At 50.4% G+C, this 96,728-nt stretch carries 81 protein-coding genes, 1 tRNA gene and 1 pseudogene; 63 read left to right on the top strand and 20 right to left on the bottom strand.

Annotated features, from left to right (window positions below; translation table 11 throughout):
* Positions 1-170: 170 nt before the first annotated feature.
* The 9 genes from pheA (at position 171) to DW826_RS09275 (ending at position 12,298) form a co-directional block, all read left to right on the top strand.
* Positions 171-1,307: a prephenate dehydratase gene (pheA, locus tag DW826_RS09315; RefSeq protein ID WP_117470810.1), complete on the top strand. Its 1,137-nt coding sequence runs from the start codon at positions 171-173 to the stop codon at positions 1,305-1,307.
* Between the two features lie 120 nt (positions 1,308-1,427).
* Entirely contained in the window at positions 1,428-2,993 is a 1,566-nt protein-coding gene (locus DW826_RS09310) for an exopolyphosphatase (protein ID WP_015553583.1), read from the top strand.
* 46 nt (positions 2,994-3,039) lie between these two features.
* The gene (locus DW826_RS09305; protein ID WP_117470793.1) at positions 3,040-5,244 is read left to right on the top strand and encodes an RNA degradosome polyphosphate kinase; all 2,205 of its coding nucleotides are present in this window, start codon (positions 3,040-3,042) and stop codon (positions 5,242-5,244) included.
* A gap of 252 nt (positions 5,245-5,496) precedes the next feature.
* Entirely contained in the window at positions 5,497-7,503 is a 2,007-nt protein-coding gene (gene htpG / locus DW826_RS09300; RefSeq protein ID WP_117470794.1) for a molecular chaperone HtpG, read from the top strand.
* Positions 7,496-8,458, top strand: coding sequence for a CPBP family intramembrane glutamic endopeptidase (locus DW826_RS09295; protein ID WP_181968036.1), 963 nt, complete (start codon positions 7,496-7,498; stop codon positions 8,456-8,458). Before htpG ends, DW826_RS09295 begins: the two co-directional genes overlap by 8 nt.
* Before the next feature lie 237 nt (positions 8,459-8,695).
* Positions 8,696-9,211, top strand: a complete 516-nt coding sequence (locus DW826_RS09290; RefSeq protein ID WP_021904848.1) for a deoxyuridine 5'-triphosphate nucleotidohydrolase — start codon at positions 8,696-8,698, stop codon at positions 9,209-9,211.
* A gap of 111 nt (positions 9,212-9,322) precedes the next feature.
* Complete coding sequence (locus DW826_RS09285) at positions 9,323-10,129, top strand: tetratricopeptide repeat protein (RefSeq protein WP_117470796.1); 807 nt, start codon at positions 9,323-9,325, stop codon at positions 10,127-10,129.
* An 8-nt stretch (positions 10,130-10,137) separates the two neighbouring features.
* Positions 10,138-11,391 (top strand): GTPase HflX, encoded by a 1,254-nt coding sequence (hflX, locus tag DW826_RS09280; protein ID WP_117472094.1) that lies wholly within the window; start codon positions 10,138-10,140, stop codon positions 11,389-11,391.
* Positions 11,392-11,428: 37 nt separating this feature from the next.
* Positions 11,429-12,298 (top strand): YitT family protein, encoded by an 870-nt coding sequence (locus tag DW826_RS09275; protein WP_021904845.1) that lies wholly within the window; start codon positions 11,429-11,431, stop codon positions 12,296-12,298.
* Between the two features lie 233 nt (positions 12,299-12,531).
* On the opposite strand, the gene DW826_RS09270 is transcribed toward DW826_RS09275, so the two are convergent.
* Positions 12,532-13,482, bottom strand: a complete 951-nt coding sequence (locus DW826_RS09270; RefSeq protein ID WP_117472096.1) for a transporter substrate-binding domain-containing protein — start codon at positions 13,480-13,482, stop codon at positions 12,532-12,534.
* 342 nt (positions 13,483-13,824) lie between these two features.
* Positions 13,825-14,301: a hypothetical protein gene (locus DW826_RS09265; protein WP_015553573.1), complete on the bottom strand. Its 477-nt coding sequence runs from the start codon at positions 14,299-14,301 to the stop codon at positions 13,825-13,827.
* 287 nt (positions 14,302-14,588) lie between these two features.
* On the opposite strand from DW826_RS09265, the gene addB reads away from it, so the two are divergent.
* Positions 14,589-18,137, top strand: coding sequence for a helicase-exonuclease AddAB subunit AddB (gene addB / locus DW826_RS09260; protein ID WP_117552576.1), 3,549 nt, complete (start codon positions 14,589-14,591; stop codon positions 18,135-18,137).
* Positions 18,137-21,808: a helicase-exonuclease AddAB subunit AddA gene (addA, locus tag DW826_RS09255; protein WP_117472100.1), complete on the top strand. Its 3,672-nt coding sequence runs from the start codon at positions 18,137-18,139 to the stop codon at positions 21,806-21,808. Before addB ends, addA begins: the two co-directional genes overlap by 1 nt.
* 212 nt (positions 21,809-22,020) lie before the next feature.
* Here the strand turns inward: addA and DW826_RS09250 are convergent, their stop codons facing one another.
* The gene (locus tag DW826_RS09250; protein WP_117470727.1) at positions 22,021-22,641 is read right to left on the bottom strand and encodes a hypothetical protein; all 621 of its coding nucleotides are present in this window, start codon (positions 22,639-22,641) and stop codon (positions 22,021-22,023) included.
* Positions 22,642-22,845: 204 nt separating this feature from the next.
* Between DW826_RS09250 and DW826_RS09245 the strand changes: the two genes are divergently transcribed.
* From DW826_RS09245 to DW826_RS09225, 5 genes are all read left to right on the top strand, one after another.
* Positions 22,846-23,772, top strand: coding sequence for an MBL fold metallo-hydrolase (locus DW826_RS09245; protein WP_117472102.1), 927 nt, complete (start codon positions 22,846-22,848; stop codon positions 23,770-23,772).
* Positions 23,773-23,899: 127 nt separating this feature from the next.
* Positions 23,900-24,418 (top strand): dihydrofolate reductase, encoded by a 519-nt coding sequence (locus DW826_RS09240; protein WP_021904835.1) that lies wholly within the window; start codon positions 23,900-23,902, stop codon positions 24,416-24,418.
* Positions 24,419-24,887: 469 nt separating this feature from the next.
* Positions 24,888-25,772, top strand: a complete 885-nt coding sequence (locus DW826_RS09235) for a sulfide/dihydroorotate dehydrogenase-like FAD/NAD-binding protein (protein ID WP_015553565.1) — start codon at positions 24,888-24,890, stop codon at positions 25,770-25,772.
* A 22-nt stretch (positions 25,773-25,794) separates the two neighbouring features.
* Positions 25,795-27,189: an NADPH-dependent glutamate synthase gene (gene gltA, locus DW826_RS09230; RefSeq protein ID WP_015553564.1), complete on the top strand. Its 1,395-nt coding sequence runs from the start codon at positions 25,795-25,797 to the stop codon at positions 27,187-27,189.
* A gap of 182 nt (positions 27,190-27,371) precedes the next feature.
* Positions 27,372-28,763: an MATE family efflux transporter gene (locus tag DW826_RS09225; RefSeq protein ID WP_117552575.1), complete on the top strand. Its 1,392-nt coding sequence runs from the start codon at positions 27,372-27,374 to the stop codon at positions 28,761-28,763.
* Between the two features lie 101 nt (positions 28,764-28,864).
* Here DW826_RS09225 and DW826_RS09220 read toward each other — a convergent pair whose 3' ends face one another.
* A complete protein-coding gene (locus DW826_RS09220; RefSeq protein WP_015553562.1) occupies positions 28,865-29,884 on the bottom strand; it encodes a GGGtGRT protein in 1,020 nt (339 codons plus the stop codon).
* Positions 29,885-30,015: 131 nt separating this feature from the next.
* Positions 30,016-30,708: a hypothetical protein gene (locus tag DW826_RS09215; RefSeq protein ID WP_015553561.1), complete on the bottom strand. Its 693-nt coding sequence runs from the start codon at positions 30,706-30,708 to the stop codon at positions 30,016-30,018.
* A 499-nt stretch (positions 30,709-31,207) separates the two neighbouring features.
* Here DW826_RS09215 and DW826_RS09210 point away from each other — a divergent pair, with 499 nt between their 5' ends.
* From DW826_RS09210 to rpoN, 3 genes are all read left to right on the top strand, one after another.
* The gene (locus DW826_RS09210) at positions 31,208-31,459 is read left to right on the top strand and encodes an acyl carrier protein (RefSeq protein ID WP_015553560.1); all 252 of its coding nucleotides are present in this window, start codon (positions 31,208-31,210) and stop codon (positions 31,457-31,459) included.
* A gap of 139 nt (positions 31,460-31,598) precedes the next feature.
* Positions 31,599-32,252: an endonuclease III gene (gene nth, locus DW826_RS09205; RefSeq protein ID WP_117503531.1), complete on the top strand. Its 654-nt coding sequence runs from the start codon at positions 31,599-31,601 to the stop codon at positions 32,250-32,252.
* 6 nt (positions 32,253-32,258) lie between these two features.
* The gene (gene rpoN / locus DW826_RS09200) at positions 32,259-33,581 is read left to right on the top strand and encodes an RNA polymerase factor sigma-54 (protein ID WP_117503532.1); all 1,323 of its coding nucleotides are present in this window, start codon (positions 32,259-32,261) and stop codon (positions 33,579-33,581) included.
* Positions 33,582-33,780: 199 nt separating this feature from the next.
* Here rpoN and DW826_RS09195 read toward each other — a convergent pair whose 3' ends face one another.
* Positions 33,781-34,623: a D-amino acid aminotransferase gene (locus DW826_RS09195; RefSeq protein ID WP_117470720.1), complete on the bottom strand. Its 843-nt coding sequence runs from the start codon at positions 34,621-34,623 to the stop codon at positions 33,781-33,783.
* A 417-nt stretch (positions 34,624-35,040) separates the two neighbouring features.
* Between DW826_RS09195 and DW826_RS09190 the strand changes: the two genes are divergently transcribed.
* Positions 35,041-35,772: a GTP pyrophosphokinase family protein gene (locus tag DW826_RS09190; protein WP_015553556.1), complete on the top strand. Its 732-nt coding sequence runs from the start codon at positions 35,041-35,043 to the stop codon at positions 35,770-35,772.
* A gap of 58 nt (positions 35,773-35,830) precedes the next feature.
* Here DW826_RS09190 and DW826_RS09185 read toward each other — a convergent pair whose 3' ends face one another.
* Complete coding sequence (locus tag DW826_RS09185; protein WP_117552574.1) at positions 35,831-36,691, bottom strand: GNAT family N-acetyltransferase; 861 nt, start codon at positions 36,689-36,691, stop codon at positions 35,831-35,833.
* 292 nt (positions 36,692-36,983) lie between these two features.
* Here DW826_RS09185 and DW826_RS09180 point away from each other — a divergent pair, with 292 nt between their 5' ends.
* The 19 genes from DW826_RS09180 to DW826_RS09095 all read left to right on the top strand — a co-directional run bounded on the left by DW826_RS09180 (position 36,984) and on the right by DW826_RS09095 (position 56,375).
* Positions 36,984-37,343 carry a CidA/LrgA family protein gene (locus tag DW826_RS09180; protein WP_015553554.1) on the top strand — a complete coding sequence of 120 codons (360 nt, stop codon included), beginning with the start codon at positions 36,984-36,986 and terminating at the stop codon, positions 37,341-37,343.
* Between the two features lie 2 nt (positions 37,344-37,345).
* The gene (locus DW826_RS09175) at positions 37,346-38,020 is read left to right on the top strand and encodes an LrgB family protein (RefSeq protein ID WP_117552573.1); all 675 of its coding nucleotides are present in this window, start codon (positions 37,346-37,348) and stop codon (positions 38,018-38,020) included.
* A 325-nt stretch (positions 38,021-38,345) separates the two neighbouring features.
* Positions 38,346-40,139, top strand: coding sequence for an oligoendopeptidase F (gene pepF / locus DW826_RS09170; RefSeq protein ID WP_117552572.1), 1,794 nt, complete (start codon positions 38,346-38,348; stop codon positions 40,137-40,139).
* A gap of 190 nt (positions 40,140-40,329) precedes the next feature.
* Positions 40,330-41,097, top strand: coding sequence for a nitroreductase family protein (locus DW826_RS09165; RefSeq protein WP_117552571.1), 768 nt, complete (start codon positions 40,330-40,332; stop codon positions 41,095-41,097).
* Positions 41,098-41,276: 179 nt separating this feature from the next.
* Complete coding sequence (gene pyrF / locus DW826_RS09160) at positions 41,277-42,194, top strand: orotidine-5'-phosphate decarboxylase (protein ID WP_015553547.1); 918 nt, start codon at positions 41,277-41,279, stop codon at positions 42,192-42,194.
* 127 nt (positions 42,195-42,321) lie between these two features.
* Positions 42,322-43,155, top strand: a complete 834-nt coding sequence (locus DW826_RS09155; RefSeq protein ID WP_117485306.1) for a dihydroorotate dehydrogenase electron transfer subunit — start codon at positions 42,322-42,324, stop codon at positions 43,153-43,155.
* Positions 43,152-44,054 carry a dihydroorotate dehydrogenase gene (locus DW826_RS09150; protein ID WP_117552570.1) on the top strand — a complete coding sequence of 301 codons (903 nt, stop codon included), beginning with the start codon at positions 43,152-43,154 and terminating at the stop codon, positions 44,052-44,054. The genes DW826_RS09155 and DW826_RS09150 overlap by 4 nt, the downstream gene beginning before the upstream one ends.
* Before the next feature lie 31 nt (positions 44,055-44,085).
* Complete coding sequence (gene pyrE / locus DW826_RS09145) at positions 44,086-44,760, top strand: orotate phosphoribosyltransferase (protein ID WP_117552569.1); 675 nt, start codon at positions 44,086-44,088, stop codon at positions 44,758-44,760.
* Between the two features lie 14 nt (positions 44,761-44,774).
* Positions 44,775-44,924 carry a hypothetical protein gene (locus DW826_RS18225; RefSeq protein WP_015553543.1) on the top strand — a complete coding sequence of 50 codons (150 nt, stop codon included), beginning with the start codon at positions 44,775-44,777 and terminating at the stop codon, positions 44,922-44,924.
* A gap of 196 nt (positions 44,925-45,120) precedes the next feature.
* The gene (locus tag DW826_RS09140) at positions 45,121-45,588 is read left to right on the top strand and encodes a VanZ family protein (RefSeq protein ID WP_117552568.1); all 468 of its coding nucleotides are present in this window, start codon (positions 45,121-45,123) and stop codon (positions 45,586-45,588) included.
* Complete coding sequence (locus tag DW826_RS09135) at positions 45,569-45,886, top strand: DUF6142 family protein (RefSeq protein ID WP_021904813.1); 318 nt, start codon at positions 45,569-45,571, stop codon at positions 45,884-45,886. The genes DW826_RS09140 and DW826_RS09135 overlap by 20 nt, the downstream gene beginning before the upstream one ends.
* An 85-nt stretch (positions 45,887-45,971) precedes the next feature.
* The gene (locus tag DW826_RS09130) at positions 45,972-48,041 is read left to right on the top strand and encodes an aminopeptidase (RefSeq protein ID WP_117552567.1); all 2,070 of its coding nucleotides are present in this window, start codon (positions 45,972-45,974) and stop codon (positions 48,039-48,041) included.
* Between the two features lie 402 nt (positions 48,042-48,443).
* Entirely contained in the window at positions 48,444-48,962 is a 519-nt protein-coding gene (gene purE / locus DW826_RS09125) for a 5-(carboxyamino)imidazole ribonucleotide mutase (protein ID WP_015553540.1), read from the top strand.
* Positions 48,963-49,170: 208 nt separating this feature from the next.
* Positions 49,171-50,202 carry a phosphoribosylformylglycinamidine cyclo-ligase gene (gene purM, locus DW826_RS09120; RefSeq protein ID WP_117470711.1) on the top strand — a complete coding sequence of 344 codons (1,032 nt, stop codon included), beginning with the start codon at positions 49,171-49,173 and terminating at the stop codon, positions 50,200-50,202.
* Entirely contained in the window at positions 50,196-50,789 is a 594-nt protein-coding gene (gene purN, locus DW826_RS09115; RefSeq protein ID WP_015553538.1) for a phosphoribosylglycinamide formyltransferase, read from the top strand. Before purM ends, purN begins: the two co-directional genes overlap by 7 nt.
* Positions 50,790-50,869: 80 nt before the next feature.
* Positions 50,870-52,147 carry a phosphoribosylamine--glycine ligase gene (gene purD, locus DW826_RS09110; RefSeq protein WP_015553537.1) on the top strand — a complete coding sequence of 426 codons (1,278 nt, stop codon included), beginning with the start codon at positions 50,870-50,872 and terminating at the stop codon, positions 52,145-52,147.
* A 152-nt stretch (positions 52,148-52,299) separates the two neighbouring features.
* Entirely contained in the window at positions 52,300-53,520 is a 1,221-nt protein-coding gene (locus DW826_RS09105; protein ID WP_117552566.1) for a diaminopropionate ammonia-lyase, read from the top strand.
* 160 nt (positions 53,521-53,680) lie between these two features.
* Complete coding sequence (locus DW826_RS09100) at positions 53,681-54,469, top strand: tRNA threonylcarbamoyladenosine dehydratase (protein ID WP_015553535.1); 789 nt, start codon at positions 53,681-53,683, stop codon at positions 54,467-54,469.
* Between the two features lie 514 nt (positions 54,470-54,983).
* A complete protein-coding gene (locus DW826_RS09095) occupies positions 54,984-56,375 on the top strand; it encodes an alanine/glycine:cation symporter family protein (protein WP_117552565.1) in 1,392 nt (463 codons plus the stop codon).
* A 172-nt stretch (positions 56,376-56,547) separates the two neighbouring features.
* Here the strand turns inward: DW826_RS09095 and DW826_RS09090 are convergent, their stop codons facing one another.
* Positions 56,548-56,976: a hypothetical protein gene (locus DW826_RS09090; RefSeq protein ID WP_015553525.1), complete on the bottom strand. Its 429-nt coding sequence runs from the start codon at positions 56,974-56,976 to the stop codon at positions 56,548-56,550.
* Positions 56,977-57,175: 199 nt separating this feature from the next.
* Here DW826_RS09090 and DW826_RS09085 point away from each other — a divergent pair, with 199 nt between their 5' ends.
* Entirely contained in the window at positions 57,176-57,439 is a 264-nt protein-coding gene (locus DW826_RS09085; protein WP_015553524.1) for a helix-turn-helix transcriptional regulator, read from the top strand.
* On the opposite strand, the gene DW826_RS09080 is transcribed toward DW826_RS09085, so the two are convergent.
* On the bottom strand, positions 57,393-57,803 hold the full coding sequence (locus DW826_RS09080) for a helix-turn-helix transcriptional regulator (protein ID WP_015553523.1): 411 nt from the start codon (positions 57,801-57,803) through the stop codon (positions 57,393-57,395). The two genes, DW826_RS09085 and DW826_RS09080, sit on opposite strands and share 47 nt — an antisense overlap.
* Before the next feature lie 592 nt (positions 57,804-58,395).
* Positions 58,396-59,760, bottom strand: a complete 1,365-nt coding sequence (locus DW826_RS09075) for an MATE family efflux transporter (RefSeq protein WP_117552564.1) — start codon at positions 59,758-59,760, stop codon at positions 58,396-58,398.
* A gap of 323 nt (positions 59,761-60,083) precedes the next feature.
* Between DW826_RS09075 and nudC the strand changes: the two genes are divergently transcribed.
* Entirely contained in the window at positions 60,084-60,968 is an 885-nt protein-coding gene (gene nudC, locus DW826_RS09070; RefSeq protein WP_015553521.1) for an NAD(+) diphosphatase, read from the top strand.
* A gap of 353 nt (positions 60,969-61,321) precedes the next feature.
* On the opposite strand, the gene DW826_RS09065 is transcribed toward nudC, so the two are convergent.
* Both DW826_RS09065 and DW826_RS09060 read right to left on the bottom strand, forming a co-directional pair.
* Positions 61,322-62,218, bottom strand: coding sequence for a LysR family transcriptional regulator (locus DW826_RS09065; protein ID WP_015553520.1), 897 nt, complete (start codon positions 62,216-62,218; stop codon positions 61,322-61,324).
* A 347-nt stretch (positions 62,219-62,565) separates the two neighbouring features.
* Positions 62,566-63,456, bottom strand: coding sequence for a DUF4392 domain-containing protein (locus tag DW826_RS09060; protein WP_117552563.1), 891 nt, complete (start codon positions 63,454-63,456; stop codon positions 62,566-62,568).
* 410 nt (positions 63,457-63,866) lie between these two features.
* Here DW826_RS09060 and DW826_RS09055 point away from each other — a divergent pair, with 410 nt between their 5' ends.
* Together DW826_RS09055 and DW826_RS09050 are read left to right on the top strand one after the other, a co-directional pair.
* A complete protein-coding gene (locus DW826_RS09055; RefSeq protein WP_015553518.1) occupies positions 63,867-64,199 on the top strand; it encodes a DUF3870 domain-containing protein in 333 nt (110 codons plus the stop codon).
* 269 nt (positions 64,200-64,468) lie between these two features.
* The gene (locus DW826_RS09050) at positions 64,469-65,368 is read left to right on the top strand and encodes a YitT family protein (RefSeq protein WP_117472122.1); all 900 of its coding nucleotides are present in this window, start codon (positions 64,469-64,471) and stop codon (positions 65,366-65,368) included.
* A gap of 208 nt (positions 65,369-65,576) precedes the next feature.
* Here the strand turns inward: DW826_RS09050 and DW826_RS09045 are convergent, their stop codons facing one another.
* Positions 65,577-66,431, bottom strand: coding sequence for an ABC transporter permease (locus DW826_RS09045; protein ID WP_181968035.1), 855 nt, complete (start codon positions 66,429-66,431; stop codon positions 65,577-65,579).
* 148 nt (positions 66,432-66,579) lie between these two features.
* A pseudogene (locus tag DW826_RS09040) lies at positions 66,580-67,332 on the bottom strand (ATP-binding cassette domain-containing protein); the annotation flags it as partial.
* 545 nt (positions 67,333-67,877) lie between these two features.
* Between DW826_RS09040 and DW826_RS09035 the strand changes: the two are divergent.
* From DW826_RS09035 to DW826_RS09025, 3 genes are read left to right on the top strand one after another with little or no spacing between them, the layout of a single operon-like run.
* Positions 67,878-69,194: an efflux RND transporter periplasmic adaptor subunit gene (locus tag DW826_RS09035; protein WP_242990559.1), complete on the top strand. Its 1,317-nt coding sequence runs from the start codon at positions 67,878-67,880 to the stop codon at positions 69,192-69,194.
* Between the two features lie 3 nt (positions 69,195-69,197).
* Positions 69,198-70,022: an ABC transporter ATP-binding protein gene (locus DW826_RS09030; RefSeq protein WP_117470698.1), complete on the top strand. Its 825-nt coding sequence runs from the start codon at positions 69,198-69,200 to the stop codon at positions 70,020-70,022.
* Positions 70,016-71,227, top strand: a complete 1,212-nt coding sequence (locus DW826_RS09025; RefSeq protein ID WP_117552561.1) for an ABC transporter permease — start codon at positions 70,016-70,018, stop codon at positions 71,225-71,227. The genes DW826_RS09030 and DW826_RS09025 overlap by 7 nt, the downstream gene beginning before the upstream one ends.
* 132 nt (positions 71,228-71,359) lie before the next feature.
* On the opposite strand, the gene DW826_RS09020 is transcribed toward DW826_RS09025, so the two are convergent.
* Positions 71,360-71,842 (bottom strand): hypothetical protein, encoded by a 483-nt coding sequence (locus DW826_RS09020; protein ID WP_181968034.1) that lies wholly within the window; start codon positions 71,840-71,842, stop codon positions 71,360-71,362.
* 233 nt (positions 71,843-72,075) lie between these two features.
* Between DW826_RS09020 and DW826_RS09015 the strand changes: the two genes are divergently transcribed.
* The 6 genes from DW826_RS09015 to DW826_RS08990 all read left to right on the top strand — a co-directional run bounded on the left by DW826_RS09015 (position 72,076) and on the right by DW826_RS08990 (position 78,232).
* Positions 72,076-72,735, top strand: coding sequence for an HAD family hydrolase (locus tag DW826_RS09015; RefSeq protein WP_117552559.1), 660 nt, complete (start codon positions 72,076-72,078; stop codon positions 72,733-72,735).
* A 222-nt stretch (positions 72,736-72,957) separates the two neighbouring features.
* Positions 72,958-74,082 (top strand): metal ABC transporter substrate-binding protein, encoded by a 1,125-nt coding sequence (locus tag DW826_RS09010; RefSeq protein ID WP_242994071.1) that lies wholly within the window; start codon positions 72,958-72,960, stop codon positions 74,080-74,082.
* Positions 74,079-74,789 (top strand): ABC transporter ATP-binding protein, encoded by a 711-nt coding sequence (locus DW826_RS09005; RefSeq protein ID WP_117470694.1) that lies wholly within the window; start codon positions 74,079-74,081, stop codon positions 74,787-74,789. The genes DW826_RS09010 and DW826_RS09005 overlap by 4 nt, the downstream gene beginning before the upstream one ends.
* Positions 74,790-75,608 (top strand): metal ABC transporter permease, encoded by an 819-nt coding sequence (locus DW826_RS09000; protein WP_117552557.1) that lies wholly within the window; start codon positions 74,790-74,792, stop codon positions 75,606-75,608.
* Between the two features lie 305 nt (positions 75,609-75,913).
* Positions 75,914-77,170, top strand: coding sequence for a CobW family GTP-binding protein (locus DW826_RS08995; RefSeq protein WP_117552556.1), 1,257 nt, complete (start codon positions 75,914-75,916; stop codon positions 77,168-77,170).
* A gap of 114 nt (positions 77,171-77,284) precedes the next feature.
* Positions 77,285-78,232 carry a GTP-binding protein gene (locus DW826_RS08990; RefSeq protein ID WP_343220242.1) on the top strand — a complete coding sequence of 316 codons (948 nt, stop codon included), beginning with the start codon at positions 77,285-77,287 and terminating at the stop codon, positions 78,230-78,232.
* A gap of 239 nt (positions 78,233-78,471) precedes the next feature.
* Here the strand turns inward: DW826_RS08990 and DW826_RS08980 are convergent, their stop codons facing one another.
* Entirely contained in the window at positions 78,472-79,983 is a 1,512-nt protein-coding gene (locus DW826_RS08980; RefSeq protein WP_242994070.1) for a polysaccharide deacetylase, read from the bottom strand.
* A gap of 407 nt (positions 79,984-80,390) precedes the next feature.
* Here DW826_RS08980 and DW826_RS08975 point away from each other — a divergent pair, with 407 nt between their 5' ends.
* Positions 80,391-81,536 (top strand): D-alanyl-D-alanine carboxypeptidase family protein, encoded by a 1,146-nt coding sequence (locus DW826_RS08975; protein ID WP_242990564.1) that lies wholly within the window; start codon positions 80,391-80,393, stop codon positions 81,534-81,536.
* A 200-nt stretch (positions 81,537-81,736) separates the two neighbouring features.
* Here the strand turns inward: DW826_RS08975 and DW826_RS08970 are convergent, their stop codons facing one another.
* A complete protein-coding gene (locus DW826_RS08970) occupies positions 81,737-82,735 on the bottom strand; it encodes an ABC transporter substrate-binding protein (protein WP_117470690.1) in 999 nt (332 codons plus the stop codon).
* 277 nt (positions 82,736-83,012) lie between these two features.
* Between DW826_RS08970 and DW826_RS08965 the strand changes: the two genes are divergently transcribed.
* Positions 83,013-84,323, top strand: coding sequence for an O-acetylhomoserine aminocarboxypropyltransferase/cysteine synthase family protein (locus DW826_RS08965; protein ID WP_015553500.1), 1,311 nt, complete (start codon positions 83,013-83,015; stop codon positions 84,321-84,323).
* Between the two features lie 301 nt (positions 84,324-84,624).
* On the opposite strand, the gene DW826_RS08960 is transcribed toward DW826_RS08965, so the two are convergent.
* Positions 84,625-85,104 carry an Rrf2 family transcriptional regulator gene (locus tag DW826_RS08960; protein ID WP_021904784.1) on the bottom strand — a complete coding sequence of 160 codons (480 nt, stop codon included), beginning with the start codon at positions 85,102-85,104 and terminating at the stop codon, positions 84,625-84,627.
* A 318-nt stretch (positions 85,105-85,422) separates the two neighbouring features.
* Between DW826_RS08960 and DW826_RS08955 the strand changes: the two genes are divergently transcribed.
* Together DW826_RS08955 and DW826_RS08950 are read left to right on the top strand one after the other, a co-directional pair.
* Positions 85,423-85,947, top strand: a complete 525-nt coding sequence (locus tag DW826_RS08955) for an adenine phosphoribosyltransferase (protein WP_117470689.1) — start codon at positions 85,423-85,425, stop codon at positions 85,945-85,947.
* A 230-nt stretch (positions 85,948-86,177) separates the two neighbouring features.
* Complete coding sequence (locus DW826_RS08950) at positions 86,178-86,408, top strand: hypothetical protein (protein ID WP_181968033.1); 231 nt, start codon at positions 86,178-86,180, stop codon at positions 86,406-86,408.
* Here DW826_RS08950 and DW826_RS08945 read toward each other — a convergent pair whose 3' ends face one another.
* Positions 86,409-87,992: an oligosaccharide flippase family protein gene (locus DW826_RS08945; protein WP_117552555.1), complete on the bottom strand. Its 1,584-nt coding sequence runs from the start codon at positions 87,990-87,992 to the stop codon at positions 86,409-86,411.
* A gap of 313 nt (positions 87,993-88,305) precedes the next feature.
* On the opposite strand from DW826_RS08945, the gene nifS reads away from it, so the two are divergent.
* The 6 genes from nifS (at position 88,306) to DW826_RS08915 (ending at position 93,636) form a co-directional block, all read left to right on the top strand.
* Positions 88,306-89,490 carry a cysteine desulfurase NifS gene (gene nifS, locus DW826_RS08940; RefSeq protein WP_117552554.1) on the top strand — a complete coding sequence of 395 codons (1,185 nt, stop codon included), beginning with the start codon at positions 88,306-88,308 and terminating at the stop codon, positions 89,488-89,490.
* A gap of 11 nt (positions 89,491-89,501) precedes the next feature.
* A complete protein-coding gene (gene nifU / locus DW826_RS08935; RefSeq protein ID WP_015553494.1) occupies positions 89,502-89,942 on the top strand; it encodes a Fe-S cluster assembly scaffold protein NifU in 441 nt (146 codons plus the stop codon).
* Positions 89,942-91,018, top strand: coding sequence for a tRNA 2-thiouridine(34) synthase MnmA (gene mnmA, locus DW826_RS08930; RefSeq protein ID WP_117552553.1), 1,077 nt, complete (start codon positions 89,942-89,944; stop codon positions 91,016-91,018). Before nifU ends, mnmA begins: the two co-directional genes overlap by 1 nt.
* Complete coding sequence (locus DW826_RS08925) at positions 91,015-92,082, top strand: N-acetylmuramoyl-L-alanine amidase (RefSeq protein ID WP_242994069.1); 1,068 nt, start codon at positions 91,015-91,017, stop codon at positions 92,080-92,082. The genes mnmA and DW826_RS08925 overlap by 4 nt, the downstream gene beginning before the upstream one ends.
* A gap of 151 nt (positions 92,083-92,233) precedes the next feature.
* Positions 92,234-92,323 (top strand) — tRNA-Ser (locus DW826_RS08920).
* 299 nt (positions 92,324-92,622) lie between these two features.
* On the top strand, positions 92,623-93,636 hold the full coding sequence (locus tag DW826_RS08915) for a GH25 family lysozyme (protein WP_117552551.1): 1,014 nt from the start codon (positions 92,623-92,625) through the stop codon (positions 93,634-93,636).
* Between the two features lie 426 nt (positions 93,637-94,062).
* On the opposite strand, the gene DW826_RS08910 is transcribed toward DW826_RS08915, so the two are convergent.
* Entirely contained in the window at positions 94,063-94,629 is a 567-nt protein-coding gene (locus DW826_RS08910; protein ID WP_117552550.1) for a prolyl-tRNA synthetase associated domain-containing protein, read from the bottom strand.
* A 299-nt stretch (positions 94,630-94,928) separates the two neighbouring features.
* Here DW826_RS08910 and rlmD point away from each other — a divergent pair, with 299 nt between their 5' ends.
* Positions 94,929-96,479 (top strand): 23S rRNA (uracil(1939)-C(5))-methyltransferase RlmD, encoded by a 1,551-nt coding sequence (gene rlmD, locus DW826_RS08905; RefSeq protein WP_117552549.1) that lies wholly within the window; start codon positions 94,929-94,931, stop codon positions 96,477-96,479.
* Positions 96,480-96,728: the final 249 nt, after the last annotated feature.

The raw sequence follows: 96,728 nt of genomic DNA, 5'->3' as shown, positions 1-96,728 counted from the left end.
GTTACCAGTTCAGATACTGCTCCGTGAATAATTCAGGATAAGGTTTCAGGCGGATAAAATGGCTTGAAATGATATGACAGGACAAGGTTTCGGAGATATCTGCTGAAAAAGCAAAAGAAATTTTGGGAAATACCTGGGGAGAAATGACAGAAAGCAGAGGCATAAAATATATGAAAAATCTTGACTTAAAAGAATGCAGGGACAAGCTGGACGTGATCGATAAAGAGATCGTCCGTCTGTTTGAGGAGCGCATGTCCGTATGCGGAGATGTGGCGGAATATAAGATCGGAACAGGAAAAGCCGTTTACGATGCGGCGAGAGAGGCACAGAAGATCGCAGCGGTTCAGGAGCTGGCCCACAGTGAGTTCAATAAAGAGGCGGTAAAGGAGATCTTTTCCCAGTTAATGTCCGTCAGCCGCAGATACCAGTACAGCCTGTTATCCGCTCACGGTATGGGAATGGACACCGGATTTACGGAAGTGGAGACCATCGGGAAGAAGAATAAAAAGATCGTCTTCCAGGGCGTCGAGGGCGCTTACAGCCATGCCGCCGCGAAGTTATATTTCGGCGAAGATGCGGATCTTTACCATGTTCCGGAGTTCGAGGACACGATGCGCGAGGTGGAAGAGGGACGCGCTGATTATGCGGTACTTCCCATCGAGAATTCCACAGCCGGTTTCGTGATCAACAACTACGACCTGCTCTTAAAGTACAAGAATTACATAGTCGGCGAGGTCTATGTCCCGGTTGCCCATATGCTGCTCGGCGTTCCGGGAGCGGAGCTCTCCGATATCAGGACCGTTTACTCCCATGCCCAGGCTCTGGCCCAGAGCTCTGATTTCCTGTCCGTCCATAAAGACTGGAAACAGATCGCTGTCTTAAACACGGCTGTGGCTGCAAAGAAGGTCATGGAGGAGAAGGATCCGTCCCAGGCGGCTGTCGCAAGCCGTACAGCGGGAGAACTCTATGGAATGGAGATCCTCGCGGAGGAGATCAACAATGTAAAGGGAAATACGACGAGATTTCTGATCCTTGGAAAAGAGCCGGTGTACGCAAAGACCGCCGGAAAGATCAGCGTGGCTTTCGAGATCGCCCATAAGAGCGGTTCCCTATACAACATCCTTGGAAACTTCATTTTCAACAATGTCAACATGACGATGATCGAATCCAGACCGATTCCGGAAAAGAGCTTCGAGTACCGGTTCTTCGTGGATTTCGAAGGAAACTTAAGCGATGCGGGAGTGAGAAACGCGCTGACCGGTCTTGCTGCGGAAGCTTCCGTCATGAGAATTTTAGGTAATTATTAGAGAGATACGGTCCGGGAAAATCCGGACCGATTCTTATATCAACAGATATTTGATGCAGACGATATGACGGACACAAAACGGGTCCGGTGATCGTCACGCACAGAGCAAGGAGGAAAAAACATGGCAGCCCTTACATTTGCAGCCATCGATGTGGGATCCTTTGAGGTGGAGATGGGGATCTATGAGATCTCAAACCGCAACAAGATCCGAAAACTGGATCAGATCCGCCACGTCACTGCGCTGGGAAAAGATACCTACAATAACGGAAAGATCAGCTATGAGATGGTGGAGGAGCTTTGCGATGTGCTTGCGGATTTTGCAAGGATCATGAAATCCTATAAAGTCACGGAATACCGTGCCTACGCCACAAGTGCGATGCGCGAGGCGAGAAACAACCGGATCGTTCTGGATCAGATCCGTGTCCGCACCGGGATCCAGGTACGGATTATCAGCAACTCGGAACAGCGATTTCTGGGCTACAAGGCCATCGCGGTGTCCGATGACGAGTTTGATGAGAATATCCAGCAGGGAACCGCTATCGTGGACGTGGGATTCGGCAGCATGCAGATATCCATGTTTGATAAAAACCTTCTGGTGAATACGGAAAATCTGCCGTTAGGTGTTCTGAGGATCCGCGGTACTCTGGAAGAGGTCGATACGACGATGGAACAGTACCGGGAGCTTATTGATGAGATGGTGGACAATGAACTCCAGAACTATAAAAAAATGTATTTAAAGGAGCGGAAGATCAAGCATCTGATCGGGATCGGTGAGAACATCCTGTATCTGTTTCGGTACGAGGAAGACGGAAAGCCGCTTTCGAGGATCACGAGAGAGCAGTTTGAAGAGTTTTACACCCGCCTGAGTACGATGAATGAAGAGCAGATGGAGGAACATTTCGGGGTGAACCGGGAATACGCTTCCTTACTTATGCCATGCGCGGTGATCTATAAGAAGTTTCTTGAGATGACAGGGGCAGAAATGATCTGGATCCCCGGGGTACGGCTCTGTGACGGGATCGCGGCGGAGTTCGCGGCGGACAAGAAGCTTATAAAATTCAGGCACAATTTTGATAACGATATTATCAGCACTTCCCGTTCCATGGCAAAACGCTACCAGTGCTTAAGCCGCCACACGGAGACTGTCGAGAAATATGTGCTCCAGATCTTCGATACAATGCGGAAATACCACGGAATGGGGCAGAGAGAGCGCCTGCTTTTGCAGATCGCGGTGCTGATCCATGCCTGCGGAAAGTTTATCAGCGTCCGGAATTCCAATGAGTGCGCTTACAACATCATCATGTCCACGGAGATCATCGGTATCTCCCATTTGGAGCGGGAGATCATCGCAAATGTGGTCCGCTATAATATCCGGGATTTCGATTACAATATGGTCCGGATGGAGACAGAATTAGATGAAGTGACGGACAGCTTCAGCGGGCAGAACGAGGTCATGCTTCTGATCGCAAAGCTCACAGCAATGCTGCGTCTGGCGAATTCCATGGACCGCGGACACAGTGCGAAGCTCGCGGACTGCCGGATGACCGTGAAGGATCAGAACCTGATCATCACGACAGATTATCACGGCGATATTACGCTGGAGTCTGTTTCCTTTGAACAGAAGGCGGCGTTCTTCGAGGAGATTTTTGGAATTCGGCCGGTGCTTCGCCATAAAAAGTATGTATAGTCAGGTCTGACCGGAACCAACGCATTCAGGGAGGCGGTAAAGAAAGATGAAAAAAGAAGAAAAAAAAGACAATACACAGAAGGCCAGAAAAGGAAAAGAACAGGGAATTGAGTATTTTCAGGATCCGAAAAATTATGTAAACCGAGAGTTGAGCTGGCTGGAGTTTGACTGCCGTGTACTGGAGGAAGCCAGAGATAAGACCAACCCACTCTTTGACCGTCTGAAATTCTTAAGCATCACGGCATCAAATCTGGACGAGTTTTTCATGGTCCGCGTGGCCTCCTTAAAGGACATGGTCCATGCCGGATATAAAAAACCGGATATTGCCGGAATGACGGCTCAGGAACAGTTGGATAAGATCAGCGTCCGGACCCATGAGCTGGTGGTGCAGCAGTATAATACCTACAACCGGTCCCTGCTTCCGGCACTCAGAAATAACGGATTAAATCTGATCGAGTGCCATGAGGACCTGACACCGGAACAGGGAGAGTTTGTGGACCGGTATTTCAGGGAGGAGGTTTACCCAGTACTCACCCCGATGGCGGTGGACTCCTCGAGACCGTTCCCCCTTGTCCGGAATAAATCTTTAAATATCGCGGCACTGCTGAAGAAAAAAGACGGCGATGAGGAACTGGAATTTGCCATGGTACAGGTTCCGGCGGTGCTTCCGCGGATCATAAGCCTCCCGGTGACCACCGATGAGGACCACAACGAGACGCGGAATGTGATCTTTCTGGAGGAGATCATCGAGCGGAACATGCAGCAGCTGTTCTTAAACTACGATATCGTGACATCCCACCCGTTCCGAATCATGAGAAACGCCGATTTCTCCCTTGACGAGGAGGAAGCTGTGGATCTTCTCGAGGAGATCGAGAAGCAGTTAAAGCGCAGGCAGTGGGGCGAGGTCATCCGTCTGGAGATCGAGGATAAGGCGGACCAGAGACTCCTCAAGGTATTAAAACGGGAGCTGGAAGTCAACGAGGAAGACATCTTCGAGATTCCGGGCGCTCTGGATCTGACGGTCCTTATGAAGATGTACGGCCTTGACGGATACGACCATTTAAAGACACCGAAATATACGCCGCAGCCGGTTCCGGCACTGATGAATGATGATGATATCTTCACGAATATCCGGAAAGGTGATATTCTCCTGATGCATCCTTACGAGACCTTTGATCCGGTTGTGGATTTTGTGAGAAGCGCGGCAAGAGATCCGGAGGTGCTGGCGATCAAGCAGACCCTCTACCGTGTCAGCGGAAATTCCCCGATCATCGCGGCTCTGGCGGCAGCGGCGGAGAACGGAAAACAGGTATCGGTACTTGTGGAGCTGAAAGCCAGATTTGATGAGGAGAACAACATCATCTGGGCGAAGAAACTTGAGAAAGCAGGCTGCCATGTGATCTATGGCCTTGTGGGCTTAAAGACCCACTCGAAAATCACCCTCGTGGTCCGGAGAGAGGAGGATGGCATCCGCAGATATGTTCACCTCGGAACCGGTAACTACAACGATTCCACCGCAAAGCTCTATACGGACTGCGGAATCATGACATGTCATCCGCTGATCGGTGAGGATGCCACAGCAGTCTTCAACATGCTTTCCGGTTATTCGGAACCCTTGAACTGGAATATGCTCTCCGTGGCACCGCTGTGGCTGAGAACAAAATTCCTGCGTCTCATTGAGCGTGAGACGAAGAATGCCCGGGCAGGAAAGCCGGCTTCCATTATTGCAAAGATGAACTCTCTCTGTGATAAAGAGATCATCGCGGCCTTATATGAGGCGTCCTGCGCTGGTGTTAAGATCCATCTGGTGGTCCGTGGAATCTGCTGTCTGAAGGCAGGAATTCCGGGACTTTCCGAGAATATTGAAGTCCGCTCCATCGTCGGGGAATTTCTGGAACACGCGCGGATCTTTATCTTCGAGAATGACGGAAGCGAAGAGATCTACATGGGAAGCGCCGACTGGATGCCGAGAAATCTGGACCGCCGCGTGGAGATCCTGTTCCCGGTACTGAGGGAAGAGTTGAAAGACAGGATCCGGAAGTACATGGAGCTGGAGCTTGAGGACAACTTAAAAGCCCATGTCTTACAGCCGGACGGAACATACGAGAAGCCGGACCGCCGCGGAAAACTCCCAGTGGGATCCCAGATGGCACTCTGCGAGATGGCTGTGGCTGCGGCGAAGAACGAGCGGAAGAAACATGAGCAGGAGGAGACTGCAAGAGTGTTTATTCCGATCGAGAGCGAGAATTAAGTGAGATCATTAATTGACTGACCCACCCATAGCAAAGGCGAAAGAGAAAAAAGTTTATAAAAATTTTATTAGCACTCATTAAAAATGAGTGCTAATTTTATTGACATTTTGATTTTCTGGTATTAAAATATGTCATGTTAAACAGAACAGCTGTTATAAAGACAGCTGGAAAATGATAAATGAAAATCGGCGGTCCGAGGGAATTATGAGAAGTTCCTGCGCCGCAGGAATTGAAATAAGGAGTGGTTTAATATGGCAAAGAGTGGAAGTCTTTCAATCAACAGTGAGAATATATTCCCGATCATCAAAAAATGGCTTTATTCCGATCACGATATTTTCTACCGTGAGTTAGTCAGCAACGGCTGCGACGCCATCACAAAATTAAAGAAACTGGCCCTGATGGGTGAGTATGAGACACCGGATGATGAGACCTATAAAGTTCAGGTTACTGTAAACCCGAAGGAGAAGACGATACGGATCGAAGATAACGGTCTCGGAATGACAGAGGACGAGGTTGACGAGTATATCAACCAGATCGCTTTTTCCGGTGCGCAGGATTTCTTAAACAAGTACAAAGATAAAGCAAACGAGGACCAGATCATCGGTCACTTCGGACTTGGCTTTTACTCCGCGTTCATGGTAGCCGACAAAGTAACGATCGATACCTTATCCTACAAGCAGGACGCAAAGCCGGTCCACTGGGAGTCTGAGGGCGGTACCGAGTTCGACATGAAAGAGGGCACAAAGGAAGGACACGGAACCGTGATCACCCTGTACCTGAATGAGGACAGCGCTGAGTTCGCAAACGAGTACCGTGCAAGAGAGATCCTCGATAAATACTGCGCGTTCATGCCGGTTGAGATCTACTTAAACGATGAGACTGCAGAGCCGCAGTATGACACGATCGAAAAGGATGAGCTCACCGATAAAGATACAATTATCGAGACGATCGTAGAGCCTGCAAAAACAGAGGAGAAAGAAAAAGAGGACGGAACAAAGGAGACAGTTGAGGTTTCTCCTGCAAAAGAAAAATATAAGATCGCAAGACGTCCGGTTCCGGTAAATGATACAAATCCGCTCTGGAACAAACATCCGAACGAGTGCACAGACGAAGAGTACAAGGAGTTCTACCGTAAGGTATTTCAGGACTTCAAGGAGCCGTTATTCTGGATCCATCTGAACATGGATTATCCGTTTAACTTAAAGGGTATCCTCTACTTCCCGAAGATCAATATGGAGTACGAGAGCATCGAAGGCAAGATCAAGCTCTACAATAATCAGGTATTCATTGCCGATAATATCAAGGAAGTCATTCCGGAATTCCTGATGCTGTTAAAGGGCGTGATCGACTGCCCGGATCTTCCGTTAAATGTATCCAGAAGTGCTCTCCAGAATGATGGGTTCGTTAAGAAGATCTCCGACTATATCACAAAGAAGGTTGCGGACAAGCTGTCCGGCATGTGCAAGACAGACCGCGAGAATTACGAGAAATACTGGGACGACATTAATCCGTTCATCAAATTCGGCTGTTTAAAGGATGAAAAGTTCGACGAGAAGATGAAGGACTATATCCTCTACAAGAATCTGGATGGCAAGTACCTGACTCTCGCTGACTGCCTGGAGGAGAACAGGGAGAAACACGAGAATAAGATCTTCTATGTGACGGACGAGAAAGAGCAGAGCCAGTACATCAACATGTTCAGGGAAGCAGGAATCGACGCTGTGATCCTTCCGAATCCGATCGATTCCCCGTTTATGCAGCATGTGGAGCAGAAGAATGAGGGCTTGAAGTTCCTGCGCATCGACGCGGATGTCAACGAGACCTTCAAAGATGCCGAGGAGACAGATGAGGCCGCAAAGGAGCAGGAGAAGAAGGATGCCGAGACTCTTGCGGAGGTCTTCAAGAAGGCCATCGGAAATGACAAACTGAACGTCAAGGTCGAGAAGCTGAAAAACGAGGGCCTCGCGTCCATGATCACTGTGTCCGAGGAGAGCCGCAGAATGCAGGATATGATGAAGATGTACAGCATGTACGGCGGCGGTTCCGATCTGTTCCCGGCGGAGGAGACACTTGTCCTCAACGCAAACAATGGCCTTGTAAAGTATGTGTTAAACAACAGGGACGGCGAGAAGACACCGATGCTCTGCGAACAGCTCTATGACCTTGCAAAGCTCGCTCACGGAAGTCTTTCCCCGGAGCGTATGACAAAGTTCATTGCGAGAAGCAGTGAGATCATGAAGGAAGAATATGGTGCATAAACGAAGAGATTTTCTGATTACGTTTACAATTTTATGCCTTGCCATGTGCGCCTGCTCAGGGTTCCAGTACCTGGGCAGCGCTTTCTATGGCCTGGTATGGCACCGGATCCATGGCCTGGGAAGCGGCGGAGCGCGTCTGCTTTCCGGGCTTTTTGATTCTCCGTGGACGGGAGTCCTGGTGCAGTATATCTTTTCTATCGGAGTTCCGTTCCTTCTGGTGGTTCCGATGACATGTTTTGTGAGATCGGACCGGAGACCGGCTCATACACTTCCGGCGGAGGTCTGGATGTCGGCGCTTTTCATGTGCCTGGGACTTGGGTACATCTTTAATTTCCTCGGCGTGTTTCTGGACGTGTTTTTTTCTATATTTACGGGAGTTCCGGCGACGGATATGAACCCGGTGATGGACGCCCTCGATGAGCTGACGCCTGGAATGGTGATCTATACCTGCCTGATCGCCCCGTTTATGGAGGAGTTTATCTTCCGGGGAGTTCTCTTAAAGAAGGCGAGACGGTTCGGGGACCGGACAGCGGTGGTCTTCTGTGCGGTCATGTTCGGGCTGATGCACGGAAATTTAAACCAATGCCTGTACGCGGTGGTGATCGGACTGATCCTCGGCTATGTGGCGGTGCGGACGAACCGGATCTTTTATAATGTGCTGCTTCACATGGCAGTGAATTCCTTTTCCATGATGTTAGTGCTGGTGGAAAATGGATTGAACGCACTGGGGATGGGCGCAATGGCAGCGGCGTTTTCTGTGGGAAACTTCATTATGATCCTGCTTCTCATCGCAGCCGGGATCTACTTTTTCTTCCGGGACGGACGCCGCTACTGGTGGCAGATGGGACGCCAGAACGGGTGGCCGACACCGTACAGGAAGTATGTGTACCTGAATCCGGGATTTATTTTATATATGATCATTTTCGGGATTGAGATGATATCGTATATTTTATAGAAAAAGTTTTCGGGAAAACAGCAGCCTGGAGAGAATATCCGGGAGTGTCGCGGCTGCTTGGAAAACCACATAGAAATGTACGTGAGAGACGGAAGCATCCGGCAGAATATACTGTGGGCAGTGGACACATTGCCGTAATAACGCAGTGCATTCTGCCGGATTTTCTGTCTGAAACGCTTGAAAAGGGGGCGGGGTCTTGGTATAGTAGTGGGAGACCATTTACGAAGAGGAGACATCATGCAGAGAATCGCAAAATTTGAAAAAGTAAGCTTTGAGCAGTTTAAAAAAGACTGGCAGGGGGAACACCCGCAGGATACAGAAGAAGTGATTAGGGAAATCTACGATGGGATCAGACTTCCGAAGCGTGCCACAGCAGGCTCTGCCGGATATGATTTCTTCGCACCGGCAGCGTTCACGCTGAAACCGGGTGAGATGACAAAGATCCTCACAGGAATCCGGGCGCGGATCGATGACGGCTGGGTATTAAAGCTCTATCCGAGAAGCGGACTTGGATTTAAGTTCCGTCTTCAGTTAAACAATACCGTCGGGATCATCGACAGCGACTACTACGGATCTGACAATGAGGGCCATATCCAGGTGAAGCTCACCAATGACAGCCGCGAGGGAAAGACCGTGGAAGTGGAGGCAGGAACAGGTTTCTCCCAGGGGATTTTCGTGGAGTACGGAATTACGGTGGATGATGAGGCCGATGAGGTGAGAAATGGTGGATTCGGAAGCACGACGCGTGCGTAAAATGTGGAGAAAAGGGAAAGAATTCCCGAGGCCAGAGCGTGCTGAAGCTGAAGGTTCATGAAAAGACTTTACAAAGCATATAAAGAAACGAAATAAAACGTAAAATTTAAAATGTATAAACAGTATAAGAAAACAAGAAAAATAAGCAAAATAAAAAAGAGCATTGTATCAGCGTTATTTCTATCCGGTATGCTGCTCCTCCTCACCGGTTGCAGCCATGTGACCAGTGAGATGAAGGAGAGCAGGGAGAACGGCATCGCCCTCATGGAAAGCGGTGATTACGAGGGGGCTGTCGCGGAGTTTGACAGCCTGATCGACCAGACAACGCGGGTGACCTCTTTTGAGATCGATGTATTAAAGTACCGCGGTGAGGCAGAATTTATGCTGGGGGACTATGGTGCCGCGGCGTATACTTATGATACCCTGGCGAAGGTGGATAAGCCGAGAGCCGAGTATTACTACCTCGGCGCGGTGAGCCTCGCGAATTCCGGGGATCAGGATGGTGCTGAGAACCGCCTGGAGTCCGGTAAGAGCGCGGATGCGAAACATGAGGTTACAGGCTACGCAGAGGCGATGGAAGCCCTGGGGGCGGCATATATGACTGCCGGAGACGAGGAGAAGGCGGATGAGCTCTACCAGACTCTCGTGGATGAGGGCTTTTCCAGCACGGAAGTTTACAACCGCTGGATGATGGCTGCGATGGAAAAAGGCAATTATGAGGAAGCGCTGCAGCACGCGGAGGCGGGACTTGCCCTCTCTGATGACCGGGCAAAGAAAGAGATCGCCTTCAACCAGGCCGTGTGTTATGAGTACCTGGGCCAGTATGAGAAGGCGCTGGAGCTGTTCCGAAGCTACGAGGAGCAGTATGGACAGGACGAGAAGGCAGATCATGAGATCGCGTTTCTCGTGACAAGATAGGAGAAAGAATGGCAGAATTGATAGAGATCGGTGAGCAGCAGGAGCGGGTCATCCTGTTTGCTGCCAGCACGAACGCCTCCGATGACACGGAGGAGTCCGTGGAGGAGCTTCGGGAGCTTGTAAAGACCGCGGGAGCTGAGACCGTGGGAGTCGTGATCCAGAACCGGGAAAATGTCCATCCGGGAACATACCTCGGAAAAGGTAAGATCCAGGAATTGAAGGAGATGGTCTGGGAGTCCGGCGCTACCGGCGTTGTCTGCGACGATGAGCTCTCCCCGGCACAGTTAAAAAACCTGGAGGACGCCCTGGACACAAAGGTCATGGACCGTACGATGATCATTCTCGATATCTTTGCCGCCCGTGCAAAGACAAGAGAGGGGAAGATCCAGGTAGAACTTGCGCAGTTAAGATACCGCGCCGTCCGCCTTGTGGGTCTCAGGAATTCCCTGTCGAGACTTGGCGGCGGAATCGGTACGAGGGGACCCGGCGAGACGAAACTTGAGGTGGACAGAAGACGGATTCACGAGAGGATCAGCCAGTTAAAATCGGAGCTCCAGGATGTGGAGCGCCACAGGGATGTGGTGCGGAAACAGAGAGAGCAGAGCGGAACGCTGACGGCGGCCATTGTGGGTTACACGAACGCCGGAAAATCTACGCTCTTAAATAAGCTCACAGGAGCCGGGATCCTGGCGGAAGATAAGCTCTTCGCGACCCTGGATCCGACGACGAGGGCATTGACGCTTCCGGGAGGGGAAAAGGTTCTCCTGACGGATACCGTAGGATTTATCCGAAAACTTCCGCATCATCTGGTTGAGGCCTTTAAGAGTACCCTGGAGGAGGCGCGCTACTGCGATGTGATCCTCCATGTGGTGGACTGTTCGAACCCGCAGATGGACATGCAGATGCATGTGGTCTATGAGACTCTGCGCCGATTGGACATCAAGGACAAGGAGATCATCACGGTATTCAACAAGGTGGACCGCCCGGACGCAGATACCGCCTGCAGGGATATGTCCGCGGATTATAAAGTGAAATTATCGGCAAAGACAGGAGAGGGCATTGAGGAACTGCTGGATCTGTTTGCCATAATTTTGAGAAACCGCAGGATCTATTTTGAGAAGATATTCGCCTACAGGGATGCCGGACGGATCCAGACGATCCGGAAGAGCGGACAGCTTCTTTCGGAGGAGTATCAGGATGACGGGATCCATGTGAAGGCGTATGTGCCGGTGGAACTATTTGAAGAATTATATCGGGATTAAATGAATTCAGACTGGCAGATATAAGGGGGATAATCTTATGGAAAAGATGAGGGAAAAAGAGCTTGCTCTGGATCTTCTGGCAGATGTGGCGGGCGGTTTTGTACAGGCCGTCGCACTCCACTGCTTTATCAACAATATCGATATCGCGCCGGGAGGTGCCAGCGGTATGGCGATCCTGTTAAACCGTCTGACGAATCTCCCAATCGGTACCCTGACATTTCTGATCAATATTCCGCTTCTGATCGCGTCCTGGATCTATCTGGGAAAGGAGAAGACGATCAAAACACTGAAGACAGTTGCGATCATGACCGTGATTCTGGATGGTCTGGTGACACCGTATTTTCCGGTGTATTCCGGCGATAAGATGGTATCCTGCCTTTTCGGCGGAGTGCTGATCGGAATCAGTCTTGCCGTTATATTCATGCGCGGCTCTACCACAGGCGGAGGCGATATCGCCGCAAAGCTTTTACAAAAGTATTGTCCGCACATGCAGACCGGAAAAGCGGTCATGGCGACGGACCTTGTGATCATCCTGCTTTCCATGGTGGTATTCCGGAATATCGAATCCGGTCTTTATGGACTCATTAACATGGTGGTGGGAACATATGTGATCGATGTGATCCTTTATGGTATGAATAAGAGCACCATGATAACGGTCATTACAGAAAAACCGAAGGAGATCGCTGATGAGCTGATGGATGAGCTGGAGCGCGGCTGTACCTTTTTAAAGAGCGAAGGAGCTTATCGGAAAGAAGATGGAAAGACCGTGATCTGTGTTCTGGACAGAAAGCAGTTCTACAAGGCGAAGAAGATCGTCTATGATATCGATCCCAGAGCGTTTATGATCGTCTCTGAGGCTCAGGAAGTCTACGGGGAAGGTTTTCTGGATTCTGACTGGGAAGTGTAGGAAGAAACAAATGAATGCGGCAGGACAGACCGGATCACCAGATCCCGCGGGTGTGTCTGCGGCAGATAAGACGGAACAAAAAAGACGAACCGCCAGGTAATTGCGGATCGTCTTTTTTGTCATGAGATATTATGGGGAGAACCTCCCATGACCAAGGGGTTCCGGCACCTGGGGAAGGTACCGGTGAAGGGGTGCGGCCTGACCGCGGCCGCTGGGGATATCAAAGGATCGAATTATTCGATAATGCCAAGGCTCTTCGCGTACTCCGTATACTCGTCGTACCACTGATTGTAAAGATCTTTCTCAACGACTTCGTCGATGATCTCGTTGATCCGGTCTGTGAGGGCATCCTCACCCTTCGGGATACCGATTCTTGTTCCCTGTGTTTCAGGATCAACTTTGAAATACAGGTTCGGGACGATCACAAGATTGCTGTCCGGGTTGGATTCCAGATATAATCTTGCCATTCTGAGGGCTGCGACTATCACATCACTCTTTCCGGTCTCGACCATCAGGAAACCATCGTTTGTGGAGGAAACACGGTTGTATTTTTTGTAAGCCGGGATCTGCTCCTGTACGAACTGCTCCTGAAGGGAACCATTCTGGGCAACGACCACCTTGTCTGCAAGATCGTTGAAGGATTTGATACTGTCAACATCTTCCTTGCGGACCAGAATGCCGTATGCTGTCTGCGGATCTTCGTCTCCGAAATAGTAACCCTTGGAGAGGTTCATGGTCTCAGCTCTTGCCGGTGTGTAGGCTAAGGCGGAGATCGCGAGATCATATTTTCCGGTCGTGATGCTTCCGAGAACGCTTGTGAAGTCCATCGGTTTTAAGCGGACCTCAACACCGAGTGCCTCACCGATGTACTTTGCAAGTTCGACATCAGAACCTGTGTAGGCCTCCTCGCCGCTCTTTGTGGGATCGATGAATTCGTTCGGAGCGAAGTACGGCTCAGTTGCGATCTCGATGTATCCGCGCTCTAAGATCTCGTTCAGGCGGTTGTTGGAACCGGTGGTCTCAGATGCGATGATTCCTGCGTCTGTCTGAGGAGTTGCTGTCTCTCCGGAAGTTGTCTGCGGGATCGTAGCGCCCATTGCGGAGGAACCGGAACATCCGGTGAGTGCCGCAGCGGATAATAAAAGTGTTGTACCTAAGATGAGAAGCTGATTTAATTTCTTCATGGATTGGTTCCTCCTTGTATGCTGATTGATTTATCGTGTTAACAAGATTCTGATTTAGCGTGGTAAATTGTTATCATGGTGAAGAGTATACAGGAGGAAAATCGATTTGTCAAGTAGGTTATTAAAAAAATATGAAAAAATGTTACAGTTCAGTCATTACATCTTCTTGTTTCCATATTCATGAAAACAAGAAGCTTGGTGGTTCCACCATATGCTGATTTGGATGAAAAAGTGCTTATGCAAGCAAGCTTGCAACACACTTTCTCATTCAAACCAGCGCATGGCTGAACTGTAACAAAAAATACCCGGTGGTCTCAGAATAGAAATCACCGGGATTCAATATTACTGTTCAACTGCTTTGGAAAGCGCCGTCCGCACCGCCGACACCAGCGCCATGGAGGTATACTGGGATCCGGACGGATACTCCAGCCCCTCAAGACTCTGGTTTTCCAGGATCTGCGCCGCAATGGAATCCATGGAGGGTGCCATCAGGGGATACATAGTCTCAACGGAGTCACTCAAAGGCACGAGAGATACGGAGCGGATCCCTGTACGGTCCACTGTGACCTCCACATTGGCGTTCTCGCTGCCCAAAACGATGGGGGACGAATAAAGTCCCGGAACGTATGTAGCGGAGGCAGGAGCGGCCGATGAGGCGTTCTCGGCGGTCTGGTCTGCCGTGCTCCCGGAGATGTTGTCCTTCTTCGGGCGGAACATAAAGAGGAAGAGCATGATGAGGACGATGGCAAAACCGATAAAAAGTGCGGTGTAGATGATCTCCTTCATTCTGAGGACGATGATCTTTGTTTTTGAACTCATGGAATAGATCCTTTTCACGAAATATTTTGTATATTCTATGAGAACTGCAGGAAAAAGATTCATGATCCCGGAGCCGATAGGAGAGACGTAGGAGAAAAATCCGACTCCGGTAGCTGCGCGATAAAGAACTTGACAATTCTCTTCGGAGCATATACGGTTGAGAGAGAATGATATGTTCCGAGTGTCCGGATGCGCATACCGCGCGAAGGCGCAGACGGTCACAGAAGAGCGTGCACGGTGTGGAAACGTGCCAAGGCACATTCTTTTTCATATAGCAGGAGGATAACATGGGATTATGCATCATCGCCGGCGGTTCCGGTGCCGGAAAAACAGAATATATATACAGGAAGATCATCGAGCTGTCCGCGAAGGAACCGGAGGGCAGGTTTTTTGTGGTGACGCCGGAGCAGGCGACGATGCAGGCCCAGAAGGAGATCGTGAGACTCCACCCGAACCACGGGACGCTGAACATCGACATCGTGAGCTTTGAGCGCCTGGCCTACCGGATCTTCTCGGAGCTCTCCCTGCCGCAGCCGGAGGTGCTGGACGATACGGGCAAAAATATGGTCCTCAGAAAGCTTGCCGGGGAAAAGATGGACGAGCTCACCATGTTTTCCTCCCACTTAAACCGCCCGGGATTTATCAGTGAGATCAAGTCCATGCTTTCGGAGCTCTACCAGTACGGGGCGACTCCGGAGGATTTAAAGGCGCAGACAGCCGGGGAACATGTGGGACAGATTCTGGCTGCGAAGCTCTCGGATATGGAAGTGATCTTTGAGGCGTTCCGGGAGTTTACGAAGGAGAAATATATCACGCTGGAGGAACTTCTTGATGTGCTCTGCCAGGTGGCGGACCAGTCTGCACTTTTGAAGGACAGTACCATGGTTTTAGACGGCTACACGGGCTTTACGCCGGTCCAGTACCGGCTTATCGGGATTTTACTGAAACTTTGCCGGAATGTCTTTGTGACGGTGTCCGCGACGATGGAGCCGGGGATGGATCTTACGGCAGAGTCGGATGAGACGGATCTTTTTGATATGAGCCGGAAAATGACAGGAAAATTGAAACAGCTGGCGGAGGAAAACGGGGCGAAAATTTACCAGGACCTCGTCTTTTCCAAACGCCCGCTTGTTCGGTTCCGGAACAGCCCGGCTCTTGACCATCTTGAGAGGACGTTTTTCCGCTATCCGTATACCCGGTACTACGGCGGAGAGAGGGAGATTATGCTGGTTCAGGCAAAGGACCCGGCGGATGAGATTGACTTTATCACGAACCGGATCGAGGAGCTGGTGAAAAAGGACGGGTACCGCTACCGGGATATCGCCCTGGTCTGCGGGGATCTTCCGGGATATGGCCGGGAGATCACGAGAAGCTTTGAAGAGAATAGGATCCCGTTGTTCTTAGATGAAAACCGGGATGTGTCGGGAAATCCGCTGATCCGGCTGATCCAGAGCGCCCTGGATATTTTGCAGAAGGGCTTTGACTATGAGAGCATGTTCCGGTATCTGAGGACCGGGCTCGTGACAGAGGAGACGGAGGCCGTGGACCGGCTGGAGATCTATGTGCGGGCCATGGGGATCCGGGGATTTGCGAAGTGGGACGCGGCGTGGGAGAAGACCTTTGAGGGCGGAGAAAATTTAAATCTTGTGGAGATGAATGCGTTCCGGGAGAAGATCATGGAACCGCTCCGTGTTTTAAGGGAGCGCTGCGCCGGACGGGGAGTTCCGGTGGCGGTAGTGACGGATGCCTTAAAAGAGCTCCTGGAGATCCTGGGAGCCGAGGAAAAGCTGGAACAGTTTTCGGAGAGGTTCGCGGATTCCGGTATGGACCGGGAGGCGAGGGAGTACGAGGAGATCTATGGTCTTGTCATCGAGCTTTTCGAGAAGTTTAAGGGCCTGTTGGGCGATGAGTGCGTGTCAAGGAGAGAGTACGCGGAGATCCTTTCCGCGGGCTTTTTGGAGCTCTCTGTGGGAATGATCCCCGCGGGGGCGGACCGGGTGGTCTGCGGTGACCTGAAGAGAACGAGACTCGATAAGATCAAGGTCCTCTTTTTCCTCGGTGTGAGCCAGGGCGTGGTTCCGGCGGACCACTCGAAAGGCGGTCTTTTTACGGACAATGAGAGGGAGATCCTAAAGAAGAATTCTATGGAGCTGGCACCAACGGCCAGGGAAGAGGGCTTTATGGAACGATTTTACCTCTATCTCATGATGACGAAGCCGTCGGATCAGCTGATCTTATCTTACCCGACGGTGACGGCGGAGGGAAAACAGACACGGCCGTCCGGAATTATCGGGGAGATGAAAAAACGGTTCCCGGACCTCTTTATCCGGGAGACGGAAGCGGAAAAACGACCGGATGTTTCTGTGACGGCGGCGGGAAGAGCCATACTTTCCTGGCTTCAGGAGCCGGACCGGCTGATGGATCCGGAGAATGAGAAGGCGCGGGAGCTTTACAGTTTCCTGTCTTCCGATGAGGCGAAAGCGAAGGAGATGGAAGATCTCGCGAAAGCCGTGGCCTATTCTTATAAGAAAGGCGGCATCGGCCGGGCGGCGGCGAGAGAGCTCTACGGAACACTTTTAAGGGGCAGTGTGACGAGAATGGAAGGTTACGCTGGATGCGCCTACTCCCACTTCCTGAATCATGGACTTGGGCTCCGGGCGGGAAGGGAGTATGAGCTGGACCTCTCCGACATGGGAAATCTGTTCCACCAGTCCCTGGACACCTTTTTCCGCAATGTGCGTGACCATGGAAAGGATTTCCGGACCATCACGGACGCGGAGCGGCGAGCTCTCGTGAAGCGGGCGGTGGAGGAAGTCTCCGCGAAGTACCGGAACACGATCATGAAGAGTTCCGCGAGAAACGCCTACCTGGAAAAAAAGGTGGAGCGGATCACGGACCGGACGGTGCGTGCGCTGATCTACCAGATCCGGAAGGGCGATTTTGAGCCGGAGGCGTTCGAGGTGGATGTGAGCACGCGGATCCCGCTGAAGGATGGGGAAGCCGTGAACCTTCGCGGGCGGATCGACCGCATGGACGTGTTTGAGGATGAGGACAAGATCTATGTGAAGATCATGGACTATAAGTCGGGAAGCACGTCCTTTGACCTGGCGCTTTTGTACCATGGGCTGCAGCTCCAGCTTGTGGTCTACATGGACGCGGCGTTAAAGCTCCAGGAGAGCCGGCATCCGGGGAAACAGGCGGTTCCGGCGGGAATCTTCTATTACCATATCGATGATCCTGTGATCGACCGGGAGGACGGAATGACGGACGAGGAGATCGAGGCGGGAATCTTAAGGAAGCTCCGCATGAATGGTCTCGTGAACAGCAGTCTCGACGTGATCCGGCATATGGACCGGGAGATCGAGAAGGAATCAGATGTGATCCCGGTGGCACTGAAGGACGGGTATGTGCAGGAGTTAAAGTCCTCTGTGGCTGGAGGAAAACGGTTTGCCCATTTGACAGATTATGTAAATCAGAAGCTCAGGGAGATGGGCGAGGAGATTCTGGATGGAAATGTGGCAGTGGATCCCTACAAGCAGGGGAACCGGACGGCGTGCGATTACTGTCCGTACCACAGTGTGTGTGGGTTTGATCTGAAAACTGATGGGTATGGATTCCGGAGATTTAAGCCTATGAAGGCGCAGGAGATCTGGAAGGAGATCGACCAGGAAGAAGATGGGGAAGAGATGGATTCCGGTGCAGTGGAAGATGCTGCAGATAAGGTCGATCCTGTACAGCTGGATCCCGGTAAAACGAAGAAGAAAACTTTAGAGGGCATAGAAAGCGGGAAAAAGAAATCGCCTGGAAAAGAAAATGACGGAAAGGAGATTCTGTAATGGCGACAAAGTGGACAGACGAGCAGAAAAAAGTCATTGAGACGAGACACCGGAATCTCCTTGTCTCGGCGGCAGCAGGAAGCGGAAAGACGGCGGTCCTCGTTGAGCGGATCATCCGCATGATCACGGACCCGGAACACCCGGTGGATATCGATAAGCTGTTGGTCATGACCTTCACGAACGCGGCGGCGGCGGAGATGCGGGAGCGTGTGGAGACAGCTCTCGGAAAGCTTCTGGACGAGGATCCGGGGAATAAGAATCTGGAGCGCCAGAACACGCTGATCCACCACGCGAAGATCACTACCATCGACAGCTTCTGCTTAAACCTTCTGCGGGAACATTTCCACGAGCTGGACCTGGATCCTGGATTCCGGGTGGCGGACGAAGGCGAGCTGATGCTCTTAAAAGCCGATGTGATGAAGGAACTTCTGGAGGAATATTACGGAAGGGAAGATGAGCGGTTCATAAAGTTTGTGGATACCTACGCCACAGGGCGGACAGACGGTGGATTGGAAGAGTATATTTTAAAGGTATGGGAGTTCTCCCAGAGCAATCCGTGGCCGGGGGAGTGGATCGCGGCCTGCAGGAAGGAACTCTGGGCTGGCGGAACCGGTGAAGATGGGGATCCTATGGAGGAGACCGCATGGATGAAGTATCTGATCCAGGATGTGAAACGCCAGGCGGAAGAATTCTTAGACGGACTTTACGAGGCAGCGGATCTCGCGGCTGAGGAAGACGGTCCCCAGGCATACGCACCGATGTTAGCGGAAGACATCCGGGGAATGGAAGAACTCAGGGAAGCCGGGACTTACCAGGAGATTGCGGAGTGCCTTGAGGAGCTGAAGTTTGGAAGGCTGGCGGCTGTCCGGGGAAAAAATGTGGACCCGGAGAAGAAAGAACAGGCAGCGGCCTACAGGAACCTCGCAAAGGACGGCATCAAGAAGATGAAGGCATTGTACCTTCCAGGAGATATCGATGAGGTGTTCGCGGATCTCGACGCCTGCCGGGAGCCGATCCTGATGCTTTTGGAGCTTGCGGAGGAGTTTTCTGCGAAATTCCAGGAGGCGAAGGAGGAGAAAAACCTGGTGGACTTTAATGACCTGGAACATTTTGCGCTGGAAGTCCTCACCGGAGGCAGCCTGGATCATAAGCCGGGACTGGTGGCGGATGAACTCTCGGAGATCTACGAGGAGATCCTTGTGGACGAATACCAGGACAGCAACGAGGTCCAGGAGACGCTGATCCGCTGTGTTTCCAGGGAGCGGTTCGGGACGCCGAATGTGTTTATGGTGGGTGATGTGAAGCAGAGCATCTATAAGTTCCGTCTCGCGAAACCAGAGCTGTTTCTGGAAAAGTATGAGTCCTACGGGAAAGAGGACGGGCTGTACCAGAAGATTGAGCTCCACAAGAACTTCCGAAGCCGGCCGGAGGTGCTTTCCAGCATCAATGACGTGTTCTACCGGATCATGACGAAGCAGCTTGGCAATATTAAGTACACGGATGACGCGGCGTTGTATCCGGGGGCGGAATTTCCGGCACTGCCGGTGGACGGGCAGGCGAAGACGGAGGTCCTGCTTTTAAATACCGGGGATCCGCTGTTTGACGGCATGGACGAGGAGAAGGCGGATTATACCGCGAAGGAGGCGGAGGCGAGACTTATCGCCGGGGAGATCAAAAAACTCACGGATCCGGAACAAGGGATGAAGATCTTTAACGGGAAGACCGGGGAGTATGAGCCGTTAAAGAAGAAGGACATCGTGATCCTGCTCCGCAGTCTCTCCGGGTGGTCCGAGGAATTTTTAAGTGTCCTTGGGGCAGCAGGGATCCCCGCCTACGCGGATTCCAGGACCGGATATTTCACGGCGGTGGAAGTGGAGACCGTGCTCAACATGCTGGCACTCATCGACAATCCGATGCAGGATATTCCGTTAGCTGGTGTGTTAAAGTCGCCCATCGGCGGCATGAAGGACCGGGAGCTGGCCATCGTGATGGCGGAATTCAAGAAAAATCCGGACCGCGGGGAAGACGTTGGATTTTATGGGGCGGTGAAAAGATATTTGGAGAAACACGGGGAATCGGAGGAAGATGCGGTTATCTATCGCAAGTTGGCAGCATTCCAAAATCTCCTGACGACGCTGAGAGAAGAATCTATGTACCTCCCAGTCTCCCGCCTGATCTACCGGATCTTCGACCTCACCGGGTACGACAAGTACGCCGCCGCCATGCCGGCAGGAAAGACGAGGCAGGCGAACCTAGCCATGCTGGTGCAGAAAGCGGAAGATTACGAGAAGACCAGTTATCAGGGACTTTTCGACTTTATCCGGTACATCGAGAAGTTAAAAAAATACAACACCGACTTCGGTGAGGCTTCCCGCTCCGGGGAACATGACGACGCGGTGCGGATTATGAGCATCCACAAGAGCAAAGGTCTGGAGTTCCCGGTGGTGTTCTTAGCCGGATGCGGGAAGAAATTCAACAGACAGGACGCGAGAGGACGGATCCTGATCGACGAGGAGCTTGGAATCGCAGCGGATTTCTTCGACCCGGAGAAGAAGGTCAAGGCACCGACGTTAAAGAAAAATGTCCTGGCGAGACGGTCAAATCTGGAAAACATGGGCGAGGAGCTTCGTATCCTCTATGTTGCCATGACCCGTGCGAAGGAAAAACTGATCATCACCGCAGGCGACAAGTATATGGACAACAAGCTGGAAAAATGGGGTGGGATCCCGGCTGGCGGCTCGCTGCCGTTTACGATCTTAAGCGCGGCATCCTCCTATCTGGACTGGATCCTGATGGCGTCAAACGGGGCGAAAAACACCCTCGATGTGAAGAATGTTCCGGTGAAGGACCTTCTCGTGGAGGAGGCGAAGAACCAGGAGGAGAAGGCAAAGATCTATCTGGAACTGGAACAGCTGCGGAAAGCGCAGCCGGAGAAAATTCCGGGGCTCATCGGGGTAAAATATCCTTACGCGGCGGACCTTGCGCTGCACGCAAAGATGTCAGTTTCGGAGCTTAAGGAACAGGGGCAGTTTGTGGATGACGCGGAGAGTGCGTTTTTGATTAAGAACGTCAGGGAAAAAGAAGATTCAGAAATTATTGATAAAATGTCTGATACAGCGGCCGAAGAAAAAGCCAGAATAAAGCGTGCCTCCGACCGCGGTACCGCTTACCACCGTGCCCTGGAGCTGATCCACTTCGCGGAAATTTCCGGTTACGATGATATCGTGAAAGAACTCGACCGGATCCGTGAGGAAAAGCGGATGCAGGAGACCGCCATCGATATGGTCTATCCGGGCGTTTTGACGAAGTTTTTCCATTCAGATATTGCAGCCCGCATGAAACAGGCGGACCGGAACGGAAAATTGCGGAAAGAGAGCCAGTTTGTGGTGGGTATCCCTGCACGGGAGATGAACAAGGCGGATTCCGATGCGCTGATCCTGTTACAGGGTATCATCGACGCCTGGTTCGAGGAGGATGACGGTCTCGTACTTGTGGATTACAAGACAGACCGGGTAAAAGAAGGCGGAGAGAATATACTTCTGGACCGCTACCAGATCCAGCTCTTCTACTACGCAAAGGCACTTGCCCAGATCACCGGGAAAAAGGTGAAGGAAGCCGTGATCTACTCTCTGGCGCTGCAGAAAGAGATTCCGGTCCCGATCAATTTATGATAAGATATGATCAAAAACTGCCCGGCACCATAACTAAGGTGCCGGGCAGCGGTTTTTTATGTAACAGGAAATTCAGAGGAATTCCCTGTTACATAAAAAGGCACAAAGATGCGTACTCGCGCGAAGACGTAGATTGTCGCAAGTGACCGCGCGAGGCGCGAGAATGTGCCAAGGTACATTCTTTTTCAAGTTATGAAGTTATCACAAAAAAATTAGTCCGCAATGATCAGCTCTTTTGCATACGGCAGAGTCCCGATCCAGTCACAGAAGGTATGCCACTCCACAAGCTTGTGAGCCTTTCTCGCATGATAAATATTGACGAGTGTCTCATAGTTCATCGTGCAGGTGCGCATCTGGTTGTAGCTGGACGGGAGAAGCTGGATCATGTCGTACCAGTCCTCCTTATTTTTTCCCTCGTTCATGTATTTCAGACGGATCTGCTCAAGGCGGTCTACAACGGTCTGCATGTAAGCGAGAGTGTCCGGAGTCATATGGTCATGGCTGAAATCATCGATGTCGAACGGCTTGGAGTGGATTTTATGCATGGTGCTTGTGGAGTTTGCAACAGTCGCCACTTTGTAGGTGTCATATTCCTTCCACCAGTAGAGCGGAGCCGTAATATCCACGGATACAAAGATCTGGCGGATAAACTTTCTGTGGTCGCTTCCAGCCATGCGGAGACGCTTCGCAAGATCGAGATCGTTCGGTCCAAAGACAAAATCTCCGTCCTCATTATAGCTGCTGTCCATACGTCCCCAGCTGTTCATCGGGTTTCTTGCGCCGCGCATGGCATTTTCAAAGTTCATGACGCTTGTGCGTTCAAATTTTATCATAATGTGTTCTCTCCTTGGTTAAAGTCTGGCGAAAAGCAGTCCGGTGCTTCCGAGCACCGTCCACACCGCCGGATGCATTCCCATTATAACGGCTTTTTTTTGTATACACAAGATGAAAACTTGCCAATCACAGAGAAATTCATTATAATAGGGATTCGAAAAAAAGAATGGACTTCGGCGTGTGCCGGTTGAACGGAGGACAAAATGAAAAACGACTATATCGTCTGCGTCTGCGGAGACGCGAGCCGGGCGGCTTACCTCATAAAGGGAGAAAAAAACGTGCTCTTTGACGCCGGAATGGCATATTCTGCGGACAAAATGATCGAAAATATAAAACGGGAACTGGGAGACAGGCCATTAGACGCGGTTCTCCTGTCCCATTCCCATTATGACCATATTTCCGGTGTCCCGTTTCTCAGAAAGGAATGGCCGGATCTTGTGGTCTATGGAAGTGCTTACGCAAAGAAGATCCTGGAAAAACCGTCAGCAAAAAAGACGATGCGTGAACTCTCCGACGCGGCAGCGCAGGGGGCCGGACTTACAAAAGCCCCGGACTACCGGGATGAAGATCTTGTGGTAGACAAGGTCGTAAAAGAGGGAGATATCCTGGATTTCGGTGATCATAAGATCACGGTATTCGAGACACCGGGACACACGAAATGTTCCCTGTCCTACATGGTAGACCATGATGTGATCTTTGCGAGTGAGACTGTGGGTGTGACCACCAGCGAGGTTTACATGCCATGCTATCTTGTAGGGTATCAGATGTCTCTGGACGCGGTGGAAAAGCTGCGCCATGCGGGAGCAAAAAGGATATTCATCACCCATGTGGGGATCCTGACACCGGAGGACGCAGGGACAGCGCTGCTTCCGGGATTAAAGAAGGAAGAATTTTCCGCGGACCGGGTATGGGATTATCTGGAAGCGGGATTAAAACGGACAAAAGATGAGATCGTTGAGATCATCAGGAAATACCCCACAGAGGAAGAGCAGCTGAAAATCATGCTCGCAACATACCATAAAGGCGTAAAGCAGGAAGAACAGCCGGATTTTGCGTTTCTCTTAAACGCGGCGGCGACATTGAAGGTCATCCGGCGGGAATGCATGAATGACGCGGATCCAGAACGATAAAATGTTAAAAAATGAAATAAACAGCGTAACTGCTGCCGTGGACCAGGAAAAAACTGTCGGTGGCAGGTTCAGCAGGCGAAGGTACGGAACAGTTACGAAACGGCAGGATATAAAGGAGGAAACAGCCATGAATATCATTGCGGCAGTAGATAAACACTGGGCCATTGGAAACAGAGGAAAACTCCTGGTGACGATCCCGGATGACCAGAAGCTTTTCCGTGAGGAGACAAAGGGAAAAGTGATCGTCATGGGAAGAAAGACACTGGAAAGTCTTCCGGCAGGACAGCCATTGGCAGGACGAAAAAATGTAGTCCTCACGAGAGATGAGGCGTACAAAGTAAAAGGATGCGAGATCTTTCATAATTTAAAGGATGCCATGGAATTCTTAAAGCAGTTCAAGTCGGAGGACATCTACATCATTGGCGGCGCTGAAATTTACGAGGCATTCCTCCCGTACTGCGACACAGCCCACATCACATGGATCGATTACGAGTACATGGCGGATACCTGGCTTCCGAACCTGGATAAAGACCCGGACTGGGAAGTTACAGCGGACAGCGATGAGCAGACATATTTTGATCTCTGCTATGAATTCCGCAGATATGAGCGGACTGGAAAGAAAGCGCTGGAACTGGGAGAAGTCTAGAAATTGTCAGGTACAGCTGCAGAAAAGAAGTGGGCTTGTGAAAATAATCGTAACTATTCAGTACCTTCCTAGTTACGTGCAAAAATCCATTCCAGATCAGCTTCGCTGATGGGATTTTTGTCTTCCAGTCTATGTTTTCTTACGGTCAGCGCAGCAAGTGCGCAGAACTACTGAACAGTTACAAATAATCACTGCGTTACAGGAAAGTGATACAGAAGTACAGAAAAATAAAGGAAACTATGTTGCGCATCCAGGCAAAAGATGATAAAATATCTCTAATACTGCCGTATTGCTGTAAGAACAGCGGGCAATAAGTGTGTGTGAATGGTCTGATATCCGAAAACACATCGGAGTCAGATCTGCAATCAGTGTGTGATGGATGAGAAAGCAGCCATTGTGCTGCAATCGTATGACTTCTGTGCCGAAAATCTCAGGTGCAGAAGGACTCAGGAAACAGGAGGTATGGGATATGTACCCTATTTTAGAGGCAAAAAAGCTTGCAGATAAGATCTATCTGATGGTCGTAAAAGCCCCGAGAATTTCCGCGAACTGCAAACCGGGCGAGTTTGTGATCGTGAAGATGGATGAGAAGGGCGAGCGCATTCCGCTTACGATCTGTGATTATGACCGTGAGAAGGAGACGATCACCATCGTATTCCAGACAGTGGGCGCGTCCACAGAGCGTATGTCCGCGTTACAGGCCGGAGATTCCTTCCGCGACGTTGTCGGACCGCTTGGAAATCCGTCTGATTTCGTAAAAGAAGATATCGAAGAATTAAAGAAGAAAAAATATCTGTTTGTTGCGGGCGGTGTCGGAACCGCTCCGGTATACCCGCAGGTAAAATGGTTAAAGGAACATGGGATCGATGTCGATGTCATCATGGGATCCAAGACAAAGGATCTGCTGATCCTTGAGGAGGAGATGAAGGCTGTTGCCGGAAATCTCTATGTGACAACAGATGACGGCTCTTACGGACACAAGGGAATGGTTACCGAGGTCATCAAGGATCTTGTAAACAATCAGGGCAAGAAATACGATGTCTGCGTTGCGATCGGACCGATGATCATGATGAAATTCGTATGTCTTCTCACAAAAGAACTTGAGATTCCGACAGTCGTAAGCTTAAACCCGATCATGGTAGATGGAACCGGTATGTGCGGTGCCTGTCGTGTGACCGTAGACGGCAAGGTGAAATTCGCCTGCGTAGACGGACCGGAATTTGACGGACATGCCGTAAACTTCGACGAAGCAATGAAACGTCAGCAGATGTATAAGACCGAGGAAGGCCGTGCACTTTTAAAACTCCGTGAGGGCGATACCCACCACGGCGGATGCGGTAACTGCAGCGAATGATCGGTGATATGGAGGAAATGACATGGATGGAATGAAAAAAGTCCCGGTAAGAGAGCAGGAGCCGAAGGTTCGCGCAACGAACTTCGAGGAAGTCTGCTATGGATATAATGAAGAAGAGGCTGTCGCAGAGGCGTCCAGATGCTTAAACTGCAAAAACGCGAGATGTGTACAGGGATGTCCGGTTAAGATCGATATCCCGGCATTCGTAAAAGAAGTAAAAGAAGGAAATTACGCAGAGGCTGCAAAGGTCATCGGCAGATCCTCCGCGCTTCCGGCTGTCTGCGGACGTGTCTGCCCGCAGGAGAGCCAGTGTGAGGGCCAGTGTGTCCGTGGCATCAAGGGCGAGGCTGTCTCCATCGGTAAGCTCGAGCGTTTCGTGGCTGACTGGTCCAGAGAGAACGGTGTTGTTCCGGAGAAGCCGGAGAAGACAAACGGCATCAAGGTCGCTGTCATCGGTTCTGGTCCGTCCGGTCTTACCTGTGCAGGTGATCTCGCGAAACTCGGCTACGAGGTAACGATCTTTGAGGCACTTCACGAGCCGGGCGGAGTTTTAACCTACGGTATCCCGGAATTCCGTCTCCCGAAACAGGGTGTCGTACAGCCGGAGATCGAGAACGTGAAGAAGCTCGGTGTTGATATTGAGACAAACGTAATTATCGGTAAGTCTGTAACGGTCGACGAGCTGATGGACGAGGAGGGCTACAAGGCAGTCTTCATCGGTTCCGGTGCCGGACTTCCGAGATTCATGGGAATCCCGGGTGAGAACGCGAACGGCGTATTCTCCGCGAACGAGTACCTCACAAGAAGCAACCTGATGAAGGCGTTCCGCGATGACTACGATACTCCGATCGCAGCAGGAAAGAAGGTTGCTGTTGTCGGCGGTGGAAACGTTGCGATGGATGCAGCGAGAACCGCTCTCCGTCTCGGTGCGGAGGTTCATATCGTATACAGAAGAAGTGAGGCTGAGCTTCCGGCAAGAGCGGAGGAAGTTCACCACGCAAAGGAAGAGGGAATCATCTTCAACCTCTTAACAAACCCGACGGAGATCCTGACCGATGAAAAGGGCTGGGTAAAGGGCATGACTGTAAGAAAGATGGAACTCGGCGAGCCGGATGCATCCGGAAGACGCCGTCCGGTAGAGATCGAAGGTTCCGACTACACCATCGATGTCGATACCGTCATCATGGCTCTCGGTACTTCCCCGAACCCGCTGATCTCCTCCACAACAGGTGGACTTGAGATCAACAAGCACAGATGCATCGTTGCAGATGAGGCAAATGGCCAGACATCCCGCGAGGGTGTATTCGCAGGCGGAGATGCCGTAACCGGTGCCGCTACCGTAATTCTCGCCATGGAGGCAGGAAAAGCAGGAGCACGCGGAATCCATGAGTATCTGAGCGGTAAGAAAGCAGAATAATAAAAAGCAGGCCGTATACCGGGTCCGCTGACGTGGTCCGGCTGCGGGTGCGTAAATCATAATTATATAGAGAGCTGCCGTTGGAAGGGGATTCTTCCGCTGGCGGCTCTTTATGCTTATACGTGGGAGCACGTAGTGCGGAGCAATTCGGTATAGGAAATAGAGGAAACGGAGGAAAAAATATGAGCAGTCCCATGACCCAGGAGCAGCGCTACATAAAAATGACAGAGACACCGATTTCACGGCTGATCCCGAGCCTTGCGGTACCAACGATCATCAGCATGCTGGTGACATCCATCTACAACATGGCGGACACCTTTTTTGTGAGCCAGATCAGCACCAGCGCATCGGCCGCTGTGGGTGTCAGCTATTCCCTTATGGCCATGATCCAGGCCCTGGGATTTACCCTCGGAATGGGAAGCGGAAACTATCTATCGAGAGTCCTCGGAAGCCGGGATACGGAAAAAGCGGAGCGGATTGCCTCCACGGGATTTTACTCCGCAATTTTTGTGGGACTTCTGTTTGCGCTGATCTGCCTGCCGAATCTTGACCGGGTGGTGCGGCTTTTAGGAGCTACCGATACCATCGCGCCATATGCGAAGGATTATGCCAGATACATTTTGATCGCGGCTCCGGTGATGACGGGAGCATTATCCATGAATAACCTTTTAAGATTTCAGGGACTGGCGGTTTACTCCATGATCGGGATCACCACCGGAGGAATCTTAAATATGATTTTAGACCCGATCTTTATTTTCGGTCTGGACCTCGGAATTTCCGGCGCGGCGCTGGCAACAGCGATAAGCCAGTGCATCAGCTTCGGGATCCTGTTTTTCCAGAGCTTATTAAGAAAAGATTGTGTCCATTTAAAGCCGGGAAAGATCACACTCTCCCTTTCACTCTACGGAGAGATCCTCCACGGAGGAATCCCATCCCTCTGCCGTCAGGGCGTTGCAAGTATTGCCACTGCGGCATTAAACCTTGCGGCAAACCCCTTCGGGGACGCGGCAATCGCGGCACTTTCGATCGTGAGCCGCTACATGATGTTTATCGGCTCCGCCATGATCGGATTCGGGCAGGGCTTCCAGCCGGTGTGCGGATTCAACTTCGGAGCGAAGCGGTATGACCGTGTGCTGGAGTCCTTCTGGTTCTGTGTGAAGGTTTCAGCGGTATTTCTGATGACACTGGCGGTTGTAAGCTTTATCGGCGCGCCGCAGATCATGCGGGTGTTCCGGAAGGAGGATCTTGACGTGATCGAGATTGGAACCTGGGCGATGCGGTTCCAGTGCCTTACCCTGCCGCTTTCCGCCTGGATCATCATGTCCAACATGCTGACCCAGACCATCGGATACGGATTCCGGGCGTCCTTTGTCGCTGCAGGCCGTCAGGGACTGTTCCTGATCCCGGCCCTGTTCGTTCTTCCGGTCCGGTTTGGAATCCGGGGGCTGCAGTGGTGCCAGCCGGTGGCGGATGCTCTGACGTTTGTGCTGGGAGCGGTGATCATACTTGGGATTTTGAAGGAGCTGAAAGGAAAAGCAGCGGAAGCGGATAAAGAACCGCGGAATGTGGCCTGAATATAGATTTTTGAGTGAAAATATGTATGAAGAAAGGGAGAGCAGCGATGCTCTCCCTAAATATTATATTTAAGCTAAAAGTCCCATAAAATAAGGATTTTTTAGAACTTACCTTCATCAGCAGCCTGCTGTACGGAAACAGCAACAGCAACTGTCGCACCAACCATCGGGTTGTTGCCCATACCGATCAGACCCATCATCTCAACGTGAGCCGGAACGGAGGAGGAACCTGCGAACTGTGCGTCAGAGTGCATACGGCCCATGGTATCTGTCATACCGTAGGAAGCCGGACCTGCTGCCATGTTATCCGGGTGAAGAGTACGGCCTGTGCCGCCGCCGGATGCTACGGAGAAGTACTTCTTGCCTTTCTCTACGCATTCCTTCTTGTATGTACCTGCAACCGGATGCTGGAAACGTGTCGGGTTTGTGGAGTTACCGGTGATGGAAACGTCTACGCCCTCTTTCCACATGATCGCAACACCCTCTGTTACGTCGTTAGCACCGTAGCAGTTTACCTTTGCGCGCGGGCTCTCCGGATCTGTGGAGTAGCATTTGCGGAATACTTCCTCAACCTCGCCGGTATAGTAGTTCATTTTTGTCTCAACATATGTGAAGCCGTTGATACGGGAGATGATCTGTGCCGCATCTTTTCCAAGACCGTTTAAGATAACGCGGAGCGGTTTTTTACGAACCTTGTTTGCTTTCTCTGCGATACCGATCGCGCCCTCAGCAGCAGCGAAGGATTCGTGTCCTGCGAGGAAGCAGAAGCAGTCGGTCTCTTCCTCAAGGAGCATCTTACCGAGGTTACCATGTCCAAGACCTACTTTTCGCTGGTCAGCAACGGAACCCGGGATACAGAAAGCCTGAAGACCTTCACCGATCGCAGCAGCAGCGTCTGCGGCACGGCGGCAGCCTTTCTTGATCGCGATCGCAGCGCCTACTGTGTAAGCCCAGCATGCGTTCTCAAAGCAGATCGGCTGGATCTTCTTTACCTGATCATATACGTTAAGGCCAGCATCCTTTGTGATCTTCTCAGCTTCTTCGATGGATGCGATGCCATAGCTGTTTAATACGGAATTGATCTTGTCAATTCTTCTCTCATAGGATTCAAATAATGCCATTTTATTCTCCTTCTTCCATTAAACCTCACGGAAATGTCACGTCAGTTATTCTTTGTGAAAACGGGAAACGCGAACTCCGCGCTGCTCCGTTTGCGTAGCGTAAAATTTCCCACAAGGCGTGAAATTTTACTTTACTCCTGACGCGGATCAATGATCTTCACTGCATCTGCTACGCGGCCGTACTGTCCTTTTGCCTTCTCGTAAGCAGTTGTCGGATCGTCGCCTTTTTTGATGAAGTCAGTCATCTTGCCAAGGTTTACGAACTGGTAACCGATGATCTGGTCCTCAGCGTCAAGAGCGATACCGGTTACATAGCCTTCAGCCATCTCAAGGTAACGCGGTCCTTTCTTTAAAGTACCGTACATGGTACCAACCTGGGAACGGAGACCTTTACCGAGGTCCTCAAGACCTGCGCCGATCGGAAGTCCTTCTTCGGAGAATGCGCTCTGAGTTCTTCCGTAAACGATCTGGAGGAAGAGCTCTCTCATTGCTGTATTGATCGCATCACAGACAAGGTCTGTGTTTAATGCTTCGAGGATCGTTCTGCCCGGAAGGATCTCTGCTGCCATAGCTGCGGAGTGGGTCATACCGGAACATCCGATGGTTTCTACAAGTGCTTCCTGAATGATACCCTCTTTTACATTCAGGGTCAGCTTACAGGCACCCTGCTGCGGAGCACACCAGCCAATACCGTGTGTCAGACCGGAAATATCTTTGATTTCCTTAGACTGTACCCATTTCGCTTCCTCCGGGATCGGAGCTGCGCCATGGTTCACGCCCTGCGCAACCGTGCACATCTGTTCTACTTCATGTGAATAAATCATGTTGAGACTCCTTTCAATATATGGTTCTTAATGCTCGTTAAAAAAATCACATCATACCCGTTTCATTTTCTCACAAAAATCATGTTTCGTCCATACCTTTTTCCAAAATATTCAAATTTTGAGAAGTAATTTTAACAGAAATCGGAGTTATGACAGGACAGCAGAACCCGGGATTTCTTATAGTGGAACGAGTTCTATATCTCGGAAAATCATGTTCTAAATATGTCTTGGCACATCCATATGCCTGGCATAGATGTTCGCGGCGGCAAGCAATTTCATACTGGTGTGCATTGCAGATTACTGTACACGGGTAGGAATTTTCTGAACTGAAAATTCCGTACAGGACAGTAGTGGTAGTGGATTTTGCCGATTTGGCATGCGGCATCTTTTTGAAAGGAAAATCATTGTAAACCAGACATTTCAGCGTTATACTAAAAGGAACGTAACTTCGTCTTCCTGGATCTTCAGATCCTGGGAGCACATAAACGGAGGTGGATAAATGGATCCTCAAAAAAATGATCTGACAGAACAGGAAGAACTGAAAATTCTCGGAGAGATCCTGGAAGCGTACATCGACACACCGATCGAAAAAGACGCATTTCTGATCAGTGATCTCGGGCTTGATTCCTTCCTGATCGTATACTTTATATCGGAAGTGGATGACCGGTTCGGCGTGACGATTGAGATGCCGGAACATGTGGAATATATGACGGTCCAGGACGTGCTGGATCAGCTGAATCAGAAAAACTGACTGCCTGAAAATTGCGGACAGCATCAAATTCTAGAACAACTGCCGAAGAAAATTTTGGCTGGTGTCTATGAAAAACATAAACGGCAGCTGATTTTGGACATGCGGGGAAAACAGGCAGGAAATATACAGGAGCATACATATGGAAAAAACACTTGAAGAAAAGAAGGAACTTGCGGCAAAAGTGATTGCGGCATTAAAAAAAGAATACCCGGATGCCGACTGCACCCTGGATTACAACGAGGCGTGGAAACTTTTAGTCAGTGTCCGTCTTGCGGCTCAGTGTACCGACGCCAGAGTCAATGTGGTAGTCCAGGATCTCTACAAAAAGTTTCCGGATGTGAAGGCATTGGCGGAAGCAGATGTGGACGAGATCGAGGAGATCGTCCGCCCCTGCGGCCTTGGAAGAAGCAAGGCCCGGGACATCAGCGCCTGCATGAAGATTCTTTACGAGCAGTATCACGGAAACGTACCGGACGATTTCGATGCCCTCTTAAAGCTTCCGGGCGTTGGAAGAAAGAGTGCAAACCTTATTATGGGGGATGTATTCGGGAAACCGGCGATCGTCACTGATACCCACTGTATCCGCCTGACGAACCGGATCGGTCTTGTGGATGGGATCAAGGAGCCGAAAAAAGTGGAGATGGCTCTCTGGAAGATCATCCCGCCGGAAGAGGGCAATGATTTCTGCCACAGACTTGTAGAACATGGCCGGGCTGTCTGTACAGCGCGGACGAAACCGTACTGTGACAAATGCTGTCTGGCAGAATTTTGTGAGAAGAACGGAGTGGAGTAAAGAGACATGGAGATAAAGACAGGAATTTCATTGCAGACAAAGCAGCAGCTTTCGCAGCTTCAGGTAGAGTCTCTGAATATTCTGGCAATGTCCATGACGGAGTTAAAGGATTTTCTGCAGAATGAGGAGATCGAAAATCCGCTGGTGGAATATACATCGGGAAAAGAAGAAGCAGCGCCGATTACCTATAAAGAGACGGAACGGTTTTACAATGGTACAGACCGGGATGAGAGAAGGGAAAATGAGCTGTACGAGATTGAGGACAGCGAGAAATCATTGGAAGACCTTGTGAATACGCAGCTCCAGTGGGAGCAGATCGGGGAGACGGAACGAAAGATCGTGGACTTCTGTATCCAGTCCCTGGAACAGAGTGGATATCTGATGATTCCGCCTAAAGATATTGCGAAAGATCTTGGAGTTGCGGAAGAACAGGTGGAGGAAGTTCTCTCTATGTTGAAGGAGCTGGAGCCGCAGGGACTCTTTGCGTCAGGACTTGAAGAATGTCTTCTGATGCAGGTTCGTGGGATGGACGAGGAAGAACTCCTGTCCGACATAATAAGGAACCATCTCCAAGACATCGCGGAAGGAAAGATCAGCACGATCTCGCGGGGCTTGAAAATCTCTTCAGCAGAGGTGAGAAAACTGATCCATGTGATCAAGAACTTAAATCCGCGCCCATTAAATGGGATCGGCGGTGAGAAAGCCCAATATATTCTCCCGGATGTGATCCTGGAGTTTCAGGATGGGCAGTGGAACATCGAACTGAATGATAAATGGACTGGAAATCTCCAGGTCAGCGATTTCTACATTCATATGATGGAGACCGCCCAGGATGAGGAATTAAAATCATATTTTGAGAATAAACTGCGCAGAGCCCGCTTTATTATGAACGCGGTGGAGCAGCGCAGAACAACAATTTTGGGAATCACACGGGAAATCCTGAAACGACAAGAAGATTATTTCCTCGGAAAAGGTCAGCTGAAACCGATGACACTGGAGGATATCGGCGATGTACTGGAGATCCACAAATCCACGGTCAGCCGCGCGATCCGTGACAAATATCTGAGAGTGCCGTCGGGATGTGTCCTGTTCCGCAGCTTATTTACGACTGGAATCGTCTCATCGGACGGAAACGGCGATGTGAGCAGAAATACAGTAAAGACAAAGCTGAAAGAACTGGTTGCGGCGGAGGATAAGAAAAAGCCCTGGAGCGATGAACAGCTCGCGGGTCTCTTACAGGATGCAGGAATGCCGATATCGAGAAGAACCGTTGCCAAGTACCGGATGGAGCTTGGAATTGGAGGCGTGTTCCAGAGAAAAGATGGATAAGGGTAACTGTTCAGTAGGTCTGCGCACTTGCTGCGCTGACCGTAAGAAAACTTGGGCTGGAAGGTAAAAATCCCATCGGCGCAGCCGATCTGGAATGGATTTTTGTATGTAACTGTGAGGGTACTGAACAGTTACGGATAAAAATGGGGCTGCCGTCTCAGTGATATGTGAATATCGCTGAGCGGCAGCCCCTGATCATTTACATGGTCTCATTTTCAAATTTTTCCGTATACTTCTTCTGGATCAGATCCACTAACTCCGGTGCCTTTCCTCCGATCGGAGTGCCATTCATCTCGCAGGCCGGGGAGCAGAATTTTGTGGAGCTGGAGACAATGATCTCGTCGGCATCCATGAGTTCTGCCATGGTAAATGGTGTCTCGTCGACGATGATTCCGTTATCCTTGCAGATCTGGATGATGTGCATTCTTGTGATTCCCGGTAAAATATAGTGGTCTGTCGGGTGGGTCTTAAATACGCCGTCCTTGATGATGGAGACGTTGCTGTGGGCGCACTCAGTGACGATATCGCCGCGGTGGAAGACACATTCGCCGCATCCGAGGGACTCCGCTTTCTCTGCAGCCATGACGTTGACAAGAAGGTTCAGAGTCTTGATATTGCAGTGCAGGAAACGCGTATCCTCCATATCAGTGAGCTTTAAGCGTTTGCCGGAGTCGGCCGGTTTTCCAGGTTTCATGAAGATCCAGAGATTCGGCTTTGTTCCTTTTTCCGGGAACTGGTGCTGACGGATACCGGTTCCCCGGGTCATCTGCCAGTAGATGAAGATATCCTTATCGTCCATCTTTGCCAGCATATCATAGAGAATTGCTGCCAGCTCGTCTTTAGTATAGGGAATATCGATCTTGATCAGACCTGCGCTGTTGAAAAAACGGTCCAGATGATCTTTCAGGGCGAAGATCTTTCCATTTCTTGCCAGCGTTGCCTCGTATACTCCGTCTCCGAAGTAACATGCGCGGTCGTTCATCGGAACGGTCATCTCTTCCAGAGGCCCGAATTTGCCGTTGTAGTAGCCAAGTGTTTTCATTTACATTTCCTCCTGAATTCACGAAAAATTTTTTCGGATATAACTGAAATTATTCTATTGCTATCATAGCATGGAACAGGAGGAAAGTAAAGGAAAGAGGAAGCATTTCAGCCAATGTTTTTGGACGTATTGTATAAAACGCCCTATATTTTCCCATTGTCATATGTGAGAATTTCCTGTATAATATAGAATAATTGTAACTGTTCAGTAGGTCTGCGCATTTACTGCGCTGACCGTAAGAAAAATTAGGCTGGAAGGCAAAAATCCTATCGGCGCAGCCGATTTGGAATGGATTTTTGCGCGTAATTATGAAAATCTTGCAGGGCGGAAGCAAAGCAGCTTTTCGCGGCATGGCGGCAGATATCTGGAAAAGATCTGCCGGTATAAATAAAATCAGGAAAGTGCAGGAAGCTACCAATGAACATCAGTATGAACCCAAACGGCGAACTGTATCAGTCTGCTGTCAACGCGCCGGGAACGATCGAGATCCCGGAGAGTTTTTTAAATGAGGCACGTCAGTTCCGGGAATTGAATATGCGTTACACATGTGCGATCCGGGAAGTGAAGACGAAATTAGAGGTATTGAACGATGATCTGGCGATCCGGAATCAGAGAAACCCGATCCAGATGATCAAATCCAGAGTGAAGAAGCCGGAGAGTATTATTGAGAAGCTTCACCGCCGCGGTTTCCCGATCTCCGTAAAATCGGTACGGGAGAACCTTTACGATGTGGCGGGGATCCGCGTGATCTGTTCCTTCGTGGACGATATCTATACGGTGGCTGAGATGTTAGCACGCCAGGATGATATCAATGTCCTTATGGTAAAGGATTATATCCGATGCCCGAAGGTCAACGGATACCGCAGTTACCATATGATCATCGAAGTTCCGGTATTCTTTTCCGACCGGAAAGAAAATATGCGCGTGGAGGTCCAGATCCGGACCATCGCGATGGATTTCTGGGCTAGTCTGGACCACCAGATGAAGTATAAGAAAGATGTGGAAGATGCAAGTGAGATCAGTGAAGAGCTGAAGGAATGCGCTGAGGTGATCGCGCAGACAGATCTAAAGATGCTGTCGCTCCGCCGGAAGATCGAGGACCGGGAGAGTAAGGAAAATCTGCTCCAGTTCGATAAGGATCCGATGTAAGGAGCGGTTCGGGGACTTCGGAAGCGTAAAGTCCACAGCAGTCCCGATAAGGTATAACTTAATAGAGATAGCAGCACAGGGTTTCGGTGATACGGAACCCTGTTTTTTTGTACAGGGTGAGAGCCGGGGCGTTGCCGCCGGATACTTGGAGAAGGACCGGGCGTGGGGCAGTATTGTCAGCAGCGGCACCTGCGCTTCTCACGTCTGAAATATGGTACGAAGTTTCCGGCGAAAGTGGTGAATGCTCGATGGCGGCTGCGTTACCGTTCAGCAACTGTGCAAGTACTGTACTTAAAAACTTTGTCCCATATCCCTTACCGCGGCAGGATTCTTCCACTTCAAAGCCATAGAGGTAGTAGTGGGAAGGGAAGACGGAGAAGTTGATAACGGCGTGGTCAGAGTGAAAGCGGAGAGTCAGAGCGCCGTCAAGATTCAGACATTCCGAGTGAATATCAGCAATTAAATCAAGGGCACTGACATCGGATCCTGTCTGGCTGGAGCGGCAGTCAGTGATGGAAAAGTTTTCTGGCAGCAGCTTCATCATATGTTCTTCGGAATTCATTTCTGCTCCGATCGCCTCCAGAACGGCAGCAGCGGCAGAATTTCTCTTATCCGCATAAAAAATCAACTCCGAATCTTCCGGAAGTTCATCGATTCCCGCATCCAGAAGCCCAGAAAAGAGTCCATGACCGCGAAACTTCGGATCCGTGAAGGCAGAGCATTCATAGAGCAGGCCCTCTATAGGGATAAAAGCGATGGCGGAGACGATGGAACCGTCGTGTTCAAAATAGAGAAAGAGATCAGCCTCATCAAACGGGAACGAAAGTCTGGTTCTGTCAGAATCGGTGCATTTATTTACCATGGTTTGGAGCTGTCTGATCTGGGAAGAATCAAGGGAATGGACCCTGTGTAATTTCATAAAAAAATCCTCCTGAAAAAAGCCGGAAAATTTCCGAAAGTCATTTACTGGAATACCATACTGATTCCGGGCAGTGGAATGCTTTGCGGATTGCCAGAGCACGCAGTGCGGAGTGATCCTGTATCGGAGAGAGTAAAAGCTTTTTGTCTCCAATATCATGAACATAAGTATATACAGAAAAATCGACCAATTCAAGAAAAATTCCGTGCTTTTTTCTATTGCCGTTCCGCATAAGCGGTGCTAAAATGGTTGCTAGTCTTTGCGTGAGACAACAAAATGAGGAGGAAACATTATGAAGTACGTGAAGGAAATTGTGATCATCTTCGGGATCACAATGGTCGGAGAACTCTTAAATAAGTTCATTCCGCTTCCGGTACCTGCCGGAGTATATGGTCTGTTCATTCTTCTTGGCGGTCTGTGCAGCGGAATCATTAAGCTCTCTGACGTGGAAGTTACGGGAAACCTGCTTCTGGATCTGATGCCGGTGATGTTTATCCCGGCGGCTGTGGGAATTATTGATAAGATCGAAGAGCTGAAGGCTGTCATGATCCCGATGCTCATCATTACCTTCGTGACCACATTCATCGTCATGTCCATCACCGGAGTAACGGCAGAGTGGATCATCAAGAGACAGAAGAAAGGGGAGAAATAGAGATGCCGTTATATTTTGGAGTATTTGTCAGTCTTTTCGCATACCTGATCGGTATGGAATTAAAGAAGAAATTCGGCTGGCCGGTGTTAAATCCGCTGCTTGTGGCGATCATTCTCGTAATCGCGTTTTTAAAGGCCACGGGGATCACCTACACGGATTATAATGAGGGAGCGTCCTATATCAGCTATTTTCTGACCCCGGCGACGGTATGCCTTGCGATCCCGCTTTACAAGCAGCTGGAACTGTTGAAGAGAAACTTGACGGCTGTTGCGACGGCGATCACCGCGGGTGTCATCGGAAGCGTTGTCAGCGTCTATGTGATGTCCATGGTCTTTAAGCTGGAACATGTGCACTATGTATCCCTGCTTCCGAAGTCCATCACCACAGCGATCGGAATGGGCGTATCTGAGGAAGCAGGTGGGATCGTGACCATGACCATCGTGAGCATCATCATCACAGGAATTCTTGGAAATATCGTTGCGGACGGCTGGTTCAAGCTCATCGGAATCAAGGAGCCGATCGCGAAAGGCCTGGCACTGGGAACATCCGCCCATGCTATTGGAACAGCAAAGGCCCTGGAGCTTGGTGAAGTGGAAGGTGCCATGAGCAGCCTGTCTATCGCGGTAGCAGGACTTATGACGGTTGTGAGCGTGCCGATCATGTCGGGATTGATCTGATCGTTAGACGTATTTTTATAGCTGCATTGGTCCGACCAATAAATGGAGAAATGTGTCCTGAATGCATGAACCTGCGCAAATGTGTAAGCTGCTGTACGTGGCTGTGCGGGGCAAATCAATGTATCAGGGCACATTCTTTTATAAACGAAATATACCAACATTGAATTCTGTCACTGGTGAACATTCATGACCTTTGCTTCGTGATGAACGGAGTGGGGGGACACGCAATAATTTGAGAAAAAATTAAAAATGGGATGGATTTTTGCGCGGGATTGTGCAAAAATTAGATCATGAAAAAGATCTGATTTAAGAAGGAGAGAAAGCCATGGCTGAGAGTGTAAAGAAACGTTCAGAGATCGAAGAACAGGATACCTGGAAACTGGAGGACATGATCGAATCACCGGAAAAGTTCGAGGAACTCATGGACGGTGTGGAGGAGCGGATCCAGGAGTATGAGGCATACCGGGAAAAACTTGGAAACTCCGCGGAATACCTGAAGAACTATCTGACATATGATGAGTCTGTGGACGAGACACTTTCTCTCCTTTATGCGTATGCGATGCAGAGGCGGGACCAGGATACCTCCGTCAGCGAGAACCAGGCGCTGGTGTCGAGAGTCCAGTCCCTGGCTGTGAAGGCGATGGCGGCATCTTCCTTCGCGGATCCGGAGATTTTAAGTATCCCGGATGAGAAGATGGCAGAATTTCTTGCATCTCCGGAGCTTGCCCACTATAAGAAACAGCTGGAACGGCTGCTGGCGAAAAAGGCTCACAGGTTATCGGAGAAGGAGGAGGCGATCTTAGCTGCCGCCTCCGAGATCTCGGGAACTCCATCATCGGTGTTTGCCCTGTTCAACAACGCGGATCTGAAATTTGAGCCGGTGAAGGATGAAAACGGGGAGCTGGTGGATGTGACCCATGCGAGATACGGAAAACTTATCGAGAGCAGGGACAGAGATGTCCGCGAGGCGGCGTTCCACTCCCTGTATGCTTCTTACCGCCAGTTTGCGAACACCGTGGCTGCGAATTATGAGGGAAATGTCAAGCAGGGAAATTTCTATGCGAGAACGAGAAAATATCCGTCCGCAAGAGCCATGTACCTGGCGGGGAATGAGATCCCGGAAAAGGTTTACGACAACCTGATCGAGTCCGTCCATAACGCTCTGCCGCTGATGCACCGGTACATGAAATTCAGAAAGAGCTATATGAATGTCTCTGAGCTTCACATGTATGATCTCTATGTGCCGCTGACGGAGGATTATGAGAAGACCTACACCTACAAGGAGGCGCAGGAGCTGATCTTAAAGGCGCTGAAGCCGTTAGGAGAGGAGTATCTGAATCTCTTGAGAACAGGATTTGAGAACCGCTGGATCGACGTCTATGAGAACGAGGGAAAAAGAAGCGGCGCGTACTCCAACAGCGCTTACGGCGTTCACCCGTATGTGCTGATGAGCTTTGATGGGACATTGAATTCTGTCCTCACACTGGCGCATGAGATGGGGCATTCCATCCACTCCTGGTATTCCAACGCGAACCAGAGCTACACCTACGCCGGATACAGGATCTTTGTGGCTGAGGTGGCCTCCACCTGCAATGAGATTCTGCTCTTAAACTACATGATCAACGAGGCAAAGGACAGAAAAGAGAAGTTTTATCTGGTGAACCAGCTTGCGGAACGGTTCCGTACGACACTTTTCCGTCAGGCCCTGTTCGCGGAGTTTGAGTGGGAGACTTATAAGCTTTCCTGGAATGGAACCCCGCTCACAAAAGATTTGCTCTGTGGTCTTTACCATGAGCTGAATTCGGAGTATTATGGGAAAGAGACCGTGATCGACTCCGACATCGACCACGAGTGGGAGCGGATCCCGCACTTTTACATGCAGTTTTATGTGTACCAGTATGCCACCGGATTTTCGGCGGCGATGGCCATCGCGAGACGGATCCTGGCAGGCGACCCGGAGACGAAGGAAGGCTATTTCCGCTTCTTAAAAGGCGGTTGTTCCAGGACACCGGTGGAATTACTGAAGCTTGTAGGTCTTGACATGGAAGAGCCGGAAGTTGTGAATGAGGCTATGAAGGTGTTTAAAGATCTGCTGGATGAGATGGAAGAGCTGGCGTAAAAAGAAATTTTTTGTCAGGGATTTCTGGTTCGTACCGACGCAGTACGGACTGAAAGGTATCAAAATGTAAATCATTGCAGCAAGTATGCAGGCTTGCTGAGCAGTTGCAGTTTGTCAATTATGAAATCAGGATGCAGTGTTTGCCGGGAAAAGTGATAATATCCGGCATGAGGGGAAGAGGCGAGCAGTTATGAGTATTTATGAGGCGATTTTTAATCGATACTCCGTCAGAGAATACCGGATGGAAAAGATTGAGCCGGAGAGATTGGAAGCGTTGAAACGGTATTTGAAAACCGTAGCGCTTTTAGATGAGGAAAAGCCGGTAGAATTTGAGATCGTGGACAACACCGACAAAAAGCAGAAAGTCCACGGACTCTGGAAGACGGAAGCGCCGTACTACCTTGCGGTATATTGCGGTGACGACCGTCTGTCCATGCGGAACGCGGGATACGCAGCAGAGCAGGCAGTCCTCTACCTTACATCGAAGGAACTCGGAACCTGCTATCTCGGAGCGACAAAAGCAGGGGAGGATAAAAAAGACGGACTGAAGCGTTTCCTCGTGATCGCTTTCGGCAAAGCATCCGCAAAGCCGTTCCGCGATTCGTCCATGGCCCACAGAAACTCCCTGGCAGCTCTCTGTGCCTTCAAGGATGAACCGGGAGAACAGGTAAAGTCGATCCTCCGCGCCGCCCGCCTCGCCCCGTCCTCCTTCAACTCCCAGCCCTGGCGCTTCGTCGTTTACTCCGACCGCCTCTACATCTTCATGAAAAAAGCCGCCCCATTCTCCGGAAAAGGAGCGAAGGCCTTCAAGGAGTTCAACATGGGAATCATGCTGTCACATATCATGCTGGCAGCAGAGGAATACTGGATGAATATGGAGACGCTGGTGGAGGAGCAGTTTGCGAAGAAGGATTATAAGAATGGGGAGTATGTCTGTACGATTGTGTTTCATAGTTGAAAAACGCCACACCGCATCTGTCTGGCCTCCTCCCCATCTGTCACAATATTCCCCGATTCTCCTCAAATTGCAGAAATTTTCCCAACCTCTATATTTCTACTTGAAACCGGAAACACCATATGCTAAAATTGGAAAGAATAAGGTGTTGTAGAAACGCAACTACATCGGAGGAGGAAACTATGATCAGTCAGCTCATACAGAAGATTCAGAAGACAAAGGCACCGATCTGCGTCGGTCTTGACCCTATGTTAGGTTATATCCCGAACCATATTGTCCAGAGAGCATTTAAGGACTTCGGCGAGACCATGGAAGGAGCTGCCGAGGCTGTATGGCAGTTTAACAAAGAAATTATTGATAACACTTATGATTTGATTCCCTCAGTGAAACCGCAGATTGCAATGTATGAGCAGTTTGGCATTGAGGGTCTTAAAATATATGCCCGCACGATCGAATACTGCCAGAATAAGGGACTCCTTGTGATCGGTGACGTAAAGAGAGGCGATATCGGATCCACTTCCTCCGCATATGCAGTTGGACATATCGGAAGTGTAAAAGTTGGAAGCAATGAATGCCGCGGTTTCAATACGGATTTTATCACCGTAAACCCGTACCTCGGAACAGACGGAATCAAACCGTTCGTCAATGTCTGCAACGATGAGGACAGAGGCCTTTTCGTTCTCGTTAAGACATCCAACCCGTCCAGCGGCGAGTTTCAGGACCGCCTTGTAGATGGAAGACCGCTCTACGAGTTAGTCGCAGAGAAGGTCGTTGAGTGGGGCGAAGCAAGCATGGACGGCGATTACAGCAACGTAGGCGCTGTTGTGGGCGCTACATATCCGGAGATGAGCAAGATCTTAAGAAAGCTCATGCCGAAAACATACTTCCTTGTACCGGGCTACGGCGCACAGGGCGGTACCGCGAAAGACTTAATGCACTGCTTCAACGAGGATGGTCTCGGAGCTGTCGTAAACTCCTCCAGAGGAATCATCGCTGCGTATAAGCAGGAGAAATACGCAAAGTTCGGTCCGGAACATTTCGCAGAGGCATCCAGACAGGCCGTTGTGGATATGATCGCGGATATCAACTCCGTATTATAATAGTACATTGAAAATTTATCAGCCATGGCGTATGTCCGTGGCTGATGTGTTGTAACCATATAAAAACAGTGTTTCGGAAAGCTGGAAAAGCACCGGAATACTGATAGTAAACCACCAGGAGGAAACCATGGCACAGAAAAAAGTAAACGCTGTGATCCACAGCCAGGAAAAACTGGCGGAGGGAATCTACAGCATGTGGCTTGACGCACCGGAGATGGCAAAAGCAGCCGTACCGGGACAGTTTATCGCTGTTTACACCAATGACCAGTCAAAGCTTCTGCCGCGTCCGATCAGTATCTGCGAGGCGGACAAGGAGAATGGAAGACTTCGGATCGTTTACCGCATCGCGGGAGCCGGAACAAAGGAATTTTCCGCATACAAGGAAGGCGATACCCTCGATATTATGGGACCGCTGGGAAATGGATTCCCCTTAAAGAAGAAAAAAGCATTCCTGATCGGCGGCGGAATCGGAATCCCGCCGATGTTAGAGCTTGCTAAGAACCTGGACTGCGAGAAGACAGCAGTCATCGGTTACAGAGATAAAGAGACCTTCCTCGCGGACGAGCTTCGCAAATACGCCGATGTCGTGATCGCGACAGAGGATGGAAGTGTTGGAACAAAGGGAAATGTCATCGACGCGATCCGCGCGGAGAAGCTTACCGCGGATATTATCTACGCATGCGGACCAACTCCGATGTTGAAGGCATTAAAGACCTACGCAATGGAGAACGGGATCGAGTGCTATATCTCTCTGGAAGAAAAGATGGCATGCGGAATCGGTGCCTGTCTTGGCTGTGTATGCCACAGCAAGGACATTGATGAGCACAGTAACGTGAGAAACAAGAGAATCTGCAAGGACGGTCCGGTATTCCGCGCAGAGGAGGTAGAACTTCTGACTCCGGACGAGCAGCGCGAGCGCATCGCCTCCGGCATCATGATCAAAAAGGAGGAGCAGGCATGAATACAAAAGTAACACTTGCCGGTGTAGAGTTAAAGAATCCGGTGATGACCTGTTCCGGTACCTTTGGTTCCGGTATGGAATATGGCGAGATGATCGATCTTGACCGTCTCGGCGCTGTTGTAACAAAAGGAATCGCAAACATGCCGTGGCCGGGAAATCCGACCCCGCGAGTGACGGAAGTTTACGGCGGAATGTTAAATGCTATCGGTCTTCAGGGACCGGGCGTCGACGTGTTCATGAAGCGCGACGTTCCGTTCTTAAGACAGCATGACACAAAGATCATCGTTAATGTCTGCGGAAAGTCCGAGAGCGACTATGTGGATGTTGTGGAGCGTCTCGCTGACGCTGATGTAGATATGCTTGAGATCAATATCTCCTGCCCGAACGTAAAAGAGGGCGGAATCGCATTCGGCCAGGATCCGAAATGCGCGGAACAGATCACAAAGGCGGTAAAGAAGGTCGCAAAGCAGCCGGTGATCATGAAGCTTTCCCCGAACGTTACGGATATCGCTGAGATGGCGAGAGCCGTTGAGGCAGGCGGAGCGGATGTGGTATCTCTGATCAACACCATCACGGGAATGAAGATCGATATCAACAAGCGCACATTCGCCCTGGCAAACAAGACCGGCGGTATGTCCGGCCCGGCGATCAAACCGGTGGCTGTCCGCATGGTATATCAGGTCGCCAACGCTGTGAAGATCCCGCTGATCGGAATGGGCGGCATTATGACGGCTGAGGACGCGCTGGAGTTCATCCTCGCAGGCGCGACAGCAGTGTCCATCGGAACCGCGAATTTCATCAACCCGGATACGACGATCCAGGTGATCGAGGGCATCGAGGCGTACATGAAGAAGTACGGTGTGGAAGATATCCACGAGTTAATTGGTGCTGTGCACTAAGAATATTATTTTGAAAGGAAGTTTTTAGGTCATGGAAAAGTACAAGCAGGAATTTATTGAATTCATGGTTGATTGCGGCGTATTAAAATTTGGAGATTTCGTAACAAAGAGCGGAAGAAAGACTCCGTTTTTCGTAAACACAGGATTCTACCGCACAGGCGCCCAGCTCAGAAAGCTTGGCGAGTACTACGCAAAAGCGATCAATGATACATTCGGAACAGACTTCGATGTTCTCTTTGGACCGGCTTACAAGGGAATTCCGCTGACCGTTGCAACAAGCATGGCGATCAGTGAGCACTTCGGCGCAGACATCAAGTACTGCTCCAACAGAAAAGAAGTAAAAGACCACGGTGACAAGGGAATCCTTCTCGGCAGCCCGATTGCTGACGGTGAAAAGGTCGTTATCATCGAGGACGTAACAACAGCGGGTACATCCATCGAGGAGACACTTCCGATCATCAAGGCGCAGGGCGATGTCGATGTTCTCGGCCTTGTTGTATCCGTAGACCGCTGCGAGAGAGGTAAAGGCGAGAAGTCCGCTCTTACCGAGATCCAGGAGAAATACGGTTTCCGCACAACAGCGATCGTAACCATGAAGGAAGTAGTTGAACACCTTTACAACAAAGAGTACAAGGGAAAAGTTATCATCGACGACACATTAAAAGCAGCGATCGACGCATACTATGAGCAGTATGGCGTAAAATAAGAAGGAGCGGTTTTATGGAAAAAATTTATAAGACCATGAGAAACACAGGGGCAGCGAGCATCGCGGTTGGAGTTATCGTTGCATCTGTCGGACTTGCTGCCGGAATCATCGCGATCGTGAACGGGGCACTGCTTCTTAAGAGAAAATCTGAGATTACGTTTTAATCGGATCAGGGCGGTTTTAACGCGGCTGTGAAAACAAAAAGAGCGGTGAAGCATGCCTGAAAAGTGAAATGAACGGAGTGGGAGATGTGGCCTTTATGGCGGCATCTCCTTTCCTGCTTAAAAATTCGGAGAGTATCCGGAGAGAAGGACCACGAAACAGGAACCCCTGTTTTGGTGGGAATGGAGAATTTTGAAAATGAAAAAACACAGACATCGGATTCTCGGGGCGGTTCTTTTTGTCCTGTATCTGGTTCTGCTGACATATTTCCTGTTTTTCGCCGAAGAAATGGGGCGCAGCCCCGACGCGAGGGCCGAATATTCCTACAACCTGACCCTTTTTAAAGAGATTCGGCGCTTTCTTTTATACAGGAACATTCTTGGCTGGCGCGCGGTGTTCTTGAATATTTTCGGCAACGTGCTGGCATTTATGCCCTTTGGCTTTTTTCTGCCGGTCATCTGGGTGCGGACGAGACACTGGTATATCACAGTACTCTTAAGCTTTGTCATGAGTCTTCTTGTGGAGACGATGCAGCTTGTCGGCAAAGTCGGAAGCTTTGATGTGGATGACCTGCTCTTAAATACCATCGGTGGTTTTGCCGGGTATATTATTTTTGTCCTTGCGAGAGGCGTTTGGGAGAGATACAGTGGAACGAATCGGAAATAAAGTATCGTATATTAAAAAGCCGTTTGCAAAGAACAGTTTTGTGGCGGCAGGGCTCGCAGCGGCGGCACTTGTCTTTTATGCCGCCGCCATCAGCTTTTCGTACTATACCCAGGGGAATGCACCGCTTGCGGCTGCGGCTCTGGGTTTTTGCAGTATTATCATTGCGGTGTCATCGGTGGTCTATGGTGTATTTGCCATGATGGAGAAAGAGAAGAATTATCTTCTGGCGAAGATCAGCCTTGCGGCGGCGGGGATCCTGCTGCTGGTGTGGGTACTGATGATCGTGTTTGCGCTGTAAAGATGACAGGGCGGAACCGGGAACAGCGGTCCGGAGCGCATCTTTTTCAGGTGCGGAAAATGAACGTGAAATGGAGGCATGACACATGGAACAAGATCTGATCAGAGAGCGCTATGACCTTTCCATGGCGCGGATCCAGGAAATTCTGACGGAAGAGACGGTACCGGAAAACTACCGGGATTATTTTAGAAAAGTGACAGAGTTCATTATCCAGTGCGGTGAGGTCTTAAAGGCGAAAGAGGACGGAAGCCTGGATCAGATGACACTGGAAGAGGGAAGAACGTTAAACCATAAGCTTTATGCGGATGTTCTTCCGGAAAACTATGAGACAAGCTATACGAATCCGGCTTACGCGGTGAAGACGCTGGGGGAGGAGTACGGAAAGCTTCTTTCCTATCTCTATGCGGAGATCCGCGGGGATATCATTTACGCGTTTGAGGGACGTGTTCTGGATCTCGTGATCGGAAACGAGGCACTGATCGAGATCTACAACCTCTTTGAGGGCGAGACACTTCCGGCAGCGAAGGAGATCAAGGATGTGCTCTACTGGAGCGCCAGCGACTACTGTGACGTGACTCTGACTTACCGTGTACAGGAAGGCGTGGATCCAAAGCTTGACTTCGCGAAAAAGATCATCATGGAGAGTGACCTTTCCGATCTCTCGTATCTCTACCGGTTCGGTGCGTATATTTCCCCGGAAGAGGAGAAGACAGCGGCGTTCTTAAACAGCCTGCCGGAGGAAGAGATCAGGAAGATGGCAGATACCTATACTGACGGATATATCCGTGGATTTGAGGTCATGGGCCGGGATCTTTCGAAGAAGAAGACGGTGTCAGTGCGTTATCCGATCGGTTTTGAACGCATGGTACGCCAGGCAGTAAAAAATTTCGAGGCAGCGGGGCTTTCTGTGATCTTTTGCAGAAGTGCTGTGGGCAGCATCAACCGGAATCCGGCAGGACGCGGCGGATACGCATCCTCTTCCCCGAACAGACAGTATGATTATGACCATCGTTATGACAGCGCAGTCTATATGGATAAGGCGTTCCGTGACCGGAAGATCGGTGTCTTAAAGACGGCCTACGAGCAGTATAAAGAGGACGCAGCCGCTTACGCGGGACCGGCGGTCATCGAGACCTTCGGCGAGCCGGGCTTTGAGCCAGTGAATAAGCCGGAGGCATGGGCGTTTACGGAGAAACAGCAGAACCTTTATCTGGAGTACAGGAATCTCTCTATGCCGGTGGTGAACGAATATATTCCGGGGGATGAGACGAGCTTTACGATCATCGCGTTCCCGGTTCCGGCAATCGGGGAACTGTTCCCGGAGATCTTTAAGGAGACGATCCGGATCAACACCCTGGATTACGAACTTTACCGTGACATGCAGCAGAAGATCATTGATGTTCTCGATACGGCGGAGTATGTGGAGATCACCGGAAAAGGGGAGAACCAGACGAACATGCAGGTCCAGCTGGCTGCGATTTCCAACCCGGAAAAGCAGACGAAGTTTGAGAACTGTGTGGCGGATGTAAATATTCCGCTTGGCGAGGTGTTCACTTCCCCGAAGCTTGCGGGAACGAACGGAATCTTAAATGTGGGAACGGTTTATATCGGAGATATCCAGTACCGGAATCTCCGCATGGAATTCAAGGACGGCCGTGTGGTTTCAGCGATATGCGATAACTTCGTGGAAAATGGAGTGATCGATCAGGAAGCCGGACACCGCCTTATTGTGCAGGGAATCATGAACGGTCATGAGACGCTGCCCCTCGGCGAGTTTGCCATCGGAACGAACACGACGGCCTACGCCATGGCGGAGAAGTTTGGAATTCTGGACCGTCTGCCGATCCTTATCGTCGAGAAGATGGGACCGCACTTTGCAGTTGGCGACACCTGCTACAGCTGGTCTGAGGACAGCCCGATGTACAATCCGGACGGCAAGGAGATGATCGCGAGAGACAACGAAGTTTCTATATTAAGGAAGGAAGATGTCTCGAAGGCGTACTTCGGCGTCCACACGGATATCACGATCCCATATAAGGAGCTGGAGAGAATTTCCGCAGTCCATACAGACGGAACGAAGATAGATATCATTTTGGACGGAAGGTTTGTGCTGGCGGGGCTGGATGAATTAAATAGGCCGCTGGATGAAAAATAAGAAAAAGTTGTAACTGTGAAGATACAGAATCGTTACAAAAAGTTTTATCAGACTGCAAAACCGGAATAGCATAGAGAAAATTATGAACACAGTGGTTATGCAGCTGATGACAGGACACCCTGAAATATGTAATTCATTTATGTATTTCAGGGTGTTTTTACATAATTACACTGAGTGTGGACACTTGTGGTCCCAGGAAAAGCCGCTGACAGACCGATGGATAGGAAGAATATTATATTTTGCAGTATCACATCACTGCATGAAGTTGGCAGAATCTACGGATTCCTACTTGACGCGCATAAAAAAACCTTGTATTATGATTGATAAGGAAATATTGTTACTAAAAAGCTATTTATTAGAATTACTTATCAATAATCGTTACACTCATAAGGAGAAAAAACAATGGCAAAAGTTGGAATTGTAATGGGCAGTGACTCTGATATGCCGATCATGGCACAGGCTGCCGAGGTACTGGAACAGTTTGGTATTGATTTTGAAATGACGATCATTTCCGCTCACAGAGAGCCGGATACATTTTTCGAGTACGCGAAGAGCGCCGAGAGCAAAGGCATGAAGGTCATTATCGCCGGCGCAGGCAAGGCAGCTCATCTTCCGGGTATGTGCGCAGCGATCTTTCCGCTTCCTGTCATCGGAATCCCGATGAAGACTTCTGACTTAGGCGGCGTGGATTCCCTCTATTCTATCGTACAGATGCCGTCCGGAATCCCGGTAGCGACCGTAGCGATCAACGGAGGAAAGAATGCCGGAATCCTTGCGGCAAAGATCCTTGCGGCATCCGATCCGGAGCTTCTTGAAAAATTAAAAGCTTATTCTGAGAAGATGAAGACAGAAGTTGAGAGCAAGGCAGAGAAGCTCGACAAGATCGGATACAAAGAGTATCTTGCTTCCATGAAAAAATGACAAGTAACAGAGATATTAAAAACAGAGTTCCCGCAGAAAGAAAGGTGAGTAGCTGCCGGGCATTGTGTTTCCAGCAGGGTCTGATGAAGACACAGTGTAAACTCATATAAGCATAAAAAATATAGAAATCGGGACATGATCGCGCATGCAACATGCAGAATGTGCAGAGAATGTCCGAGAACATAAGATTCTCCAGGAGGAAATACATATGGATTACAAGAAAGCCGGAGTTGATATCGAGGCTGGTTACAAGTCTGTAGAACTGATGAAAGAGCATGTTAAGAAGACCATGCGTGAGGAAGTTTTAGGTGGTCTTGGCGGATTTTCCGGTGCATTCTCCCTCGCAAAGATCAAAGATATGGAGGAGCCGGTCCTTCTTTCCGGTACTGACGGATGTGGAACAAAGGTGAAACTTGCGATGATCATGGACAAGCATGACACCATCGGTATCGATGCAGTTGCCATGTGTGTCAACGATATCGCGTGTGCAGGCGGTGAGCCGTTATTCTTCTTAGACTATATTGCATGCGGCAAGAACTATCCGGAAAAGATCGCGGATATCGTAAAAGGTGTTGCGGAAGGCTGTCTCCAGTCTGAAGCTGCCCTGATCGGCGGTGAGACCGCAGAGCATCCGGGTCTTATGGCAGAGGATGAGTATGACCTTGCAGGTTTCTCCGTTGGCGTCTGCGATAAAAAGGATATGATCACAGGTGAGGATCTTCAGCCGGGTGATGTGCTGATCGGAATGGCTTCCACAGGCGTTCACTCCAACGGTTTCTCTCTTGTCCGCAAGGTATTTGAGAAAGAGATGACTGCGGAGGGCTTAAATACATATTACGACGAGCTTGGAAAGACTCTTGGTGAGACACTTCTCGCTCCGACAAGAATCTATGTGAAAGCTTTAAAGAACGTGAAAAAAGCAGGCGTTACCGTAAAGGCATGCAGCCATATCACAGGCGGCGGCTTCTACGAGAATGTTCCGCGTATGTTAAAGGATGGTGTCCGCGCTGTGATTCATAAAGACAGCTACCAGATCCCGCCGATCTTCCCGCTGATGCAGAAAAAGGGCGAGATCGATGAGAAGATCATGTACAATACCTTCAACATGGGAATCGGCATGGTCGTTGCAGTCGCTGAGGAAGATGTCCGCACAACGATGGCAGCCATGAAGGCAGCAGGAGATATCCCATACATCATCGGATCCATCGAGGCAGGAGAAAAGGGAGTGACCTTATGTTAAGAGTCGGCGTTCTTGTTTCCGGCGGAGGAACGAATCTTCAGGCGATCTTAGATGCCATCGACGCGGGAACGATCCGCAATGCGAAGGTAGAGGTTGTCATCAGCAACAACGCAGGCGCGTTTGCTTTGGAGCGCGCGAAAAAGCATGGGATTCCGGCTGAGTGTCTTTCACCGAAGGATTTTGCGTCCAGGGAGGAGTTCAATGAGGCCCTGGTTGCTAAAATCGATTCCTATGAGCTGGATCTCATCGTGCTGGCAGGATATCTCGTGAAGATCCCTGCAGCCATGATCGAAAAATACAGAGATAAGATCATCAATATCCACCCGTCTTTGATTCCGTCCTTCTGCGGTGTCGGCTTCTACGGACTGAAGGTCCATGAGGCTGCTCTTCGGAGAGGTGTAAAGATCACCGGTGCGACGGTACATTTTGTGGACGAGGGAATGGATTCCGGTCCGATCATCTTACAGAAGGCTGTTGAAGTGGAAAAAGGTGACACGCCGGAGGTCCTTCAGCGCCGCGTCATGGAACAGGCAGAGTGGAAGATCCTGCCGAAGGCCATCGACATGATCGCAAACGGAGAGATCTGATACAGGATAGAAGACAGCCGTTCCTGGCTGCGCGGGGCGTATACAGGAACGGCTTCACTGATAAGCAGGAGGAAAAACGGATGAAGGTTTTAATCGTTGGCAGCGGCGGAAGAGAGCATGCGATCGCATGGAAGGTCGCACAGAGCAAGAAGGTCGATAAGATCTACTGTGCACCGGGCAATGCAGGTATTTCTGAAGTAGCGGAGTGCGTGCCGATCGGTGCCATGGAATTTGATAAATTAGTTGCTTTCGCGAAAGAAAAAGAGATCGATCTTACCGTGATCGGTATGGATGATCCGCTTGTAGGCGGAATCGTTGATGTCTTCGAGAAAGAGGGACTCCGTGTATTCGGACCGAGAAAGAACGCGGCGATCCTCGAGGGTTCCAAGGCATTCTCCAAGGACCTTATGAAGAAGTACAATATCCCGACAGCGGCTTATGAGACATTTACAGACCCGGAAAAGGCGCTGGAGTATCTTGAGACCGCAAAGATGCCGATCGTACTGAAGGCAGACGGTCTTGCGCTTGGAAAGGGCGTTCTGATCTGCCAGACATTGGAAGAGGCAAAAGAGGGCGTTAAGACCCTGATGATGGATAAGAAGTTCGGCTCCGCGGGTGATGAGATCGTCATCGAGGAGTTTATGACAGGCCGTGAGGTATCCGTACTGTCCTTCGTGGACGGAAATATCGTGAAGATCATGAGCTCCGCCCAGGATCACAAGCGTGCGAAGGACGGCGACCAGGGCTTAAATACCGGCGGTATGGGCAACTTCTCTCCGAGCCCGTTCTACACGAAGGAAGTCGACGAGTTCTGTAAGAAATATATCTACCAGCCGACCGTTGACGCCATGAAGGCAGAGGGAAGACCGTTCAAGGGAGTTATCTTCTTCGGTCTCATGCTGACCCCGGACGGACCGAAGGTCCTGGAGTACAATGCGAGATTCGGTGACCCGGAGGCACAGGTCGTTCTCCCGAGGCTGGAAAACGATATCGTGGACGTCTTCGAGGCATGTATCGACGGAACGCTCGATCAGGTCGACTTAAAGTTCGACAATGACCGCGCGACAGTATGTGTGATCTTAGCGTCCGACGGCTACCCGGTAGAGTATAAAAAAGGATTCCCGATCGAGGGACTTGAGAAGTTCAAGGGAAAAGACGATTACTATGTCTTCCACTCTGGCACAAAATTCAACGAAAACGGCCAGATCGTCACCAACGGCGGTCGTGTCCTCGGCGTGACCGCCACAGGAAAAGATCTGAAGGAAGCCAGAAAGAAAGCTTATGAGGCGACGGAATGGATCTCTTTTGAGAATAAGTACATGAGACATGATATTGGTAAGGCGATCGAAGAGGCGTAAGCCGATTGTGATGTGTGAAAAAGTATAGGAGGAAGACCTTTTGTGGAGAGATTCGTGAAGGGTCTTCCTTTTTAATATCCGGATTTTTACTGCGAATTTATGGCACGTATGTTATAATTTTATAATTGAAAGATCGTGGAAAGGGGATTCTTATGGCAAAGAAATTAGAAGAGGAATACGGAACAAAAGTTTTGATGAATGTACCGGAAGTGGATCAGGTGGATCTTTCGGCGTTTTCTGAGGGAAAGGCGAAGGAGACGAGGAGATTTCATGAGAGTATTCCGGCGTATAACCGGACACCTATGGTGCAACTGCGGGGGCTTGGCGGCAAGCTTGGTGTAAAAGGAATCTTTGTGAAGAACGAGGCGGAGCGGTTCGGGATGAAGGCGTTTAAGGGACTGGGCGGAACGTATGCGATGTTTCGGATCCTGTGCCGGGAGCTGGGGCTTGATCCAGGAAAGGTGGATTTTTCGGAATTTCAGAAAGCGGATGTGCGGGAAAAGACTGCGAAGTACACGTTTGTGACGGCGACGGATGGAAACCACGGAAAGGGCGTTTCCTGGGCTTCCGGGCTCTTTGGGGCACATGCTTACGTCTATATGCCGAAAGGCACCGTAAAGGCCCGTGAGGAGGCTGTACGGCAGGCTGGTCCGGCGGAGGTGACAGTCACAGACTGGAATTACGATGATACGGTAAAATACGCGAAGAAGATGAGTGAGGAGCACGGGTGGTTCCTGATCCAGGATACTTCCTGGGACGGATATGAGGAGATCCCAGGCTGGATTATGGACGGGTATCTTACCATGGCGTCGGAGGCGGCGGAGCAGACCGAGGCAGCGGGAGAGATTCCGACCCATGTGTTTTTGCAGGCAGGCGTCGGCTCCATGGCGGGGGCTGTCGCAGGATATCTTGTAAACCATTACGGGGAGAAAGCACCGAAGATCATGATCGTGGAGCCGGACGTGGCGGATTGTATTTTTAGATCCGGGGAAGCAGGGGAACTTTGCTCGGTGGACGGAGCGCCGGAGACCATCATGGCGGGATTAAACTGCGGAACACCGTGTAAATCTATCTGGCCGGTGTTAAAATCGGTTCCTGCGGCTTACATCACCTGTAAAGACTATGCGGCTGCCCATGCCATGCGGGCATACGCAAAGCCGGCGGGGTATGACCCGGTGATCGTATCCGGCGAATCCGGGGCATCGACTATGGGAGCTGTACTGATGCTGTTGGAACGCCCGGAACTTGAGGCTGCGAGAAAGGCGCTGGGACTGGGAGCGGATTCCGTGATCCTGCTGATCAACACGGAAGGTGATACGGATCCTGTGTCCTATCGGAATATTGTGGAGTGCGGGGCGTATCCGTTGCCGTAAGTCTAACAACAAAGTGATTGAGGGTACTGTACACGTGCAATGTCAGTAACTGATCGAGTGGTGAAATCGCGAAATAATGAAGCACTCTCTTTACACATATCAAACTAGTGGGTATAATGGTATCTGGTCAATTGAAGTACAGACAGGATTGGAGTTAGATATGTTAAATCAGTTCTCAAGGACACAGCTCCTTTTAGGAGCAGAAAATATGGACCGTCTCGCGAAGGCAAAGGTGGCGATCTTTGGTATCGGCGGAGTCGGCGGATATGTGGCTGAAGCGCTGGCGAGGAGCGGAGTCGGCTCTTTTGTGCTGGTGGATGACGATAAGGTCTGCCTCACGAACATCAACCGCCAGATCATCGCGACGAGAAAGACCATCGGACAGTACAAGGCGGAGGTCATGCGTGACCGGATCCTGGAAATCAACCCGGACGCCCAGGTGGAGGTTAGAAAGTGCTTTTACCTTCCGGAAAACGCCGACGAATTTGATTTCACGGAGTATTCCTATGTGGTGGATGCTGTGGACACCGTGACAGCAAAGCTTGAGATCATCATGAGAGCCATCAGCTGCGAGATTCCGGTCATCAGCAGCATGGGGGCAGGAAACAAGCTGGACCCGACACAGTTCCATGTGGCAGATATCTATAAGACCAGCATGTGTCCGCTTGCGAAGGTCATGCGCCGCGAGTTAAAGAAGCGCGGAGTGAAGAAATTAAAGGTGGTTTATTCCACAGAGCCGCCGGTAGAGCAGCAGGAAGACATGAGCATCAGCTGCCGGAAAAACTGTATCTGCCCGCCGGGCGCAAAGCATAAATGCACCGAGCGCCGCGCAATTCCTGGAAGTATCGCGTTTGTTCCGTCCGTTGCGGGACTGATCCTGGCGGGGGAGGTCGTGAAGGATCTCTGTGTGATGCCGCCGAAGAAAGCGGAGCAGCAGGAGAACGCGTAGTTTTCTTTGGGGCAGCATGAATTTAAACTGCATTTAGAAAGATGAAAAAGGATACCAAAGAGGTGTCCTTTTTTATTTACGCGAGCAACGAGCCAAAGTCCATGATTGAATGAGACCTTGGAGACTGCCGCAATAACTTGAGAAGCTCGCAAAGCGTGCTCCTCATAGTTTATACGGACAAGAAGATAAAGTTCAGACTCGCATGAGCATCAGAGTGGCTGGGTACCAGCGTCGTTTGTTCAGGGGACCGAAACAGAGGGGGATCAGTCGCGATAACCTGAGGGGCTTAAAATAGCTGCGTATTTTTTACCTCATAATATAACTGATAATTCATTCCCACATACGAGCTATTCATAAGGATTATTTGACAGCACACATTATAAACGTGTATAATAAAAACTTGTACATGCCAATTTAACAGACTGGCGCGTTTTAGTATTGAAGCTTGAAAAGTACGCTTTGGGGGAGCGGGTGCCTGTCTGTCATGTTATATCGAAAAGGAGAAAATTTACTTATGGTAACAGCAGTTATCGAAGCGGTGTACCGCTTCTTATGGGGAGACCTGTTTACGATTCCGCTGGGGAACGGAAATGGGATCGGGATTCCGCTTCTTGTTTTGCTTTTAATTCCAACGGGAGTCTATTTTACGCTTCGGACAAGATTTCTTCCGGTCCGCCTGTTTCCGGACATGATCCGGGCTTTGAACGGAAAGAAACAGGAGGAAGGCGGCCTGTCACCGATCCAGACTTTGTTTGTGTCCACAGCGACCCGAGTAGGAATGGGAAACCTCGTGGGAGTCGTTGCGGCGATCTCGGCAGGCGGTGCCGGTGCTGTGTTCTGGATGTGGTTATCGGCAGCGATTGGGGCCTCCACAGCGTTTGTGGAGGCGGCTTTAGCGCAGCTTTATAAGGAAAAGGACCCGCTCTACAGCGGTTACCACGGTGGTCCGGCTTACTATATCCACAGCTATGCGGAGCGGGTGAGAAAGAAAAAACTGAAACGCTCCGTGATCGCGGTCCTGTTTGCGCTGTCTGGCCTGATCTGCTGGGGTGGAATCAGCCAGGTCATCAGCAACTCTGTGGCGTCGGCATTTGAGAATGCCTTCGGAATTTCGCCGCTCGTGACGACGGTAGTCCTCGTCGTGATCTCTGCGGTGATCGTTATGAGAAAGAACGCTACAGTCCGCGCCCTTGATGTGATCGTTCCGATCATGGCGGGCTGCTATTTTGTGATCACCCTGTTTATCATCGCGACCCATTTGAGCAGCGTTCCTGGCGTGTTTGCGAGGATCTTTGCGGAAGCCTTCGGACTCCGCCAGATCGCGGCGGGCGGCTTTGGCGCGGTGCTCATGAACGGCGTGAAGCGCGGCCTGTTCTCCAATGAGGCTGGTTCCGGTTCCGCACCATGCGCGGCGGCTGCGGCGGATGAGAGCGATCCGGTAAAGGTCGGTCTCGTGCAGGCGCTTGGCGTATTTATCGACACCATCGTGATCTGCAGCTGCACGGCGATGATCATGCTGCTCGTCCCGGAAGAACTGACGACGGGGCTTGCGGGAATGGATCTTTTACAGAAAGTCATGAGCTACTATATGGGGGACATTGGCGTAATATTTATCGCTGTAACACTGGCGCTATTCAGCTTTTCCACGTTCCTGGGAATCCTGTTCTACGCGAGATCCAATGTGGCGTACCTGTTCGGAAACCGTTGGATTTATCAGACACTCTACAAGATCTTTGCTTTGATCATGCTGTTCGTCGGCGGACTGCAGGCGTACACGGTGGTGTGGGATCTCGGAGACGTGGGCGTTGGTCTTATGACGGTGTTTAACCTGATAGTGCTGTTTCCGCTGTCAGGGGAGGCACTGCGGGCGCTGAAGGAGTATGAGGAGAAAAAGACAAATAAGTAAGAAATAAAGTAACTGTTCTGCAGGTCTGCGCACTTGCCGCGTTGACCGTATGAGACACAGGGAGAAGGCGCTGAACAGTTACAAAATAAAGAAAAAAGATCTGTCAGGATACCGAAGATAGTTTCGTACGGTATGCTGGCGGATCTTTTTTATGGACTTTTCCTGGGAAAAACTAACCGCGGATTCTTGCATGGACTCCGGAAGTGAGATCCGGATGGCGCAGACCGCAGATCCGCTTTTCGGTTCCGCCGCCGATAAATACACGCTTCCAGACGTCCTGGTTTAATTCATCATCGTGGACATACACTTCGATATCGCTCATCGTCGGAAGAGGATCGCCGCCGAGCGTAAAGTTTCCGGCCGCATCCTGGAGCAGAATTCCTTCCTTCACGATATCCTTCTGCATGTAGGAAGAGACGAACTGCGCGGAGGAGAGATGGGTGACAAGTTCTAACATCAGGTCTATTTTCAAGCTGTCCTCAGCGGACATTTTCGTCTTATTCAGTGCGTCCGTGAGCTGTGATTCATATTTTCCGAGAAAACTGCTGCACGCAGATTCCAGCTCGGAGAGATCCTGTTTTAATTCTTTTGTGATTTCCATAAATAAATCCTCCTTTGAAAAGTTGTATATTTAAGAGATCTGCTCCTGTGGTGCGGCAGCAGGATCATATTATTTTGGTTTGATAATGCATACCAATAAAATCTTCTTGTGACATCCAGTGAATGTCATGACTGTTTCAATAATAACATATATTGTTTGGAGTGACAATTAGTGAATGCCAAACAAGGAGTGTTATTATATGTACAAAAACAAGTCAATATCCGGCAGGAACAATATCTGCGGGATCAAGATCCGTGAACTTCGCAGCAGGATGAACGATGTTTCACAGAAACGACTGGCGGATATGCTTCAGCTTCTCGGTCTGGACCTTGATAAGAACGCGATCCAGAGGATTGAGAGCGGAAAGAGGTTTGTGACCGATATTGAACTGAGATACTTCGCAAAAGTCTTAAATGTCAGTTATGAGGAGCTTTTGAGTGAGGACACTCCTGAGGCAGATTAAAGATTCCTGAGTAACAGGTTCCCGCGAAGGTATCTGCCCGTGCCACATGCCGCCTTTTTACGGAAAAGTCATCTTTGTCCTGGACCAGATAGGCAATCTCGTAAGGAAGGCTGTCATCGAAGATACGGTGGTAAGCGACACTTCCGTCCTCATGGACCAGAAGCCTTTCCAACGGAACCTTGAACAGCTCACCGAGGACCAGCATATTCGGAAGAGAGGGGAGCGATTCCCCGCGAAGCCACTTATAGATCGACTGGGGACTGTCCAGTTCCAGTGCATCCTGGAGATCGCGGACTGTCATCTTTCTTTTTAACATTTCATCCCGGATCTTTTTTCCGGTCAGCGTTTTCGATAATTCTTTCATACATCATCCTCCAAATTTCCAATCAGGGCAGACTGATGTCAGCTGTCAGCCATTAAAAAATGTTTCTGACAGCGGGTAATGTTAAGTATTCTTGTAACTGTTCAGTAGGTCTGCGCACTTGCTGCGCTGACCGTAAGAAAACATAGGCTGGAAGGCAAAAATCCCATCAGCGAAGCTGATCTGGAATGGATTTTTGCACGTAGCTATGAAGGTACTGAATAGTTACGTATTCATTAATTTTCATAGGGAAACGGACGACGGATCCTTGTCGCCGGTATATGAGACTTAGAACCTCTGTTTTGTAAGTAGCTATATCATACTATAAAATTCGCGGTTTGTCTTGAACTAAAAGGTTAAAATCACATATTTTTTGAAAAAATTTTATAAGAAAATGCTGACGGACAGAAATGCAGATCATCGGAGAATGCGAAAAGACGAGGAATGATTTTGAACTTCGGAAAAGAGGTAATAACAAAAAGGCATGTAAACTTAAGTCTGGCAAAGCCGTTTCATACACGGAAATAACCGGGAGAAACGACCTGTCAGGACGTAAGCTTACATGTCTGAAAAATTCGATTCTTTAATTAAAAAACTATTTTCCCTGCTGTGCTTTCAACGGAATGATCTCCTTACGGTACACATGGACAAGGCACACACCGCTGAAGATGATCGCGAAAGCTTCGGCGATCGGGAAGGCAAACCACACGGTGTGAAGACCACCGATCCTTGCGAAGATAAATGCCACCGGCAGAAGAACGACAAGCTGACGGAACACGGAGATCCATAAACTCAGCATTCCATGTCCAAGTGCCTGGAACAGGGAAGTACAGACGATGGAGCAGCCCGCAAACAGGAAGCTGATGGAGATGATCCGGAGTGCCGGAATGCCGATGGAGAGCATCGTATCGGAGGCGCTGAAGATCATTAAAAGCTTATCCGGCATGAGCTGGAAGACAGCGAAGCCGCACAGCATGATCGTTGTAGCGTACACAGCGGCCAGCTTTATGGTTCCCATAATTCGGTCCGGTTTTCCGGCACCGTAGTTGTAGGCGATGATCGGAACGGTTCCGTTGTTTAAACCGAAGACCGGCATGAACACGAAGCTCTGGAGCTTGAAGTAGACACCGAATACAGCTGTCGCCGTGGAAGAAAAGGCGATAAGGATCTTGTTGATTCCAAAGGTCATGATACTTCCGATGGATGCCATGATGATGGACGGAACGCCCACCGCGTAAATGTGGCGGATGATCTCACCGTTGGGCTTAAAGCTCCTGAGGGAGATCGTGATCTCGTGGTTTTTCGTCTTATTTAAGTAAAAACCGAGGCCGAAGGCGATGATCTGTCCGAAAACAGTGGCGCCTGCGGCACCGGCGATCCCGAGAGCCGGAGCTCCAAAGTAACCGAAGATCAGGATCGGATCCAGGACGATATTGATGATGGCGCCGAGGCCCTGGGTGTACATGGAGTAGATCGTCTTTCCGGTGGACTGCAGGAGACGCTCGCAGGCGATCTCCGTGAAGAGACCGAAGGAAGCGATCGTGCAGATTCTTAAATAGGTAGTTCCGAGATCCACGATCTCCTCGATATCGGTCTGGAGGCGGAAGAACTGTCTCGCAAAGAAGAGACCGAAGATCGCGAATACGATGTAGCTCATAGCCGCCAGGTACAGCGCGTGGTCCGCGATCCTGTTGGCGCGATCAAAGTTCTTTTCGCCGAGATTTCTTGAGAGAGCAGCATTGACACCGACGCCGGTTCCGGTCGCCACGGCGATCATCAGGTTCTGCGCCGGGAACGCCAGGGATACGGCGGTCAGGGCATTCTCGCTTAACTGCGCGACAAACATACTGTCTACAATGTTATAGAGTGCCTGGACGAGCATCGAGATCATCATTGGTACGGACATGGAGATCAGAAGCCGGTTTAGCGGCATGACGCCCATTTTGTTTTCTGTTGCCATTTGGGTAACTCCTTTCGTAAAACATAGATAACCGTGAAGAAATTTCACGGTTACAAATAAACATACATTCTCCCTTTGTGAAGGGACACTGAATGGCATTATAAGGCAAATGAACATGTTCGTCAACCGAAACAGGGAAACATATGGCGAAGTTTCTTTGAGGGACTGTGCAGAGCGGAAGGTTTTGATGGATTGACAAAAATGAATGCCCGTCGTATCATGGAAATGATGTGAAAATTTTAAGGTTTCGCCGGGCCGGCAGCAGAAACTGAGAGGTGCTGCGGGGAGGCAGAAACTTATGTCAACGAATAAGGAGTATAGGAATGATCCAGGATATCAACCCGCATAAATTTGACCTGACCTACGGACAGCCGAAGGCGCAGGATGAGGACTTTGTCCTTTATATAAAGAAGAGTAAGACACTTTTAAGAAAAGTGGACGAGGAAAATCACAAGATTCCGAAGTTTTCTGATTTCCCGGAGGACAAAGAGCTGCTGAAAGAAAGCGCGTATTATCTGTTCGCCATCGATGGAAATCATTATTACTATGTGACGGAGATGCCGAGATATGATTCCGATGTCTATGAACTCTGTTCGACAGCGGCGTACAGAAAGATGCATCCGATGTATCAGGCTTTCGCGGGAATCACGGCGACACAGATTCATCGCTTTAAAGAGAGCAGAAAGTACTGCGGATGCTGTGGTCATCTGATGGAGAACAGCAAGACTGAGCGTGCGTTAGTGTGCCCGGAGTGCGGACAGACGGAGTATCCGAAGATCTCTCCGGCTGTCATCGTTGCAATCTCCGACGGGGACAGACTTTTAATGTCCAGATACCGCGTGAACAACAACCCGTACCGCGGATACGCGCTGATCGCCGGTTTCGTGGAGATCGGGGAGAGCTTTGAGGAGACGATCCACCGTGAGGTCATGGAGGAGGTCGGACTGAAGGTCAAGAACATCCGCTATTATAAGAGCCAGCCATGGGCATTCTCTGACACGGAGATGATCGGATTTTTTGCGGAGTTAGACGGACCGGATAAGATCAAGCTTCAGGAAGATGAGCTCTCTGAGGCGGGATGGTACCACCGCGACGAGATCCCGGATGAGACGATGATGAACAGCATCGGAAGTGAGCTTAAGATGGTGTTTAAGTATGGAAGTCTTGAGAAGTTTTATGAAGTGACTGGGTATAAGGACCAGAATTAGGGATTTGGTTTGTAAAAACGCGTGCGGAGACTGCGCCTGGAGGAGTGGTTGAGCGTACATAAGAAAAATGAGAGTAACTGTTCAGTAGGTCTGCGCACTTGCTGCGCTGACCGTAAGAAAACCTAGGCTAAAAGGCAAAAATCCATCGGCGTAGCCGATTTGGAATGGATTTTTGCATGTAACTGTGAAGGTACTGAACAGTTACAAATGAGAAACTAAAAAGAGCCGGGAACTGGATTTTGTAATTGATCGGAATTCAGTTCCCGGCTCTTTTTTTGCGGGCGATTCGTATTTATATTGTTTGTTTGCCGATTCTGGGAAGATCGGTATTAAAAATGCCCGCGATTGTCAGATCATGCTTTGTGGAATGTCCGGGAGAATTCCATGAATTCTCTCAGGGTATCCGGCATATCCTGAGGATGGCAGCAGAAGCCGATGACGCGTTTCGGGATCGGGATATCCAACGGGATCTCAATGAGTGTACCGTTTTTCAAGTCATCCTCGACGAAATCTTTGATGACGCAGCCGATTCCGAGTCCGATCCGGGAGAATTCGATGAGGAGTTCCATGTCGGTGGTCTCCAGGATCTGGTTGATCTCGATCTGATTGTCAGCCAGGTAGGCGTCCACATGTTTCCGGCTCATATTGGAGCGGTTTAAGAGCATGATATTTCCGGTTTTAAAAATATCGGTGTCATTGCCTTCTCTCAGATGGAGGTTTTCCAGATAGGCCGGAGTACAGACGAATGCATCGCTGATTTCCATTACCGGTTGGAAGTGGAGGCCTTTTTTGCTTTTTGGCTCCGCCACGAGTCCGATATCGATCTTTCTGGCATCCAGCATGTCGAGGGTCTGGTAGGTGGACTGGCTCTCGATGGCGATGTTTACGTGCGGGTATTTTCCGATGAATCCTTTTAAGTAGGGGAGAAGGACGTATTTGCACAGGGTGTTGCTGACACCGATCTTCAAGTTCCCGATATGGAAATCATGGATCCGCTTCAGTTCGCGTTCGCCGCGGCCGATGGAGTCGAAGGCGGTGTTCACATGCTGGAAGAGGATCGCGCCTTCTCTTGTTAGTTGGACGCCGCGGGAGTTTCGGCTAAAGAGTTTGATGCCGAGGCTTTCTTCAAGTTTGCTGATGGCTTTGCTGATGGCAGGCTGGCTGATGTAGAGTTCTTTGGCGGCGCGGGAGATGTTGCCGCAACGGGCTACTTCGTAGAAGATTTTGTATTGTGACAGGTGCTGTTCCATAAAAATACTGCCGTCCGGGTGGGACCGCAGGAGTATAACCCCCTTTCATATGTGGTATTCGTATTATTTATGTCTATTATATAGAATGGGGGTGGGGGATGTCAATATGAAATGTGCGGGGGATGTGGCTAAAGGGTACGCGCTGGCCTGGGTCCGGCTCCGGGTACTCGGGATTTCGGGGGCGGTTCCTCCAACGAATTCTCCTGCGCACTAAGAGGAAACCATGCCCCCGAAATCAGGCACCCAGATCCGGACCCAGGCCAGCGCTGAGATTGGCTGCGCGAGGGTGGCCAGCCGAGTGTATTGGCGGGATCGCAGGCGCTGCGCTGTGCGATATGGAGATTACTTTATGCAATTGCACATATGTCCAGTTCTTTCTTTAAGATGTCGTTAACAGAATCCAGGATTCCGAGATGCGTCTCGAGATCCAGGCGGTCGACGGTCATTTCGTTCTTTTTGGTGCAGCCGTCTACGCTGCCGGCGGCTACGGCGAGGCGGAGAGACTCGGTCTCTTCCTCGCGGGTCGGGAGGAGATTTTTTTCAGCGAAGAGGGAGCAGAGGGCGGCGATACCTATTCCCCACCAGTTGGAGACGCCGCTGGCGAGGGTGATGTCGGCGGATTCGGCGGTGCAGATCGTTCCACCGAAGGGAACGAAATGTTCGATCACGTCGCGGTAGGTGCCCATGCCCATCTCGTTGCCGCCGTCGCCGATGGAGATGGTGGTGGCTCCGGATTTTTTTGCTTCGGAGAGAAAGAGGGCGGAGTCAGTGATCATGTCATCGAGGACTTCGCCGCGCATGCTGTGGTAGTGGCCGTTGGCGGCTTTACCAGGGCGTTCTAAGGAGATGAGGTGAGTTGGGGCGAAGGTTTTGATGCAATTTCGGATGAAGTCGCCGGTGTCTGTTTTAGGGAGCATCATGAGTTTTGCTTTTGGAGCGCGGTAGCAGACAACGTCGCTTACAATGGAAAAGGCGGGCTCATCGGTGATCACGAGGACGGAGGCGCCGAGAGCGGTCAGGGCTGCTGCAATATCAGCGGTGCCTAAGGGGCCGTCGGTTTCACCAACATAAGAGCCGTTGCTGAGTCGGACCGGAAAGCCGGTTAAGAGAATGACACGGCGGGCGTCCGCGAGCGTGTTTAAGGTTTCCTGGATCGGATTGTCCGGGAGTGCTTTTAAGAGCCCGCGGTTTCCGAAATCCTGTTTCATAATGGTATCCAGATCTTTAAAAAATGTCATGGTATTTATCCTCCAAATATGTTTGATGAGGGGAAAACTTTTTTCGCGGCCGTGTGTATGAAAAAGCCGATATGGATCGTTTTTCGGATTTCAGGCAACAAAAAAAGCCACTGATCCCCTGTTGGAAGATTCATGGCTCTTATTTACGGAGGGAACATCCGGGCAGGAGTCCCGATAAATAAAAGAATCTGTTTTCGTTGTCTCTAGTCTAGTGGAAATGCATAGAAAAGTCAATGGAAAACGAATATATTTTGTGATATACTATGTAACGGGCGAAAAAGTAAAACAAGCGGCACCGCAGATGACATTTGTTTTTCTTGCGCTGTCAGCAAAGGTTTCGTCTGCGTGAGCGGGCAGGTCGGTTACTATGAGCAATTTCTTATATCGGGGAACAAAAAGGGGTATATTATATGGAAAACAAAAACACGATCCTTGTGGTCGGCCAGGCAAAGCCGAGCAAAGAGGATGCGATCTACAATCTCCACGGGGAGTTTTATATCAGTCTGATCGTGGAGCGGGATACGGGGAAGATCCTGGAACTGGACTGCAATACGATCCTTGAGGTGACGAAGCAGTTCGTGGCATCCATGTTTGTGGGGAAGAGCCTGAGGACAGACGTTCCGCTGATCGAGAAGGAGATCAGGGAGCGCTATTTTGCTTTGACGCAGAAGCCATTGATCGCGTGCATGAAGGATGCGTGCAACCGGTACCTCACGGCGATCGGGGAAAACCGCGGAAAATAATTGTACAGATGCGGAAACAAGAGAATAGAATTTTTAACATTATTAAGCCGGAGTTCTCCTCCGGTTGTTTTTTTCTCGTTTTTCAAGAGACCGATTGACAATCAAAAAAATCATGATAAAGTTAGGAAGGTCGTTTTTCTAATACCCCATACAAAACGGCAAAGAATCTGAAAACAATGGACCGATTCGGGAAAATACACCATTTGATTTGTCAAATACAACAATACCGGATCGCAGCACCAAGAGTATGAAAAAGGAGTACCCCACTTATGAGTTCCTGGAATGATGTTACCAAAAAGGTACGTGAAATACGGAAAAATTTTGTTGTCCGCTGTGCGATTTCCTTCGTGGCAGTTTTGGCATCTGCCCTTCTGCAGTCTTATGTAATTCTGGCCTTTATCCGTCCGGCAGGCCTTCTGTCCAGCGGCTTTACGGGACTTGCGATTTTGATCGACCGAATCGCTGAACTGTATGGATTTACCGTCTCGACATCTTTGGCGCTCGTTGTTTTAAACCTGCCTGTTGCCCTGATGTGCTGCCGCAGCATCAACGTGAAATTCACGGTGTTTTCGCTGCTGCAGGTATTTTTTGCAAGCTTTTTCTTAAAAGTCTGCCACTATACTCCGCTATTTGAGGATCTGACCCTGAATGTGATCTTCGGCGGTGTGCTTTACGGACTGTCCGTTGTCCTTTCCTTAAAAGGAAACGCATCCACAGGTGGTACCGACTTTATTGCCCTCTATGTTTCCAATAAGACCGGAAAGTCCATTTGGAACTATGTGTTCATGGGAAATGTGTGTATCCTTGTAATTTTTGGACACATGTTCGGTTGGGAGTATGCAGGATATTCCATCCTGTTCCAGTTCATCTCCACAAAGATGATCTCCACCTTCCATCACCGCTATGACCGCGTGACCTTACAGATCACCACTGAGAAAGCGGAAGAGGTCATGAAGGCGTATGTCAGCAAGTATCACCACGGTATTTCCTGCGTGGACGCCATCGGCGGCTACAGCCACAAAAAGATGTACCTGCTCCACACCGTAATTTCTTCCTATGAGATCAACGATATCGTCCAGCTGATCCAGGAAGTAGATGAAAACGTGATCATAAACGTATTCAAAACAGAAGACTTCTACGGCGGATTCTACAGAGAGTCCTTGGACTAGCTTAAAATCAAAAAATATTCCCCAGAAGACATGCCCCGGTATATGGGCGGTGTTTTCTGGGGATTTTTGTTTGTGAGACTATTTCTTCCAGTCACTGATGAGAGCGGTGCATGATGTTGGTAAAAAAATTTGTTTAGAAAGATTTTATGGATTAACGGATTGTCATACATCCGAAAAACCTACCGATACCAGAAGCTGTGGATGGATTCTACCGCCTACACCTCCTCTCCAGCACTGCCACCGCCTGATACAGGATTGCGGACAGAATACAGAGGATCACGATGGACATGATCACGAGATCCAGCTTGAAGACCTGGCTGCCGTAGATGATGAGGAAGCCAAGGCCTGCCTGGGCGGAGAGAAACTCGCCGATGATGACGCCGACGAGGCAGAGACCGATGTTGACCTTCATGTTGCTGATGATAAGTGGAACAGAGCCGGGCAGCAGGACCTTTGTGAGGACATCCTTCTGTTTTCCTCCCAGCGTGTAGATCAGACGGATCTGGTCAGGATCCATGGAGAGAAAGCCGTTGTAGAGCGTTAAAATCGAGCCAAATACCGCCACAGAGACCGCCGCCGTGATGATCGTCTTCATGTTGTTGCCCAGCCATACGATGAGCAGCGGCGCGAGAGCGGACTTCGGCAGACTGTTCAATATGACAAGGTACGGTTCCAGAATCTTTGCCAGCCGCCTGCTGGACCAGAGCGCCACCGCGCCGAAGATCCCGATCCATGTCACAAGAAAAAAGCTCAAAAGCGTCTCCAAAACCGTGACTCCCGTGTGGTAAAAGATCGTCCGGTCTGCCGCCATGGAAAGAAAACAGGAGAGCACCCGGGACGGGGAACTGAAAATAAAATCGTTCAGGATCCCGATCCGGGCGCTGATCTCCCAGGAAAAAAGAAACAGGACCAGAAATAAGATCCTGCAGATGAAGATCTGCCTCCGGATCCGCCGCTCCTGCTCCAGATACCGGCACTGGGCCGGGGAGACCGCAAGATCCGCTGCCGGGATCACAGCCCGGTGCCTGCGCAGGATAAAAGAAGCGATACTATGAAATCTCATCCGGCTCACCTCCCACATTGACAGCGGTCATAAGTCCGTTTCTGGCTGCCGGTGCATTCTCATCACCGGATTCAGTTCCATTGATAATATCTGTATCTCCAGATCCGGCCCCATCGACAGTTGACGTATCATCACCATTCCCGTTCCCAAGAATCTTCCACAATTCATTAAAATAAGAAGAAAACTCCGGATAATTCCGCCGCTTCAAAGGACTCATTTCATGGTTCGGAAACCGAATCACAAGCTCCCCCTTGATCGTCCCCGGTCTGTTCGTCAGCACCAGGATCCGGTCCGCTGTGCTTACCGCCTCCGAAAGATCATGGGTGATCAGGATCGCCGTTTTCTTTCTGCTGCGGATGATCGAACTGATATCATCACAGACCGAAAGCCTCGTCTGATAATCCAGAGCAGAAAACGGCTCATCAAGAAGCAGAAGATCCGGCTCCAAAGCAAGAGTCCGGATCAAAGCAGCCCGCTGCCGCATCCCCCCGGAAAGCTCCGACGGATGCGCATCGTAAAAATACTGAAGTCCGTAAGAATCCAGAAGCTCCTTCACCCGGCTCAAATGCTTTGAATCACACTTCCTCCGCACCTCAAGCCCCAGTGAAACATTCGAAAGGATCGTCCGCCACTCAAACAAATGATCCCTCTGCAGCATGTACCCGATCCCCGAAGTCCCCTTCCCGACAGAAACCCCGTCAAAAAGAATCTCCCCCCGCTCAGGGGCCAAAAGCCCGGCAAGCAGAGAAAGCAACGTAGACTTCCCACACCCGGACGGCCCGACAATACAAAGAAACTCGCCGGAATTCACATGAAACGATATATCAGAAAGGGCCTTCGTCTCTCCCTCCATGGTATGGTAGGAATAATCCACCCCTCTAACTTCCAATTTCGGAGTCATGGATACCTCACTCAAACGTACTTACTATAAAATATGTAAAAACCTCTCATCCGTGAGCCAACCGTCAAAACAACAGCACAGTACACAACTATTATGCAGCACTGCTTATTCCTTTCTCGTCCCTCAGCACAGCCACATCCTCAACGCACAGCGCAGCGCCTGCGCTCCCGCCAGTACACAGCACAGACCAGCTTTCAGATCCGGGCGATTGATTTTCGGGGCATGGCTTTCTCTTGGCTCGCAGAAGAATGCGTTGGAGGAGCGTGGACACTTGTTTGAGCGTAGCGAGTTGTGTCCACGCTTCTCCGCCTTTAGCATTCTCCTGCAAGCCTAGAGGAACCGCCCCGAAAATCCTCTGAGCCCGAATCTGAAAGCTGGTCTGTGCGTACCCCCCGCCAATTCACCTCTCCCCCAAAAACCGTAAGAAAATCGCAAGAAAACCGCCAGATAAAAGACCCAAGAAAGAAACATTTCCCTGCTATACTAAATTCCAGTGTTAAAATAATCACATTTAACATAGAAAACCTCGGAAGGAACACATGAGTATGAGCAGTGAAGAAAAAATCTCACCAGAAGAATTCGACAAAGAACTAGACTCCCTACTGGCCGGAACCACAGAAAAGAAACCAAAAAACCCAAAGAGAAAAAAGATCATAATCGCCGCCGCCATTGCCATCCTCGGAATCACCGGCATCAAACTCCTGTCCGGCGGAAAAGACATGGTCCCCGTTGTGGACACTGTGACTCCAACCCGCAAAACCATCCAAAACCGCCTCACAGTCACCGGTCCCATCTCCGGAACCGACAGCGTAGACGTCGTCTCAAACCTCCACGCTGAGATCCTCGAAATTCCCGTAAAAGAAGGCGACAAAGTCACAAAAGGCCAGCCCCTGGCAGTCCTCGACGATTCCGACGTAAAAAAAGAAGCCGACATCGCCAAAAACGACTACGACCTCGCCGTGACCACCTGCGCCGAAAAAGATAAAGAAGCAAGAAACGGCTACGCCAAAGCCATCCAGGACCTGAACACCGCTCAGGCCAACTACGACCGCACAAAAGCCCTCTTTGATGGCGGCAGCGTCCCCAAAGTTGATCTTGAGACAGCGGAAAACGGTCTCCACGACGCAGAACGGGAATGCGACTCCTACACAATAAAAAACGGATCCGCCGTCGCCGATGACTCCTACCGCCTCCAGATCGAAAAAGCAAAATTCGACTACGAAAAAGCCGTAGAGCAGTTAGATAATACGATATTAAAAGCCCCTATCGACGGCACCGTCGTCCGCGTCAACACAAAAGTAGGCCGCTTTGCCGACAAAATGGAAAACGACGCCCCGCTCTTCGTGATCGAAAACCTCGATAACCTGGAACTCGAGATCAAAGTCAGCGAGTACACCATCGGAAAAGTCGCCGTCGGCCAGGAAGCCGAGATCTCCGCGGACATCTTAAACGGTGAGACCGTCCACGGCGAAGTCATCTCGATCTCCCCGACCGGCGAAGAAAAAGGCGGCGGTTCCAGCGAGCGCGTCATCCCCACAAAGATCCGCGTCACAGATCAGGACACAAAACTGATCGCTGGAATCACCGCCCGCGCGTCCATTGTCCTGGAAGAATCCGAGAACGCCCTGACAGTCCCAGTCTCCGCCGTGATGGAAAAAGACGGAACGAACTACGTCCAGGAGATCAGTGACGGAACCGTATCCTGGGTTCCGGTGGACATCGGTGTGGAAGGCGATGTGGAGATGGAGATCATCCCGGTGGAAGGGAGCTCCCTGGATGAAAACTCCGTCCTGATTGCGGAGCCGGGAGAGCAGTACACAGATGGAATGGCAGTCACATCATCCGGAAAACAGGGGGAATAAACAATGTTTGAAAAACTGACAAGATCCCGCTACATGACGGAAAACGTGACAGACGAGCTGATCCGCCTGGAAAACCTCGTAAAGATCTACGACACAGGCGCGATCCGGGTCATGGGACTAAAGAAAATCAACCTGACGATCCACCGCGGCGAGTTCGTTGCGATCATGGGACACTCCGGATCGGGAAAATCCACCCTGATGAACATTTTAGGCTGCCTGGACCGCCCGACACTGGGTCACTATTACCTCGACGGGATCGACACGGCGGCCCTGTCCCCGGACGAACTCTCCGCGGTGCGGAATAAAAAGATCGGCTTCGTGTTCCAATCCTTCAACCTGATCTCCAGGACATCGGCGTTAAAAAATGTGGAGCTCCCGATGACCTACGCGAGGATCCCGAAAAGGAAAAGGACGGAGCGGGCCATGGAACTGTTGGAGTGCGTGGGGCTGGAAAAACGCGCCGGACACATGCCCAATGAGATGTCCGGCGGACAGAGACAGCGTGTTGCCATTGCGAGAGCGCTGGCGAACGAGCCGCCGCTGATCCTGGCGGATGAACCGACGGGAAATCTCGATACAGCCGCGTCCATCGAGATCATGGAGATCTTCTCGGAACTCCACAAAGCGGGAGCCACAGTGATCGTTGTCACCCACGAGGAAAATATCGCCGCCTTTACGGACCGGATCATCCACTTCTCAGATGGTCAGATCATCAAAGATGAGATCAACGAAAACCCGACAAAAGGAAGCGGTAAAGTCCACATGAAAGGTCTCTACAGACACTTCCAGAAAACAGCCGGAACAGAGAGTGGGGTGGTCGGATGCTAGGCGAAAATATGATCATGGCCTTCCATGCAATCATGGCGAACAAGATGCGCTCACTCCTGACCATGCTGGGCATTATCATCGGAATCGGTTCTGTCATATCCATCGTTTCCATCGGCGATACGATGCGCGGACTGTTCGCGGACCTCTATAAGGACGCGGGGGCCACCCAGGCGGTGGTATCCATCGGATACAATGTGGAGGATGTGCGGGACAGCGATTACTTTACCCTGGATGAACTTGATAAGATCAAGGAGATCTTTGGGGATGAGATATCCTATATCGACAGTTACGCCAGCGTAAATTCAGAAGTCCTTGCAGGACGGACAAACATGAAATTTGACTTCCAGGGGATCGACTGGAATTTTAGCGATGTCCAGCCGGTGACCATGATTTCCGGACGTTATTTAAACGAAGGAGATATCCTTGGACGAAAGAAAAATGTGGTGATAGAGGAGGAGAGTGCCAGAAAACTTTTCGGAACGGAAAACGCGGTGGGAAAGACCTTCCGGACCACCGTCTACGGGGATACAGACATGTATACGGTAGTCGGTGTCTACAAAAAAGAGATGAGCGCCTTCCAGAAGCTTTTGTCCGGAGGTTCCGGCGATACGGGATCCGCGTATATCCCGTATACACTGCTCACATGGCCGAATGACCAGTTCTATTACTGTCGTCTGTACGCGAAAGAGGGAACGGACATGGTAAATTTCATGTCAAGGCTGACGATGTATCTCGGGAAAATTAAGAATAGAAACGCGGAAGATTTCTATACGAATACGGTGGCAAATGAGATGGGATCCATCGACAGCCTCATGGGCGGACTTTCCATGGCTGTGGGCGGGATCGCTGCGATCTCTCTCCTCGTGGGCGGCATCGGGATCATGAACATCATGCTGGTGTCCGTCACGGAGAGGACCCGCGAGATCGGTATCAGAAAGGCGCTCGGTGCAAGGACCCGGGATGTCCTGATCCAGTTCCTGACAGAGTCCGCGATACTGTCCGCTCTGGGCGGAATCATCGGCGTTCTTCTCGCTGTGAGTCTCGTGACGGCAGGCGGCGCGGCGCTTGGACTCCCTGTTGTGATCAAACCTGGGATCATCCTTCTTGCGGTATCCTTTTCGGCCGTAGTCGGCATCTTCTTTGGGATTTACCCGGCGTCGAAAGCCGCAAAGGCGGATCCGATCGATGCTCTGAGATATGAATAAAGAGGAACTGCCGATCAATGGGACATATGCAAGAAACGTATTATTGGAACGGATGCTATATGGACCGGCAAAAAATCCCCGCAGGATGCGGAAAAACGATCCTGCGGGGATTTTTAAAATTTATGCCAGTGACTATTCTACAAGCGCACCATTCACGTCAACGGTGTATCCGTCCGGAGTCTCACAGTTTACCATGAGAGTGCCCTTGAAGCCATCACCTTCCTCGTGGAAGTAGTACCACTTGCCGCTGATCTCGTGCCAGCCGGTGAAGAGAGCACCGGTCTCAAGATCCATGTAGTACCAGTTGCCGTCATCCTTTACCCATCCGGTCTGCATGATATTGTCATGACCGAAATAGTACCAGGTTCCATCGATCTCCAGCCAGTAATCGGTAGCTTCGAGACCTTCCGCAAAGTGATATTTGTAGGTACCGTCAGAAAGCTTCTCCCAGGCACCGCCTGCCGGGGACTTTAAACCGCGGCGGCGTCCGCCGTTTGTGCTGCGTTTGTATGTGCCGGATACAACAGTTCCATCTATTGTATCAGCAGCCTGAGCTGTGATCATGGTTCCGAGAGCCAGTGTTGCAGCGAGAGCTGCGATGCAAAATTTTTTCATAAACGTACCTCCTGGGATTTCGTCTTTTGGTACAAAAATGCACATAAAATATATGTAGATTTGTCCTTTTCATATAGATATATCCTAATATGGAAACTGGAAAGAGTCAATGGGATTTAAAGGAAATTTTCGGAGCCCTATATATGCGCAGAAAGGTATTGTCATTTTTTTTTTAGTGTGATAAAATGAGTGGCACAGTTTTTGATTCGTTTTTGCTTTATATGGAGGCAGATATGAAATATAAGTGTCTGATCTTTGATCTGGATGGAACGCTGGTAAACTCGATCCATGCGCTGACATACTGTACGAACCTTTCACTGGAGAAGTTTGGGCTCGGTCCTTTGACAGAGGAACAGATGATGACCATCGTCGGCGATGGATATAAAATGCAGATGAAACGTTCCCTCGCGGCCTGCGGGGATACGGATGAGGCGCACTACGAGGCGATCCTCCCTGTATATATGGAGATATTCGGAAAATACTGTAACTATGAGATGCATCCTTACGATGGAATCGTGGAGCTCACCTCGAAGGCGAAAGAGCTGGGTTTAAAGATTGCTGTTGTATCCAACAAGCCTGATGCCCAAGCGAAGAAGACCGTAGAATATGTATTCGGCGCGGGATATTTTGACACGGTGATCGGGGAGCAGGAGGGCGTTCCGAAGAAGCCGGACCCGTCGGGAGCGTTGAAGGCGGCGAAGATCTGTGGCGCGGACCCGTCAGAGTGCCTGTATTTTGGAGATACGAATACGGACATGAAGACTGGAAAGAACGCGGAGATGACGACGGTGGGAGTTCTCTGGGGATTCAGGGGCCGTGAGGAGCTTGCGGCATTCCAGCCGGAATTTCTGCTTGAGAAACCGCTTGATATCTTAACGGAGATTGAAAAGTAGCTGTTTGGCAGACCTGTGCAGATGCGGCATGACTTATCAATGTGCCATAAAAAGGTGACAGCAGTAAGCGGATTTATTTATATATAGTGATGACTGCAGGAAAAACTGCGCAGGAAACAAAGAGCTGCTATTAAAAATAAAAGACAGTAACATGAAAATTCGGACCTTGCGTAAACTATGCTTAAAACAGCAGCCCGCGCGTTAGATACCGGAGGAAATGGATTGAAGGATTTTAGAAAAACAAGACGAAAACGGATAGAAGCATGGCTCACCGCAGCGATGTTTCTTTTTGGTACCCTGACAGGCTGTGGCTCTGTTAGTGACACACACGGAGATGTGGGAACTCCGAATGATGGAAAGCTGAAAGTTGTAACGACCCTGTTCCCGTACTACGATTTCACGAGACAGATCGCGGGGGATGCCGTAGATCTTTCCATGGTGATCCCGGCGGGACAGGACAGCCATTCCTTTGAGCCGACACCGGCAGATATCCGCCTGATCCAGAACGCGGACCTTCTGATCTGCAACGGTGGTGCCATGGAGCAGTGGGTGAGCCAGGTTGTGGCATCCCTGGATTCGGAGAGCTTAAAGGTCATCACGATGATGGACTATGTGGATACCGTGGAGGAAGAGATCGTGGAAGGCATGGAGGACGCAGGTGAGGAACATCACCACAGCCATGCGTCGGCAGACGATACCCATGATGACCACGACCATGATGAGGCGGTCCATGCTGATGACGATGATCATGATCACGATGCGGAAGATCATGATCATACGGATGATGAGCACGATGATGACGCGGACTACGAGATCGAATACGACGAGCACATATGGACCTCTCCGGTGAATGCCATGAAGATCACCCAGGTGATCACGGACACGCTTCAGGAGATGGACCCGGCAGACGCGGACATTTTTGCGGCAAATGCAGAGGATTATCTCGGGAAACTTGAGAATCTCGACCAGGAATTCCGCGATGTGGTAAACGGCGCGGACTTAGACCTCATTGTCATGGCGGACAAGTTTCCGCTCCGCTATTTTGCGGACACTTACGGACTCCGGTACAGGGCTGCGTTTTCCGGCTGTGCCTCCGACACTGAGCCAAGCGCAAAGACCATCGCATACCTGATCGACAAGGTGCGGGAGGAACAGATTCCGGCGGTCTATTACCTGGAACTCTCCAGCCACCGGGTGGCGGAGATCATCAGCGAGGAGACCGGTGCGAAGCCGCTGTTATTTCACTCCTGTCATAACGTGACGAGAAGAGAGTTTGATAACGGCGTCACCTATCTGGAACTGATGGAACAGAATGTTGTCAATTTACGGGAAGGACTTTATCGATGAACCAGCCATTATTAAAATGTGAACATGTGGATTTTGGATATGAAAATTATGACGTGGTGAAGGACGTATCCATGGAGATCAATCCTGGGGACTATCTCTGCATCGTTGGCGAGAACGGATCCGGAAAGAGCACCCTGATGAAAGGACTCTTAGGACTCATAAAGCCCACCGGCGGTGTCCTGACGCTGGCGGACGAGTTGAGACGGTCCGGAATCGGATATCTCCCGCAGCAGACCCCGGCCCAGAAGGATTTCCCTGCGACGGTACAGGAGGTCGTGATCTCCGGCTGCCTTGGAAAGCGTGGAAACCGACCGTTTTACTCGATGGAAGAGCGGAAGCTTGCGGCAGTCAATATGGAAAAGCTCGGAATCACGGATCTCAAAAAGAGCTGCTACCGGGATCTCTCCGGCGGACAGAAACAGCGTACCCTGATCGCGAGGGCCCTCTGCGCTACGGATAAGCTCCTGATCCTGGACGAGCCGATCACGGGACTTGACCCGGCATCCACCCAGGATTTCTATGCGGTGATCCGCCATCTAAACAGGGACGAGAAGGTGGCTGTCCTCATGGTCTCCCACGATATCGGAAATATCGTGACCCAGGCCAACAAGATCTTACAGTTGAAACAGACGGTCCAGTTTTACGGGACCGTGGATGAGTATAAGAAATCGGAATTCGGAAGAGAATTCCTCGGAGGTGAGAACTAAATGGGACTTTTACAGGAAATGTTTTCCTATCCGTTTCTCGTGCGGGCGATGATCGGCGGTATCTGTATCTCGCTCTGCGCATCGCTCCTGGGAGTCAGCCTTGTGCTGAAACGGTATTCAATGATCGGCGACGGACTGTCCCATGTTTCCTTTGGGGCACTCTCTATCGCGGTGGCCTTTAACTGGGCGCCTCTCGCGGTATCGATCCCGGTGGTGGCAGCGGCGGCGGTCCTGCTTCTTCGGATCACGGGAAACGGAAAGATCAAGAGTGACGCGGCGATCGCGATGATTTCCGCAGGATCTCTCGCCATCGGTATCATCGTCACATCCCTGACGACGGGAATGACGACGGATGTCAGCAGCTATATGTTCGGAAGTATTTTAGCAATGAGCCGCGAGGACATGTGCTTAAGCGTAGTCCTGTCCCTGGTGGTCCTCGGCATGTTTGTGATCTGCTACAACAAGGTCTTTGCCGTGACCTTCGATGAGAGCTTCGCGAAGGCGACGGGTGTGCGGGTCTCCGCCTATAACCTTCTGATCGCGGTCCTGACTGCCATTACGATCGTTCTCGGTATGAGAATGATGGGTGCCATGCTGATCTCGAGCCTTGTGATCTTCCCGGCACTGACATCCATGCGGGTATTTAAGAGTTTCCTCGGCGTTGTGGTATCCTCGGGCGTTGTGTCTGTGGTGTGCTTCTTTATCGGGCTCATTCTTTCCTATGTATATTCAATTCCGGCGGGAGCCAGCGTTGTTGTGGTGAACCTGGCGATGTTCGGGGGGTTCAGTGTCGTTCAGATGGTGAAGCAGTCGAGATAGGGGAGAAACAGCAGGATGCCAGCAGATACGTAATCGCAAGCGCTCAATGAGGCTGGATTTTGCCAGATCCTGAAGACTGTACAAGAAAACAATATTATATGAGAAAATTTCTCGTATTTCTGCCGCTTTCCAGACATCCGCTGGAAGCGGCAGTACTTGACTTTGTTAGAAAATGTGTTAAAGTTAGTAATTGGTAATGAAAAATGAAAGTGCGGCAGTGGATCTGGTCTGTATACAGTATAAAATTAAGGCGGACAGATAAAAATACAGGAATGCCGCGCGGATGGCAAGAAAGAGGTGTCATTATGACAAAAATTGATATTATCTCCGGTTTCCTCGGAGCCGGAAAAACAACATTTATAAAGAAGCTTCTGAAAGAAGCAATTGCGGGCGAGAAAGTAGTCCTGATCGAGAATGAATTTGGTGAGATCGGTATCGACGGCGGCTTCTTAAAGGATTCCGGCATCGAGATCCGTGAGATGAACTCCGGATGCATCTGCTGTTCCTTAGTCGGTGATTTCGGACGTTCCTTAAATGAAGTCCTTACAAAGTATACACCGGACCGTGTAATTATCGAGCCGTCAGGTGTCGGCAAGCTTTCCGACGTCATGAAGGCAGTCTGCGACGTTGCGGGCGAGATCGACGTTGTATTAAACGGTTCCGTGACAGTCGTTGACGCTCAGAAGTGTAAGATGTACATGAAGAACTTTGGTGAGTTCTTCAACAACCAGATCGAGAGCGCAGGAACGATCGTGTTAAGCCGTACCGATGTCGCTGACGCAGACAAGGTCGCTCAGTGTGTAGAGATGATCCGCGAGAAGAACCCGAAGGCAGCTATCGTTACAACTCCGATCGACAAGCTCACAGGCGAGCAGCTTCTTGAGATCATTGAGCAGCCGACAGATGATATGGCTGAGAAGCTCCTTGAGGAGGTAAAAGAGGGCCATCACCATCATCATGACGATGACGACGAGGAGTGCTGCTGTGGCCACCACCATCACCACCACGATGACGATGATGACGACGAAGATGAGCATGAGCACCATCATCACCACCATGACGATGACGAAGAGTGTGAGTGCGGCCACCACCATCACCACCACGATGACGATGATGACGACGAAGATGAGCATGAGCACCATCATCACCACCATGGCGATGACGAAGAGTGCGGATGCGGCCATCACCATCACCACGATGATGACGATGATGAGCACGAGCATCACCATCACCATGACGGCGAGTGTGGATGCGGCCACCACCATCACCACCACGATCATGACGCCGACGAGGTATTCACAAGCTGGGGTCTTGAGACAAACCGTACCATCACAAAGGAGAAACTCGAGTCCCTGTTACAGGAACTCGCACATTCCGAGAAGTACGGCCAGGTTCTCCGCGCAAAGGGAATGCTGCCGGATGCGGACGGAACATGGTACTACTTCGATCTTGTTCCGGAAGAGACCGAGATCCGCACAGGCGCTCCGATCTACACAGGAAAAGTGTGCGTGATCGGTTCCAACCTGAAGGAAGACGAGTTAAAGGCTGCGTTTGAGGCTTAATGAACGTATTCTGCCAGGGTCAGGCTGCCAGATCTGCAGAACCTGTTCAGTGGCAGTTCCTGTCTGCGCAAGACGTGGGCAGGAACCATTTTATATAATTAGGAGAATAAGACAGTGAAACAGCAGGAAAAAATGCCGGTATTTGTCATCAACGGCTTTCTGGAAGCGGGAAAGACCCAGTTCATCACAAATACTTTACAGCAGGACTATTTCCAGGCCGACGGTACGACCGTTCTGATCCTCTGCGAGGAAGGCGATACGGAGTACGATAAGGAAATCTTAAAGAAAACAAGAACAAAGATCGTTACCGTGGAAGATATCTCCGAGATGGACGAGGATTTCTACGGACGGATCGAGGCATTATATGACCCGGCCCGCGTGCTCATCGAGTGGAACGGAATGTGGCCGCAGGATCAGCTGCAGCTCCCGGATACCTGGGAACTCTTCCAGCAGATCACGATCATCGATGGCTCCACCTTCGAGCTCTATTTAAGCAACATGAAGCCGCTCTTAGCGCTCCTTGTAAAGCGCTCCGAGCTTGTGATCATGAACCGCTGCGATGAAGTCAGCGATGAGAACATCACCCGCTACCGCCGCGGCTTAAAGGCTTTAAACCCGCAGGCAGAGCTGATCTTCGAGGACGCGGAAGGCGAGATCGAGCAGGAGGTTCTGGAAGAGGATCTTCCGTACGACATGAAGGCAGATGTGATCAAGATCGATCCGAAGGATTACGGCATCTGGTACATCGACGCCATGGATAAGCAGGACCGCTACGAGGGAAAAGTTGTGGAGTTCACCGGTATGGTATTAAAATCCCCGGAATTCCCGAAGAACTATTTCGTTCCGGGCCGAATGGCGATGACATGCTGCGAGGCAGATATGACATTTTTAGGATTTATCTGCAAGGCGCGTGAGGCGAGAAACCTTGAGACAAAGCAGTGGGTCAAGGTCCGTGCGAAGATCGCATACGAGTTCTGGCCGGACTACGACGGTGTCGGTCCGGTGCTCTACGCCGAGAGCGTGGAACCGGCGCAGGAGATCAAGGATATTGTGCAGTTCTAAATGAAGATTTCAGCTGAAAAACAGAAAATGCAGAATAATACCGGGTACGCTGGATGGAAAAACTGTCCAGCGTATTTTGATTTTCTCGAATTCCGAAGAAGCTGCCGTTGGCAGGCTCTGCGGGTTCCCATGTATTCAGAAGGGACTTCCAGTGAAAGCTTTAGCGGATATAAACAAAAGAAACGGACTTCATGAGCCATATGAGATATGACTTTTGAAGTCCGTTTTTAATTCCAGGTCTAATTCATCGGTGCCACCGGAACCGGCCGTTCGCGGTCGAAGACCTGGGTCACATCGAAGAGGTCGCTTAAGTGGTCTTTTTCCGGATTCGTCTCCGGCAGGTCGTAGTACATGCGGTAGCCGTCCAGGTTCCGGCGTCCCTGGCGGAGATAGTCAGATCCAAACTGTACCCAGTACTGGCTGGAGTCTACATTGCAGAAGTAGCGGAAGCCCAGCTCATGGAGATATGCGTATTTTTCATTTTCCATTGTGTACGGATGCCAGTCGCCAACATCTGATCCGAATGGGTAGAGCAGGATATCCGTCTTTCCGATCAGGGATTCCACCCTGGAGGCCCACTTATCGGAGTCCGTCTTCACATCCTCAAAGGAGCGTTTCCCGAAATTGATATGTCCCCAGCTGTGGGAGGCGAGCTCCCAGCCGTTGTCCCTGAGACACTGTGCCACCTGGCGGACCGTCTCTTTATCGGCTTCATAATTTGGGTTAGAACTCTCATAGGACGGATCCGTCCGGTATCCCAGAACGCCCTGATATCCGGTAAACGCCAGGACCGCCCGGGCACCCCGGTAGGAAAAATCAGGGTGTTCCGTGATAAAGTCCTCAAGGAGCGGCACGAGATCATAAGAGCCCACCGACACGGAGCCGTCATCCATCACCATCTCGCAGGTCGGCTTTCCGTTCTCACCCACGATCATCCGGCTTGCGAAACCATCACCGTCCATATACTCGTAATAGCAGAGGTCATCCTGGGACATGACGAAAGGAATCTTTCCAGGCGGCAGCATAATATCTCCCGCCACCATCTTCGTATTGCCGTTTTCGTCCGTCACCTCGTGGGCAATATCGTGGAGCTTTACGAGAACATATCCTTTCTCGTACATGGAATCCAGGATCTTTAAAAATTCGCTCTTCGTGGTCATCACCTGGTTGTAGCCCTTGGAATCCGCGTCCCCGTCGAAGGCTTTGGAGTTATCCATGATCAGGGAGTGGAAGAACACATGGGTGATCTTGTTTACATCCGCCCGGACGAGTGTGGATTTTGTCTCCTCGCAGGCGGCGAGAAGCTCCTTCACATCGGAATTCTCCGCGTAATCCGGGTTGGAGTTTAAGATCTCGATGGCAGCATCGTAGTCGTAGGTGACGAATTTTGCGTGAGCGCTGTTTAAAATCCCATCCAGGGCAGTATCGCCTGTATTGTAGGCGGCAGCCGGTGCGGCAGCTTCCTGTGACTCCGGAGAAGCGTCTTCTCCGGATCCGCTCTCCGCAAGTGAAACAGTCGTTTTATCATCTCCGGACGGATCGGATTCCGCCGAAGATTCAGAAGTGTTGTTTTTCAACTGTGTGGATAAGTGGCCTCCTTTTTTAAAGAGGAGCAGTCCGCCGATTCCCAGGAGAAGAACTCCGAGAACGATCAGCAGTATCGTAATATGAACTGTCTGCCGCCGTTTCCGCAGCTTTTCGCGGCTTGAAATATATGCGCGGCGCCTTTCAAAATCATTATTGTATTCCAAAATATCACCTCGTAATTTAATTCGTAACCGCCGTCCTTTGTCAGACAGAACAACGGATAAAATTCTGTATTTATTACTTCTATCATAGCACAACCCCATGTCCGACGCTACGAGAAATAGAAAAATTAAGCATTTTGTAAGCAGTGACATAAAGGGGGATGTCCGGGCCATATTTTATAAGGAGAAAACTGGCTGAGAACATGAAAAGCGTGCCGCAGGGCGGAATAAAATGGCGTCCGGGCGGAGAAATTTTATGGAACAGCAGGCAGGTCGGGAGCAGAAATATGAGAGTGGGAAAAAGAATCATTTGTGGGATCATGGCCGGAATCCTGTTCATGGTGGAACCGGTGAGCGGATACGGGATGATGAGGGAAGGGACATGGAAAAAGGATATAAGAAATCAGATCATGGAAATACAGCAGATGCAGCCGGAGCTGACGCCGTACACCGGCCCAGAGATCACGGCTCCGTCCGCAATCCTCATGGAGGCATCCACGGGGACCGTGATCTGCGAGAAAAACGCGGATGAGCCGAGAAATCCCGCCAGTGTCACAAAGATCATGACGCTGATCCTGATCTTCGACGCCCTGCAGTCAGGGAAGATCCGTCTGACAGACGAGGTGGTGACAAGCGCCCACGCGAAATCCATGGGCGGATCCCAGGTGTTCCTGGAGGAGGGCGAGATCCAGACAGTGGAAACTCTGATTAAGTGCATCGTCATCGCCTCCGGCAACGACGCGTCGGTGGCAATGGCTGAGTTTATCGGAGGCGATGAGGGGACTTTTGTGAAGATGATGAATGAGCGGGCGAAAGGCCTGGGGATGGAGCACACGAAGTTCATTGACTGCTGTGGACTCACGGATTCCCCGGAACATGTGACTACGGCGAGGGACATCGCGCTGATGTCCAGGGAACTTATCACAAAATACCCGCAGATCACAAACTATACGACGATCTGGATGGAGAATATCACCCATGTGACGAAGCAGGGGACAAAGGAGTTCGGTCTCTCCAACACAAATAAGCTCTTAAAGATGGCGACGAATTTCGAGGTGACGGGGCTGAAAACAGGTTCCACCAGTATCGCAAAATACTGTCTCTCCGCCACAGCAAAAAAGGACGGCGTGGAGCTTATCGCCGCGATCATGGCGGCACCGGACTTCAAGGCGAGATTTAAGGACGCGGTGACACTCTTAAATTACGGGTACGGAAACTGCCGACTCTATAAAGATGAGACGCCGCCGGAGCTTCCGAAACTCTCCGTGACAGGCGGAAAAGAGCCGGAGGTGGAACTTTCCTACGGCGAGACCTTTACATATCTGGGACTCCACGGCGAGGACTTTTCCGGCGTGGAGCGGGAACTGATGCTGGAAGAGAGCGCAAAGGCCCCGGTAAAGGCGGGAGACCAGCTTGGAACGCTGCGCTACCGGTTTAATGGGGAGGAGATCGGAAACATCCCTGTCATTGCGGCCCGGGATGTGGATCCCGCGGGATTTTCTGACTATGTGAAGTGGATGATGGGGTGGTGGAGAATGAGAGGAGAGGAAGTATAAAAATATCGGAGAGATCTGAATTTAAATGATTAGTAACCTCAGTACCTTCATAGTTACAAGCAAAAATCCATTCCAGATCGGTTGCGCCGATGGGATTTTTGCCTTCCAGCTTATGTTTTCTTACGGTCAGCGCAGCAAGTGCGCAGACCTGCTGAACAGTTACAATGATTAAAAAAATTCAGATCTCTCCGATTAAAAAGTTATTTCTCTGCGGCTGCCTTCGCAAACTCCGTATTCACAAGATCCTCATAAGGAACCCGCGTGTCAAGCTCGCCGGCTTCCTCCAGAATGTTCTCGAGAAGTTCAAAGCTTTCCTTCTCAAAGACCGTATTTTCTTTCCAGGTATCCTGCTCTTTGTAGCGGTCCACGATGATCGCGATCTTTTCGGTGTCGGTCTCCTTAAACTGCGGTTTGATCGTCTCGGCAATCTCCTCGGCGGAGTGGGTGTTCACGTAGTCGAGGCCTTTCTGGATCGCGTTTGTGAATTTCTGGATGATCTCCGGGTGCTTTTCGATATAGCTCTTCTTGGCACTGTAGGCCGTGTAGGGCACATAGCCGGAATCTTTTCCGAGGGATGCGACTACATAGCCGTTTCCTTCCTGCTCCAGGGCAGTGGCGAAGGGCTCAAACTCGACGGTGTAGTCGGAATCATTGCTGGTGAACGCCGCCGCGGTGAGACCGAAGCTGATGCTCTGGTCGATGGAGAGATCCTTTGTGGGATCGATGCCGTTCTTCTTTAAGATATACTCAAAGACCATCTGGGGCATGCCGCCGGCACGGCCGCCTAAAACTTTCTTCCCAATGAGGTTTTCCCACTTGAAATCAGCTTCCGGTGTCCGTCCAACGAGGAAGTTCCCAGCCCGCTGGGTGAGCTGGGCGAAGTTTACGGCGTAGTCATCATCGCCCTGGATATAAGTATAGATACTCGCCTCAGATCCCATGAAACCGATGTCCGCATCCCCGGATACCAGGGCTGTCATGACCTTGTCAGCCCCTGCACCGTTTACCAGTGTCAGGTCGATTCCCTCCTCCTCAAAATACCCCAGCTCGATGGCGGCATACTGGGGGGCGTAGAAGATGGAGTGGGCAACCTCATTTAAAGTCACGGGAGTTAAGGAGGATTCCGCGTTCTTTTTACACCCGGTGAGCAGAGCCGCCGCCGTAAACACAAAAAGAACCGGTGCCAGAAATTTTCTCATAATACCAAAAGACCTCTCTTTGCGATCGTTCTATATGTTCAGTGTATGAGAAATGCCGGAAAGGGTGCAAAAGATCATGATTCCTGCGGTGCCTTGACGCAGCATAAAGCAATAGGAAAAACCTATAGCAAACCTTGAGTACATCCAATTAGACAGATTTTCCAACATATGGTACTATTACCTTGCAACCAGATAGGATGGTTGGTAAATGAAAATTAGAAATTTTTCGGGAATGAAATGCGATGTCCCGATCCGGAATAAGAGGAGGAAAATCACTATGGCAAAGAAAACAAGAGCAGAGAGAAACTTCAAATTTGAGACATTACAGCTTCATGTAGGACAGGAGCAGCCGGATCCGGTGACAGACGCGAGAGCGGTTCCGATCTACCAGACCTCTTCCTATGTATTCAGAAACTGCGAGCATGCGGCAGCACGTTTCGGACTCACAGACGCAGGAAATATCTACGGCAGGCTGACAAACCCGACCGAGGATGTATTTGAGAAGAGGATCGCAGCATTGGAGGGCGGCGTTGCGGCACTGGCAGTTGCCTCCGGCGCGGCAGCAGCAACCTATGTATTCCAGAACCTTGCTCATGCAGGTGATCACATCGTCGCAGCAAAGAACATCTACGGCGGAACATACAACCTTTTAGCACACACACTTCCGGAGTACGGCGTGACAGCAACCTTCGTTGATCCGTTCAACTACGAGGAGGTAGAGAATGCGATCCAGGAGAATACAAAAGCGATCCATGTTGAGACACTTGGAAACCCGAACTCCGATGTCGTTGATATCGAGAAGCTGGCTTCCATCGCCCACGCACATAAGATCCCGCTGGTTGTTGACAACACATTCGCAACTCCGTACCTTGTAAGACCGATCGAGTACGGCGCAGATATCGTATTCCATTCCGCGACAAAATTCATCGGCGGCCACGGAACCACGATCGGCGGTGTGATCATTGACAGCGGCAACTTTGACTGGGAAGCAAGCGGAAAGTTCCCGTCCTTAGTTGAGCCGAACCCGAGCTACCACGGTGTAAGCTTCGTAAAGGCAGCAGGAAGAGCAGCATTCGTTACAAAGATCCGTGCGATCTTACTTCGTGATACAGGAGCAACGATCTCCCCGTTTCACGCATTCATTTTCTTGCAGGGACTCGAGACACTGTCTCTCCGTGTAGAGCGCCATGTACAGAACGCCTTGAAGGTCGTTGAGTACTTAAACAACCATCCGCTTGTAGAAAAAGTAAACCATCCGTCCGTATCCGATGATCCGGAACAGCAGAGACTCTACAAGAAATACTTCCCGAACGGCGGCGGCTCCATCTTCACCTTCGAGATCAAAGGCGGCGCAGAGGCAGCGAAGAAGTTTATCGATAACCTCGAACTCTTCTCCTTACTTGCAAATGTTGCTGACGTGAAGTCTCTCGTGATCCATCCGGCATCTACGACCCACTCCCAGTTAAACGACGAGGAGTTGGCGGATCAGGGCATCAAGCAGAACACGATCCGTCTCTCCATCGGTACAGAGAACATCGACGACATCATCGAGGATCTGGACGAGGCGTTTAAGACATTACAGGAATAATCCCCCAACAGTTCAGCTGTGCGTCGAGCTGTGCTGGAAAAAATCCCCCTCAATTAACGAACGAATACAGGACAGCGGTCACTGCGTAGCGATATGTGTGACCGCTGTCCTGTTGTTGGACGGAAGTGGAATATATGTGGATGCCATGCTGCCGTCCCCAATATATAAATCTGTAACGGTCTGTGCCGTTGAACAGGCACAGAAAAAGCTTCGTAAGAAACTGCCTTAAGACAATTTTTTTGCGAAGCTTTTTGTTTCGACATATAAAATACAATATAAAAAAGTCACAAAGCCGCAGATTTTATGACTGACACGGACCCTTCACACTGTTTAAGATCTCCTCAGCTGCCAGTCTGTGCTTTTCCTCCAGCTCATGCTTCTGATCCAGGATCGTCTGGATCGTGATTCCGTCTAAGTAGTCCATGATGACGCGGTTTAGGCCTTCCCAGACCGGGAGTGTGTCGCAGGCGGAGCAGCGCTCGCAGGGGTTTGGAGTGTGCTCGAGGCAGGAGACCGGGGCGAGGCTGCCTTCAGTGGTCTGTAAGATCGCACCGACGGTACACTCCGACGGGGATTTTGCGAGTTTGTATCCGCCCTGGTAGCCGCGGGTGGTGGAGAGCATTCCGGTCTTGTTTAAGAGTGGAACGATCTGCTCTAAATATTTTTTTGAGAGACCCTGGCGGGCGGCGATGTCCTTTAAGGAGATAAAGCCATCGTCGGCATGTTCAGCCAGGTCGATGACCATGCGCAGTGCATAACGACCTTTTGTAGATATTTTCATGATTATTTCACCAATTTCAACAGTGATCTGACAAGATGTGAGATGTTCAGATCATTGGACTTCCTAAAAAATGTTATAACTGTGCCGATAAGGAACAATTTTGCGATATTATTCTGCAGAAATGCGCTCAGAGGGCATCTGCAGATGAAACAAACAAAGATTCCGCTCATCATGCGGAATCTGGAACTGCTCTGATTATACTACAAAAAAGGTAGGTATTCAACCGACGTTTTGCTTTTTCTCATGGTTGCCAGAAAAAAATACATGTGATAAAATAGAAGCAATCGTGGACCGAATCAGAAAGGAACTATAAATACTATGAAAAAGCTGGAAGAGTATGTAATAAGCATCCCGGATTTCCCGGAGCCGGGGATTATTTTCCGTGATATCACTTCAATTTTACAGGATCCGGATGGATTAAAGCTGGCGATCGATTCTCTCCTTGAGATGGTAAAAGACGTAGATTTCGATGTGGTCGTTGGAGCGGAGTCCAGAGGATTTATTTTTGGAACACCGGTTGCTTACGCGATGGGAAAAGCCTTTGTTCCGGCGAGAAAACCGGGAAAGCTTCCGAGAGAGACCGTTTCTATGGAGTACGCCTTGGAGTACGGCACAGGAACCATCGAGCTCCACAAGGATTCCGTCAAGCCGGGCCAGAAGGTCGTGATCATCGATGACCTGATCGCGACAGGCGGAACCGTGGAAGCAATCGCAAAGCTTGTGGAAGAGCTTGGCGGAGAGGTCGTTAAGATCTGTTTTGTGATGGAGCTTGCGGGATTAAAGGGAAGAGATAAACTGCAGAAATATGATGTGGATTCTGCGATCATTTACGAGGGGAAATAAGCTCGTCAGACAGGTTTGAGAGAACATGGCAGCAATGCCGGGAAAGTAAAAAGGTAATGCCGCCAGGGAACGCTAAAAAAGCGGTCTGGCGGCATTTTTACGTCACTGGGCATCCGGAAGAAACTGCCTGTGGCGATGATACAAGGCGGAAAGTGAGAACCAGAAGGTACCGACGAAATGTTTCACGGCTTCTGGAATGCCTGTTACCGTAAATAGAAAAGAGGATAAAAATGAGAGAGATCATATTTAAAATGGAACGTCCGGGCCTTGTGGAGGTCGGACAGGAGGTGGACGTCAGCGAGTCCATCACGCCGGTCAATGTGAACTACATGATCGAGCCGGCAGTGGCGATGTCGGGATTGTTCCGGTTTACGGAGAGACTGAAGAGCAAAAAGGGCATCGTGAAGGATATTATCCAGAATGACCGCGGGTATTATGTGACGGTGGAATTCGACGAGTGATCATGTAGCGGCCGGACTCTGTTTTCTGTGAAAAAGCAGCAGAAACAGGAGATACATGGTGGATAAAAGAAGTATCTGCACTGCAGTCCGGAAAAAATCCGGGAGTCCTGCCGGAAGCGGAAGCGTTTCCGGAAAGAGCCGGAAGAGCCACAGGGCGCAAAGCAGGCAGAAAACAGGCTTTCCGATCAATATCCATGCGTTCCAGTCACATGGGACGATCCTTCGGAGCGCCAGAATATGGAGCAGGGCTAAAAGCATCTCACTCGCAAGCATCCCCCAGAGGCATGCGCGGATCCCAAACTCCGGGATCCCGAACCACACGAAGGCGATGCGGATGAGAAGTGAGACCAGGTGATGGAAAAACGTGAGTTTCGTCTTTCCGAGCCCATTTAAAATGCTGCCGGATGAGGTGGCGAGATAGAGAAACGGGCAGAGCCAGGCGAGGATCTGAATGAAGGATCCGGCGTCCTGGCTTTTAAATATCTGTAAGCCCAGCGCATCTCCGAAGACTGTGAAGACCCCGATGCAAAAAATTCCGAGATAAAGGCTGTATCGGAAGGACATGGAGATCCCGGCGGCAATTCCGGAGTCGTTTCCGGCGGACTGGTGCCTCGCAGTGGCGGGCAGCAGGACCACAGCCAGGGAGTTTACCAGGGCCGATGGAAAGAGGACAAAAGGCATCGCCATGCCTGTGAGAGTTCCATATGTACTGACGGCCTGGGAACGGGTGAGTCCGTAGACGGTCAGGCGCTCCGGGATCATGATCGTCTCCGTGCTTTGCAAAAGGTTCAGGATGAGACGGTTTGCCATGAGTGGGGCAGCGAGGGCCAGGAGGGCGGACATGGGAGAGAACAGATTGCCAGAGAGATCCGAAATTCGTTCGGAATTCCTGAAAAGCGGATTTTTTATGGAACTTTGGCCAATCCTGCAGGGTCTGCCTGTATTTTCGTGAAATTCATGAAATAAAAGAAAAAATATCAGCACAAACAACGCCGATCCGGCTTCCCCGGCAACCAGCCCGAATACGGCAAGTGACACTGTGACCGGAATCTGTTTTTCGATGCAGACAGACACCAGCAGAAATACCGTAAAGATCCGGATCGTCTGCTCAAAAAGCTGGGCGGCCGCAGGGACGGAGACTTTTTCTTTTCCGTAATAGTACCCGCATATGCAGGCATGGACAGAGGTACACGGAATCGCGAAGGCCATGACGGAGAGCAGCGGGGCACACCGCGGTTCCATGAGGACATGTTCCGCAAGAGGGTCCGAGAAGTGCCGGATCACAAAGGCGGCGGCCAGAGACATGGCGAAGGATAAAGAAAAGCCAGAGAGCAGCGTCCGCTTCGCATGGTCCGGGTCCGCTGCGGTAAAGCGGGAGATGGCGGTCTGGATCGACCCGGCGCAGAGGGAGAAAAAGATTCCGTAGACTGGGAAGATCATCTGGTAGATTCCGAGTCCCTCCGCACCGATCGTCCGGGAGAGAAAGATCCGGTAGAAAAAGCCGAGGACCCGGGAAAGAAGTCCGGCGGCGGTGAGTAGAATGGTTCCAGTGATCAGTGGGTGAGTTTTATGGGATAAAGGCATGGGCAGCTCCGTTGAGGCAGAAGGATTCTGTTATATATATGTGGAAATAAGAGATGGATATGACGGCCGAAACCGCTGAAAATACGGGGATTTCCTAAATACTTAGCGAGTTACTGTGTATTTCTGAAAAAACATAAGATTACCGGTTGAAATTCCCAACCGGTTTCGTATATAATGTAGGATATCTGTGGCCTGTCCGCGCCTTTTTGGGAGCTGACTTTCGGGTCATGGCATAAAATAAATGGTAACAGTTCAGCCTTGCGGCGGTATAACAGCAAGACTGGATGATCAAGCTTTACAGAAAGGCGGAACAATGAAGAAAGTAATCTATCTCGACAATGCGGCTACGACAAAGGTACGTCCGGAAGTCGTGGAAGCCATGCTGCCGTTTTATACAGAATATTACGGAAACCCTTCCGCGGTATATGAGTTTTCCACCCCGTGCAAGGAAGCCCTCGCAAAAGCAAGAGAGACTGTAGCAAACGCTCTCGGCGCAAAGGACAATGAGATCTACTTCACAAATGGCGGTTCCGAGTCCGACAACTGGGCTCTGATCGCGACTGCGGAGGCTTACGCGTCCAAAGGAAAACACATCATCACAACAAAGATCGAGCACCACGCGATCCTTCACACCTGTGAGTATCTCGAGAAGCGCGGCTATGAGATCACCTACCTCCCGGTAGACGAGTACGGCTCCGTTTCCATCGACGAGTTGAAGAAAGCGATCCGCCCGGATACGATCCTGATCTCTGTGATGTTCGCCAACAACGAGATCGGAACGATCCAGCCGATCAGGGAGATCGGTGAGATCGCCCATGAGAACGGGATCATCTTCCACACAGACGCGGTTCAGGCATTCTGCCATGAGCCGATCAATGTGGATGAGTACCATATCGACATGTTAAGCGCCAGTGGCCACAAGTTCCACGGACCGAAGGGAGTCGGCTTCCTCTACATCAGAAAAGGCTTAAAGCTCCGCTCCTTCATCCATGGCGGTGCCCAGGAGAGAAAACGCCGTGCCGGAACTGAGAATGTGCCGGGAATCGTCGGTCTCGGGAAAGCTGTCGAGATCGCGATGGCAGAGCTTGAGAACAATAAAAAGAAAGAGACAGAGCTCCGTGATTATATGATCGGCCGTGTCATGGACGAGATCCCATACACACGTTTAAATGGTCACCGCACGAACCGTCTCTCCAACAACGCAAACTTCGCGTTCCAGTTCATCGAGGGTGAGTCCTTACTCATCATGCTGGACATGGACGGAATCTGCGGATCCAGCGGCTCCGCATGCACATCCGGTTCCCTGGACCCGTCCCATGTGCTCTTAGCCATCGGACTTCCGCACGAGATCGCGCACGGATCCTTACGTCTTACCTTAAGCGAGGAGACAACGAAGGAAGAGATCGACTATACTGTAGACTGCCTTAAGAAGATCGTGGAGAAGCTTCGCGCAATGTCCCCACTCTATGAGGATTTCATTAAGAAGAACAGAAAGTAAGAGGAAAAATAATGTATTCAGAGAAAGTAATGGACCATTTCCAGCACCCAAGAAACATGGGAGAAATTGAGGACGCCAGCGGCGTAGGTACTGTCGGAAACGCAAAATGCGGCGATATCATGAGAATCTATCTCGATATCGATGACGAGAGCCACATCATCCGTGACTGCAAGTTCAAAACCTTCGGCTGCGGCGCTGCAGTTGCTACAAGCAGCATGGCGACAGAGATGGTAATGGGAAAGACGATCGAGGAAGCGATGGAAGTAACCAATAAGGCAGTTATGGAAGCACTTGACGGACTTCCGCCGGTAAAGGTTCACTGCTCCCTGCTTGCAGAGGAAGCGATCCATGCAGCACTCTGGGATTATGCAGAAAAGCACCATATCGAGATCAAAGGCTTACAGAAGCCAGTGTCCGATATCAGTGAGCATGAAGAGGACGAGGAATATTAATGAAGAAAAAAGTCGTGGTAGGAATGTCCGGAGGCGTGGATTCATCGGTTGCTGCCTGCCTTTTGAAGGAACAGGGATACGACGTGATCGGGGTCACCATGCAGATCTGGCAGGAAGAGGATTCCTGTACGGTTGAGGAAAACGGCGGATGCTGCGGACTCAGTGCGGTGGAGGATGCGAGACGTGTCGCGTGGACCCTTGGAATTCCCTACTATGTTATGAACTTCCGGAAAGAATTCCAGAAGAATGTCATTGATTATTTTGTTGCGGAGTATCTGCACGGACGGACACCGAATCCGTGCATTGCCTGCAACCGCTATGTAAAATGGGAGGCACTTTTGGAGCGCAGCCTGGAGATCGGTGCTGATTATATTGCGACCGGTCACTATGCCCGGATCAGCCAGCTGCCGAACGGACGTTACACGATCCGCAATTCCGTGACGGCGGCGAAGGACCAGACCTACGCGCTCTACAACCTGACCCAGTTCCAGCTTTCCAAGACGTTGATGCCCATCGGTGATTACGCGAAGGATGAGGTGCGAAAGATCGCCGAGGACCGTGGTCTCACTGTGGCAAAGAAGAAGGACAGCATGGAGATCTGCTTTGTGCCGGATAACGATTATGCCGGATTTATCGAGCGCGAGGCGTCCGATGTTCCGGGATACGGAAACTTTGTGGACAAAAACGGCGTGATCCTCGGAAAACATAAGGGAATCACCCACTACACCGTCGGACAGAGAAAGGGCTTGAACCTTGCGATGGGACATCCGGTGTTTGTCACAGGGATCCGTCCGGAGACCAACGAGGTCGTCATCGGCGAGGGAAATGATGTGTTTTCCGATCATCTGATCTGCAGGGATGTGAACTGGATGGCGATCGACGGTCTTCATGGAGAGGAGAAAGAGGTTCTCGCGAAGATCCGCTACAGCCACAAGGGATCCCCTTGTATCATCAGGGAACTCCCGGATGGAACGGTGGAGTGCCAGTTTAAGGAACCGCAGCGTGCGATTACGCCGGGACAGGCAGTTGTATTTTATGAGGATGAATGCGTAGTCGGAGGAGGAACGATCCTATGAGCAGGATGAAAAAGGGAAACGGACTCCTCCGATTCCTTGTTTCTGCGGTCTTTTTCGCGCTGGTGCTTACCGGATGCAATGGGACGAGGAAATATGAGGCGGTGGATCTGAGCAGTGAGACGGCGTCTGAAATGTCCGAGAATGGTGCAGACCTTGCGGCAGAAAGCACGGATACAGGATCTTCCGGATCCGGGGATGCGGACGTGCAGGTGCTCGGAGAAGCTGCCGGGGAACCGCTAAGCGCAGATCCAGAGGGTGGTGATGTGGCTTCTGAGAGTTCAGAACTGGCGGAAGCAGCTTCAGAATCAGAAGAACTGTCCTCAGAGATGTCCGAGGCAGAGAGCGTTGAGGCCGCGAGAGAGGCGGCTGCGGCGGCGTACACAGCGGCTGCGAGCGATGATGCTGAGACTGCGCCGGAGATCCCGTTTAACGGTCACACCGTTGCCATCGACGCGGGACATCAGGCAAAGGCGAACACCTCAAAAGAGCCTATCGGCCCGTCCTCCACGACCATGAAGGCAAAGATGCCGGAAGGCGCGGTGGGGACATCCAGCGGAGTCCCGGAGTACGAGGTGACGCTGACAGTGGCGAAAAAGCTGGAAAAAGAGCTTATAAACCGCGGCTATCATGTCGTCATGATCCGCACGAGCCATGATGTGAATATGAGCAGCGCGGAGCGGTCTGTGGCGGCAAACAAGAGCGGAGCGGATATCCTGATCCGTCTTCATGCCGATTCTATGGATAACTCCAGCGTCTACGGCGCACTGTCCACCTGCATGACGGCCCAGAATCCTTATAACGCCAGTCTTCACGACAAGAGCTATAATCTTTCCAAGAAGATCGTTGACACCGTCTGCGGCACCACAGGCACGAAAAACCGCGGTGTCCAGGAGACGGACAGCTCCTCCGATATCAACTGGTGCGAGATTCCGGTCTGTGTGTTTGAAATGGGATTTTTAAGCAATCCTGATGAGGATACCTGGCTGCAGGATGACGGCTACCAGGGGAAAATCGCGAGCGGGATCGCCGGAGCAGTGGATGCTTATTTTGCGGAGGGGAATTAGTGGATTGATGCCTGCTATCTTCGTGTTTTCATGTGCATGAAAACCGACGCAAGAGCAAACTGGTGAAAATTATTTTGTGATTTCTCTATACAAATCTCAAAAAATATGTATAATAATATATAGTCTGCCTTTTTAAAGAGGCAGACATCCTGGAGACGTAGCGAAGCGGCCGTAACGCGGCGCACTCGAAATGCGTTTATCGGTTCATCCCGGTACGAGGGTTCGAATCCCTCCGTCTCCGCTCCGGAACCCTTGGTTTTCAAGGGTTCTTTTGTTTTTGCGGCACAGGGAAGGCTGTCCGGAAACTGGCGACTTTTATCCTGGACGAAATTTTGCCACAAAGTCTTAGAGGTGTGACAACGAAAATGTAAGAAGTTCTTAATAAAAAAAGAGGGAAATTGTAGTATACTTGTGAAGACTTAAAGAAAACTGTTTGTAGTCGTTCAGCATCTTTATAGTTACAACGGTTTCTTGTGCAGTTTTGAAGATGGAAAATATTTAAGAAATAAAACACGGGCAGAAAAGAAAGGCGGGATCAGAATGTTTCAGAAAAAATTTCGATATATGGCAGCAGTCCTCGCGGCGCTAATGATCACACAGGGCAGTTTTACCGCGTTTGCGGATGAGATCGGACCAGGTTATGATGAGCAGAATAAGGCATCCACGGATACCAGTGTAACGGATCCTGCAAATGCATGGAAAAAGGTAAATGGTGTTTATGTGGATAATAATGGAAAAACAATAGAGGGAGCGCTTCTCCGCGGCATCAGTGTTGCAAAATGGCAGGGAGATATCGACTGGGCGAAGGTTGCGGCAGATGATATATCATTCGCCTTTATTAAGATGATGTCTTACGGATATGAGGGTGGTTACACCATGGATCCGAATTATGAGAAAAATATGAAGGGTGCTTTGGACAACGGAGTTCAGGCAGCTCCGTATGTTTATCTTCAGACGAAAACTGTGGAGGAAGCGAAGGCGGCTGCAAAATATGCTGTAGAAAAAGTATCCGGATACAATGTAAAGTACCCGATCGCTGTGGATGTAGAGTCAAAATATATCCTGGAGCTTTCGGTCCAGGAACTCACGGATGTGGTAAACGCATTCTGTGATACGATCGTTGCGGCAGGCTACACACCGATCGTCTACAGTGACTACAGCAAATTTACGACCGAGATGGACACAAAGCAGATCCACTATGATATCTGGCTTGCGAGATACGGCGCGGACGGTACATACGAAGGCCGCACGATCTGGCAGTGTACGGATAAGGGACATGTAAATGGAATCAACGGAAATGTATGCCTGGAATTCGCCTACAAGGATTACGCTCCGAAAGCCACTAAGGGAACCGCGGTGGATACCGGTGAGTGGAAGAATGAGAGCGGCAAATGGTACTTCTACCGTGACGGCGGAAGAATGAGCGGCTGGATCAATCCGGATGGATACTGGTATTATCTGGATCCGTCTGAGTTAGGTGCTATGGTGACAGGCACGACGATGACGATCGATGGCGTCGGCTATACGTTTGATGCGAATGGTGTGATGCAGTAAAACCGGAGCTTCCGGGGAACGGGCGGCAGATCAGCACATTTTGGATACTGACGGCCGGGAAAATGGTACGTTTTCTGCGGAAATGCGCAGTGAGCGGATAAAGGTTTCAGGATAGAATAAAGGATAAAAAAGAAGAACGGGGACGCGGTCTCTTGATGAGATCTGCGTTCCTGTTCTTCTTTTTGTAGATATACATTTAAAGTAACTGTTCAGTAGGTCTGCGCACTTGCTGCGCTGACCGTAAGAAAACATAGGCTGGAAGGCAAAAATCCCATCAGCGAAGCTGATCTGGAATGGATTTTTGCACGTAACTATGAAGGTACTGAATAGTTACCATTTAAAAATAATTCCTGTTAATGGATTCTACAGGTGACTTTAGCGTGTGGGAAAACTGGTACTTACGATGATTGGTGGAAAACGCTGTTTTTATTCCTCCCATGGAAGATCCACGATCGTCGGCTCGTGATGAACAGCCGGGAGAAATTTCTCCATGATATCGGACGTTTTGAGCTTCATGCTTGTGGTGTTGATACACGGATGGCAGCCGAAATATTCGTCCTTTAAGACGTCAGAATCGATCAGAAGCTTTACATGGTTCTCCGGGTCATTCATGAGTCCCATGATGCTGACAGATCCGGGAGTCAGGCCGAGATATTCCTTCATATGGTCATCGTCCGCAAAAGAAAGTCTCGCGGAACCGATCTGTTTGGAGAGAACCTTCGTCTTGAATTTCTTATGTCCAGGCATCAGGAGAAGGTAGAATTTCGTCTTCTGGGCGTTGCAGAGGAAGAGGTTCTTGCAGATATGGATCCCAAGGACTTCGTCGGCACCGTTGCATGCGTCGATGGTGAATGCGGCCTCATGGTCAAAGCGCATGTAGGGAATATTTAAGGAGTCCAGGAGATCGTAGGTGCGGATTTCGGTCTCGATTCGTCCAGTGACGTCCTTCGGGCGTCCGGATTCGGCAACAGGGGTATTGGATTCATTATTCATGATTTGTTTTTCGGCAGTGTCTGGAGTGTCCAGATGCTGCGTCCTTTCTTGAAAATGTGAGGAACAGTTACAACTGGTTTTACTGATGCTTTGCATTCTAAGCCGGCAAAATCTGCATGTATCATGCGGTATTTCAGCTCAGAAAATGCCCAACTGTGTATAACGGCCGGAATTGTCCCAGATAAAAAGTTTCAGTGGAATATTCCGGGAAAAAACGCTATACTTTATGTGTTATTATAATCATCCGCATTCCGGGAATCAAGCGGAATGTTTCAGATAAGAATGGAGAAATATTTATTATGGAATACAGGGAAAAGAAGTTTAAAAGTGGCGGTGATAAGGGAAAGAAGAACTGGAAGAAAGAGAACGCTGGCAGAAACGGGAATAATGGAAGAGATGTGAACGGGAAGACCGAAAGAAATAGCGGAAGAAAAGAAACGCAGAATTTCGTCAGCGGTACAGAGAAAAGAAACGGAAGAAACTACGGAAATCAGGATAAAAGTGTAGAAAAAAAGCTGGGATACATTGATGAAAAATTAGAAAAGAAGTATGGCGGAGCATGGAATCATACAGGGGAGAAAAACATGAACGCTGGTGATAAAAAGAAGGCGGTATCCGCAGCGAAACGCCAGGATGACCGCAAAACAGCACATGTTCGAGGAAAAAATGCATCTGTCCAGGCAGAAGCAAAAACAGAGCGGAAAAAATCCCTCTGTCCACATTTCAAGACCTGTGGCGGCTGTCAGTATCTGGATATGCCATATGAGAAGCAGTTAGAGCACAAAAAGAAAGAGGTTTCTGATCTTCTCCGCCCGTTCTGCAGGGTTGAGGAGATCATCGGCATGGACGACCCGTTCCATTACCGGAACAAGGTCCATGCAGTCATGGCCCGCGACAGGAAAGGCCGTATCATCTCCGGCGTATACAAAGAGGGAACCCACACGGTTCTCCCGGTGGAGACATGCCTGATCGAGAACAAAAAGGCGGATGAGATCATCGGAACGATCCGTGAACTTCTTCCATCCTTCAAAATGAAGGTATTCGATGAGGATACCGGATACGGCTTCCTGCGCCATGTCCTGGTGCGCACCGCCCATGCCACAGGGGAGATCATGGTAGTCCTGATTACCGCATCCCCAGTGTTCCCGTCGAAGAACAACTTCGTGAAGGCGCTCCGAAAGATTCACCCGGAGATCACGACCGTAGTGCAGAATGTGAATGGACGTGACACCAGCATGGTCCTTGGGGAAAAGGAACATGTGCTTTACGGACCTGGATTTATTGTCGATGTCCTCTGTGGCAAGAAATTCCGGATCTCCTCAAAATCCTTCTACCAGATCAACCCGGTTCAGACGGAGAAACTCTACAACCTGGCGATCGAGGCAGCAGGACTCACCGGAAAAGAGACCGTTGTTGACGCCTACTGCGGAATCGGAACCATCGGAATCGTCGCAGCGTCTGCCGCGAAGGAAGTCATTGGCGTCGAGTTAAACAAGGATGCCGTCCGGGATGCCGTAACAAACGCGAAGGCAAACGGCGAGAAAAACATCCGCTTCTACAACAACGATGCCGGAAAATTCATGGTCCAGATGGCCTCCCAGAACGCTCATGCCGATGTGGTATTTATGGATCCGCCGAGAAGCGGAAGCACAGAAGAATTCATGGATGCTGTAGCGATCTTGAATCCGGACCGCGTGGTCTATGTGTCCTGCAATCCAGAGACGCTGGCGAGAGATCTGGCGTATTTTAAGAAGAAAGGGTATAGGGCGGAGAAGGCATGGGCTGTGGACCAGTTCCCGGCCACCAGCCATGTGGAGACTGTGGTAGGACTACACAGAAAGGATATGTAGAAATCCTTGAATTTACGCACTTTGTAGAGTTTTTCAGCTTCAACAGGATTGCTGAAAATCACAAGGAAAAAGAGCTTGTGAGGAAGGTAACGGTTGTTGTGGCATTAGACCTCGGTTGTGGGAACACAAATAATTCTGAATATGAAAGTAAATAGAGAACTATCAGATATGTTGATAGAACGTAGGGATACTTGAAAGAGTGTCCCTATTTTTTACTTTATAGGAAAGACCGCCTGCGGCGCTCTCTTG

It is taken from the genome of Clostridium sp. AM34-11AC (genome assembly GCF_003435375.1).
GTDB lineage: Bacteria > Bacillota > Clostridia > Lachnospirales > Lachnospiraceae > Pilosibacter > Pilosibacter fragilis.
The sequence above is the reverse complement of the archived record's forward strand: the minus strand, read 5'-3'. Positions and strand labels throughout refer to the sequence as shown.

Excerpts from the sequence above, each read along its gene's own strand:
- pheA (WP_117470810.1), top strand. The coding sequence starts at position 171 with ATGAAAAATCTTGACTTAAAAGAATGCAGGGACAAGCTGGACGTGATC.
- DW826_RS09310 (WP_015553583.1), top strand. The coding sequence starts at position 1,428 with ATGGCAGCCCTTACATTTGCAGCCATCGATGTGGGATCCTTTGAGGTG.
- DW826_RS09305 (WP_117470793.1), top strand. The coding sequence starts at position 3,040 with ATGAAAAAAGAAGAAAAAAAAGACAATACACAGAAGGCCAGAAAAGGA.
- htpG (WP_117470794.1), top strand. The coding sequence starts at position 5,497 with ATGGCAAAGAGTGGAAGTCTTTCAATCAACAGTGAGAATATATTCCCG.
- DW826_RS09290 (WP_021904848.1), top strand. The coding sequence starts at position 8,696 with ATGCAGAGAATCGCAAAATTTGAAAAAGTAAGCTTTGAGCAGTTTAAA.
- DW826_RS09285 (WP_117470796.1), top strand. The coding sequence starts at position 9,323 with ATGTATAAACAGTATAAGAAAACAAGAAAAATAAGCAAAATAAAAAAG.
- hflX (WP_117472094.1), top strand. The coding sequence starts at position 10,138 with ATGGCAGAATTGATAGAGATCGGTGAGCAGCAGGAGCGGGTCATCCTG.
- DW826_RS09275 (WP_021904845.1), top strand. The coding sequence starts at position 11,429 with ATGGAAAAGATGAGGGAAAAAGAGCTTGCTCTGGATCTTCTGGCAGAT.
- DW826_RS09270 (WP_117472096.1), bottom strand. The coding sequence starts at position 13,482 with ATGAAGAAATTAAATCAGCTTCTCATCTTAGGTACAACACTTTTATTA.
- DW826_RS09265 (WP_015553573.1), bottom strand. The coding sequence starts at position 14,301 with ATGAGTTCAAAAACAAAGATCATCGTCCTCAGAATGAAGGAGATCATC.
- addB (WP_117552576.1), top strand. The coding sequence starts at position 14,589 with ATGGGATTATGCATCATCGCCGGCGGTTCCGGTGCCGGAAAAACAGAA.
- addA (WP_117472100.1), top strand. The coding sequence starts at position 18,137 with ATGGCGACAAAGTGGACAGACGAGCAGAAAAAAGTCATTGAGACGAGA.
- DW826_RS09250 (WP_117470727.1), bottom strand. The coding sequence starts at position 22,641 with ATGATAAAATTTGAACGCACAAGCGTCATGAACTTTGAAAATGCCATG.
- DW826_RS09245 (WP_117472102.1), top strand. The coding sequence starts at position 22,846 with ATGAAAAACGACTATATCGTCTGCGTCTGCGGAGACGCGAGCCGGGCG.
- DW826_RS09240 (WP_021904835.1), top strand. The coding sequence starts at position 23,900 with ATGAATATCATTGCGGCAGTAGATAAACACTGGGCCATTGGAAACAGA.
- DW826_RS09235 (WP_015553565.1), top strand. The coding sequence starts at position 24,888 with ATGTACCCTATTTTAGAGGCAAAAAAGCTTGCAGATAAGATCTATCTG.
- gltA (WP_015553564.1), top strand. The coding sequence starts at position 25,795 with ATGGATGGAATGAAAAAAGTCCCGGTAAGAGAGCAGGAGCCGAAGGTT.
- DW826_RS09225 (WP_117552575.1), top strand. The coding sequence starts at position 27,372 with ATGAGCAGTCCCATGACCCAGGAGCAGCGCTACATAAAAATGACAGAG.
- DW826_RS09220 (WP_015553562.1), bottom strand. The coding sequence starts at position 29,884 with ATGGCATTATTTGAATCCTATGAGAGAAGAATTGACAAGATCAATTCC.
- DW826_RS09215 (WP_015553561.1), bottom strand. The coding sequence starts at position 30,708 with ATGATTTATTCACATGAAGTAGAACAGATGTGCACGGTTGCGCAGGGC.
- DW826_RS09210 (WP_015553560.1), top strand. The coding sequence starts at position 31,208 with ATGGATCCTCAAAAAAATGATCTGACAGAACAGGAAGAACTGAAAATT.
- nth (WP_117503531.1), top strand. The coding sequence starts at position 31,599 with ATGGAAAAAACACTTGAAGAAAAGAAGGAACTTGCGGCAAAAGTGATT.
- rpoN (WP_117503532.1), top strand. The coding sequence starts at position 32,259 with ATGGAGATAAAGACAGGAATTTCATTGCAGACAAAGCAGCAGCTTTCG.
- DW826_RS09195 (WP_117470720.1), bottom strand. The coding sequence starts at position 34,623 with ATGAAAACACTTGGCTACTACAACGGCAAATTCGGGCCTCTGGAAGAG.
- DW826_RS09190 (WP_015553556.1), top strand. The coding sequence starts at position 35,041 with ATGAACATCAGTATGAACCCAAACGGCGAACTGTATCAGTCTGCTGTC.
- DW826_RS09185 (WP_117552574.1), bottom strand. The coding sequence starts at position 36,691 with ATGAAATTACACAGGGTCCATTCCCTTGATTCTTCCCAGATCAGACAG.
- DW826_RS09180 (WP_015553554.1), top strand. The coding sequence starts at position 36,984 with ATGAAGTACGTGAAGGAAATTGTGATCATCTTCGGGATCACAATGGTC.
- DW826_RS09175 (WP_117552573.1), top strand. The coding sequence starts at position 37,346 with ATGCCGTTATATTTTGGAGTATTTGTCAGTCTTTTCGCATACCTGATC.
- pepF (WP_117552572.1), top strand. The coding sequence starts at position 38,346 with ATGGCTGAGAGTGTAAAGAAACGTTCAGAGATCGAAGAACAGGATACC.
- DW826_RS09165 (WP_117552571.1), top strand. The coding sequence starts at position 40,330 with ATGAGTATTTATGAGGCGATTTTTAATCGATACTCCGTCAGAGAATAC.
- pyrF (WP_015553547.1), top strand. The coding sequence starts at position 41,277 with ATGATCAGTCAGCTCATACAGAAGATTCAGAAGACAAAGGCACCGATC.
- DW826_RS09155 (WP_117485306.1), top strand. The coding sequence starts at position 42,322 with ATGGCACAGAAAAAAGTAAACGCTGTGATCCACAGCCAGGAAAAACTG.
- DW826_RS09150 (WP_117552570.1), top strand. The coding sequence starts at position 43,152 with ATGAATACAAAAGTAACACTTGCCGGTGTAGAGTTAAAGAATCCGGTG.
- pyrE (WP_117552569.1), top strand. The coding sequence starts at position 44,086 with ATGGAAAAGTACAAGCAGGAATTTATTGAATTCATGGTTGATTGCGGC.
- DW826_RS18225 (WP_015553543.1), top strand. The coding sequence starts at position 44,775 with ATGGAAAAAATTTATAAGACCATGAGAAACACAGGGGCAGCGAGCATC.
- DW826_RS09140 (WP_117552568.1), top strand. The coding sequence starts at position 45,121 with ATGAAAAAACACAGACATCGGATTCTCGGGGCGGTTCTTTTTGTCCTG.
- DW826_RS09130 (WP_117552567.1), top strand. The coding sequence starts at position 45,972 with ATGGAACAAGATCTGATCAGAGAGCGCTATGACCTTTCCATGGCGCGG.
- purE (WP_015553540.1), top strand. The coding sequence starts at position 48,444 with ATGGCAAAAGTTGGAATTGTAATGGGCAGTGACTCTGATATGCCGATC.
- purM (WP_117470711.1), top strand. The coding sequence starts at position 49,171 with ATGGATTACAAGAAAGCCGGAGTTGATATCGAGGCTGGTTACAAGTCT.
- purN (WP_015553538.1), top strand. The coding sequence starts at position 50,196 with ATGTTAAGAGTCGGCGTTCTTGTTTCCGGCGGAGGAACGAATCTTCAG.
- purD (WP_015553537.1), top strand. The coding sequence starts at position 50,870 with ATGAAGGTTTTAATCGTTGGCAGCGGCGGAAGAGAGCATGCGATCGCA.
- DW826_RS09105 (WP_117552566.1), top strand. The coding sequence starts at position 52,300 with ATGGCAAAGAAATTAGAAGAGGAATACGGAACAAAAGTTTTGATGAAT.
- DW826_RS09100 (WP_015553535.1), top strand. The coding sequence starts at position 53,681 with ATGTTAAATCAGTTCTCAAGGACACAGCTCCTTTTAGGAGCAGAAAAT.
- DW826_RS09095 (WP_117552565.1), top strand. The coding sequence starts at position 54,984 with ATGGTAACAGCAGTTATCGAAGCGGTGTACCGCTTCTTATGGGGAGAC.
- DW826_RS09090 (WP_015553525.1), bottom strand. The coding sequence starts at position 56,976 with ATGGAAATCACAAAAGAATTAAAACAGGATCTCTCCGAGCTGGAATCT.
- DW826_RS09085 (WP_015553524.1), top strand. The coding sequence starts at position 57,176 with ATGTACAAAAACAAGTCAATATCCGGCAGGAACAATATCTGCGGGATC.
- DW826_RS09080 (WP_015553523.1), bottom strand. The coding sequence starts at position 57,803 with ATGAAAGAATTATCGAAAACGCTGACCGGAAAAAAGATCCGGGATGAA.
- DW826_RS09075 (WP_117552564.1), bottom strand. The coding sequence starts at position 59,760 with ATGGCAACAGAAAACAAAATGGGCGTCATGCCGCTAAACCGGCTTCTG.
- nudC (WP_015553521.1), top strand. The coding sequence starts at position 60,084 with ATGATCCAGGATATCAACCCGCATAAATTTGACCTGACCTACGGACAG.
- DW826_RS09065 (WP_015553520.1), bottom strand. The coding sequence starts at position 62,218 with ATGGAACAGCACCTGTCACAATACAAAATCTTCTACGAAGTAGCCCGT.
- DW826_RS09060 (WP_117552563.1), bottom strand. The coding sequence starts at position 63,456 with ATGACATTTTTTAAAGATCTGGATACCATTATGAAACAGGATTTCGGA.
- DW826_RS09055 (WP_015553518.1), top strand. The coding sequence starts at position 63,867 with ATGGAAAACAAAAACACGATCCTTGTGGTCGGCCAGGCAAAGCCGAGC.
- DW826_RS09050 (WP_117472122.1), top strand. The coding sequence starts at position 64,469 with ATGAGTTCCTGGAATGATGTTACCAAAAAGGTACGTGAAATACGGAAA.
- DW826_RS09045 (WP_181968035.1), bottom strand. The coding sequence starts at position 66,431 with ATGAGATTTCATAGTATCGCTTCTTTTATCCTGCGCAGGCACCGGGCT.
- DW826_RS09035 (WP_242990559.1), top strand. The coding sequence starts at position 67,878 with ATGAGCAGTGAAGAAAAAATCTCACCAGAAGAATTCGACAAAGAACTA.
- DW826_RS09030 (WP_117470698.1), top strand. The coding sequence starts at position 69,198 with ATGTTTGAAAAACTGACAAGATCCCGCTACATGACGGAAAACGTGACA.
- DW826_RS09025 (WP_117552561.1), top strand. The coding sequence starts at position 70,016 with ATGCTAGGCGAAAATATGATCATGGCCTTCCATGCAATCATGGCGAAC.
- DW826_RS09020 (WP_181968034.1), bottom strand. The coding sequence starts at position 71,842 with ATGAAAAAATTTTGCATCGCAGCTCTCGCTGCAACACTGGCTCTCGGA.
- DW826_RS09015 (WP_117552559.1), top strand. The coding sequence starts at position 72,076 with ATGAAATATAAGTGTCTGATCTTTGATCTGGATGGAACGCTGGTAAAC.
- DW826_RS09005 (WP_117470694.1), top strand. The coding sequence starts at position 74,079 with ATGAACCAGCCATTATTAAAATGTGAACATGTGGATTTTGGATATGAA.
- DW826_RS09000 (WP_117552557.1), top strand. The coding sequence starts at position 74,790 with ATGGGACTTTTACAGGAAATGTTTTCCTATCCGTTTCTCGTGCGGGCG.
- DW826_RS08995 (WP_117552556.1), top strand. The coding sequence starts at position 75,914 with ATGACAAAAATTGATATTATCTCCGGTTTCCTCGGAGCCGGAAAAACA.
- DW826_RS08975 (WP_242990564.1), top strand. The coding sequence starts at position 80,391 with ATGGAAATACAGCAGATGCAGCCGGAGCTGACGCCGTACACCGGCCCA.
- DW826_RS08970 (WP_117470690.1), bottom strand. The coding sequence starts at position 82,735 with ATGAGAAAATTTCTGGCACCGGTTCTTTTTGTGTTTACGGCGGCGGCT.
- DW826_RS08965 (WP_015553500.1), top strand. The coding sequence starts at position 83,013 with ATGGCAAAGAAAACAAGAGCAGAGAGAAACTTCAAATTTGAGACATTA.
- DW826_RS08960 (WP_021904784.1), bottom strand. The coding sequence starts at position 85,104 with ATGAAAATATCTACAAAAGGTCGTTATGCACTGCGCATGGTCATCGAC.
- DW826_RS08955 (WP_117470689.1), top strand. The coding sequence starts at position 85,423 with ATGAAAAAGCTGGAAGAGTATGTAATAAGCATCCCGGATTTCCCGGAG.
- DW826_RS08950 (WP_181968033.1), top strand. The coding sequence starts at position 86,178 with ATGAGAGAGATCATATTTAAAATGGAACGTCCGGGCCTTGTGGAGGTC.
- DW826_RS08945 (WP_117552555.1), bottom strand. The coding sequence starts at position 87,992 with ATGCCTTTATCCCATAAAACTCACCCACTGATCACTGGAACCATTCTA.
- nifS (WP_117552554.1), top strand. The coding sequence starts at position 88,306 with ATGAAGAAAGTAATCTATCTCGACAATGCGGCTACGACAAAGGTACGT.
- nifU (WP_015553494.1), top strand. The coding sequence starts at position 89,502 with ATGTATTCAGAGAAAGTAATGGACCATTTCCAGCACCCAAGAAACATG.
- mnmA (WP_117552553.1), top strand. The coding sequence starts at position 89,942 with ATGAAGAAAAAAGTCGTGGTAGGAATGTCCGGAGGCGTGGATTCATCG.
- DW826_RS08925 (WP_242994069.1), top strand. The coding sequence starts at position 91,015 with ATGAGCAGGATGAAAAAGGGAAACGGACTCCTCCGATTCCTTGTTTCT.
- DW826_RS08915 (WP_117552551.1), top strand. The coding sequence starts at position 92,623 with ATGTTTCAGAAAAAATTTCGATATATGGCAGCAGTCCTCGCGGCGCTA.
- DW826_RS08910 (WP_117552550.1), bottom strand. The coding sequence starts at position 94,629 with ATGAATAATGAATCCAATACCCCTGTTGCCGAATCCGGACGCCCGAAG.
- rlmD (WP_117552549.1), top strand. The coding sequence starts at position 94,929 with ATGGAATACAGGGAAAAGAAGTTTAAAAGTGGCGGTGATAAGGGAAAG.